General features: G+C 61.2%; 104 protein-coding genes and 5 pseudogenes (2 of these 109 only partly in view). 58 read left to right on the forward strand and 51 right to left on the reverse strand.

Annotation, left to right across the window (positions count from 1 at the left end):
* Positions 1-811: the 3' portion of a response regulator gene (locus MRBLPB4O_RS14845; RefSeq protein WP_341795691.1), read on the forward strand. 803 nt of this gene lie to the left of the window's left edge; only the last 811 of its 1,614 coding nucleotides appear in the window; the start codon falls outside the window, past its left edge; it ends in the stop codon at positions 809-811.
* 3 nt (positions 812-814) lie between these two features.
* Here MRBLPB4O_RS14845 and MRBLPB4O_RS14850 read toward each other — a convergent pair whose 3' ends face one another.
* On the reverse strand, positions 815-2,884 hold the full coding sequence (locus MRBLPB4O_RS14850) for an ATP-binding protein (protein ID WP_341795692.1): 2,070 nt from the start codon (positions 2,882-2,884) through the stop codon (positions 815-817).
* Positions 2,885-3,067: 183 nt separating this feature from the next.
* On the opposite strand from MRBLPB4O_RS14850, the gene MRBLPB4O_RS14855 reads away from it, so the two are divergent.
* Positions 3,068-3,754: a type 1 glutamine amidotransferase domain-containing protein gene (locus MRBLPB4O_RS14855; protein WP_341795693.1), complete on the forward strand. Its 687-nt coding sequence runs from the start codon at positions 3,068-3,070 to the stop codon at positions 3,752-3,754.
* Positions 3,755-3,887: 133 nt separating this feature from the next.
* Complete coding sequence (locus MRBLPB4O_RS14860; protein ID WP_341795694.1) at positions 3,888-4,694, forward strand: CSS-motif domain-containing protein; 807 nt, start codon at positions 3,888-3,890, stop codon at positions 4,692-4,694.
* A gap of 22 nt (positions 4,695-4,716) precedes the next feature.
* Here MRBLPB4O_RS14860 and hppD read toward each other — a convergent pair whose 3' ends face one another.
* Complete coding sequence (hppD, locus tag MRBLPB4O_RS14865; RefSeq protein WP_063423504.1) at positions 4,717-5,793, reverse strand: 4-hydroxyphenylpyruvate dioxygenase; 1,077 nt, start codon at positions 5,791-5,793, stop codon at positions 4,717-4,719.
* Positions 5,794-6,092: 299 nt separating this feature from the next.
* Between hppD and MRBLPB4O_RS14870 the strand changes: the two genes are divergently transcribed.
* Both MRBLPB4O_RS14870 and rarD read left to right on the forward strand, forming a co-directional pair.
* Entirely contained in the window at positions 6,093-7,679 is a 1,587-nt protein-coding gene (locus MRBLPB4O_RS14870) for an EAL domain-containing protein (RefSeq protein WP_341795695.1), read from the forward strand.
* A 32-nt stretch (positions 7,680-7,711) separates the two neighbouring features.
* A complete protein-coding gene (gene rarD, locus MRBLPB4O_RS14875) occupies positions 7,712-8,599 on the forward strand; it encodes an EamA family transporter RarD (protein WP_024717647.1) in 888 nt (295 codons plus the stop codon).
* On the opposite strand, the gene MRBLPB4O_RS14880 is transcribed toward rarD, so the two are convergent.
* Positions 8,562-10,133: a TerC family protein gene (locus tag MRBLPB4O_RS14880; protein ID WP_341795696.1), complete on the reverse strand. Its 1,572-nt coding sequence runs from the start codon at positions 10,131-10,133 to the stop codon at positions 8,562-8,564. The two genes, rarD and MRBLPB4O_RS14880, sit on opposite strands and share 38 nt — an antisense overlap.
* 269 nt (positions 10,134-10,402) lie before the next feature.
* Here MRBLPB4O_RS14880 and MRBLPB4O_RS14885 point away from each other — a divergent pair, with 269 nt between their 5' ends.
* A complete protein-coding gene (locus MRBLPB4O_RS14885) occupies positions 10,403-10,984 on the forward strand; it encodes a LysE family translocator (protein ID WP_341795697.1) in 582 nt (193 codons plus the stop codon).
* Here MRBLPB4O_RS14885 and MRBLPB4O_RS14890 read toward each other — a convergent pair.
* The 3 genes from MRBLPB4O_RS14890 to MRBLPB4O_RS14900 form a co-directional block, all read right to left on the reverse strand.
* Positions 10,977-11,765: an AraC family transcriptional regulator gene (locus MRBLPB4O_RS14890; RefSeq protein ID WP_341795698.1), complete on the reverse strand. Its 789-nt coding sequence runs from the start codon at positions 11,763-11,765 to the stop codon at positions 10,977-10,979. The two genes, MRBLPB4O_RS14885 and MRBLPB4O_RS14890, sit on opposite strands and share 8 nt — an antisense overlap.
* 34 nt (positions 11,766-11,799) lie before the next feature.
* Positions 11,800-12,927 (reverse strand): glycosyltransferase 61 family protein, encoded by a 1,128-nt coding sequence (locus MRBLPB4O_RS14895; protein WP_341795699.1) that lies wholly within the window; start codon positions 12,925-12,927, stop codon positions 11,800-11,802.
* A gap of 73 nt (positions 12,928-13,000) precedes the next feature.
* Positions 13,001-14,155: a hypothetical protein gene (locus tag MRBLPB4O_RS14900; RefSeq protein ID WP_341795700.1), complete on the reverse strand. Its 1,155-nt coding sequence runs from the start codon at positions 14,153-14,155 to the stop codon at positions 13,001-13,003.
* Positions 14,156-14,637: 482 nt separating this feature from the next.
* Between MRBLPB4O_RS14900 and MRBLPB4O_RS14905 the strand changes: the two genes are divergently transcribed.
* The 3 genes from MRBLPB4O_RS14905 (at position 14,638) to MRBLPB4O_RS14915 (ending at position 18,080) form a co-directional block, all read left to right on the forward strand.
* On the forward strand, positions 14,638-16,257 hold the full coding sequence (locus MRBLPB4O_RS14905) for an NADP-dependent glyceraldehyde-3-phosphate dehydrogenase (RefSeq protein WP_341795701.1): 1,620 nt from the start codon (positions 14,638-14,640) through the stop codon (positions 16,255-16,257).
* Positions 16,258-16,367: 110 nt separating this feature from the next.
* Complete coding sequence (locus MRBLPB4O_RS14910) at positions 16,368-16,847, forward strand: VOC family protein (RefSeq protein ID WP_341795702.1); 480 nt, start codon at positions 16,368-16,370, stop codon at positions 16,845-16,847.
* A gap of 51 nt (positions 16,848-16,898) precedes the next feature.
* Positions 16,899-18,080, forward strand: a complete 1,182-nt coding sequence (locus MRBLPB4O_RS14915; RefSeq protein ID WP_341795703.1) for a hypothetical protein — start codon at positions 16,899-16,901, stop codon at positions 18,078-18,080.
* 84 nt (positions 18,081-18,164) lie between these two features.
* On the opposite strand, the gene MRBLPB4O_RS14920 is transcribed toward MRBLPB4O_RS14915, so the two are convergent.
* Positions 18,165-18,524, reverse strand: coding sequence for a hypothetical protein (locus MRBLPB4O_RS14920; protein ID WP_341795704.1), 360 nt, complete (start codon positions 18,522-18,524; stop codon positions 18,165-18,167).
* A gap of 226 nt (positions 18,525-18,750) precedes the next feature.
* Between MRBLPB4O_RS14920 and MRBLPB4O_RS14925 the strand changes: the two genes are divergently transcribed.
* The 3 genes from MRBLPB4O_RS14925 (at position 18,751) to MRBLPB4O_RS14935 (ending at position 19,739) form a co-directional block, all read left to right on the forward strand.
* Entirely contained in the window at positions 18,751-19,065 is a 315-nt protein-coding gene (locus MRBLPB4O_RS14925; RefSeq protein WP_341795705.1) for a hypothetical protein, read from the forward strand.
* A gap of 115 nt (positions 19,066-19,180) precedes the next feature.
* Positions 19,181-19,381, forward strand: a complete 201-nt coding sequence (locus tag MRBLPB4O_RS14930; RefSeq protein WP_341795706.1) for a hypothetical protein — start codon at positions 19,181-19,183, stop codon at positions 19,379-19,381.
* 145 nt (positions 19,382-19,526) lie between these two features.
* Complete coding sequence (locus MRBLPB4O_RS14935) at positions 19,527-19,739, forward strand: hypothetical protein (RefSeq protein ID WP_016499929.1); 213 nt, start codon at positions 19,527-19,529, stop codon at positions 19,737-19,739.
* Between the two features lie 49 nt (positions 19,740-19,788).
* Here the strand turns inward: MRBLPB4O_RS14935 and MRBLPB4O_RS14940 are convergent, their stop codons facing one another.
* The 3 genes from MRBLPB4O_RS14940 to MRBLPB4O_RS14950 form a co-directional block, all read right to left on the reverse strand.
* Positions 19,789-20,097: a hypothetical protein gene (locus MRBLPB4O_RS14940; RefSeq protein WP_341798890.1), complete on the reverse strand. Its 309-nt coding sequence runs from the start codon at positions 20,095-20,097 to the stop codon at positions 19,789-19,791.
* Positions 20,098-20,316: 219 nt separating this feature from the next.
* Entirely contained in the window at positions 20,317-20,685 is a 369-nt protein-coding gene (locus MRBLPB4O_RS14945; protein ID WP_341795707.1) for a hypothetical protein, read from the reverse strand.
* Positions 20,686-21,298: 613 nt separating this feature from the next.
* Positions 21,299-22,363 (reverse strand): SDR family oxidoreductase, encoded by a 1,065-nt coding sequence (locus MRBLPB4O_RS14950; RefSeq protein ID WP_341795708.1) that lies wholly within the window; start codon positions 22,361-22,363, stop codon positions 21,299-21,301.
* Between the two features lie 73 nt (positions 22,364-22,436).
* On the opposite strand from MRBLPB4O_RS14950, the gene MRBLPB4O_RS14955 reads away from it, so the two are divergent.
* The gene (locus tag MRBLPB4O_RS14955; protein ID WP_341795709.1) at positions 22,437-22,841 is read left to right on the forward strand and encodes a MerR family transcriptional regulator; all 405 of its coding nucleotides are present in this window, start codon (positions 22,437-22,439) and stop codon (positions 22,839-22,841) included.
* A 50-nt stretch (positions 22,842-22,891) separates the two neighbouring features.
* On the opposite strand, the gene MRBLPB4O_RS14960 is transcribed toward MRBLPB4O_RS14955, so the two are convergent.
* From MRBLPB4O_RS14960 to MRBLPB4O_RS14970, 3 genes are all read right to left on the reverse strand, one after another.
* The gene (locus tag MRBLPB4O_RS14960) at positions 22,892-24,166 is read right to left on the reverse strand and encodes a Y-family DNA polymerase (RefSeq protein WP_341795710.1); all 1,275 of its coding nucleotides are present in this window, start codon (positions 24,164-24,166) and stop codon (positions 22,892-22,894) included.
* Positions 24,156-24,584, reverse strand: a complete 429-nt coding sequence (gene umuD, locus MRBLPB4O_RS14965; RefSeq protein WP_059396000.1) for a translesion error-prone DNA polymerase V autoproteolytic subunit — start codon at positions 24,582-24,584, stop codon at positions 24,156-24,158. The genes MRBLPB4O_RS14960 and umuD overlap by 11 nt, the downstream gene beginning before the upstream one ends.
* Before the next feature lie 333 nt (positions 24,585-24,917).
* Positions 24,918-25,040, reverse strand: coding sequence for a hypothetical protein (locus tag MRBLPB4O_RS14970; protein ID WP_341795711.1), 123 nt, complete (start codon positions 25,038-25,040; stop codon positions 24,918-24,920).
* 515 nt (positions 25,041-25,555) lie between these two features.
* Here MRBLPB4O_RS14970 and MRBLPB4O_RS14975 point away from each other — a divergent pair.
* Positions 25,556-26,539, forward strand: a complete 984-nt coding sequence (locus MRBLPB4O_RS14975; RefSeq protein WP_043862986.1) for an LLM class oxidoreductase — start codon at positions 25,556-25,558, stop codon at positions 26,537-26,539.
* 38 nt (positions 26,540-26,577) lie between these two features.
* Here MRBLPB4O_RS14975 and MRBLPB4O_RS14980 read toward each other — a convergent pair.
* From MRBLPB4O_RS14980 to MRBLPB4O_RS15000, 5 genes and pseudogenes are all read right to left on the reverse strand, one after another.
* Positions 26,578-26,760, reverse strand: a pseudogene (locus MRBLPB4O_RS14980) (potassium transporter); the annotation flags it as partial.
* A 194-nt stretch (positions 26,761-26,954) separates the two neighbouring features.
* Positions 26,955-27,257, reverse strand: a complete 303-nt coding sequence (locus MRBLPB4O_RS14985) for a hypothetical protein (protein WP_023047152.1) — start codon at positions 27,255-27,257, stop codon at positions 26,955-26,957.
* Positions 27,258-27,485: 228 nt separating this feature from the next.
* A complete protein-coding gene (locus MRBLPB4O_RS14990) occupies positions 27,486-28,586 on the reverse strand; it encodes a low temperature requirement protein A (protein ID WP_341795712.1) in 1,101 nt (366 codons plus the stop codon).
* Between the two features lie 98 nt (positions 28,587-28,684).
* Entirely contained in the window at positions 28,685-29,224 is a 540-nt protein-coding gene (locus MRBLPB4O_RS14995) for a thioredoxin domain-containing protein (RefSeq protein WP_070086726.1), read from the reverse strand.
* Between the two features lie 11 nt (positions 29,225-29,235).
* Positions 29,236-29,778, reverse strand: coding sequence for a redoxin domain-containing protein (locus tag MRBLPB4O_RS15000; protein WP_341795713.1), 543 nt, complete (start codon positions 29,776-29,778; stop codon positions 29,236-29,238).
* Between the two features lie 510 nt (positions 29,779-30,288).
* Between MRBLPB4O_RS15000 and MRBLPB4O_RS15005 the strand changes: the two are divergent.
* Positions 30,289-30,459: pseudogene (locus MRBLPB4O_RS15005) on the forward strand (FAD-binding oxidoreductase); the annotation flags it as partial.
* 337 nt (positions 30,460-30,796) lie between these two features.
* Here the strand turns inward: MRBLPB4O_RS15005 and MRBLPB4O_RS15010 are convergent.
* The 3 genes from MRBLPB4O_RS15010 to MRBLPB4O_RS15020 are packed head-to-tail and all read right to left on the reverse strand — an operon-like array spanning position 30,797 to position 35,006.
* On the reverse strand, positions 30,797-32,200 hold the full coding sequence (locus MRBLPB4O_RS15010; RefSeq protein ID WP_341795714.1) for an ATP-binding protein: 1,404 nt from the start codon (positions 32,198-32,200) through the stop codon (positions 30,797-30,799).
* Positions 32,197-34,011, reverse strand: a complete 1,815-nt coding sequence (locus MRBLPB4O_RS15015) for a DAHL domain-containing protein (RefSeq protein ID WP_341795715.1) — start codon at positions 34,009-34,011, stop codon at positions 32,197-32,199. The genes MRBLPB4O_RS15010 and MRBLPB4O_RS15015 overlap by 4 nt, the downstream gene beginning before the upstream one ends.
* Positions 34,008-35,006 (reverse strand): cytochrome c peroxidase, encoded by a 999-nt coding sequence (locus tag MRBLPB4O_RS15020; RefSeq protein ID WP_341795716.1) that lies wholly within the window; start codon positions 35,004-35,006, stop codon positions 34,008-34,010. The genes MRBLPB4O_RS15015 and MRBLPB4O_RS15020 overlap by 4 nt, the downstream gene beginning before the upstream one ends.
* A 198-nt stretch (positions 35,007-35,204) precedes the next feature.
* Between MRBLPB4O_RS15020 and MRBLPB4O_RS15025 the strand changes: the two genes are divergently transcribed.
* From MRBLPB4O_RS15025 to MRBLPB4O_RS15055, 7 genes and pseudogenes are all read left to right on the forward strand, one after another.
* Positions 35,205-36,575, forward strand: coding sequence for an HD domain-containing phosphohydrolase (locus MRBLPB4O_RS15025; protein ID WP_341795717.1), 1,371 nt, complete (start codon positions 35,205-35,207; stop codon positions 36,573-36,575).
* Between the two features lie 440 nt (positions 36,576-37,015).
* A pseudogene (locus tag MRBLPB4O_RS15030) lies at positions 37,016-37,135 on the forward strand (AAA family ATPase); the annotation flags it as partial.
* A 207-nt stretch (positions 37,136-37,342) separates the two neighbouring features.
* Positions 37,343-37,567, forward strand: coding sequence for a hypothetical protein (locus MRBLPB4O_RS15035; protein ID WP_341795718.1), 225 nt, complete (start codon positions 37,343-37,345; stop codon positions 37,565-37,567).
* Entirely contained in the window at positions 37,567-38,103 is a 537-nt protein-coding gene (locus MRBLPB4O_RS15040; RefSeq protein ID WP_341795719.1) for a hypothetical protein, read from the forward strand. Before MRBLPB4O_RS15035 ends, MRBLPB4O_RS15040 begins: the two co-directional genes overlap by 1 nt.
* Positions 38,094-38,621 carry a site-specific integrase gene (locus MRBLPB4O_RS15045; RefSeq protein WP_341795720.1) on the forward strand — a complete coding sequence of 176 codons (528 nt, stop codon included), beginning with the start codon at positions 38,094-38,096 and terminating at the stop codon, positions 38,619-38,621. The genes MRBLPB4O_RS15040 and MRBLPB4O_RS15045 overlap by 10 nt, the downstream gene beginning before the upstream one ends.
* Before the next feature lie 32 nt (positions 38,622-38,653).
* Positions 38,654-40,240, forward strand: coding sequence for an ABC-F family ATPase (locus MRBLPB4O_RS15050; protein ID WP_012272468.1), 1,587 nt, complete (start codon positions 38,654-38,656; stop codon positions 40,238-40,240).
* Between the two features lie 112 nt (positions 40,241-40,352).
* On the forward strand, positions 40,353-41,615 hold the full coding sequence (locus MRBLPB4O_RS15055) for an MFS transporter (protein WP_341798891.1): 1,263 nt from the start codon (positions 40,353-40,355) through the stop codon (positions 41,613-41,615).
* Here MRBLPB4O_RS15055 and MRBLPB4O_RS15060 read toward each other — a convergent pair.
* Complete coding sequence (locus MRBLPB4O_RS15060; protein WP_341795721.1) at positions 41,577-42,623, reverse strand: dienelactone hydrolase; 1,047 nt, start codon at positions 42,621-42,623, stop codon at positions 41,577-41,579. The two genes, MRBLPB4O_RS15055 and MRBLPB4O_RS15060, sit on opposite strands and share 39 nt — an antisense overlap.
* A 200-nt stretch (positions 42,624-42,823) precedes the next feature.
* Between MRBLPB4O_RS15060 and yghU the strand changes: the two genes are divergently transcribed.
* The 6 genes from yghU to MRBLPB4O_RS15090 all read left to right on the forward strand — a co-directional run bounded on the left by yghU (position 42,824) and on the right by MRBLPB4O_RS15090 (position 49,767).
* Positions 42,824-43,663 carry a glutathione-dependent disulfide-bond oxidoreductase gene (gene yghU, locus MRBLPB4O_RS15065; RefSeq protein ID WP_341795722.1) on the forward strand — a complete coding sequence of 280 codons (840 nt, stop codon included), beginning with the start codon at positions 42,824-42,826 and terminating at the stop codon, positions 43,661-43,663.
* Positions 43,664-43,804: 141 nt separating this feature from the next.
* A complete protein-coding gene (locus tag MRBLPB4O_RS15070; RefSeq protein ID WP_341795723.1) occupies positions 43,805-45,508 on the forward strand; it encodes an amidase in 1,704 nt (567 codons plus the stop codon).
* 107 nt (positions 45,509-45,615) lie between these two features.
* On the forward strand, positions 45,616-46,290 hold the full coding sequence (locus MRBLPB4O_RS15075) for a PAS domain-containing protein (protein ID WP_341795724.1): 675 nt from the start codon (positions 45,616-45,618) through the stop codon (positions 46,288-46,290).
* Positions 46,287-47,204 (forward strand): pyridoxal-phosphate dependent enzyme, encoded by a 918-nt coding sequence (locus MRBLPB4O_RS15080; protein WP_341795725.1) that lies wholly within the window; start codon positions 46,287-46,289, stop codon positions 47,202-47,204. The genes MRBLPB4O_RS15075 and MRBLPB4O_RS15080 overlap by 4 nt, the downstream gene beginning before the upstream one ends.
* Positions 47,205-47,391: 187 nt before the next feature.
* The gene (gene nspC / locus MRBLPB4O_RS15085; protein WP_341795726.1) at positions 47,392-48,489 is read left to right on the forward strand and encodes a carboxynorspermidine decarboxylase; all 1,098 of its coding nucleotides are present in this window, start codon (positions 47,392-47,394) and stop codon (positions 48,487-48,489) included.
* Positions 48,490-48,522: 33 nt separating this feature from the next.
* Positions 48,523-49,767 (forward strand): saccharopine dehydrogenase family protein, encoded by a 1,245-nt coding sequence (locus MRBLPB4O_RS15090; RefSeq protein ID WP_003248123.1) that lies wholly within the window; start codon positions 48,523-48,525, stop codon positions 49,765-49,767.
* A 99-nt stretch (positions 49,768-49,866) separates the two neighbouring features.
* Here the strand turns inward: MRBLPB4O_RS15090 and MRBLPB4O_RS15095 are convergent, their stop codons facing one another.
* Positions 49,867-50,913: a class I SAM-dependent methyltransferase gene (locus tag MRBLPB4O_RS15095; RefSeq protein ID WP_341795727.1), complete on the reverse strand. Its 1,047-nt coding sequence runs from the start codon at positions 50,911-50,913 to the stop codon at positions 49,867-49,869.
* Positions 50,914-51,157: 244 nt separating this feature from the next.
* On the opposite strand from MRBLPB4O_RS15095, the gene MRBLPB4O_RS15100 reads away from it, so the two are divergent.
* From MRBLPB4O_RS15100 to MRBLPB4O_RS15120, 5 genes and pseudogenes are all read left to right on the forward strand, one after another.
* Positions 51,158-52,495 carry a UDP-glucose/GDP-mannose dehydrogenase family protein gene (locus tag MRBLPB4O_RS15100; RefSeq protein ID WP_341795728.1) on the forward strand — a complete coding sequence of 446 codons (1,338 nt, stop codon included), beginning with the start codon at positions 51,158-51,160 and terminating at the stop codon, positions 52,493-52,495.
* Positions 52,483-53,457, forward strand: a complete 975-nt coding sequence (locus MRBLPB4O_RS15105; RefSeq protein WP_341795729.1) for an NAD-dependent epimerase/dehydratase family protein — start codon at positions 52,483-52,485, stop codon at positions 53,455-53,457. Before MRBLPB4O_RS15100 ends, MRBLPB4O_RS15105 begins: the two co-directional genes overlap by 13 nt.
* A gap of 33 nt (positions 53,458-53,490) precedes the next feature.
* Positions 53,491-53,638 (forward strand): annotated as a pseudogene (locus MRBLPB4O_RS15110) (dolichol-phosphate mannosyltransferase); the annotation flags it as partial.
* A 38-nt stretch (positions 53,639-53,676) separates the two neighbouring features.
* Positions 53,677-53,985 (forward strand): annotated as a pseudogene (locus MRBLPB4O_RS15115) (glycosyltransferase family 39 protein); the annotation flags it as partial.
* A 21-nt stretch (positions 53,986-54,006) separates the two neighbouring features.
* Positions 54,007-54,186: a hypothetical protein gene (locus tag MRBLPB4O_RS15120; protein WP_341795730.1), complete on the forward strand. Its 180-nt coding sequence runs from the start codon at positions 54,007-54,009 to the stop codon at positions 54,184-54,186.
* Positions 54,187-54,205: 19 nt separating this feature from the next.
* Here the strand turns inward: MRBLPB4O_RS15120 and mqo are convergent, their stop codons facing one another.
* Positions 54,206-55,783, reverse strand: a complete 1,578-nt coding sequence (gene mqo / locus MRBLPB4O_RS15125; protein WP_341795731.1) for a malate dehydrogenase (quinone) — start codon at positions 55,781-55,783, stop codon at positions 54,206-54,208.
* Between the two features lie 145 nt (positions 55,784-55,928).
* Between mqo and MRBLPB4O_RS15130 the strand changes: the two genes are divergently transcribed.
* Together MRBLPB4O_RS15130 and MRBLPB4O_RS15135 are read left to right on the forward strand one after the other, a co-directional pair.
* Entirely contained in the window at positions 55,929-57,149 is a 1,221-nt protein-coding gene (locus MRBLPB4O_RS15130) for a putative DNA modification/repair radical SAM protein (protein WP_341795732.1), read from the forward strand.
* Complete coding sequence (locus MRBLPB4O_RS15135; protein WP_341795733.1) at positions 57,140-57,985, forward strand: TIGR03915 family putative DNA repair protein; 846 nt, start codon at positions 57,140-57,142, stop codon at positions 57,983-57,985. The genes MRBLPB4O_RS15130 and MRBLPB4O_RS15135 overlap by 10 nt, the downstream gene beginning before the upstream one ends.
* A 236-nt stretch (positions 57,986-58,221) precedes the next feature.
* On the opposite strand, the gene MRBLPB4O_RS15140 is transcribed toward MRBLPB4O_RS15135, so the two are convergent.
* The 9 genes from MRBLPB4O_RS15140 to MRBLPB4O_RS15180 form a co-directional block, all read right to left on the reverse strand.
* Positions 58,222-58,476, reverse strand: coding sequence for a PAAR domain-containing protein (locus tag MRBLPB4O_RS15140; protein WP_341795734.1), 255 nt, complete (start codon positions 58,474-58,476; stop codon positions 58,222-58,224).
* A complete protein-coding gene (locus MRBLPB4O_RS15145) occupies positions 58,473-59,291 on the reverse strand; it encodes a DUF6708 domain-containing protein (RefSeq protein WP_341795735.1) in 819 nt (272 codons plus the stop codon). The genes MRBLPB4O_RS15140 and MRBLPB4O_RS15145 overlap by 4 nt, the downstream gene beginning before the upstream one ends.
* On the reverse strand, positions 59,278-62,502 hold the full coding sequence (locus MRBLPB4O_RS15150) for a T6SS effector BTH_I2691 family protein (RefSeq protein ID WP_341795736.1): 3,225 nt from the start codon (positions 62,500-62,502) through the stop codon (positions 59,278-59,280). The genes MRBLPB4O_RS15145 and MRBLPB4O_RS15150 overlap by 14 nt, the downstream gene beginning before the upstream one ends.
* Positions 62,499-63,422, reverse strand: coding sequence for a hypothetical protein (locus MRBLPB4O_RS15155; RefSeq protein WP_341795737.1), 924 nt, complete (start codon positions 63,420-63,422; stop codon positions 62,499-62,501). Before MRBLPB4O_RS15155 ends, MRBLPB4O_RS15150 begins: the two co-directional genes overlap by 4 nt.
* Positions 63,419-65,494, reverse strand: coding sequence for a type VI secretion system tip protein TssI/VgrG (gene tssI / locus MRBLPB4O_RS15160; RefSeq protein ID WP_341795738.1), 2,076 nt, complete (start codon positions 65,492-65,494; stop codon positions 63,419-63,421). The genes MRBLPB4O_RS15155 and tssI overlap by 4 nt, the downstream gene beginning before the upstream one ends.
* A 13-nt stretch (positions 65,495-65,507) precedes the next feature.
* Positions 65,508-66,389, reverse strand: a complete 882-nt coding sequence (gene icmH, locus MRBLPB4O_RS15165) for a type IVB secretion system protein IcmH/DotU (protein WP_341795739.1) — start codon at positions 66,387-66,389, stop codon at positions 65,508-65,510.
* Between the two features lie 217 nt (positions 66,390-66,606).
* Entirely contained in the window at positions 66,607-67,578 is a 972-nt protein-coding gene (locus MRBLPB4O_RS15170) for a biotin-dependent carboxyltransferase family protein (protein WP_063423560.1), read from the reverse strand.
* Positions 67,575-68,462 carry an allophanate hydrolase subunit 1 gene (locus tag MRBLPB4O_RS15175; protein WP_341795740.1) on the reverse strand — a complete coding sequence of 296 codons (888 nt, stop codon included), beginning with the start codon at positions 68,460-68,462 and terminating at the stop codon, positions 67,575-67,577. Before MRBLPB4O_RS15175 ends, MRBLPB4O_RS15170 begins: the two co-directional genes overlap by 4 nt.
* A gap of 90 nt (positions 68,463-68,552) precedes the next feature.
* Positions 68,553-69,311, reverse strand: coding sequence for a 5-oxoprolinase subunit PxpA (locus tag MRBLPB4O_RS15180; protein WP_341795741.1), 759 nt, complete (start codon positions 69,309-69,311; stop codon positions 68,553-68,555).
* 120 nt (positions 69,312-69,431) lie between these two features.
* Here MRBLPB4O_RS15180 and MRBLPB4O_RS15185 point away from each other — a divergent pair, with 120 nt between their 5' ends.
* From MRBLPB4O_RS15185 to MRBLPB4O_RS15200, 4 genes are all read left to right on the forward strand, one after another.
* The gene (locus MRBLPB4O_RS15185; RefSeq protein WP_341795742.1) at positions 69,432-70,349 is read left to right on the forward strand and encodes a LysR family transcriptional regulator; all 918 of its coding nucleotides are present in this window, start codon (positions 69,432-69,434) and stop codon (positions 70,347-70,349) included.
* A gap of 128 nt (positions 70,350-70,477) precedes the next feature.
* Positions 70,478-72,544 (forward strand): maltose alpha-D-glucosyltransferase, encoded by a 2,067-nt coding sequence (gene treS, locus MRBLPB4O_RS15190; protein ID WP_341795743.1) that lies wholly within the window; start codon positions 70,478-70,480, stop codon positions 72,542-72,544.
* Positions 72,545-72,655: 111 nt separating this feature from the next.
* Positions 72,656-73,285, forward strand: coding sequence for a riboflavin synthase subunit alpha (locus MRBLPB4O_RS15195; protein ID WP_095115087.1), 630 nt, complete (start codon positions 72,656-72,658; stop codon positions 73,283-73,285).
* 9 nt (positions 73,286-73,294) lie between these two features.
* A complete protein-coding gene (locus MRBLPB4O_RS15200) occupies positions 73,295-73,996 on the forward strand; it encodes a YoaK family protein (RefSeq protein ID WP_341795744.1) in 702 nt (233 codons plus the stop codon).
* Here the strand turns inward: MRBLPB4O_RS15200 and proP are convergent, their stop codons facing one another.
* The 6 genes from proP to glaH form a co-directional block, all read right to left on the reverse strand.
* Positions 73,997-75,499: a glycine betaine/L-proline transporter ProP gene (gene proP / locus MRBLPB4O_RS15205; RefSeq protein WP_341795745.1), complete on the reverse strand. Its 1,503-nt coding sequence runs from the start codon at positions 75,497-75,499 to the stop codon at positions 73,997-73,999. It abuts the gene before it with no gap.
* A 160-nt stretch (positions 75,500-75,659) separates the two neighbouring features.
* Entirely contained in the window at positions 75,660-76,634 is a 975-nt protein-coding gene (gene hemB, locus MRBLPB4O_RS15210; protein ID WP_016499972.1) for a porphobilinogen synthase, read from the reverse strand.
* A 200-nt stretch (positions 76,635-76,834) separates the two neighbouring features.
* Positions 76,835-77,728, reverse strand: coding sequence for a PA4780 family RIO1-like protein kinase (locus MRBLPB4O_RS15215; protein ID WP_341795746.1), 894 nt, complete (start codon positions 77,726-77,728; stop codon positions 76,835-76,837).
* Between the two features lie 86 nt (positions 77,729-77,814).
* Positions 77,815-79,206 carry a GABA permease gene (gabP, locus tag MRBLPB4O_RS15220; protein ID WP_028613034.1) on the reverse strand — a complete coding sequence of 464 codons (1,392 nt, stop codon included), beginning with the start codon at positions 79,204-79,206 and terminating at the stop codon, positions 77,815-77,817.
* Positions 79,207-79,357: 151 nt separating this feature from the next.
* A complete protein-coding gene (gene lhgO / locus MRBLPB4O_RS15225; RefSeq protein ID WP_341795747.1) occupies positions 79,358-80,608 on the reverse strand; it encodes an L-2-hydroxyglutarate oxidase in 1,251 nt (416 codons plus the stop codon).
* 114 nt (positions 80,609-80,722) lie between these two features.
* Positions 80,723-81,700, reverse strand: a complete 978-nt coding sequence (gene glaH, locus MRBLPB4O_RS15230; protein ID WP_016499976.1) for a glutarate dioxygenase GlaH — start codon at positions 81,698-81,700, stop codon at positions 80,723-80,725.
* A 195-nt stretch (positions 81,701-81,895) separates the two neighbouring features.
* On the opposite strand from glaH, the gene csiR reads away from it, so the two are divergent.
* The 3 genes from csiR to MRBLPB4O_RS15245 all read left to right on the forward strand — a co-directional run bounded on the left by csiR (position 81,896) and on the right by MRBLPB4O_RS15245 (position 84,771).
* Complete coding sequence (gene csiR / locus MRBLPB4O_RS15235) at positions 81,896-82,591, forward strand: DNA-binding transcriptional regulator CsiR (RefSeq protein ID WP_341795748.1); 696 nt, start codon at positions 81,896-81,898, stop codon at positions 82,589-82,591.
* A 130-nt stretch (positions 82,592-82,721) separates the two neighbouring features.
* Positions 82,722-83,402 carry a response regulator transcription factor gene (locus MRBLPB4O_RS15240; RefSeq protein WP_016499978.1) on the forward strand — a complete coding sequence of 227 codons (681 nt, stop codon included), beginning with the start codon at positions 82,722-82,724 and terminating at the stop codon, positions 83,400-83,402.
* The gene (locus MRBLPB4O_RS15245) at positions 83,380-84,771 is read left to right on the forward strand and encodes a HAMP domain-containing sensor histidine kinase (RefSeq protein ID WP_341795749.1); all 1,392 of its coding nucleotides are present in this window, start codon (positions 83,380-83,382) and stop codon (positions 84,769-84,771) included. The genes MRBLPB4O_RS15240 and MRBLPB4O_RS15245 overlap by 23 nt, the downstream gene beginning before the upstream one ends.
* A 138-nt stretch (positions 84,772-84,909) precedes the next feature.
* On the opposite strand, the gene cysS is transcribed toward MRBLPB4O_RS15245, so the two are convergent.
* Together cysS and MRBLPB4O_RS15255 are read right to left on the reverse strand one after the other, a co-directional pair.
* A complete protein-coding gene (gene cysS / locus MRBLPB4O_RS15250) occupies positions 84,910-86,292 on the reverse strand; it encodes a cysteine--tRNA ligase (protein ID WP_016499980.1) in 1,383 nt (460 codons plus the stop codon).
* Between the two features lie 9 nt (positions 86,293-86,301).
* Positions 86,302-88,005, reverse strand: coding sequence for a glutamine--tRNA ligase/YqeY domain fusion protein (locus MRBLPB4O_RS15255; protein WP_043196351.1), 1,704 nt, complete (start codon positions 88,003-88,005; stop codon positions 86,302-86,304).
* Positions 88,006-88,253: 248 nt separating this feature from the next.
* Here MRBLPB4O_RS15255 and MRBLPB4O_RS15260 point away from each other — a divergent pair, with 248 nt between their 5' ends.
* The gene (locus tag MRBLPB4O_RS15260; protein ID WP_031311992.1) at positions 88,254-88,757 is read left to right on the forward strand and encodes a peptidylprolyl isomerase; all 504 of its coding nucleotides are present in this window, start codon (positions 88,254-88,256) and stop codon (positions 88,755-88,757) included.
* Positions 88,754-89,476 carry a UDP-2,3-diacylglucosamine diphosphatase gene (locus MRBLPB4O_RS15265; RefSeq protein ID WP_341795750.1) on the forward strand — a complete coding sequence of 241 codons (723 nt, stop codon included), beginning with the start codon at positions 88,754-88,756 and terminating at the stop codon, positions 89,474-89,476. Before MRBLPB4O_RS15260 ends, MRBLPB4O_RS15265 begins: the two co-directional genes overlap by 4 nt.
* Positions 89,477-89,634: 158 nt before the next feature.
* Here the strand turns inward: MRBLPB4O_RS15265 and MRBLPB4O_RS15270 are convergent, their stop codons facing one another.
* Positions 89,635-91,941, reverse strand: coding sequence for an acylase (locus MRBLPB4O_RS15270; protein ID WP_341795751.1), 2,307 nt, complete (start codon positions 91,939-91,941; stop codon positions 89,635-89,637).
* 196 nt (positions 91,942-92,137) lie between these two features.
* On the opposite strand from MRBLPB4O_RS15270, the gene MRBLPB4O_RS15275 reads away from it, so the two are divergent.
* Positions 92,138-92,512, forward strand: a complete 375-nt coding sequence (locus MRBLPB4O_RS15275; protein ID WP_341795752.1) for a fe2+ zn2+ uptake regulation protein — start codon at positions 92,138-92,140, stop codon at positions 92,510-92,512.
* Positions 92,513-92,548: 36 nt separating this feature from the next.
* Here the strand turns inward: MRBLPB4O_RS15275 and MRBLPB4O_RS15280 are convergent, their stop codons facing one another.
* Entirely contained in the window at positions 92,549-92,737 is a 189-nt protein-coding gene (locus tag MRBLPB4O_RS15280; protein ID WP_016499986.1) for a hypothetical protein, read from the reverse strand.
* A 150-nt stretch (positions 92,738-92,887) separates the two neighbouring features.
* On the opposite strand from MRBLPB4O_RS15280, the gene MRBLPB4O_RS15285 reads away from it, so the two are divergent.
* The 4 genes from MRBLPB4O_RS15285 (at position 92,888) to MRBLPB4O_RS15300 (ending at position 95,314) form a co-directional block, all read left to right on the forward strand.
* Complete coding sequence (locus MRBLPB4O_RS15285; protein ID WP_341795753.1) at positions 92,888-93,346, forward strand: hypothetical protein; 459 nt, start codon at positions 92,888-92,890, stop codon at positions 93,344-93,346.
* Between the two features lie 250 nt (positions 93,347-93,596).
* Positions 93,597-93,977: a Mor transcription activator family protein gene (locus tag MRBLPB4O_RS15290; RefSeq protein ID WP_258657081.1), complete on the forward strand. Its 381-nt coding sequence runs from the start codon at positions 93,597-93,599 to the stop codon at positions 93,975-93,977.
* Positions 93,978-94,039: 62 nt separating this feature from the next.
* Positions 94,040-94,687 (forward strand): DUF2589 domain-containing protein, encoded by a 648-nt coding sequence (locus tag MRBLPB4O_RS15295; protein ID WP_016499989.1) that lies wholly within the window; start codon positions 94,040-94,042, stop codon positions 94,685-94,687.
* 72 nt (positions 94,688-94,759) lie between these two features.
* Complete coding sequence (locus MRBLPB4O_RS15300; RefSeq protein WP_341795755.1) at positions 94,760-95,314, forward strand: DUF2589 domain-containing protein; 555 nt, start codon at positions 94,760-94,762, stop codon at positions 95,312-95,314.
* Between the two features lie 19 nt (positions 95,315-95,333).
* On the opposite strand, the gene MRBLPB4O_RS15305 is transcribed toward MRBLPB4O_RS15300, so the two are convergent.
* The 3 genes from MRBLPB4O_RS15305 to MRBLPB4O_RS15315 are packed head-to-tail and all read right to left on the reverse strand — an operon-like array spanning position 95,334 to position 101,450.
* Positions 95,334-99,008 carry a translocation/assembly module TamB domain-containing protein gene (locus MRBLPB4O_RS15305; RefSeq protein ID WP_341795756.1) on the reverse strand — a complete coding sequence of 1,225 codons (3,675 nt, stop codon included), beginning with the start codon at positions 99,006-99,008 and terminating at the stop codon, positions 95,334-95,336.
* The gene (locus MRBLPB4O_RS15310) at positions 99,005-100,747 is read right to left on the reverse strand and encodes an autotransporter assembly complex family protein (RefSeq protein ID WP_341795758.1); all 1,743 of its coding nucleotides are present in this window, start codon (positions 100,745-100,747) and stop codon (positions 99,005-99,007) included. The genes MRBLPB4O_RS15305 and MRBLPB4O_RS15310 overlap by 4 nt, the downstream gene beginning before the upstream one ends.
* 52 nt (positions 100,748-100,799) lie before the next feature.
* Positions 100,800-101,450: a GNAT family N-acetyltransferase gene (locus MRBLPB4O_RS15315; RefSeq protein ID WP_016499993.1), complete on the reverse strand. Its 651-nt coding sequence runs from the start codon at positions 101,448-101,450 to the stop codon at positions 100,800-100,802.
* A 162-nt stretch (positions 101,451-101,612) separates the two neighbouring features.
* On the opposite strand from MRBLPB4O_RS15315, the gene xthA reads away from it, so the two are divergent.
* Positions 101,613-102,425, forward strand: a complete 813-nt coding sequence (xthA, locus tag MRBLPB4O_RS15320) for an exodeoxyribonuclease III (protein WP_174371378.1) — start codon at positions 101,613-101,615, stop codon at positions 102,423-102,425.
* A 180-nt stretch (positions 102,426-102,605) separates the two neighbouring features.
* On the opposite strand, the gene MRBLPB4O_RS15325 is transcribed toward xthA, so the two are convergent.
* Together MRBLPB4O_RS15325 and MRBLPB4O_RS15330 are read right to left on the reverse strand one after the other, a co-directional pair.
* Complete coding sequence (locus MRBLPB4O_RS15325; RefSeq protein WP_341795759.1) at positions 102,606-103,358, reverse strand: anti-sigma factor; 753 nt, start codon at positions 103,356-103,358, stop codon at positions 102,606-102,608.
* The gene (locus tag MRBLPB4O_RS15330) at positions 103,355-103,876 is read right to left on the reverse strand and encodes a sigma-70 family RNA polymerase sigma factor (RefSeq protein ID WP_341795760.1); all 522 of its coding nucleotides are present in this window, start codon (positions 103,874-103,876) and stop codon (positions 103,355-103,357) included. The genes MRBLPB4O_RS15325 and MRBLPB4O_RS15330 overlap by 4 nt, the downstream gene beginning before the upstream one ends.
* Positions 103,877-103,999: 123 nt before the next feature.
* Between MRBLPB4O_RS15330 and MRBLPB4O_RS15335 the strand changes: the two genes are divergently transcribed.
* The 5 genes from MRBLPB4O_RS15335 to MRBLPB4O_RS15355 all read left to right on the forward strand — a co-directional run bounded on the left by MRBLPB4O_RS15335 (position 104,000) and on the right by MRBLPB4O_RS15355 (position 107,803).
* Complete coding sequence (locus MRBLPB4O_RS15335) at positions 104,000-105,052, forward strand: catalase family peroxidase (RefSeq protein ID WP_341795761.1); 1,053 nt, start codon at positions 104,000-104,002, stop codon at positions 105,050-105,052.
* Positions 105,049-105,582, forward strand: a complete 534-nt coding sequence (locus tag MRBLPB4O_RS15340) for a cytochrome b (RefSeq protein ID WP_016499998.1) — start codon at positions 105,049-105,051, stop codon at positions 105,580-105,582. Before MRBLPB4O_RS15335 ends, MRBLPB4O_RS15340 begins: the two co-directional genes overlap by 4 nt.
* A gap of 86 nt (positions 105,583-105,668) precedes the next feature.
* Positions 105,669-106,874: an MFS transporter gene (locus tag MRBLPB4O_RS15345; protein WP_341795762.1), complete on the forward strand. Its 1,206-nt coding sequence runs from the start codon at positions 105,669-105,671 to the stop codon at positions 106,872-106,874.
* Between the two features lie 81 nt (positions 106,875-106,955).
* Positions 106,956-107,501 carry a cupin domain-containing protein gene (locus tag MRBLPB4O_RS15350; RefSeq protein ID WP_016500000.1) on the forward strand — a complete coding sequence of 182 codons (546 nt, stop codon included), beginning with the start codon at positions 106,956-106,958 and terminating at the stop codon, positions 107,499-107,501.
* A 2-nt stretch (positions 107,502-107,503) separates the two neighbouring features.
* The gene (locus MRBLPB4O_RS15355; protein WP_341795763.1) at positions 107,504-107,803 is read left to right on the forward strand and encodes a hypothetical protein; all 300 of its coding nucleotides are present in this window, start codon (positions 107,504-107,506) and stop codon (positions 107,801-107,803) included.
* Here MRBLPB4O_RS15355 and MRBLPB4O_RS15360 read toward each other — a convergent pair.
* Entirely contained in the window at positions 107,776-108,390 is a 615-nt protein-coding gene (locus tag MRBLPB4O_RS15360; RefSeq protein ID WP_341795764.1) for a 2-hydroxychromene-2-carboxylate isomerase, read from the reverse strand. The genes MRBLPB4O_RS15355 and MRBLPB4O_RS15360 overlap by 28 nt on opposite strands.
* 29 nt (positions 108,391-108,419) lie before the next feature.
* Positions 108,420-109,151: an SDR family oxidoreductase gene (locus MRBLPB4O_RS15365; protein ID WP_016500003.1), complete on the reverse strand. Its 732-nt coding sequence runs from the start codon at positions 109,149-109,151 to the stop codon at positions 108,420-108,422.
* Positions 109,152-109,240: 89 nt separating this feature from the next.
* Between MRBLPB4O_RS15365 and MRBLPB4O_RS15370 the strand changes: the two genes are divergently transcribed.
* Positions 109,241-109,804, forward strand: a complete 564-nt coding sequence (locus MRBLPB4O_RS15370) for a TetR/AcrR family transcriptional regulator (RefSeq protein WP_016500004.1) — start codon at positions 109,241-109,243, stop codon at positions 109,802-109,804.
* On the forward strand, positions 109,791-110,384 hold the full coding sequence (locus MRBLPB4O_RS15375; RefSeq protein WP_341795765.1) for a DUF4157 domain-containing protein: 594 nt from the start codon (positions 109,791-109,793) through the stop codon (positions 110,382-110,384). The genes MRBLPB4O_RS15370 and MRBLPB4O_RS15375 overlap by 14 nt, the downstream gene beginning before the upstream one ends.
* A gap of 40 nt (positions 110,385-110,424) precedes the next feature.
* On the opposite strand, the gene MRBLPB4O_RS15380 is transcribed toward MRBLPB4O_RS15375, so the two are convergent.
* Positions 110,425-111,417 carry a bile acid:sodium symporter family protein gene (locus MRBLPB4O_RS15380; RefSeq protein WP_016500006.1) on the reverse strand — a complete coding sequence of 331 codons (993 nt, stop codon included), beginning with the start codon at positions 111,415-111,417 and terminating at the stop codon, positions 110,425-110,427.
* Positions 111,418-111,536: 119 nt separating this feature from the next.
* Between MRBLPB4O_RS15380 and ampC the strand changes: the two genes are divergently transcribed.
* Positions 111,537-112,196, forward strand: the 5' portion of a protein-coding gene (ampC, locus tag MRBLPB4O_RS15385; protein WP_341795766.1) for a class C beta-lactamase. The gene runs 483 nt beyond the window's last position; only the first 660 of its 1,143 coding nucleotides appear in the window; it begins with the start codon at positions 111,537-111,539; its stop codon lies off the right edge, out of view.

Here is a 112,196-nt window from a genome sequence, read left to right on the forward strand (position 1 = left end):
CATCGCCAAAGGGCTGTGGCCCGTAGAAGCCGATAACAAGCAGTTGCAGGATGCCCTGGACAACCTGCTGCTCAATGCCAGCGAAGCCATGCCCAATGGCGGCCAGTTACGAATTGAGGCGAGCAACCAGCACATCGAGAACACACAATTCACCAGCGGAGCGCTGTGCGCCGGTGACTATCTGCGCCTGAGCATCATAGATGACGGCCAGGGCATGGCGCGAAGTACGATGGAGCACGCTTTCGAGCCTTTTTTCAGTACCAAGGCGATCGGCCAGGGCATCGGCCTGGGCCTGTCGATGGTGTATGGCTTCAGCAAGCAGTCCCGCGGGCATGTCACGCTGCACAGCCAGATCGGCCAAGGCACCCAGGTAGACCTGTACCTGCCGCGCCATATCGGCCAAGCCCGGGAACCGAGCAAGCCGATACCTGTGCAAGGTCCCCGAGGCCGTCATGTGCTAGTCGTCGAGGACGACCCCCATGTCCGTCAATTGTTGTGTCAGGCGCTGCGCGAGAGCGGCTTCCCCTGCCACAGCGCGTCCAACGCCACCCAAGGCCTTAAAGTGCTGCGCTCGGCACAACCCGTGGATCTACTGGTCAGCGACATCGGCTTGCCCGGCATGAATGGTCGGCAACTGGCCGAAATTGCACGCAGCCTGCATCCGCATTTGCCGGTGCTGTTCATCACCGGCTACGCGGAAACGGCCATGGCCCGCGAGGGGTTTCTTGACGCGGGCATGCACCTGATCTGCAAACCGTTCGAATTGAAAGAAATAAAGGCGCAGGTAGCGCGGATTCTCACGAAGTCCTGAACCCTATTGTTGGTCGAGCATGGTTAGCGCCTGATCGGCAAGGTCCGCCAGCAAAAACGGCTTGTTCATCAATGCCGTTCCCGGCTGATCGAGCAACTGCGCTTCAACAGAATGGTCAGCATAGCCGGTGATGAACAGTATCTTCTGAGCAGGGACCTGCATGCGCATGGCCTTGGCCACTTGGCGGCCACTGAAGCCGCCCGGTAAACCGATGTCGGTAATCACCAGGTCAAAGGGATCATCGAGGCGGAAGCGCTCCAGCGCAGTATTGGCGTCACTCGCATCAGTGACCACAAAACCGCGTTCGGTCAGGTATTCGCGCATCACGGTACGCAAGTTGAGCTCGTCATCCACCAGCAGTAAACGCTCGCCCTGGGCAATACGTTGGGAGCGCAGCCGGGGTTTGGGCTCTTCGGGTACTGGCTCATGGCATCTTGGGAAAAGCATTGAAACCTTGGTGCCTTGGGTCGGAGCCGATTCGATCCACGCATACCCCCCCGATTGACCGACAAAGCCATACACCATCGATAGCCCTAGCCCGGAACCACGTCCGATCGCCTTGGTGGTGAAAAATGGCTCAAAGGCCCTGGACATTTCCTCCGCCGACATGCCACGGCCGTCATCCTCGACATGCAGGGCCACATAGTCGCCTGGCGGCAGGCCACCCTCATCGGGAAAACTGGCCGTTAACCGCTCGTTGACGCTCCGAACAGTAACATTGCCACGCTCCAGGCAAGCCTCCCGGGCATTGGCGCATAAGTTGACCAAGGCATTTTCAAGGTGGGGAATGTCCAGGCATACCGCCCACGGCGCGACATCCAGTTGCCAGTGCAAGCGCATCTCTGCGCCCAGCGCCTTGAGCAGCAACGGCTCGCTTTGCCGTAACTGCCGATTGAAGTCCAGGGTCTTGGGTGCAAGTGGGTGATGCCGAGAGAATGCCAGCAGGCGATGAGTCAGCTCCATGGCGCGCAGCACGGAGTCGCGAGCGACCTCCACATAGGTTTCAATCCGCTCCATGCGCCCCTCCTGCAAGCGCCGCTGCAACAGTTCGAGGCTACCACCGATACCAGACAGCAGGTTGTTCATCTCGTGGCCCATGCCCCCGGCCAACTGCCCCACAACCTCCATGCGTTCACTGTTGCGCATCAGTGCTTCAGACTGACGCGCGGCCTCCTCGCGGTCTTCGGTGATATCCCGACCGACTGCCGTCAGCAGGCTGCCGTCGAACCGTGCACTCCAGCTAAACCAGTGATAATGGCCATCGCGGTGGCGCAAGCGAGTCTGCACCTGCTCGGCATCGATGTATTGCAGGAGCCCGGAGACCGCCACCTGGACCTCGGTGCGATCCGCCGGATGCACCAGCTCCAGTAACGGCACATCGTGAACCTGCTCCTGGGTCCAGCCCAGGATGCGGTACCAGGCCGGGTTGGCGGCATGCACCCTCAGCTCAGGGGTTATCGTCATCATTGCATCACGCGACAACTGCCAGATCTGCTCGCGCTCGGCCACATGCCTCTCTATCTGCCGTTCAAAGCCTTGGGCCTGCTCACGCCAATGATGATGCGCCTCAACGCTGGCCGTGGTCTCGATCACCGTGTGCAGAAAACCCGCCACGTTGCCAAGTTCATCGTGCAGTGGTGCATAACCGAACGCGCACCACAGCGGCTCGCTGCCTTCGCCGCTGACGATACGCTGGGGCGGGTCCTCGACAAAGTTTGAACGCCCTTCAAGCGCCTTGAACACCCAGGGCCCCATTGCCGGCCAGAGATCACGCCACAGCGCATCGAACCCGTTGCCTAGTGCATCCGGTCGGGCGACCCGCAGCGCCCGATAGCCATCGTTGTGCACCACGCAGAGGTCCGTCCCCCAGACCACTGCGCAGGGAAACGGTGACAAAACCATCATGTCAACGGCAATGCGCAACGATGCCGGCCATCGCGGCAACGGCCCAAGGGTTGTACGCCCCCAGTCAAATTGCGCAATTCTATCGCTCATCAGGTCGAGCGAGGGCGATACGGGCGTTTTCAAGGGGAGCTGCCGCGCAGGTTTGCGCGGCGTACCGTGTACGGCCAATAGCGTTACTCCAGCAATGCAAAGATTCACCACGAGTGCCGAGGCTACCCCCGAGGGTTTCGTTCAAATTAGCACAGCATAAGCTGCGCACTATGGCGTACGTGCGCCTGGCAGCTATGCTGATTAGGTTTTCTCCGGGCCAGGGAGCAACGGCCCATTCAGGTTGCCGACGGGAGCGTGGTCATGAGCAAGAAAATGCTGGTAGTGCTGACCAATACAGCCAAGTATCCGACCCTGAAACGGGCCACGGGGCTATGGCTGGGTGAAGCAGTGCACTTTGTCGAGAAAGTCGAAAAGGCCGGCTACACGGTCGATTATGTCAGCCCACAAGGTGGCTATGTCCCTATCGACCCACACAGCCTGCAGATGGCTCCCGATCTGGACTGGCAATGGTATGACGACAAAGCCTTCATGACGCGACTGGGTACCAGCTTGAGCCCTGGCCAGGTAAAGGCCGACGAATACAGCGTCATCTATTACACCGGTGGGCATGGAGTGATGTACGACTTTGCCGAGAACAAGCCGCTGCAGGAGCTGGCGCGCAAGGTCTACGAAAAAGGCGGCATTGTTGCAGCGGTCTGCCATGGCGTGGCCGGCCTGCTTAACATCAAGCTCAGCGACAACAGCCTTCTACTGAAGGGTCGCAAAGTGACCGGCTTTTCCGACATTGAGGAACAACTGGTCGAGCTGGACAAGGTGGTGCCTTTCTCGACAGAAAAAGAGCTAGGTGGCCGGGGCGGGGAGTACAGCAAACATGATGAGCCGTGGAAGCCATACGTCGTCGAGGATGGTCTGCTGATCACCGGTCAGAACCCTGATTCCACTGCGCTGCTCGCCGAGAAAGTACTGGAGAAACTCAACGCTAAGTAAAGCCTTACATCAGCCTTCTGGTTTTCCTGTCGCGCAGACTGCACGCGGACTACAGCCGGCAGGTCATCGAATGCATAGGCTCTGGGCTCAGCTGTACACCACGAACAGCTTCTGCCCGGAGAACTAATGCACCATGTTGAAAATCATGCACGCCGGGCGCCGCCTGCGGGAGCTCCTGCTGCTCGCCACTGTAGGCTTGGTGCCTGTTATTTCCGGTTTGTTGGTGATGATTGTTCAACTGGAAATGAAGCTTGAGGAAAACGCGGCCATTTCCGTTCAGGAAGCGGTTTTCAGCATTGACCAGGCATTGAATCGACTGCAAGAGGCTGCCCAGCGCACCCTGCCACTGGCAGGCAAGCCCTGCGAAAGCGTTAACAGCGCTTTACAGGAGCAGGTCGTGAGCCGTTCCATGCTCAGGTCGTTGACCCTGGTAAAGGGCAATGAAGCCTACTGCAGCAGCACTTCAGACTCACTGGACTACTTATCTGCCTTCGCCTCATCGGGCCAACAGGTCGAACTGTCCTATGGGCAACCTGACAGGCGCCGCAAACTGCTGGTCAACTTTTACCTGCAAGGCAACGAAAGCGGCGTAATCGTGACCGCTTATGCCTCACAGCTGCGCAATGAACTGGATGGTTTTCAGGATGGCCTGACGCTGCTGGTGGAGTTTGGCGACCGCTGGATCTGGAGCGAAGGCGATAGCCGTGACGCACAGCGCCCTTCCCAGTCCGAGTTTCTCGCAACCGCGTTATCGGCCAAATATGGGTACAGGGTAAAAGGCGGCTACGCGCAAGGTTCCACCGCCCAGGAAATCCGCCAGTCCATGCTGCAGATCCTGCCCTCGTTGATGCTGGTGGGGACCGTGACCGGCCTGATCGTCTATCTGGGCCTGTTCAGGGGACGCTCCAGCAGCAGAGATAGAGCCGCCAATGCTACATGAAGGCGGCGCTACCCAGAGGGCATCAGTCGGTGCTCAGCACACCGCGGCGTACCTGGTCACGTTCGATGGATTCGAACAGCGCCTTGAAGTTGCCTTCACCAAAGCCATCGTCCCCTTTGCGCTGGATGAACTCGAAGAACACCGGGCCGAGCAGGGTTTCCGAGAAAATCTGCAACAACAGGCGTTTGTCTTCGGGCTGCGAGGCACCATCGAGGAGGATGCCGCGTGCTTGCAACTGGTCGACCGGCTCGCCGTGACCAGGCAGCCGCTCTTCAAGCATTTCGTAGTAGGTTTGCGGCGGCGCAGTCATGAAGCGCATGCCAAAGCCCTTCAGGGCATCCCAGGTCTTGAGCAGGTCGTCGGTCAGGAAGGCCACGTGCTGGATACCTTCGCCGTTGAACTGCATCAGGAACTCTTCGATCTGGCCTGCACCCTTGGACGACTCTTCGTTGAGCGGAATGCGGATCATGCCATCGGGAGCGGTCATGGCCTTGGACGTCAGGCCGGTGTACTCACCCTTGATATCGAAGTAGCGGATTTCGCGAAAGTTGAACAGCTTCTCGTAGAAGCCAGCCCAGTAGGCCATGCGCCCGCGATAAACGTTGTGGGTGAGGTGGTCGATGATTTTCAGGCCGGCACCCACCGGGTTGCGGTCAACACCTTCGATGAAGTTGAAGTCGATGTCGTAGATCGAGCTGCCTTCGTCGAAGCGGTCGATCAGGTACAGCGGCGCACCCCCGATGCCTTTGATTGCCGGCAGGCGCAGCTCCATCGGCCCGGTTTCGATTTCAACCGGCTGGGCGCCCAGTTCCAAGGCACGGGCATAGGCCTCATGAGCATTGCGCACACGGAACGCCATGCCGCACACCGACGGGCCGTGTTCGGCCGCGAAGTACGAGGCGATGCTCTTGGGTTCGTTGTTCAGGATCAGGTTGATGCCACCCTGGCGGTACAGGTGCACATCCTTGGAACGGTGGCTGGCCACCTTGGTGAAGCCCAGAATCTGGAAGACCGGCTCAAGTACGCCTGGGGTCGGCGAAGCCAGTTCGATGAATTCGAAGCCCATCAGGCCCATTGGATTGTCGAAGATATCAGCCATGTTCGTGTCCTCATCTGCAGCGAAATATTATTGATTGCGTAGGATGTGGGACAGGAACGGCGGGGCGCAGGGAATACCTCGCACGCTGCGGGCGAGGAAGTCACCTATGATCAGCTTGAACCCATGGTATGTCATATGGACCCATTCTCGGCGGGCTTGATCCTTCGGTATTGAAGGACCTTATTGTTGTATTCGTAAATGGATTCTACATTGCGTAAAAACGTTTGTCGCGTTTTAGTTGGCCGCGTGTCCCGACAAGCGGCTATCCTCTCGTTACCCTTCACACAGATCATTCCCGCATGCCTCTTACCGCCAAACGCCGCGCCCACCTGAGCTGGCGCAACCTGCTGCCCTGGGTCGTCGGCGTGCTGCCGGTATTGTGCGGCCTTGCCGTGATGAACTGGCAAGTAGAGCGCGAGATGCAGGCCAGCAGCCAGGCCACCACCCGCCAGGCGGTGGAGCACGTCGAACGCATCCTCGACAACCTGTCCCGTGCTGCCAATGCGCTACTCCCCCTGACTGCCAGCCCTTGCGACCAGGTCCAGCTTACGCTGCGTGCCCAGGTGACCCGCAATGCCTTCGTGCGCTCGACCAACCTGTTCAGGCACAACAACCTTTATTGCACCTCGCTGTTCGGCGAATTCGACGAGCCGGTCAACGCCAGCGATTACACCGATGGCAAGCTGTGGCTGATGGACGGCAACTCGGTCACCCCGGGGCATCCGCTGTTGGTGTACCGCGCCAGCGACGGCGACAACGGCGCGATCACCACGGTGGATGGCGACCATTTGTTGACCGCATTGCGCCTGATCGGCCCGGATGAAGAGCTGCAAATACGCGTGGGCAACGCCTGGATGGGCAAGGACGGCGTTGTACACATAGGCGCACCACCTGTCGCAGCCAGTGCCAACGTGTTGCTGGGCTCGACGCGTTACCCGTTCAGCGTGCAGGGCGGCTACAGCGCCGACAAGCAAGGCCAGTTGCTGCGCAGCCACTACCCTGCCCTGCTCAGCCTGCTGCTGGTACTGGGGGCCGTGGCCGCGCTGGTCTGCCGCTGGCAGATTCGCCGCGCCACCTCGCCCCGCGCCGAGCTGGATCGGGCCCTGCAGGCTGACGAATTCCTGCCGTACTTCCAGCCGGTGGTGCGCAAGGGCGATTACCGCTGGGCCGGTGCTGAGGTGCTGATGCGCTGGAACCACCCGCGAGAAGGCCTGGTTCGCCCTGACCTGTTCATCCCCTATGCCGAGCACAGCGGGCAGATCGTCGCCATGACCCGGGCGCTGATGATGCACACTGCCCAGAGCCTCGCGCCCTACATTGGGCTGCTGGAGGATGGCTTTCACATCGGGGTCAACATCACCGCCGACCACTGCCGCGACTTGCGCCTGCTGGACGACTGCCGCACCTTCCTGCAGCACTTCCCGCCTGGCCGGGTGGTACTGACCCTGGAGCTGACCGAGCGCAAGCTGATCGAGCCCACCCCGGTGACCCTGGAACTGTTCGAGAAACTGCATGCCATGGGGGTGATGATTGCACTCGACGACTTCGGCACCGGGCAATCCAGCCTCAATTACCTGCGCCAGTTCAAGGTCGACTACCTGAAAATCGACCAGAGCTTCGTTGCCATGATCGGCGGCGATGCGCTGTCCGTGCACATCCTCGAAACCATCATCGAGCTATCTGCCAAATTGGGCCTTGGCATCGTTGCCGAGGGTGTCGAAACCGACACCCAGCGCGACTACCTGGCCCGCCATGGCGTGGACTTCCAGCAAGGCTACCTGTTCGCCAGGCCCATGCCCGCGGCGCAGTTCCTTGAGGCATTGGCCTCACATCCGGGCGCGTCACGGTTGCCGCAAGGCGCGCCCCCTGAGATCATGCGCGGCTGATCCAACCGCTCAACTCCCCATTCGAGGCATTTGTGTCAAAAGGCATTGTTTCATCGGTCATGGCGTCCTGTCTGTTCGCTGTGATGTACTTCTATACCTCACTGCTCACGCCACTCGATGGCGAAGAGATCTTTGGCTGGCGCACCCTGCTGACGCTGCCCTGCCTCACCTTGTTCATGCTTGTCTCGAAGGACTGGAAACGGGTAGGCGAGCTGCTGGCCCGGGTAAAACGCACGCCCGTGCTGTTGCTGGGCATGGTCGGTACGTCCTGGCTGATGGGCGTGCAGTTGTGGCTGTTCCTCTGGGCGCCCCTGCACGGGCGCAGCCTGGAAGTGTCGATGGGCTACTTTCTGCTACCGCTGGCCATGGTGCTGACCGGGCGGCTGGTGTATGGCGAGCGCCTGTCGCGCCTGCAGAAGGTAGCCGTGGCCTGCGCCGCGCTGGGCGTAGGCCACGAGCTGTACCAGAATGGCAGTTTTGCCTGGGAAACCCTGCTGGTGACGATCGGCTACCCGATCTACTTCGTACTGCGCCGGCGTTGCCGCACCGACCACCTGGGTGGCCTGTGGTGCGACATGTGCCTGCTGCTGCCGTGGGCGCTGTACTTCGTGATCCAGGGCCCGCTTTCGTCCGGCGACCTGCAGGCTCACCCGGGCCTGTATGCCCTGATCCCGGTCCTTGGGGCCATCAGCGCCTCGGCCCTGATCGCCTACGTGCTGGCCAGTCGCTTATTGCCATTCAGCCTCTTCGGCCTGCTCAGCTACGTCGAGCCCGTGCTGCTGGTGGGGGTGGCGCTGCTGCTGGGCGAAACCATCGGCCCGGATCAGTGGCTGACTTACCTGCCGATCTGGGCCGCGGTGCTGGTACTGGTGCTCGAAGGCTTCAAGCACCTGCTGCGTCAGCGTCGCCGTTCGGTATAAGCCGAACCTGGCGCACCCGCCGCTCTTCAACCGCCTCCACGGTCAGCGTCCAGCCATTCCAGGCCAGGCGATCCCCCACCATCGGCAGGCGGTCGAGCAGGCTCATCACCAGACCTGCGAGGGTCTGGTAATCGTCGGTGGCACGGGCACTGAAGCCGGTACGTGCCTGCACCTGGCTCAGGTTCAGTGCACCGCTCACCACAAAGCCTTCACCCTCCTGGACGATACCGGGGCCTTCAACCTCGCTCGCGTCCGGTAGTTCACCGGCAATCGACTCAAGGATGTCGGTCATGGTCAGCAGGCCGGTGAAGTCACCGAACTCGTTGACCACAAAGGCGATGTGGGTCGACTGCCCACGCATCTGCTCCAGGGCATTGAGGATGCTGAAGCTCTCCAGCAGGTTCAACGGCGCCCGTACCATGCCTTCCAACTCCGGCTGGTGGCCCGACAACAACTCCTTGAGCAGCTCCTTCTTGTGCACGAAGCCCAGTGGTTCGTCGACACGGCCATTACGTATCAACGGCAGGCGCGAGTACGGCGAGTTGGCGAGGGCCTGGGTAATGGCTTCGGCCGGTTGCGCAAGGTCGATCACATCGACCTCGGCACGTGCGGTCATCACCGTACGGATCGGCCGCTCGGCCAGGTTGAGTACGCCACTGATCATTACCCGCTCACGGCGGTCGAACAGCACCTGTTCCTCGCCACCTTCGACCAGGTCGGCGATTTCCTCGCCCACCTCGTCAGCCTCGACCCGGCGACCGCCCAGCAGGCGCAGCACGGCATGTGCGGTGCGCTCGCGCAGCGGCCGGTGCTGCTGCAAGCTGCGCTTGCGGCGGGCACGGGCCAGCTGGTTGAACACCTCGATCAGGATCGAGAAGCCAATCGCTGCGTACAGGTAGCCTTTCGGGATATGGAAGCCCAGGCCCTCGGCGGTGAGGCTGAAGCCGATCATCATCAGGAAGCCCAGGCACAGCATGATCACCGTGGGGTGGGCGTTGACGAAGCGGGTCAGCGGCTTGCTGGCAACGATCATGATACCGATCGAGAAGATCACCGCGATCATCATCACCGACAGCTCATCGACCATGCCCACTGCCGTGATCACCGCATCCAGCGAGAACACCGCGTCCAGCACCACGATCTGGGCGACGATAGGCCAGAATGCGGCATGGCGCAGCGTGCCACTGGCCTGGGTCACATGGCCTTCCAGGCGTTCGTGCAACTCCATGGTGGCCTTGAACAGCAAGAACACACCACCGAACAGCATGATCAGGTCACGGCCAGAGAAGCTCTTGCCGAACACGTCGATCAAAGGTGCGGTGAGGGTGACCATCCACGAAATACTGGCCAACAGGCCCAGGCGCATGATCAATGCCAGGCTCAGGCCAATCACCCGCGCGCGGTCGCGCTGATGCGGTGGCAGCTTGTCTGCCAGGATGGCAATGAACACCAGGTTGTCGATACCCAGCACCAGCTCAAGGACGATAAGCGTCAACAGGCCTAGCCAGGCCGTGGGATCGGCTAGCCATTCCATTAGCGGGTACTCACGAAGGAAGCGTCACGAGGACAGAGGGGGGACGGCCTGAGAGGCCAGAGACTGGGGGGCTCCGCGAAGGTGCTCATATATACCTTGATAGAAAATTGGGAAAATAATCCTACAGGCACAGCAGTTTTCTCTGATAGCGCAAAACTATTACAAAACCTGTAACGCGTGTGGGTCCGCATTGGGGGTACTTTTATTCAATACTCTAGACAACCAACAGCTGAAACTCAGGGTTCCTTGCAACTACCCGGATCTCTCACATGAGCCTGTCCCTGTCCATGGCCGCCTTCGCACTGGCGGCGTCAATCTCCCCCGGCCCGGTCAACATCGTTGCCCTGAGCAGCGGCGCCAGCCATGGCTTACGTGCCAGCCTGGCGCATGTCGCCGGCGCCACTCTGGGCTTCTGTCTGTTGCTGGTGCTGGTCGGGCTGGGCCTGCACCAGCTGCTGCTGCGTTGGCCTGTGTTGAGCGTGCTGCTGCACTGGAGTGGGGTGATGTTTCTGCTGTACATGGCATGGAAACTGGCCCGCGACGATGGCCAGCTGACTGGCGCGCACTCAACACCCGCCCCCTCGGCCTGGCACGGCGCGGCCATGCAATGGCTGAACCCCAAGGCCTGGCTGGCGGCAGTGGCCGGGGTCGGCGCTTATACCGGCGGTGAGCAGCACTTGCTGTGGTTGTTCACCTGGATCTACGGGCCGATCTGTTTCATTTCGGTGGCCAGTTGGGCATGGGCCGGCAGCGTGATTCGTCAGTACCTGAGCAACCCACGGCACATGCGCCTGCTCAATCGAGGGTTGGCGGTTTTGCTGGCGGGCAGCGCTGTGTACCTGGTTATCTGACCCCGGTGGCATTGCGGTAATGACCCGGCGTCGCAGCCAAATGCTTTTTGAACGCCCGCTGCAAGTGCGCCTGGTCGGCAAAACCGGCCTCCTGCGCAACCTCGGCAATCGCCCGCCCCTGACGCAACTGCGCCCTGGCCAGCTGAACGCGCTGGTCGAGCAGATAGCCATGCGGTGTCAGCCCGTAATGTTGGCGAAAGGCACGAATCAGGTAGGCGCGCGACAGGCCGCACGCTGTGCAGATATCTGCCAGGCTCAGCGGATCGCTGCGATGAGCGCGTATGAACGCTGCTGCCGCGTCCAGCCGTGGGTGGCCTTCGTCACTGACACGGGCATTGGCGCCGAGAAAGCCCGGCAATGAGCCGAACAGCGCGGCCAGGCGGCCTTCCCGGTCAGGCACACCCGCATCGAACAGGTCTGCAAACGCCTGCAATAACCGTTGGTACAACGCAGGCGAGTCACTCCAGGTTTGCGTCGGCAATTCAAAGCCTTGCGCCTGTAACCAGGGGAGGTCGACGAACAGCATCAGGTAAGACCAGGGCTCACCGTCGATGGGATTGCAGGTATGCACAACGCCCGGGTTCATCAGCACGGTGGTACCGGCCCCTACCTGGATGCGAAGGTCACCGTTGAGGTAGGTGCTTCGCCCGCCGGTGATCACACCGATCGAAAAGCTCTCATGGGAGTGCGCGGCGTAGCACACCTGCCGCCCGTCCCCTACCCGCCGCGCTTCGACAAAGGGTAATGCAGGGTCACGCCAGAACCGCGAAACCTCGATCATCCCCTTGCCCACTCGCTGCTGACATGCACCGATACTACACGTTTACCTGTGGAAACAGGTCCAGCGTCCGCTCCACTTCACCGATATCAATCACGAAGCCATCACCCTCCGGTATGCCGACCACAAAGCCAAAATGCTGGTAGTCACGGTCGGTCAGGTACTTGTAGTAGCTGACAAAACGGTTCGGCGGCTGCAAGGTCAGCAGGCAGCCGCCAGGCTGAAGCACATTCACCCCGTGCACCAACTGGCTGCCCTCCACGCCGATGACCACTCTGGCCCCGGCACAGGCCGCAACAATACTCGGTACGTCGGACTTCAGCGGATTGACGACGCGAAAACCACGGGTCACACGCAGGTGCTCGGCAAGCTCCAGCTCGTTGCGCAACAGGCGCAGGTCACCGTCACCGCCGCGTAGCAGGAATACTCCTGGGTGTGGGGCATGCGCCACGTGCGACAGCAGTTTATCGCCCATGGCTCGGTAGCGGGCATGCCGGCTGCGGTTGTTGCCGTGATCATCGAACAGCACCAGCTCACGGAAAAACGCACTGCGCAGCCGCAGCGGCTGCATGCCCAGCCAGTCTTCATAGGCCGGCGCCTGGGTGAACAGCGGGTACCTGGCCGATGGCGCAGTGGTCACCGGTATGCCCTCGTTACAGGCCAGCGCATAGGTTGGGCAATCTTCCATCAGCCAGGTGCCGAACCACGAATTGCCGTTTTGCGTGCAGTAAATGGCGGCGCGGTCTATTTCGTTGTCCACGATGATTGTCGGGAAGGTATTGGGCTTCTGCGACAGCCAGTGGCTGGCCTTGCCCTTGTACAACGCGCCATCGACCAGCCATACATCCTTGATCAGATAGCCGCGGGTTGGCCCTTCCAGCGTGCTGATGCCGCCCTCCATGGTGCGAGCAGGATGCACGTAGGGGTAAAAACGCTTGCCCTCCCAGCCCGTTACCCGCTCCAACTGGCCAGGCAGGAAAATGGCCGGCGGCGACACCCTGGTTTCGCCCGGGGCAATGTCCCAACTCTTGGTGGCGATGCTCTTGAGGTCGAGGGCCGTGTTCTTGCCCAGCCGCTTGCGCGCCATGTAGCGGTAGGCGGCCAATGTCCACGTGTGCTGCTTGGTTTCGGGCGATGCACTGAACTGCGAGATGTCGCTTCCCATGAAGCGTCCTCCCCTGATGACGAAGTCTAAACCCTGGCGTCAAGCGCCAGATCAATGCATCCCTGGCAACCACTCAGTTGCATGTGACTCTTTCCATGGTGGGCGGCGACTGCAGGCTGGCGTACCGGCTGCGCAGGGTTTCCACGAACGGTTCACCCGCACTCCTGCCACCATAGAGATAAATCTTGTGCAGGCCGCCAAACACCATCTCGTGGTAACGGCTGGCAACCTCCTCATCGCTCGGGCCCTCCGGCAACCCCAGGTGCAGCGTGAGTTTGTCGCCCTCCACTGCAAACATCGGGGTATCCCACAAGAACTTCGCCGTACCGGTCTTGGGCAAGCGAACAAACAGGTAGGCATGGTTGCCCAAAGAGTCGATGTCCCCCCCGCGACGGCGCTTCCATTTCAGCAGGCCGTCGTCCGGGCGCGCCAGGCACAGGCCGATGTCGTAATAATCGAAGCCCTGCTCCAAGGCCCATTCAAGCGCCATGAAAGTGGTAATCGAATTGACCTCGCGCAACCTCTTGGCATCACTGAACACCGCCTCGCAATAGCCGAAACGCAACGTGCTCCAGTAGCGCTTCCCACCGCGCACCACTTCGCAACCCAAATGGCAGCCGATCACTTCGTCACCCAACGTGATCAGGTCGAGCCTGCCGACGCTTTTGGCAATGCGGAACACTTCTTCCGTGGGGAACTGCGCAGCATGGATACCCTGCCTGGCGGTGGCATAGGGGCGCAGCAGCTCACGGTCTGCCATGGCGATCTCGTCGTCCGAGAGGGCCTGGCGCATCCGGTACAGCGGGCGATTCTTGCGAATGCTGCGCCGCAGTTCGCTGTCGTAGCGCGCCGTGATGTCCTCCAGCGAGCGGCCCAGCGGCACTACGGCGCTCAGGTAATGGGGCACTGACAGCGCCCCCGACGAGGGCATTTCGCTGATGACCACGACATGGTTGGCAGCCGCCGTCGCACTTGCACTGTCCACGATAGAAGCGCTGCCCTGGCCCTTGCCACCGATCAACAGCTTGGCCATTTCCCGCTGTTGCTTGCGGCCGATGTAGAGAATTTCGTAAGGGCTTTCCTGCTGTAGCCGAAACCTGGCTACTTCCCAACGCCAGAAACAGGCACGCGCCGCCATTTCCCGAACTTTGCTGGCCAGCAGCCTCATTTCGTAGCGCATGGAGGGTGACAGGAGCTTTCGCGCCACAGCCGTCAAGGTCTCTTTCATTTCTTCTTCGACGTCCTTTGAAGTGTGCTCTATGGTCTATCTGAAAAAGAGAAAAAATCAGCAAAAACACTTAACGCCTTGATTTTTATAGTTTGCCCTGAAACTTGCCTATCACATTCAGTAACAATTTAAGATACCTGCAAACGCTTTGGCAAGCGGCTTCTGGCTGACTTTAGATCAAGTTTGATGGCGTCAAATTTCCTGCGTGAAAACCCATGCCAATCGCAAGTTTGCTATAAGCGTGCCGACACACGCGGCATTTCATTACAACTTGGCTATTGATAATTAGCATTTGATATCTTGTTTGCATAAAAGAAACATCAAATTGCCTGAACGCCTTACAGGGTGCCTGCTGGCCCATTTGGCAAGCACACACGGTCCGCTTGAGCCAGACTGGTGTTTTTCCGGCGGCCGGTGCATGCTCGCAGCTGAAGCGATTCACCCGGCTTGAAACCAGCCCCGCAATGTGAGGTGCAGTACCTATGGACCGTCTGCTCGATTCACTCTTCCCCAGCGCCGAGAACATCCCTGAAACCTGGCGCCTGGGAGCCCCTCTGGAACAACGAGATTACCTGGTGAACGGCGAGCTCAGGCGCTGGGACGGCCCCTTGGCCACGGTACGCAGTCCGGTATGGCTCAAGGAGGGTGCTGATGAACGCCAGGTGGTGCTGGGCAGCGCACCGCTGCTCGATGCCGACACCGCCCTCACCGCCCTCGACGCCGCCGTACAGGCCTACGACAAGGGCCGCGGTGCCTGGCCGAACATGCGTGTGGCCGAACGTATCCAGCATGTCGAAACCTTCCTGGCACGCATGCGCGAGCAGCGCCAAGCGGTGGTCAAGCTGCTGATGTGGGAGATCGGCAAGAACCTCAAGGATTCGGAAAAGGAATTCGACCGCACCTGCGACTACATCGTCGACACCATCAACGCCCTCAAGGATCTCGACCGCCGCTCCAGCCGCTTCGAGCTGGAACAGGGCACCCTCGGCCAGATCCGCCGCGCGCCCCTGGGCGTGGCATTGTGCATGGGGCCCTACAATTACCCACTGAACGAAACCTTCACCACGCTGATCCCGGCGCTGATCATGGGCAACACCGTAGTGTTCAAGCCGGCCAAGTTCGGTGTGCTGCTGATCCGACCGTTGCTCGAAGCCTTCCGTGACAGCTTCCCGCCGGGTGTGATCAACGTGATCTATGGCCGCGGCCGGGAAACGGTGAGCGCGCTGATGGCCAGCGGCAACGTCGATGTGTTCGCCTTCATCGGTACACACAAGGCTGCCAGCGACCTTAAAAAGCTGCACCCACGTCCCCACCGCCTGCGCGCCGCACTGGGCCTGGATGCCAAGAACCCGGGGATCGTGCTGCCGCAGGTCGACCTCGACAACGCCGTCGAAGAAGCGGTTACCGGCGCGCTGTCGTTCAACGGCCAGCGCTGCACGGCACTGAAGATCCTGTTCGTCCACGAGGACGTGGTCGACGCCTTCCTCGACAAGTTCCAGCGCAAACTGGCCGCGCTCAAGCCCGGCATGCCCTGGGAACCGGGCGTCGCGCTGACGCCATTGCCGGAGCCCGGCAAAGTCGACTACCTCGACGGCCTGGTCGCCGATGCCACAGCCAAGGGCGCGCGCGTGCTGAACGAAGGTGGCGGGCAAAACCGCGGGTCGTTCTTCTACCCGGCCCTGTTGTACCCGGTGAACCACGAAATGCGCGTGTACCACGAGGAGCAGTTCGGCCCCCTGGTACCCGTAGTGCCATATCGCGACCTGCAAACCGTCATCGACTACGTGCTGGACTCCGACTACGGCCAGCAGCTGAGCCTGTTCGGCAACGACCCGGCGACCATCGGCAGCCTGGTCGACATCTTCGCCAACCAGGTGGGGCGCATTAATATCAATGCTCAATGCCAGCGCGGCCCGGACACCTACCCGTTCAACGGCCGCAAGAACAGCGCCGAAGGCACCCTGTCGGTGCATGACGCCTTGCGTGTCTTCTCTATCCGCACCTTGGTCGCCACCCGCTTCCAGGAGGCCAACAAGGCACTGATCAGCGAAATCATCCGTAACCGCCAATCGAGCTTCCTGACCACCGACTACATCTTCTGACGGCCGCACTTATAGAAAATCGATCTAGCGCCATTGTCGATTTTCCATCGGCGCAAACGACTCTAAGCAACAGGGCGCCCTCCGGCGCCCACCGCAAAGGAGAGTCGAACATGGCAGTCAAACCCATCCCGGAAGGCCAGCACAGCATCACCCCCTACCTGGCCATCAACGACGCCGCCAAAGCCATCGAGTTCTACAAGGAGGCCTTTGGTGCGGTCGAGATGTTCCGCCTCGATGCCCCTGGTGGGCGCGTGGGCCATGCCGAATTGAGGATCGGTGACTCGTCGCTGATGCTGGGCGACCCCTGCGACATGGAGGGCGGCCTTACCGCCAGCCAGAAGCTCAGTGGCGCAGGCGTGGGCCTGCACCTGTATGTCGAGGACTGCGACAAGGTATACGCCCGGGCCCTGGCGGCTGGCGGCACCCAGTTGCACCCCTTGACCGACCAGTTCTACGGCGACCGTAGCGGCACCCTGAAGGACCCGTTCGGCAATATCTGGTTCGTCTCCACCCATAAGGAGGACCTGAGCCCTGATGAAATTCGTGCCCGCGCCGCGAAGATGTTCGGCGGTAACCCAGCGGCAAGTTGAAAGCGGCGCGACTTTGCTTGAAGCTTGAGGCTCGTAGCCTGGAGCTGCTTCATGCGAATCATCGACAAAACCGCTGCGCAGGTGCGCAGCCTGACCTCCGCCGAAGAGGAGCTGCTGGTCGGCTTTGCTACCGGCAGCCTCGTCGGCCCACGCCTGCTGCAGGCCAACCAGCTACTGATGAAGGTGCGCAACGCCAACCAGTGGCTGGCCTGTGACTGCCGCAACGACGCCTTGCCGGTGCTCAATGTCACCCTTAACGGCAGCACCGGCACCTTGTTCCTCAAGAACAACCCAGGCACCGCCGAGCACGCGGCTGGCTGCCCGTTCACCAAGGACGAGCGGGAGGCTTCCGAGCGCGAAGACGACCCTGCGCCACCCGCCGCCTGGCTACCGCCCGACACGCCATTGCGCCTGATTGGTGACTTTCGCGCCAGTAACGCCAGTGCCACCAGTGATGGTAACGAGCGGCGCGAACAGCAGCGCCTGCTGTCGCTGTTACTGACCTGGATAGAAACCAGTGGCCTCAATCTCTACGCCACCCACTTGAAAAAAGACCTGACCACGCAGTTTGCCGAATTGCGCAGCGTGGCCAGCCGCTACCCGCTGCTGGAACGGGTACCTGCCAGCAACTACCTGGAAACCCGGCTGGACATGAAGCACATGATGATGCTCAAGTCCCGTCTGCGCGAAGCCACCGTGTTCGGCAACCATCGCCGCCATGGGTTGATGCTGGACTGCGTCGACCAGATCAAAGGGCGCAAGCTGTTCAACAACCGCAGTGAAGACGGCTTCGACTTCCAGGGGCACCACCTGTACTGGGGCGGTAGCCGCACCACCGGGCCCTTGCTGGCGCTGATGATCTACTCGCCGACCAGCGCCGGCAGCCATTTCTATGAGCTGATCCACGTGGCCAGCGTGCCGGTGCTGTCCCGTTCGCATCTGTTCCCGGTGTATCGCGATGAAGAGCGCGAACCGCTCAAGGCCCTGGTGTCGCTGATCGACTGGATGGCCAGCAAAGGCGTCAAGGTGCAGATGCGCCGGCCAGTGATCGGCGGCCAGGTGATGGATGAGCTGGTGCTGACCTCGGACCAGGACAGGGTGTTGTCAGTGTCGCTACTGGAACAGCCCATCGGGCCAGAGCCGGACACCGAAAACTTCAAGCGCTACGCCGACTTCAAGAGCCTGGAAACCTTCCGCAAGTTCGTCGCCGGTTTCTTCATGCGGGAGCGCTGAACGCCGGACAGTACATGCCCCGCTGCAGCAACGGTCTTGTGGCGCGACCGGGGCGCAAAGGGGCCCAGGCTCGCGGGTACCGATTCAGTCCAGGCATTCCTTGGCCGCCTGGCGCAATTTGTCGCCAGACAGGAAGCTGCCCTTGTAGAAGGTCGCGCGGCTGCCCTCGCGAGCGTCGACCACGTCCAGCACATCGTCACTTGCCACCGCACTGGATGCCGTCAGCCGGTAACCGTGGGCAATCGACTTCTGTGTGGCCTGGGGTGCCAAGGCCTGCCACTTGGGCAGGACACAGGCAGCATACTGCTGCGGTGTTTTTTTGGTCAGCTTGCTGGCAGTGGGTTTGCCGGGCGTTGCGCAGCCGACAAGAGTGGCAACTAACGCAGAGGTGAGAAAGATACGAAAAGTAGGCATTTGCAATTGGCCGTCAGGGATACGCTGCATTCTAGCGAGGGTTGCGCCGGGTTTCTAATCAACCAAGGTCTTGCAGCTGAATTTTCGCGCAATTGACACAGCACCAACGCGCCAGCAACAACAAACACACATAGCAGCTTGTTTACTGGCGCCCGGTAGCAGCAATTAATTGTTGTGACCCAAGGAACGAATTCATTCTGCCCTGCTTCTGATTAACATCACGGCATCACCGGCCGGCTTTGCTCAGGAGAACCCCATGCTCTGGTGGCTGGACCTACTCGCCCAATATGCAACCTCCACCGGCCTCGCCGTGCTCTGTATTTTCGTGTTCTGGGCTTATGGCCTGGCATTCGGCAGGGCCTACATGAAGCTGCTTTCTGGCCTGCTGGCCGCCATGCTGCTCATGATCGCCGCATGCCCGCATGGTGTGGACTTTGCGCTAGGCAAACACCTGGCGCAGGGTGATAGCAGTGCTTTGCTGCTGTTTCTTGCAGATGCTACAGGCGTGATCACGGCGGTGGTGGTGGCCTCGTTTTTCTTCAGCCCAGGACGGTTGCCGGACGAAGCCTGAGCGGGTGGCATACAGAGCACCTGATATTTCTGCCAGTAGCATGGGCGGCTGAACGCTGAGAAAGTGAACCTGCCAATGGGGCATCACACCGCGACTCGGCCAGGAACTACACACCATGCAAAAGAACGCCAACAACACGCAATTCTTCTATCAGAATGGCAAGCTGGTCACACTTAAAACCGGTGAACAGGGCCGCAGCATCTTTCGCTCCTCGGACGTGCCACTTGCCGAGCAGCAATCAGACGGCACTCACACCAGCGGATTGCTGGTGACCGACGACAAGGGTTCGGTATTGCAGGTGCGGGAAAAAAGCTGAACCTCCGACGCCACTGCAGGGATCGCACAAGCTTTTCAGAGCTCTCTCAAGGACGGGCCTTCCACAAATCTGTTGCGTTTCACCCGGCCCTGAGGCGATGCTCACGGGACCGATGAAGCAATAGACAAGGAAGGCCTTTAGCACCATGGAGACGCTTCACAGCATCAAGTCGGATCTGGTCCGAACAGCCGATCATCTGGAAAAACTCAGTCAGGCCATGAGCGGCCACGCCCGCTTCATGGAGGCGCGAGGTTCACAGCGCGAGATCGATGTCACGGCGCACATCCGGTCCATCGATGTGGTTGCGGACGAGCTGCGCTCTGTGGCTGCGAAAATCGACGACATCAAAGGCGCTTGATGATGAGCGAAGCAGGTGACTGCTTCGCATCAGGTGCCCGGGCAGCCAGTCAGCTGAACTTGAGCTTCGCCACTTTGCTCAGCGCCCAACCACTGAACACGTAGAACGCATCCAGGTAAAAGCGCCCCGCATAGTTGGGCAATGGCGCGTGATTCAACAGCACATCCGGGTCGGGCGCCGGTGGAAACAGGGCATAAAAGCCGTTGGGTAGCACCGCCAGGGCCAGCAACAACAGGTAAGTCGAGGCTTGCAGCAGGGTGCTACGACTGCTGAATCTGGCGGACCATTTCAGGCCGTAGTATGCAACCAGGCCGGCAACGGGCAACACCCAGAAATGCGTGGGGATCCCAATGAACATTTCGGCGACAACGCTTCTGGCTTCCACCCACTGTTCTCCATTCAAATGCGTGAATTATCGCGTTCAAGGCAGGCAAATGCAAAACAGGCACGGCTCCAGCCAGTTCTTGAAATATGCCGGTGAACCTGCATACAGCGCGTTGGGCGGAAATCATGATGACGTCCCCACACAAAAAACCCGCTTTCGATAGCGGGCTTTTAGTGTAGAGGGATCATTGCATCATGCTTTCGAACACATCAACGCGGCATCCAGCAACCGGCCATGGTCGTACCAGGCATCACGTTGATAGGCCGTGAACTGGTGCTGGCCTCCTGTGCTGCGCAGCTCCACAAGGCCACCTGCCTTGTTGGGGTCGGTGCTTTCGATGAACAGTCTGACCGAGTGATCGCCATCGACCTCGTAGGTTTTCACATTCCCTGGAAGTTCGCCCTTCACGCACCCCAGATACGCCGGTGGGCTTTTCGCGGTGGTGCCAGAGGTATAATCATGCCCGTCACGCACGTCAGGGTTTTGTGCGCAACCTGCCATGAACACTGTGACGAAGGTGGACACAAGCAATGCGCCTGCTACCGATCTTGAACGATTCACGCGTCACACTCCTGCTCCCCCATTGAGAACCTGGGAAAGTGTTGCCAAGTAGCACGCCCGTTTTTTAGTTTTAGTGAGCCCATGTTACTGCTCAATGACAACCGTGCCATAGGGTTGTTTGCTATATGGGTTCAGGATGCATTTGAGTTATAGCCAGGCTTTTCTCCAGCGGCTTTTCTCGCAAGCATCAGGCCGGCCAGCCTGCCGCAAGGATTCCGGCGGGGCTCGGGCATGTCACAGTCGGAGGGGCATAAGCGACGGCAAATGACCCCAACTCCGAGTATTACCGAGCCCACTTTCGGGGGTCAGGCAATGGCCTTGAGAAACACCAGGGTTGCCACCAGATCCAGTACCAGCACAGCAGCCACAACGAAAACCATGTAATAGCGGTCATCCTGAGTCATTTCGGCGCTCTCCGCGAGGTCAATGTTTCAGGGTCACAGCAATTACCGTTCCAGCATCGAACCGCATCCAACCGCTACCATTGCGCTCATGCGTGGCGGCCTTCGTCACCGCTCTTTAGAGTATGGCGAGGTCTTGCTGATATAGGGCTACGTGCCGAACGCGAGCTCCCTGTCACATGTATTGCTTGAGCCATTACCGCTGGCCTGCCTCAGTGGAGAAAGTGATCCTTGACGTATTGCACCGTCATGTCCAACGTGCGCGCCATGTCGGGATTTTTTAACTGATACTTGCGCTCCCATTGCTCGCTATCACTCATGTCGAAGCGCTGCGTCTGGATAAAGTCCAATGACTCGGCACTGATCGCAAACCGTGCTTCCAGCCCGGGAATCGCCAAAAGCCACCTGAGCAACCTTATCGGTACATGCCGGCGTGGCGCCTTGACCTCCAGCGTTTTTGCGATCTGCTCAAGCATCCCCTGCAGGCTCGATGTGTGTTCATGCAGCGCCAGCGCCTGGCGGTTGGCCATCGAGGGGTCGAACGCCACACAGGTCATCATCGCCACCAAGTAGTCAACGCTGACTAATGGCAGCCAGTGCCTGGGGGAGCCGGGGACCGCTTTGAACCGACCTTGTGCCAGATTTCGAACGAGTGCGACCAGAGGCTGCCCTTCCAGGATGTGACCACTCTCGCTGTGGCCGCACACCGTAGCAGGATGAACGATCGTGTAGTCCGCGCCCGCATCCTGCATATAACGGATGACTGCAAAATGTGACTCGATCTTGCTGCCTTCGTAGCCACCTACCCGGCCGTAGACTGTGGGCCAATTTGTGTTTTCAGGGCACTCTTTATCAACACCGACACGGGCAAGGTGATCAAGGTTCTGCAGCATGAAGCCGCCCACCATCAGCAATCGGATGCGCTGGCTCGCCGCAAGCTTGGCGACCCTCAGCGCCCCAAGCACATTGACAGCCTGGGCGCGCTCCATTGACAGCCCCCAGGAAAACTCCGCGGCGAGGTGGAAGATCACAGAGGCCGAAGACACGCACTGCTTGTCCGCTTCGCTGATTCCAAGCCCCTCTCTGCTGATATCGCCCTCAACGGCATGGATATACGCAGGATTACCGCCCAGTTGACCTACCTGTTTTCTGAGACGCTCAATATTGCCAGGGGTGCGCATAAGCACCCAGGCCTTGTACCCGGCAGCGGTAAGACGGGCCAGTAGATGTTGCCCTACAAATCCACTGCCGCCTGTGACGAAACATTCCACACTCATGCCTGATTCCTTGTCTGGATAATGGGTGCAGGCTAAGGTGTAGAGCACGCTCTATAGTCAAGGGGTTTTTAGTGTGAACATTGGAGAGGTAGAACGCCGCAGTGGCGTCGGTCGGCATACATTGCGCTATTACGAACAGCTCGGGCTTATCGTGGCACAACGACAGGCCAACAATTACCGCAGTTACAGCGATCAGACGGTTGTTGACCTGGCCTTTATACAGGGCGCCCAGAGTGGCGGTTTTTCCCTCGCTGAGATTGGAGAAATTCTTGCAGCCAAGCGGGGCAACAAGATCGATTGCGCGCAAGGCGCAGCCTTGGTCGCCAGCAAGATGACCGAAATTCAAGCGAAGATCGCCACGCTTCAAGCCGCTTATGCCTTTCTGAATGCAGAGCATGCGAAGCTTGAAGCCAGTGCCATTGCCAACGGTCTGATTACTCCCAGCTTAGCTGTCCATCTGCATGCCTCTACGCCATAGCCTCCGGCAAGGCCATTCGCTCAGCTCGTCCAGCCACGCCGATGGCAGGCTTAACATTTCACCGTCCAGAGCTGATCGATCCGCGTCGTATAGGATTGGCTCATCATCTCCCTCCTCATCCCCCAGTCCGGGGATGCCGGCACGCTGGCGGCTCGCATCGTCCCCCTCCCCCAACGCCCGTTGATGTCATCCATCACCTGCATCAGTCGATCACATGCCACTGACTGTTTGAGCGCAAACAAGTCCTCTGAAAAATCACCTGGTTGCCGCAGGTCCATCAGCAGCACTTCTGCCTTGCTGTAGCGAAACCCTGGCCTGAAGATTCGCCCGACCGCATCGGTGGCCAGTCGGGTCATCAGCAGCGTGTCACAGGTGGGGTATGGCAGCTCCACCAACGCGCCCTGTGCGTGGTGCGCCTCATCCGGGTTGAACATGCCGGTGCGAATGCTCACACGCATGCGCTTGCACACTGAGCCTTGGGCGCGGAGTTTTTCCGTTGCTCGGCCGACGTAAGTGGCCACTGCCTGCTTGATGGGCGCCAGCTCTGTCAGCCGCTTGCCGAACATCCGGCTGCAGCAGATTTCCTGCTTCGGGGGGTCGGGGTCGTCCAGTTCCAGGCACGGCGTGCCTGCGAGCTCGCGGGCAGTCTTCTCCACCACCACACTGAATTTCTGCCGCAGCGTCCAGGCATCAGCCTTGGCCAGATCCATCGCCGTATGAATGCCCATCGCCTCGAGGTGGGCGGTCATCCGCCGCCCGATGCCCCATACCTCTTTCACTTCGGTGTTGCGCAGCACCCAATCGCGCTTGAACGGATCGGTAATGTCGACCACACCCCCGGTCTGCGCCTGCAGGCACTTCGCCGTATGATTGGCCAGCTTGGCGAGCGTCTTTGTGCCGGCGATACCGACACCCACGGGGATACCGGTGCACTGGAAGATCCTGGACCGCATCTTGCGTCCGAACTGGGTCAGGTTTCCCTGTACTCCGGACAGATCAGCGAAGCACTCGTCGATGCTGTAGATCTCAGTGGCCGGCACCATCGAGTCGATCAGGGTCATGACCCGCTCGCTCATGTCGCCGTACAACGCATAGTTGCTGCTGAAAGCCTTGATGCCGTGCCGGCGCAGCTTGTCCTTCACTTGAAAGTACGGCTCGCCCATCTTCACGAAGGGCTTCGCGTCGTATGACCTGGCGATCACGCAGCCGTCGTTGTTGCTCAACACGACGATCGGGGTTTTGGCCAGGTCGGGCCGAAACACGCGCTCGCAGCTCGCGTAGAACGAGTTGCAGTCGATCAGCGCGAATACCTGTTCACTGCGCATGGTCGCGAACGCTGTAACGCACAACGCCCCAGACAACGAGCTCGTCGCCTTCCATGATGTACCGTGCCGGGTAGGCGGGATTTTCAGATTTCAGGATTACCACGCCATCGCGACGATGCAGACGCTTGCAAACGGGCTCGCTGTTGACTGCAGCGATGACAATGTCCCCATGCTCCGCCTCACGACCGCGGTCGACGATGACGATGTCACCCGAGTAGATCCCCGCCCCTTGCATGCTGTCGCCCTCCACTTTCACCAGATACACATGAGGTGCGCGAAGGTCGAATAGCTCATCAAGGGAAATATGGCCTTCCAGATGGTCCGCGGCAGGCGAAGGGAAACCAGCCGGAACGTGAAACGAATACAGAGGTAGCAATTCGGTTCCGCCGGTGGGCGTACCCAAAAATGTGATGGTCATGGTGGAAGGCCTGATGAGAACTGTATGTATATACAGTAAATCTGGCATCAGGTGCCCGGTCAATCCTGACGGGTAAAAATTCTGACGGACGAGAGGTGAGGTAATGTGCGGAAGGTGCCTTTGAAATTCTGGAGCGCGACTCTGAAAAAATACAAAAGGAGCACCTCTAAGCCTGCCAGAGTGGCCAGCCCTACCAAATCGGCGTGCCGGTCTGGCACATGCATGAGTCGATCGAGCGCTTGCAGCGCCTGGCCAAGTGCTGGCGCATGGTCGCCCGGGGCAGTTCAGGCCAGTGGCGTACGCCGGGTCGGCGGCGTTATGGGAGGAAGTGAGTCAAGGCGTAAAGCCTTCGTCCTGGCTTTCATCAGGCGGAATGATGTTCCAGAGGTTCTCGCTGGCTGCCTGCGGGGCCTGCGCCTTCTTCTCTTCCTCGGACTCCCAGCATCCACTCAGCAACAGCGCTGATCCCCCTCCTCTCCCCCTCATTTCCCTATCAGTGGTATCAAAATTGGCATCACCTCGGAGCCGCGGTTGGCTGTCCACTTTCGACCCATAGCTGCCCTTCGCGAAAGGCAGCTACCGGCCAATAGCGGCCGTTCTGGAATGGCAGGAAACGACCGATAACTGCCTTCGATACGCGACTTTCGCCCGCCAGCGGCTCGATTGTAAGAATATGGCGGAGAGCTGCAAAACCGCCTACGCTTATAGAATGATTCCTCGAACGCCTTGCCCATCTGGTGGTATAGAGCCGAGAGATCTGACTTCCTTTGACCGTCCGCTTAACACCCACCCGGACCAACCCGCGCCTATCGCCAGCAACTGCCCCCTAAGTCCGGTCCACACGACCAGCAGTACGGCGCAACGGGTAAAAGCCAGACCCAGTCCCCCCACCTGCCGTTCAAAAGCGACCGATGCCGCAGCACCTCTGGAAACGGGGGCGCTGTTCACGTTCTGCCATGAGGTCAATCCGTATGTATCGGCCGAGCACGATTCCTTACCAGCAGCATCGAGGGTTCAGCCGAACCTTCACTCAGGGGCATCTGAGCCTTGGATTATTCTTTCCCATGGAGGCGTTCGACGGGGACACTCCGAGCATGCTCAACCAGGTCACACTGGCTAAACAAGCCGAGGCGCTGGGCTTCTGCGCGCTCTGGTTTCGCGACGTGCCGCTTCGCGACCCTGGCTTCGGCGATGTCGGCCAAGTCTTCGACCCCTGGGTTTACCTGGGTTATATGGCCGCCCATACCTCGGAGATTGCACTTGGCACCGCCTCCATCGCCATCCCGCTGCACCATCCCCTGCACACGGCCAAGGCGTCAGCCAGCGTAGATCAGTTGAGCACTGGTCGCTTGATTCTGGGGGTTGCTTCGGGAGATCGGCCAGTGGAGTTTTCGGCGTTTGGCGTCGATCCCGAAAGGCGTGGAGAGATCTTTCGAGAACACTACGAAGTGATTCGCCGCGCCCACAGCACCAGTTTTGAGCCCATCCACTGGAGCACTGGTGAAATGCAAGGCGCAGACCTGATTCCGAAACCGACCACCCAATTCATTCCAATGCTCGTGACCGGCAACAGTCGCCAGTCACTGGATTGGATCGCGCGTGAGAGCAACGGATGGATCAACTATCCACGCATTCCGAACATGCAGCGGCTGGTCGTGGAAGATTGGCGACTGGAGGTCACGAAACAATGTGGTTCTGTGTATAAGCCCTTTACTCAGTCGCTGTACATCGATCTCGATGAGAATCCGTCAACGCCACCCACACGTATCCATTTGGGGTTCAGACTTGGACGTTACCATCTACGTTTTTTGCTGGAGTCGCTTGAGGAAATCGGCGTGGACCACGTCATTCTCAATCTCAAATACGGCAAGCGCCCTGCGGTGGAAGTTATTGAGGAATTGGGTACGCACATCGTTGCGCAGTTCGGAGTGCAGCCGCGTCAGGCAGCTCATTGAACATCGGTCACTGCTACGCCGACGAATGCTCACTTGACGAAACCATAAGGTGTCACGGCGCGGATGACCTCCGGTTCTATATCAATGATGGAGATCTTCGCGCCATGAGCGACCGGTGCCCGGCAAACAATCTACCCTACCCAGCCTAAACCCGTGATGAGCACGTTGCCTTGCAGATTCTGTGCGGCTTCCACGCCGTCCCTGGACACGATTTGCGCGCGTATCCTTTCACTTATACCGAGCGCGCAAGCATGGCATGAATCCTGGACACGGCACTTTAGCCATGACATTTATCTTCAATAGAAGTGTTTTGATTGATCACCGCCCGGAACAGCAGCAGGCCCAGGCTATCCTGATTTTCACAAAATACATCGTGGGCCTCCCAGTACTGACTGGAGCTTCCTATTGGGTTTGCTTAGCCGGGTAGCTTGGCCGCAAGGACGTCAACCTTCTCGATTGATGGCGGTTCGGCAAATAGCTCGGCAGCGTTTGCCATAAGCGCCGCCGCGACCTTGCCCGAAAGATGAGCCTGCCGGCCCGCTTCATCCGGGAATGCGTCAAAGATGCCAAAGGTGGACGGCCCCAAGCGGATTCCAAACCAGGCTGTAGTGGCTGGCTCCTCCTCCACTAACGGAAGGCCACCCAAAAGAAAGCTCTCTACATCCTTTTCTTTCCCGGGTTTTGCTTCTAGGCGAACGAACAACGCTACTTTGACCATGATGTGGCTCCTGTTGTTACGATGCGGCTGGCGCTATCAGATCGCGATAGCTAAGAGGGGCATCCGAGACTCTTAACTATGGTCGACGATACCAGGATTACAAACCCAAATAGACCAAGGGTAGCGGCGAGTAGCGCACGAGCAGTGAGAACGACGTAGTGGGCAGCATGTAACCGCAAGTCAGCCACTTGCTCACTTGGTCCCACCCTCTGGTCTGATAATGATGATTCAACGATATCTGAAATTTAGAAAAACATAAGAGATCATGGTTGCTGTCAGGCCGACCAATATGTACTCGACGCGGGGTAAAAACACGACTAACCCGCCCAAAGAAAACACTATCAACGTGTTTTGTAGGATGTATTTCCTTATTCTACTCACGGCTATGAAATAGCCATATTGCTTACCTAGGAAAAACAAGGCCATGCCGGTGATCGACATAATCTGGAAATCGCGTATCGCAATGTCGTTCAGGATCGCATGCCTAATCAAATTTGCCAGCAGTGCCAGCCCCATAAAAAGAAAAAGGTGCGAGTAGATTAAGGCGTGCCCACTCATACTGCCTTGATGTTTGTTCAGCAAGTAAAAACTATCAAAATAGATCCACCAGATACTGCAAATCATGATAAATCCGGTGATGGCCGCCATCACATTATAATAACCCCATTGAATGTTAGATAAGCCTCCGGAAAGGCTAATAATTGACTCCCCCAATAAGATTAGGGTGAGTAGGCCTATGCGCTCAACCAAGTGCTCTGTGTGTGCTGGCAACGGTTTTAGTTTAGTCCAGAAAAATACAGGAAACAGAATATCAAGAACAATCCCAATATAAGCAACAAGGTAACGCAAGGGCGGGTCAAAAATAACGGATGAAAGGCTAATAACTGCGCTAACTAATAGGGCGAAGCCAAGCCTTGAGGAAAGTTCGCCGCGAGAATCGAGTTTACTAATGGATGAAATATACATAACACTGATGATTGCACGTATACCAAAATAGCAGGCAATAATGAGCGGGTAGTTCACTTCCAAGTCTTCCCCGATCCGTGCCGATAGCACAATGAGCAGGAGCATTATGAATAATGTTGCCAACCGGTGAAGATTGCTGTCTGTATCGAACCTGTTGGAGTAAATCGTGTGACTGGACCAGATCCACCACAACGGCACAAAAAGCAGTAAGAATGTCCATAATTGCTTATGTTCAAAGTGCCCATCATGAACATGCCCGAGAGTGTGCGTAACTTGGCCTATCGTAACAACGAAAGTCAGGTCAAAAAACAACTCCAACCATGTGGCGTGTCGATTTTCTTCATAATACTTCAAAGATTTCATTAGTTGCCGGCTCCGTGCCCACCTCTTTAATGTAAAAGGAAACTGACGTTGGTTTTTCCTCGGCTCCGATGTGGGTGATGCCAAGCCGATTTGGCTCTCTAGCGATTTCGTCCACGCACTAACAAAAGCTCAATCATCTGACTCATCCCGATGAACTCTGGAACTCCGTCATAGCGAAGCCCGTCAATGTAAAACGCTGGGGTGCCATTCACGCCGCTGCGTACACCGCCATTGAAATCGGCTTGTATTTTGGGAATGTAAGTATCCTCTTGCATTGCAAGATCGAATTCCTCCCTGGAAAGGCCGTGTTTGAGAACGATGGCGCGATACAGCGGCAGGCCCAATCGATCCTGATTTTCGTACAATTCGTCGTGGGCCTCCCAGAAGAATCCTCGACTCCCGGCATACTCAGCGGTGACCGCTGCACCCAATGCATGGGGGTGAGCGGTGGTCAGAGGGAAGTTACGGAACACAAACAGCAAGTCATCGCGAAAATGCTGTTGCAGATTCTTGACCATCCAATAAGCTTCACCGCAATAGGGACATTCATAGTCGCCAAATTCGACCAAGGTGACCTTGGCATGCGCACTTCCCTGGCGATGGTCGTTGGCACTTACCGGGACTTTGAGAGTGGCCATCTAATCACCTGTTAATTTTTGGTTGGCGTGCTTTGTGGCGAATTCGCCAAAGCATCCAGCGCATCCAGAATACCGTCCGCACCAGGGTTGATTGCCATCGGGGAGACGTAGCTCCAGGCAACCACCCCGTCCTTGTCAATCACGAACAGCGCACGCTTACAAACCCCGAGCTGGGACTCGTACGCTCCATACTGTCGTGCCACAGCCCCTTTGGGCTCGAAATCGGCCAGCAGGCTGAAGTGAAAATTCCGATCTTTGGCAAAGGCCTGATGACACCAGGCGCTGTCAACCGAGATACCCAGTAGCGCCGCACCGTATTCTCTGAATGTGGGTAGCAACTGGTTGTACAAAGTCAGTTGGTCACCACACACCGAAGTCCAGTCAGCGGGATAAAACGCCAATATCACGGGATTTCCCTTTAGCTCACGCAGCGACAACTGTTGATCAGGGGTTGCGTGAAGAGTGAAGTCGGGCGCGACAGTGCCGGCCGGCAGCGGCCCCTGAACCAGGTCGCCATTGGTTTTTTGTACATCATCGAACTCTAAAGTATTCATAGCTTGAACCTTGATAGATGGGTGGTTGGGACGTGCTCAGTGGGATGCGACGTGCCCGGCGGGATAACTCCATCCACCATCAAGGGGTTCAAAAAAAGACAACGCTGCCTCGATCTCAGCCTGAGCCTGAGTGATTTCGGCAGCGAAACGTTCACGTTCCGCATCAAGGAACACAAGAAGATCCGCCGTGTAATCGCGGAATTGGATTAGGCCAGGTTGGCAGGGGAATGGTCAGATTCGCTCTGGCTCACCAATGACTATAGTCGTTGATGACGCTTACCGTAGTAGCTGAACGATTTTTCGCTACCCTCCAGTGCCAACAACACTCACGCGCTTATCTTGCTGCCATTTCAGGCGGCGTTTTAACACGATGATTTTGGCAGCTATTTCGCCACTTCAGACAAATTTACATCTGCTTTCTGGACGACAACTGCTGCCCCTTACGACAAGCAGAAATCGACCAGAGGCAGACACTGAAACCGCCTTCAGGTCTACAGAATGAAGGTTGATATGGGAAATGCTCTGGACAAACGAGTCGTTGTCATTAGTGCCGGCATCGTGAGCGCTTCGCTGGCGTAACACCTGGCTGATAAAGGCGCGAATATCACCTTGGTTGAGGCTGAAGGTATCGCGTCGGGAGTGTTTGGAGATTCACTCGCATGGAGCAACATCCTATACGGATAACGTGACCCCATTGCAGCACTGCGCGGAGCAGCAGTCAAAGATGCGGCTCGCGCAGCGATGGTGCTGTACCTAACGAATAGTCGAGATCGGTCTTCGGGAAGCTGAGCGGTAGACTTTGCGAATATCGTCACTGACCGCTTTTGGCCGTTAGCTGCCCTCCGCCAAGGGCAGCTATGGGTCGATAGCGGCCATTCAGGACCGGCCGCTTTCGACCCATACCGGCCTTTAGCGAGGGGGCGTAATCGGCCAGAAGCGGACGGGTCTGCCTCTTAAAAAAAAGGGTTTCACCTTCGGCTTGGAGGTCTCTACAAGGGGCAATTCAATCCACATTCGCTCACTGCCTTACCTGTTGGCTGATTGGCAGTTGTACACGAAACGTTGTCCCCACCCCGACCTGGCTCGAAACGGTTATCTCACCACCGTGTTTCTTTACAATACCGTAGGAGAGGGACAGACCTAGTCCGGTGCCTTGTCCTACAGGCTTCGTGGTGAAGAAAGGGTCAAAGATTTTCTGTACGTTCTCCGGTGCTATCCCAGCGCCTGTATCTGTAACCTCGATGCATACCCAGTTGTCGTGTTGGGCAGTGCACAACGTGATGGTTCCACGCTCCGGCCCCATAGCCTGGGCGGCGTTAATCACTAGGTTCAAAATCACCTGATTGATCTGCGACGGCAGGCATTCGATCTCGGGCAACGGCTGGTACCGCTTTACCACATCTGCCTTGAATTTAAGCTCGCTGGCAACGATGTTTAGTGTGGAATCGATGCCCTGCTGCACGTTGGCCCATTGCCACTGCTGGGTGCTGTCAGCACGCGAAAAGTCTTTTAGGTCCTTGACGATCTGCGCCACGCGAACGATTCCGTCCTTGGATTCCTCAATCAGGATGGGAATGTCTTCCCTGAGGAATTCCAGCTCAGTGTGCTCGCGCAGCCTTTGCAAGGCCATGGTGGTTTCGCTTTCGCCCAATAGCTGCTCTACCTCGCGATAAGCGTCGAGCATCGTCGTTAGTTGCTGAAAGTACCCTTCTAGAGTGCCGAGGTTGGAGGATACATACCCGATCGGATTGTTAATCTCGTGTGCTACGCCAGCTGCCATCTGCCCCAGTGAGGCAAGCTTCTCCGACTGCACCAGCTGGCTTTCAAGTTGCTTACGCTCGTCGATTTCCTGCTGTAAAGCGTCGCTGGCCTGCTTCAGCTCATGGGTGCGCCGCTCAACCCGCTGTTCGAGCTGGTGCATTTGCAAAGAGGCGCGCTGAGTCATTTCCCACTTGGTCAGCAGGGTGTTGGCCATCTGCTGGACCTCAATGTTGTCAAACGGCTTTTTTAGGATTAGCAGGCGGTCGTGGGCCTGTAGCCGGTCGAGCAGTTCCTCCCAAGAATAGTCTGAGTATGCGGTGCACACCACCACTTGCAGCTGCGGGTCCGCCTGCCATAGTTGCTCGATGGTCTTAGCTCCGTCCCAGCCATCCGGCATGCGCATGTCGACGAAAGCCAGCGCGTAAGGCTTCTGGGCATGAAGCGCCCGTTTCAACAGGTCAAGACCTTCCTCGCCGCCATAGGCCGAATCGAGTTCGACAACCGGCCGTTCCTGCTTGGGCTGATTACCGAACAGTAACGTCTCCATCTCGTCCAGCTCGGCGGTCTGCGGCCTGACTGGGCTCAGGACTTTGCGAAAGTCCTCATGGATCGATGGCATGTCGTCTATCAGCAGGACTCGGCGATTAGATAAGCTACTCATGCAGGCTCCCGCACCGCGGTTAGCGGGATCCTCAGCGTGAAGAGCGCCCCCAGACCAGGGCCGTCGCTGTGAGCGGTTAGTTGGCCATTCATCTCGATCGCGGCCAGGGCGCAACTGTGCAAGCCGAAGCCATGCCCATCCTTGCGGGTGGTGAAGCCGTGGGCAAATATCTTCTGCAGGTTTTCCGGGGCAATGCCTTCGCCTTCGTCCAGAACGCTCATTTCTAGGAACCCTCCCTCGATGATCCGCGTCCTTAAGGTCATGGTCCTGTGCTCGTTGCCTTGACCGGACATGGCGTACTTGGCGTTACTGATCAGGTTGATCAGGATCAGCAACATTCGATGCCGGTCACCCATCACTTGGGGTAGCTCATCGAAGTCGCGCACCACGTTAACTTGGTGCCGACTCAGCGCCCCGGCGTTCATGCGTAGCGCGTCTTCTATCAGATCGTTGACCGACAGCGGCTCGTGCACACTCTTGGCCCCCGCATAGGATTGCTGGGTGGCCACCACTTCCTTGATGTGGTCCACGCTCTTACTCATCCGGTCTAACTCGGCCACAATTTCGCGCTGCTCATGAGTGATGGCCTCGGTCAGCTGGTTGAGGTAGCCGGGAAGTAATTTGCCCTTGGGGTCTTCGGTAAGAAATTGGCCGAGCTCGCCTGAATGCTCATCGAACATTTGCATTGCCTTGCCCAAGCCTCGGGTCTTGCTGCTGCGCAAGGTTTGAGCAATGAGATTAGAGGAGGTGTTCACGCTGTTAAGCACGTTGCCTACATTGTGCAGCACGTTGGTGGCGATCTCTGCCATGCCAGCGTGGCGCGCGGCATTGAACAGTTCGCTTTGGGCATTCTTGAGCTCCCGAGTGCGATCCTCGACCCGTTGCTCTAGAACTTCATTGGAAGCCTGCAACGCGTTGTTGACCCGCCTCACCTCGGAAAAGCTCCGCACCAGCAGGGCAGCCAGACACACGACCGAGAGCATCAGCAGGCCGGAAAGCCACAACGTGAAGAGGTGATACTTACGATCGTTTTTCTCAACCTGCTGCTGGTCCCGATCCAGCAGGCTGGTGATGGTATCTAATCGTTCGGCGACAGGGATCGTCTCGATGTCCGCGAGCAGGCGGTTGACGATAGGTTGCTCGCGCAGGATCAATGCCACATGACTGCTCAACAGTTTGACCGGCGTCTGAAACTCGCTGGGCAGGTTCTGCACGTTGACAGCCAAATTGCCCAGCCCGAGCTCGATCTCTGCCGCCTTGTCCGCAGACGTAACCTGTGCGAACTCCAGGGCACTGAGCAACAGATCATAAGTGTCGGTGGCGAATGCATGGACCTCCTGCCGGCGCGGGTCGAGAACCTTGTTTAGCTGGGCTTGGATAGCGTCCTCGGCAGCAGGGAGAAACGCAAGGGAGTTTCGCAGTAGAGCATTGTGCGACTTGAATTGCTCGACAAGCCGAGCTTTTTCCCCAAGCGCACCGAGAAAGCCATCGTGGGCATCACGCCATTGTGTAGAGCTGTTGCGCCCTTGCTCAGCTTCTTGGCTGTCGAAGCGTGTCCAAAGTTGCCTCATCTCTTTGAGGGGCGTCACAAGTAGATCGTAGTCATGGGATATGGCTACCCGCGCCTTGAGCATTTCGTTTTCCCACACCGCATCTTGCTGCTTGAGCTGACGAATAAGATCCCGAGATTCATTGTAGGTTTGTGTCTGCTCTGAACCAGAGTTCAGGTAAAGGAACAGCAGCATTGACGATAGCGCCAGGACCAAACCACTGAGTGAAAACAGGCTTCCGCGTCGGGAGATTGCACTCATGGCTGCCCCACATTTTCAGAGGTGAGGGTTTTGAGAAACATCACAATCAGTTCACGGTCTTCGTCGCTGGGTATCCGTCCAAGCTGGTACTGAAACATCACGTCAACCGCGCGCTCCAGAGTAGGAGCCGAGGCATCATGGAAATAGGGCGCGGTCATCGCCACGTTTCGTAGACTCGGAACCTTGAAGACACCTCGATCCGCTTCGGCACCGGTCACGTTGAAACGTCCTAGGTCGGCGTGAGTCGGGTTTCCACGATCGATCGTATAGTCACCGAATACGCCGAATTTTTGGAACATGTTGCCACCGATGTTTACACCTTGATGGCAAGCGATACAGCCATAATCCTTGAAGCGCTGGTAACCGTATTTTTCCTGCAAGGTCAGCGCCTCGGTGTCGCCCTGCAGATAACGATCAAAGCGGGCGCCGGGTGTTAAAAGGGTCCTTTCGTAGGTAGCCAGCGCGTCGAGGATGTTGTCCTTGGTCACGGTATCCTGGTAGGCATCGGCGAAGGCCTGGCGGTAACGGTTTTCGCCGGAGATGCGCTGCACTATCACCTGCCAGTCCCCGCCCATCTCATGGGCACTGGTGATTACTGCATTACCTTGCTCTTCTAGCGACTCAACTCGGCCATCCCAGAACTGTCGGAAATTGAGACTGGCATTGAAGACCGTCGGAGTATTGAGTGACAGTTGCTGGCCATCTACTCCGATCGAAAAGGCATGGCCATCGGCCCCGTATTTATCGAGACGGTGGCAGCTCGCACAGGATAAAGAGCTATTGAGTGACAACTGTGGGTCGTTGAACAATTGGCGTCCCAGTTCAACGCGCGCAGGCGCCAGTATGGGAATCGGCGGCAGGGGTTTGAGCGGTTCGTCCAGAGGTTCGGCCCCTACGGCCGAGCACAGAGCCAACAGCCCCAGCAAGCGCAGGTAACTCCACAAGCGCCCCCTGTAACGCAGATGAGGATGAAGACAGGTATTAAGCTCGACCATCAGGGAGAGTCCTTTTCCCATGGCTGACGAATACGAGAATGCATTGCCATCAGGTTAGATGCCTTCGGCACTTTTTGCCTGTCGTCTGCCGATCTGTGTTCCGATGCGCATGGCAATAAAATGATCTAGCCTTTGCCCAAGCACGCTTCGCTCAGGAACTGACAACGTGCCGCCATCGACCTACGCGCGAGGCCCCACATGGAAGTGCAATCTACCCCGAAAACAGCCACTCGGCCGACTGTGATACTGGTTGATGACGAAGAGCCAATCCTCAACAGTCTGCGTCGACTATTAAGGGGTCAGCCCTATGACGTGGTGTTGGCCACCAGCGGTGAACAGGCGCTGGCGCTGATGACCGAACGGCCGGTAGATCTTGTGATGAGCGATGCGCGTATGCCGGGCATGGACGGTGCAACGTTGCTCGCGCAAGTCCACCAACGCTATCCCGCAGTCGTGAGGATCATGCTTACTGGCTATGCAGACCCTGGCGCGATCATCAAAGCTGTCAATGATGGTCGTATCCACCGTTACATCAGCAAGCCGTGGAACGACGACGAGATGCTACTGACCTTGCGCCAGGCCCTTGAGCATCAACATTCCGAGCGCGAGCGCCAGCGGCTGGAGGTACTCGCGCGAGTGCAGAACGCTCAATTAAAGCTTTTAAACATAAATTTGGAAAAGCGCGTGGCAGCCCGCACCGCCGAATTGCAGCAGACAGCCGACATGCTCGATCTGGCTTACGAAGAACTGAAACACAGCTATGTCACCGGAACTGAAGTATTCTCGATGCTGGCCAACCTGCGGCTGCCGCCGGCTAAGCAGACCAACCGTCAGATCATTGAGCTAGTTCGCTGTTACTGTACGGCGTACGCCTTGGACGAGGCGGCTAGTCGCGACCTGACTATGGCGGCGGCGTTGTACAACATCAGCAAGCTGAGTTGGCCAGACAGCATGATCGTCGCGCCTTCGGACTTGCTTATGCACAGTGACCGCGAGCGCTACCGCGATTATCCACGCCAAAGCGAATCGCTTCTGATGACCCTGGAGCCTATGAAGGATGCGGCGCGGCTGATCCTCCATCACCAAGAGCACTGGGACGGCAGCGGTTTCCCTGACCGCCTCAAAGGTGAAGCCATTCCGTTCGGCGCCCGCCTGCTTAAGCTGGCTGTGGACTTCGTCGAACTGCAGCGTGGACTGATCCTCGAAAGGCAGATGAACAGCGACGAGGCCCTGCTCTACCTTCGCAAGTACAGCGGCCGTCTTTATGAGCCGGCGCTACTTGACGATTTCGTCGACGTCTGCGCGACGTTCCTCAGTGATCTCACCTTGGCGGACCCTGAAGTACGTGTTTGCGCTACCCGCGATCTGGTCCCCGGAATGGTGCTAGCGCGCAATTTGAACGCTGACAACGGCATGTTGCTGCTCAATGCCGGAAAGGTTTTGAGCGCAGCACTGGTGGAAAAGCTAGTAGCTTTCGAATCCATGGAGGGGGGAAAATACTGCATTTTTGTCAGGGCCCCATTGGATGAAGATTTAACGCGTGGGGCGTCAGGCTCAGCTCTGTGCTGAACTGAAGTCGATACGAGGAGCAGCTACTCGCTCATCAGGGGCGCTTATGTTTTCCTGCGTACTTATATGACTGCAATTGGCGATACTGTCCTCGGTGAAGGGCTGCTCTGGGTCGAAAGCAGGAACGCCTGCAACTCCACGTGCAACAGCTACGGATGTTACTAGCTTCTGGTACTGCAGCAGTAGCGTGAGAATCAAGTCTCAGGCCGCGCCGAAAGCGGCCTGTGGGTCTTGCCTGTCTAATACAGGTCAGCCAGTTTCCGCGATTTTGGCCCAGTAAAACCGAGAAGCTCCAAGGCAGTTTTAGACAGCGTCAGCCCCCATCCAGGCGTTCTGCCTACGACGATCCTTCCTGGCTCGTCCCCATCCCATTTACTCGAAATTTCATAACTGAACAGGCCGATAAGGCTGCAGAGGCAGGCGGCTACTCGACGCTGATCATCGACAGCTACTCCCACGAGTGGGTCGGTTCGGGCGGCTGCCTTGAGATCAACGACACGATCGCCAAGCAGCGCTACAAGGGCAACACCTGGTCGGCCTGGAACGAGACGACGCCGCGCCACCGCAAGCTGGTCGACACCATACTCACCAGCCCGCTGCACATCATCTGCACCATGCGCAATCCCCGACAGCCAGCTGCAGGCCGGCAACCAGCGCCAGCTCTCCCCGCACGAAACACAACCCGAACCTACACCCGCACTGGCGCCTGGGCGCTGGATTGGTGAGAGGTATCAGTACATGGCCTACCTGATCTACAGGGGCCCGCGATGGGCAAGAACTGCAACACCTGCAAATGGCTGGAGTGGGTCGACGGTGAAAGCGAGTCGGACACCGGCTTCACATGCAACAAGCGCCATCAGCAGATGTGGGCCGACGGCCGCGAGCAAGAGCTGCTCGACAACACTTGGAACGGTGAGCGTCGCGGTGAAACCCTCGCCCCCCCCCGACGGCGCAGGGGATCCGCGCAGCCAGCCGTGTACGTGATCAAGTAGTGAATCTGATCCGCCACGGCTTGCTGGACGACGAGAAGTATGCCGAGCTATTCCCCGGATCGGAGGTAGCTCGTCAGACGGCAGAGTCCATTCCTAGCCTGGGGGCTTACACCCAGATGTGGCTGGACAGCCGTGACATTGTCGAAGGCACCTGCAACAACTACAAGAGCGCTTTCAACCTCTACTGGATGCCGTACCTTGGCCTCCGTCGGATCGACATGATCACGCCGACAATGCTTCGCGGTGTTATCTCGCAGATCCAGTGGACATCAGTGGGGGTCAAGCGCAATGCGATTATCAAGCTGGCAAGCGTCTTCAAGACAGCGGTTTTCGACGGACTGATCACTAAAAACCCTACCGCATCGCTCGATAAACCTAGGGTAGTCAAAAAGGTCGTTGACCCATACAGCCGCTCTGAGGCGGAAGCAATAATCTCGCACCTGTATGCGACACTTCGGAAATATTCGCAGATTTATGCCGCATTCTTCGAGTTCTGCTTTTTACCGGGGTGCGCCCAGGTGAGGCCATGGGCCTGAAGTGGGAAGATGTTGACCTTGAAGAACGGTCCGTCTCGATTCGTCGAATCATCGTGAATCGATCTCCGCAGGAGCGCACGAAGACCAAACAGCACCGGGTGGTACTGCTGAACGAGCGCGCGCTCAATGCCATTAAGCAGGCCCAGAGAATGGCGAACCTTCGACGCATGGCATCCAAGTCAGCCAACCCCGAAAGCCCTTTCGTGTTCCAACCGAGCAAAGGTGGGCTGTGGATCAACGAACCAAGTGTTACAATCCGCCAATTCAAATCGGCGCTGAAGGCGCTGAACATCCGTGAACGCCGTCAGTACGACACCCGCCACACCTACGCAACCATGTGCCTGATGTCTGGGATGAACCCCGCGTTCATCGCGAGCCAGCTTGGCCACAGCGTCGAGATGTTGCTCTCTACCTACGCGAAATGGATCAGCTCCTCCTCGGACTGGAGGGAGCTGGAGAAGCTGCCGCCCCGAGTCGAATTGGCCCAAAATTGGCCCAAGAATGACGACAGGGCCTAAATACACCTCTGGAACCCCCGCAGGACAAGCACTTGATTTCTACCGCTAACATCACCATGCAGTTCGGCTCCAAGCCGCTGTTCGAAAACGTTTCCGTAAAATTCAACAACGGCAACCGTTACGGCCTGATCGGCGCTAACGGTTGCGGCAAGTCGACCTTCATGAAGATCCTCGGCGGCGACCTGGAGCCGTCCGGTGGCCAGGTCATGCTCGAGCCGAACACCCGCCTGGGCAAGCTGCGCCAGGACCAGTTCGCCTATGAAGAATTCACCGTGATCGACACCGTGATCATGGGCCACGGCCAGCTGTGGAAGGTCAAGGCCGAGCGCGACCGTATCTACTCGTTGCCGGAAATGACCGAGGAAGACGGCATGGCCGTCGCCGAGCTGGAAACCGAATTCGCCGAAATGGACGGCTACACCGCCGAATCCCGCGCCGGTGAACTGCTGCTCGGCCTGGGTATCCCCCTGGAGCAACACTTCGGCCCGATGAGCGAAGTGGCGCCAGGCTGGAAGCTGCGTGTGCTGCTGGCCCAAGCATTGTTCTCGGACCCGGACGTGCTGCTGCTCGACGAACCGACCAACCACCTGGATATCAACACCATCCGCTGGCTGGAAACGATCCTCACGGCGCGTAACAGCACCATGATCATCATTTCCCACGACCGCCACTTCCTCAACAGCGTCTGCACCCACATGGCCGACCTGGACTACGGCGAGCTGCGCCTGTTCCCGGGCAACTATGACGAGTACATGACTGCGGCTACCCAGTCGCGCGAGCAATTGCTGTCGGACAACGCCAAGAAAAAGGCACAGATCGCAGAGCTGCAGACCTTCGTCAGCCGCTTCTCGGCCAACGCCTCCAAGGCCAAGCAGGCGACTTCGCGCGCCAAGCAGATCGACAAGATCCAGTTGGCCGAGGTCAAGCCTTCCAGCCGTGTCAGCCCGTTCATCCGCTTCGAGCAGACTAAAAAGCTGCACCGCCAGGCGGTAGTCGTCGAGAAGATGGCGAAAGCCTTCGACGACAAGGTGCTGTTCAAGAACTTCGACATTACCGTCGAAGCGGGCGAGCGCGTAGCGATCATCGGCCCCAACGGTATTGGCAAGACTACCCTGCTGCGTACCCTGGTCGGCGAAATGACCCCGGATGCCGGTTCGGTGAAATGGACCGACAGCGCCGAAGTGGGCTACTACGCCCAGGACCACGCTCACGACTTTGAAGACGACCTGAGCCTGTTCGACTGGATGGGCCAGTGGACCTCCGGCGAGCAGGTGATTCGCGGCACCCTGGGGCGCATGCTGTTCTCCAACGACGAGATCCTCAAGTCGGTGAAGGTGATTTCCGGTGGTGAGCAAGGCCGCATGCTGTTCGGCAAGCTGATCCTGCAAAAGCCTAACGTGCTGGTGATGGACGAGCCTACCAACCACCTGGACATGGAATCGATCGAGGCGCTGAACCTGGCGCTGGAAAACTACCCGGGCACCCTGCTGTTCGTCAGCCACGACCGCGAGTTCGTGTCGTCGCTGGCCACCCGCATCATCGAGCTGTCGCCCGATGGCGTGGTGGACTTCAGCGGCACCTACGACGATTACCTGCGCAGCCAGGGCGTACTGGTCTGATTGATGGGTAAGGCCTGGCCATTGTGTATGGCTGGGCCTCTTCGCGGGCTTGCCCGCGAAAATCCCACCGCCAGCCCTACAGCTGACACAACCCGATGAATAATTCGTTAGCCTGCTTTCATTTCCTTCATGTAACAGCCATCATGGAACCACGCCCAACCGCCCGCCCGCGAAAGAGCCCATGACCGCGCAACAACCTGCCCCCGCCAGCAACACGCTGCACATCACTCAGCAGATCCTGTCGATCGTTTTCTACACCTTCATTGCCTTCCTCTGCATCGGCCTGCCGATTGCGGTGCTACCCAGCTACGTGCACGACCAACTGGGCTTTGGTGCAGTGATCGCCGGGGTAACCATTGGCCTGCAATACCTGGCCACCCTGCTCAGCCGCCCGTTTGCCGGGCGCGTTGCAGATACCCTCGGGGGCAAGCAAGCCATCCGTTTCGGCCTGATGGGAATTGCCGGCTGCGGGGTATTGACCCTGTTATCGGCCTGGACCCTGACGCTGCCGCTGCTGAGCCTGGCGCTGCTGCTTGTGGGCCGTTTGCTGCTCGGCATCGCCCAGGGGCTGATCGGTGTGGCCACCTTGAGCTGGGGCATCAGCCAGGTCGGCCCCGAACACACCGCCAGGGTGATCTCATGGAACGGCATCGCCTCCTACGGCGCGATTGCGATTGGCGCGCCCCTGGGAGTGTTGGCCGTGGATGGGCTGGATTTCAGCGTGCTGGGGCCAGCTTTGCTGGTGCTGGCAACCCTTGCCATGCTGGTGTTGCGCAAGCGTCCCGACGTGGTGGTGGTACGCGGCGAACGCCTGCCGTTCTGGTCGGCGTTTGCCCGGGTCGCGCCGTGCGGCCTTGGCCTGACCCTGGCCTCGATCGGCTATGGCACCCTGACCACCTTCGTCACCTTGTACTATCTGGAGCGCGGCTGGGTTGGCGCAGCCTGGTGCTTGAGTGCGTTTGGTGTGTGTTTCATCATTTCGCGGCTGCTGTTCGTCAACGCGGTCAACCGGTTTGGTGGTTACAACGTGGCGGTCGCCTGCATGGCCACTGAAGTGCTCGGCCTGAGCCTGCTGTGGCTCGCGCCTTCGCCGGCCTGGGCTCTGGTTGGCGCAGGGCTTACCGGTTTCGGGCTGTCGCTGGTGTACCCGGCGCTGGGCGTCGAGGCAATCCGGCAGGTCCCCAGCAGCAGCCGCGGCGCGGGGCTGGGGGCCTATGCGGTGTTCTTCGATATGGCCTTGGCTGTCGCCGGCCCGGTGATGGGCGCAGTAGCCGTGCACCTGGGCTATTCCTCGATCTTCTGCGTGGCTGCCCTGCTCGCCCTGGCCGGGGTGGGCCTAACGCTGTTGCTGTCGCGGCACGCTCGCCGCAGCTGACCGCTCGGCCAGTTGCGGCGTGCCCAGCGCCTGGCTGAAGAACGCCGCCGTTTCACGCTCTAGCGAATGATGGATATGGCGGCGGTCCACGCCCTCGGCATCTTTGCACAGCGCCAGCATCCGCGCGTACTGCTCGGCGTCGCAGTGGGCCATGAACACAAAGTGGCCGGCGCCGGCCAACAGGCGGTAATCGGGGGTGACCGGCAGCTTGCGGGCCAGAGCCTCGGCGTTGCGGTCCACCGCCACCAGTTGGTCGCTATCGCCGCTATAGATCAGGGCTGGCACCTGAACCCCGGCCAAGGCATGGCGCCCGAACAGCAGGCTCAGCGGCGCCATCAGCATCACCGCCCCTACCCGCGGGTCGGCCTGCGGCGCCAGTTCGCTGCGGTCGGCAATCAATATGCCGTGGGTCTTGCAGGCGTCGGCGTCGTTCGGGCGCTCCAGGCAGTACTGGCGCAGGCGGTCCAGGTCCGGGCGCGCACCGGAAAGGATCAACGCGGTTTCGCCACCAGCCGAATAACCGATCACGCCCACCTTGCCTTCGTCCAGATAAGGCCCGACCAATGCATCATCGCGGGCGGCGGTGATTGCGGCGCTGACTTGCAGCGGCCGACCATACAGGTTGCTCAGGGTGCCCAGACGACTGTGGTCGCGGGCGTTGTCCCCCGGGTGCACTACCGCCACCACCACGAAGCCTCGCCGCGCCAACGCGGTTGCCAGGTAGTGCAGCGCCAATGGGCTGCCGGTATTGCCGTGGGACAGGACCAGTAACGGGAATAGGCCCGTGGCGACGGGTGCCTCTTCAGCCACCTCGACTGGATAGCCGTCTATACGGCTACTACGGGGTTTACCAATAGCCGGGTAGAACGCCAGTGCTTGCATCGGCCGGCTATCGACCGGGTCGGCCAAGGTCATAGGGTGCAGGCCGACAACCCGCGGCGCAGCCTCGGCATGGGCCAGCAGGCCGCCGAGCAGGACCAGCGCCAACAGGCTGCGGGGGATAGTCATCGGCCAGCGGTTCCTTGCAGGGCGAAGAGATAGCCCAGCATAGAGCCGGCCTGGCTTGCGCCGGATGAAAACTGGATGAAACCATCGTCATGCAAGTTGCGCGCGCACCCTATGCATTTGCGCATGGCGTCGAACCCGTGGCATAGATACAGGTCCACGTCTTTACGTGACCGTTTCGCGCCAATGAAGGAGATTCATGCATGAGCAAGCCCGCCTATGTACCCCCCAAGGTCTGGCGCAACGAGGCAGCCTCCGGCGGCCAGTTCGCCAGCATCAACCGCCCGGTTGCCGGCCCGACGCACGACAAGGACCTGCCGCTGGGCAAGCACCCGCTGCAGCTTTATTCCCTGGCAACACCCAATGGCGTCAAGGTCACCATTGCCCTTGAAGAGCTGCTTGCCTTGGGCCATACCGCAGCCGAGTACGATGCCTGGTTGATCCGCATTGGTGAGGGCGACCAGTTTTCCAGCGGCTTCGTCCAGGTCAACCCCAATTCCAAGATCCCTGCCCTGCTCGACCGCAGCGTCGAACCAGCTGTGCGGGTATTCGAATCGGGTTCGATCCTGCTGTACCTGGCCGACAAGTTCGGCGCACTGCTGCCAAAATCGCCCGCTACACGCACCGAGAGCCTGAATTGGCTGTTCTGGCAGATGGGCGCGGCGCCTTACCTGGGCGGTGGCTTCGGTCACTTCTACGTGTACGCCCCGGAAAAATTCGAATACGCGATCAACCGCTTCACCATGGAGGCCAAGCGTCAACTGGACGTGCTGGACCGCCGCCTGGCCGAGAGCCGCTACCTGGGCGGTGATGAGTACAGCATTGCCGATATTGCCGTGTGGCCGTGGTATGGCCAGCTGGTGCGCGGCAACCTGTATGACGCGGCAGAATTCCTGGCGGTGGATGAGTATCCCAACGTACAGCGCTGGGCCGAGGAAATTGCCCTGCGCCCGGCGGTGCAGCGCGGAACTCGGGTAAACCGGACGTGGGGGGATGAGGTCAGCCAGGTGCCCGAGCGGCATACGGCGCAGGACCTGGACTGAGGGTTGGCCGGGGTCGCTGGGCGACCCCGACAATGCCCGCTTGCATAAAACCATTTGCCCCCGCGCAAACCTGCGTCCGCCAAGCCCTTCTTGTACACTCCTCGCACTAGCCCCCACCTGCACAATTTTTTTGGTGAACGCATGATCGAGGTAACCGAGGTTTCCATTGCCGAGCTGCGCGACGCACTCGAGTCGGGCCGCACGACGGCGGTCGAGCTGGTCAAGGCCTACCTGGCGCGCATCGACGCCTACGATGGCGCCGACACCGCCACCGCCCTGAACGCGGTAGTGGTACGCAACCCCGAGGCGCTCAAAGAAGCCGAGGCCTCCGACGCCCGCCGCGCCCAAGGCCAGGTTCTGAGCCCGCTGGATGGCATCCCCTACACCGCCAAGGACAGCTACCTGGTCAAAGGCCTGACCGCCGCTTCCGGCAGCCCTGCCTTCAAGGACCTGGTCGCCCAGCGCGACGCTTTCACCATCGAGCGCCTGCGCGCCGCGGGTGCCGTGTGCCTTGGCAAGACCAACATGCCGCCCATGGCCAACGGTGGCATGCAGCGCGGCGTGTATGGCCGCGCCGAAAGCCCATACAACGCCGATTTCCTGACTGCGCCCTTCGCCTCGGGCTCGTCCAACGGTGCCGGCACCGCCACCGCCGCCAGTTTCAGTGCCTTCGGCCTGGCCGAGGAAACCTGGTCCAGCGGCCGTGGCCCGGCGTCCAACAATGGCTTGTGCGCCTACACCCCATCGCGCGGCGTGATTTCGGTGCGCGGCAACTGGCCGCTGACCCCGACCATGGACGTGGTGGTGCCTTACGCCCGCACCATGGCCGACCTGCTGGAAATCCTCGACGTGGTGGTCGCCGATGACGCTGACAAGCGCGGCGACCTGTGGCGCCTGCAGCCCTGGGTGCCGATCCCGGCGGCATCGACTGTGCGCCCTGCCTGTTACCTGGACCTGGCAGTGGATGCCAGCGCACTCAAGGGCAAACGCTTTGGCGTACCGCGCATGTACATCAATGCCGATGCCGAAGCAGGCACCTCCGAAAAACCAGGCATCGGTGGCCCGACCGGCCAACGCATCAACACCCGCGCTACTGTAATCGACTTGTGGCAACAGGCACGCCAGGCCCTGGAAGCGGCCGGTGCCGAAGTGCTGGAAGTGGATTTTCCGCTGGTGTCCAACTGCGAGGGCGACCGCCCGGGCGCGCCGACCGTTTACAACCGCGGCATCGTCAGCAAGGAGTTCCTGCATGATGAGCTGTGGGAGCTGTCGGGCTGGGCGTTTGACGACTTCCTGCAAGCCAACGGCGACCCCAAGCTCAACCGCTTGGCCGATGTCGATGGCCCACAGATCTTCCCGCACGACCCGGGCACCCTGCCCAACCGTGAGGACGACCTGGCCGCCGGCATGGATGAGTACGTCAACATGGCCAAGCGCGGCCTGAAGACCTGGGACCAGATCGAGACTGTGCCTGACGGCCTGCGCGGCCTGGAGCACACCCGCAAACTGGACCTGGAAGACTGGATGGACAACCTGGGCCTGGACGCGGTGCTGTTCCCGACAGTGGCCGATGTGGGCCCGGCCGATGCCGACGTCAACCCGGCATCGGCGGACATCGCCTGGAGCAACGGTATCTGGGTGGCCAACGGCAACCTGGCGATCCGACACCTGGGTGTACCGACCGTCACCGTGCCAATGGGCGTGATGGCCGACATCGGCATGCCGGTGGGGCTGACCTTTGCCGGGCGTGCCTATAGCGACAATGCGCTGTTGAGCTTTGGTGCCGCCTTTGAGGCGACCGGCTCGCGCCGGATGATTCCGCCGCGCACCCCGGCGCTGGGCTGAGTTTGTGGGAGCTGGCTTGCCGGCGATAGGGCCAGCAGAACCACCGCAGATCGCTTAATTCAACTTAATGTGTAAAACTACACAAAATGTTGATTTTGCGATCTGCCATGCCTATCACCCCCAGCGAAGAACGCCACCTCACCCTCACGGTGCTCAAGGCCACCATCCAGGCCTTGGGCAGCGTTGCCGCACGCAACATGGAAATCCTTCTGCACGACCTGGACCACCCGGAGCATTCCGTGGTGGCGATCGTCAACGGTCACCTCTCCGGCCGCAGCGTCGGCAGCCCGATCCTCGCCGCCCCAGAGCAGGACCAAGGCTTCAAGGCACTGATGCAGGCCTCAGCCGACCAGCACGGCAGCGAGCCGGTGGTACTGCCCGACTACCCCACCACGCTCAAGGGCCGCACCCTGCGCAGCGCCACCGCGATCTTTCGCGACAGCACCGGCCATCCCTTCGCCAGCCTCTGCGTCAACACCGACGTCACCGGCCTGGACGCCGCCATGAACTTTCTCCAGCAGTTCCAACCGCTGGGGGCCACGCCTGCCGTCAACGAACCCGCCGACATGGAACTGCTGATGAGCGAGATCATCCAGGCTTCCCTGCAACGCAGCGGCCAAGGGCGGATGAACAAACAGGCCAAGGTTGAAGCCGTGCGGGTCATGCAGGAGCGCGGCCTGTTCATCGTCAAGGGCGGCGTGGAAAAGGCCGCCAGTGCCCTCGGCGTAACCCGCTACACCATTTACAACTACCTTGAACAACTACGCGGAACCAGCCAATGACCTTGCATGTCCACACCCCCCTGATTGAATCCCGCTCCATGTCGTTGGCCGCGGGCCGAAACATCTGGCTCAAGCTCGATGCACTGCAACCTTGCGGCTCGTTCAAACTGCGCGGGGTGGGCCACGCCTGCGAAGTGCATCAGGCCCGTGGCGCCCGGCAGTTCATCTCATCGTCGGGCGGCAACGCCGGCCTGGCGGTTGCCTATGCAGGGCGCAAACTGGGTGTACCGGTGACCGTGGTAGTCCCCGAGACCACCACCGAGCGGGCCAAGGAGTTGCTGCGCCTGGAAGACGCCAACGTGGTGGTGCATGGCAGCTCCTGGCAAGAGGCCAACGCCCTGGCGCAGACCTTGGTGGGGCCGAATGATGCGTTCATCCACCCGTTCGACGACCCGCTGCTGTGGGCCGGGCATGCCAGCCTGATCGATGAAGTCGCCGAAGCAGGCGTGAAACCGGACGCCGTGGTGCTGTCGGTGGGCGGTGGCGGCTTGCTCAGCGGCGTGGTCCAGGGGCTGCAGCGCAATGGCTGGGGTGATGTCCCGGTGCTGGCGGTGGAAACCCACGGCGCCGCGTCGCTGCATGCGGCCATGCAGGCGGGGCATTCGGTCGAGCTAGAGCGCATCGCCTCGGTGGCGACCTCGCTGGGGGCAAAGCGGGTAGCCGATCAGGCGCTGGCCTGCGCGCAGCAACACCCGGTGCACAGCCACCTGGTCAGCGATCGTGCAGCGCTGGAAGCCTGTGAGCGGTTCCTGCTGGACCATCGCGTGCTGGTCGAGCCAGCGTGTGGAGCGGCGCTGGCATTGGCGTATGCGCCGGGCGCCTTGGCGCAATACCAGAACGTGCTGGTGGTGGTTTGTGGTGGCGCTACGGCAACGCTTGAGCAAATTCGGGCGTGGCTGCAGCAAGCCGATTGAGGCTGCCACTTGTCGGTGGTGATTACGTTAGTCACATGCGCCTGTTCTACTGAGCCCGCCGCAACCGGAAAAATGCCCTCGCAACGGCGTCAACCCTGACGAAATGCGTATCGCACCCTTTCGGTCTGCGGCAAGTGAAGGCACAATGCGTGTCCTTTTTTTGGCCGGCCTGGCCGGGGGCCTTTAAATGATCAAGACGCCGTATTACCTCATCGATAAAACCAAGCTGCTCAGCAACATGGAGAAGATCGCCTACGTGCGTGAACACTCCGGTGCCAAGGCGCTGCTTGCCCTCAAGTGCTTCGCCACCTGGTCGGTCTTCGACTTGATGCAGCAGTACATGGACGGCACCACCTCGTCCTCACTCTTCGAGCTCAAGCTCGGCCGCCAGAAGTTCGCCGGCGAGACCCACGCCTACAGCGTGGCCTGGGCCGACGACGAGGTCGAGGAAATGCTCGAGAACTGCGACAAGATCATCTTCAACTCGATCGGCCAGCTGCAGCGCTTTGCCGAACAGTCCGAAGGCAAGGTGCGCGGCCTGCGCGTCAACCCGCAGGTCAGCAGCTCTGACTACCTGCTGGCCGACCCGGCACGTCCGTTCAGCCGCCTGGGCGAATGGGACCCTGCGAAGATCGAGCAGGTGATCGAACAGATCTCCGGCTTCATGTTCCACAACAACTGCGAGAACGGCGACTTCGGCCTGTTCGACAAGATGCTCACGCACATCGAAGAGCGCTTCGGTCACCTGCTGCACAAGGTCGAGTGGGTCAGCCTCGGTGGCGGCATCCACTTCACCGGTGAAGACTATGCGGTAGACGCCTTCTGCGCGCGCCTCAAAGCCTTCTCGGAGAAGTACGGCGTGCAGGTGTACCTGGAGCCGGGCGAAGCGGCCATCACCAACAGCGCCTCGCTGGAAGTGACCGTGCTCGACACCCTGTACAACGGCAAGCACCTGGCCGTGGTCGACAGCTCGATCGAAGCGCACCTGCTCGACCTGCTGATCTACCGCCTCAACGCCAAGATGGCCCGCAACGACGGCGAGCACACCTATATGGTCTGCGGCAAGTCGTGCCTGGCCGGTGACATTTTCGGCGAGTACCAATTCGATCGCCCGTTGGCCATTGGCGATCGCCTGTCGTTCATCGACACGGCGGGTTACACCATGGTCAAGAAAAACTGGTTCAACGGTCTGAAGATGCCATCCATCGTGGTCAAGCAACTTGACGGCAGCGTTGAAGTCGTCCGCGAGTTCGGTTTCGAAGACTACGTTTCCAGCCTGTCGTAAGGCCGGCTTTCCAAGTAAGGAGCAAAAGGTAAATTGAAGAAGAACGTTCTTATCATTGGTGCAGGAGGTGTCGCCAAGGTGGTGGCCCACAAGTGCGCGCAGCATAACGACGAACTGGGTCGTATCGCTATCGCGTCACGGAACATCTCCAAATGCCAGGCCATCATCGACAGCGTCAAGGCCAAGGGTAGCCTCAAGGTACCCGCCGACATCCAGGCCTTCTCGCTCAATGCCCTCGATGTCGAGGCAACCAAGGCGCTGATCCGTGAGACCGAATCGCAGATCGTGATCAACGTGGGTTCCGCCTTCCTCAACATGTCGGTGCTGCGTGCCTGCATCGATACGGGTGTCGCCTATCTGGACACCGCCATCCACGAAGAGCCGGGCAAGATTTGCGAGACCCCGCCGTGGTACGGCAACTACGAGTGGAAACACCTCGAAGAGTGCCAGGCAAAGAACATTACAGCCATTCTCGGCGTCGGTTTCGACCCGGGTGTGGTAAACAGCTACGCCAAACTGGCGCAGCAGCAGTATTTCGACAGCATTGATTCGATCGACATTCTCGACGTCAATGCCGGTTCGCATGGCAAGTACTTTGCCACCAACTTCGACCCGGAAATCAACTTCCGCGAGTTCACCGGGCAAGTGTGGAGCTGGCAGAACAGCCAGTGGACCAGCAACACCATGTTCGAGGTCAAGCGTACCGACGACCTGCCTGTGGTAGGTTCGCAAAACCTGTACCTGACCGGCCACGACGAAGTTCACTCGATTTCGAAGAACCTCAACGTACCGAACGTGCGTTTCTGGATGAGCTTCGGCGAACACTACATCAATGTGTTCACCGTGCTGAAAAACCTGGGCCTGCTCAGCGAGCAACCGGTCAAAACCGCCGAAGGCCTGGAAGTGGTACCGCTGAAAGTGGTCAAGGCCGTGCTGCCAGACCCAGCGTCGCTGGCCCCTGGCTACACCGGCAAGACCTGCATCGGTGACCTGGTCAAGGGCACCAAGGATGGCCAGCCGCGCGAAGTGTTCATCTATAACGTGGCTGACCACGAAGAAGCCTACGCCGAGACCGACAGCCAGGGCATTTCCTACACCGCCGGTGTACCGCCAGTGGCTGCCGCCCTGCTGGTTGCCCGTGGCGAATGGGATGCCAAGCGCATGGTCAACGTCGAGGAGCTGCCAGCCGAGCCGTTCCTCAAGGCGCTGGACGTGATGGGCCTGCCAACCCGCGTCAAGGATGAAAAAGGCGATCGTCCTTGGGACGCTGAAGCCTAAGTAACAAACAGAAGGGGCGCCACATGGCGCCCCTTCTGCGTTTCCAGGCGTGGCCTCTTCGCGGGCAGGCCCGCGAAGAGGCCCGTGCAGGACTACACATTACTTGCGCGCCTCAAGAATGAGGTTGAACGGCGTCTGCGTCGCACGCCGGAACCGGCTGAACCCCGCCTCCTCGAACACCGCCCGCAAGCGCGCCTCGCCGGCTTGCGCGCCCAGCCCCAGGCCCACCTCCTGTGACAGCGAATTCGGCGTGCAGATGAAGGTAGACGCGGCATAGAACAAGCGCCCTACCGGCGTCAGGTTGCCGTCCAGCGAATCCTCGGCAAAAGGCTCTACCAGCATGACCGTGCCGTCAGCCTTCAACGCCCGATAGGCATGCTTGGCCGCCCCCACCGGGTCGCCCATGTCGTGCAGGCAATCGAAGAAGCACACCAGGTCATGGTCATGCCCCGGGTAATCCTTCGCACTGGCCTGCTGAAAACTCACCCGCTCTGCTAGCCCCGCCTCACGCGCGCGATCGTTGGCGGTGGTGATGGAAGGCCCGTGGTAGTCGTAGCCGACGAAGGTAGACGCTGGAAACGCCTGGGCCATGACCAGCGTCGAGGCGCCATGCCCGCAGCCTACATCCGCGACCTTGGCGCCCGCCTGTAGCTTGGCCACCACACCCTCGAGCGCTGGCAACCACTCAGCGACCAGAAACGCACGGTACCCCGGCCGGAAAAACCGCTCGGTACCGCTGAACATGCACGGGTGGTGGTCCCCCCAGGCCAGCCCGCCATCGCCACGCATGGCCGCGACCAGCTTGTCCTTGTCATGGAACAGCGCAGCGATCACTGCAGCCCCACCGGCCATGTAAGCCGGGGAGTCCTCCAGCGCCAGGGCCATGGCCTGCTCTTCGGGCAGCACAAAAGAGCCCTTGTCGTGTGCCATGTAACCCGAAGCGGCCTGGGCGTTCAGCCATTCGCGCACCAGCCGCGGATGGCAGCCGGTTTTTTCCGCCAGCGCTTCGGGGGTAGTTGGCTGGCTATCGGCCATCGCTCGATACAACCCCAGTTCGTCGCCCAGGATGACATTGGCCAGGGTCGCCGCTGCACCCATGTCGCCCACCAGCTTGCCCATGAAATCGTGAAGCCTTGCCTCGTCCATGACCTGCCCTCCTCTGCAAGAAGGCCATCGCCAGCGAGGAAACTCCGATCCGGGGAGGCGGTGGTCGGTTCAAGGGTTGGTGCTCGCCCTACAGCGCGTTATAGCGAGCACTCGGTAAGTCTAGATCTTCTGCACATACGCGACGAGATCCCGTCCACATAGCGGCGGAATTCCTCATTCAGGTAACAATTCCTAAACAAGACTGTGACATTTTTTTTCAGCTTTCTCATCAAGGAGCGGAAAGATGAAAGTCACGGTTTTCGGTACCGGCTATGTCGGCCTCACCCAGGCAGTGTGCCTGGCCCAGGTGGGGCACTCGGTGTTGTGCATGGATGTCGACGCCGAGCGGGTTGCCACCCTCAATGAAGGCCATTGCCCGATCTTCGAGCCCGGCCTTGCGCCGATGCTGGAGAAAAACCTGGCCTGTGGCCGCCTGCGCTTCACCACCGACGCCAAGGCAGCAGCCAACTACGCCAGGCTGCAGTTCATTGCAGTCGGCACACCGCCGCAAGCCGATGGCAGCGCTGACCTGAAGCAGGTTTTTGCCGTGGTCGACAGCATTCTCGAACATGCTGACGGCGCCAGGGTGATCGTCAACAAGTCCACCGCGCCGGTCGGCACGGCGCACCGCATCAAGTCGCGCATAGCCCAGGCCGTCGCCGACCCCGCTCGCTTCCAGGTAATCAGCAACCCGGAGTTTCTCAAGGAAGGCTCGGCCGTGGACGACTGCATGCGTCCGGACCGCATCATCATCGGCGGCGCCGAACCGGCCGAAGTGGAGTTGCTGCGCGAGCTGTACCTGCCGTTCAGCCGCAACCGCGAAAAACTCATGGTCATGGATGCACGCAGCGCCGAGCTGACCAAGTACGCGGCCAACTGCATGCTGGCGACCAAGATTTCCTTCATCAACGAAATCGCCAACCTGGCCGAGCACCTGGGGGCCGATATCGAAATGGTGCGCCGTGGCATCGGTTCCGACCCACGCATCGGCTATGACTTCATCTACGCCGGGTGCGGCTTTGGCGGCTCATGCTTCCCCAAGGACCTGCAAGCCCTGCGCCGCAGCGCCGAAGCTGAAGGCTTCGAGCCGCAGTTGCTGCGTGCGGTGGAGTCGGTCAACGAACATCAGAAGGGTCGGCTGTTCGGCAAGATCCAGCGGCATTATCCCAATGGCCTGCGCGGCAAGGTATTCGCCCTGTGGGGGTTGTCGTTCAAGCCCAACACCAATGACATCCGCGAAGCCTCCAGCCGAATCTTGCTGGAAGCGCTGTGGGCTGCTGGCGCGCGAGTACAGGCCCACGACCCGCAGGCGATGGACGAAATCCTGCGGCATTACGGCCCGCGCGCCGATTTGCAACTGGTGCCGTGCAAGGACGATGCGCTGGAGGGTGCCGATGCGCTGGTCATCGTCACAGAGTGGCAGGACTACCGTGTGCTGAATCTGGACAAGGTGCCGGATCAGTTGGCCGATCGAGTGGTGTTCGACGGCCGCAACCTGTTCGAACCCGAGCACATGGCCGCTGCCGGCCTGACTTACTACGGTATCGGCCGCGGCCAGGTGCAGCCAGCATGCCCGTACTGATTACCGGCGTGGCCGGCTTTATCGGCTTCCACGTCGCGCGCCGCCTGTGCGAGGCTGGCACCGAGGTGCTCGGCATCGACAACCTCAATGGCTACTACAGCGTCGAGCTGAAACGGGCGCGCCTGCAACAGCTGTCCGGCTTCGCCAATTTCCGCTTCCAGCCCCTGGACATCGCCAACAGCGTCGACCTGCAACAGCTGTTCACCGGGCAGGCGTTCAGTGAAGTGATCCACCTGGCGGCCCAGGCCGGGGTGCGCTATTCGCTGGACAACCCCGGGGCCTATGGCCAGGCCAACCTGGTCGGCTTCCTCAATATGCTCGAAGCCTGCCGCCAGCAGCCGCCGCGCCACTTGATCTACGCCTCCAGCAGCTCGGTGTACGGCGCCAACGCCAAGCTGCCGTTCAGCGTCGACGACCCGGTCGAGCAGCCGGTGTCGCTCTATGCCGCCAGCAAGCGCGCCAATGAACTGATGGCGTACAGCTATGCGCACCTGTATCGCTTACCGACCACGGGCTTGCGCTTTTTCACCGTCTACGGTCCTTGGGGCCGCCCCGACATGGCGCTGTTCAAGTTCACCCGCGCCATGCTCGAAGGTCGCCCGATCGAGATTTACAACAACGGCCTGATGGGGCGCGACTTCACCTACATCGACGACATCGTCGAAAGCATCCTGCGCCTGCGCCTGAAGCCACCACAGCCTGCCCACGGGCAACCGCCCTGCCAGCTGTTCAACATCGGCCGCGGCCAGCCGGTGCGGCTGCTGCATTTCGTCGAGTGCCTGGAGGACGCCTTGGGCATCAAGGCCCAGCGCGACTACCTGCCACTGCAAGCGGGAGACGTGCTGGAGACCTGGGCCGATGTGGGCTCGCTGGCGCGCTGGATCGACTTCACCCCGGACACATCGCTGGAACACGGCGTTAACGCTTTCGTTGGCTGGTACCGGGATTTTTACCGGGTTTGAGCCGCGCACTCACAATAGACCACAGGTAGCCTCATGACAGATCCACTTGACCTCTCGGTACTGATCCCCGCCAGGAACGAGGTCGAAAACCTGCCATCACTGTTGATGGAAATACGCGCCGCACTGGCCGCCGAAGAGCCAGAGCACCTCACTGTGGCATGCCGCGCAGGCGGCCTGCGGCAGTGGCTGGCCAGACGGCCAGAACGACCAGCCCTGGAAATGCTGCAAAGCGGCAACTGGTTCATCCCCCACCGGGCAGCGGAAATCTAAGGCGACAAGCCGCCGCTGTTCATGTGAACCGGGGCCCTGTTCAGCCAACTGACCGGCTCGCCCAAGGTTGCCCTCTACCTGCCCGGGTTGATGTCGGCGGCAACCATCACCTGGGTGCTGCACGACCTGGGGCGGCGCCTGTGGAACCGCCGCATCGGCGTGATCGCCGCCTTGCTGTTCCTGGCCACCTACCAGAGCTACAGCATCCTGCGCACCGGGCAGATCGACAGCTTCCTGTGCCTATGGGTGACGCTGGGTTTCTGATGCGCGGTGTGGCTTGTGCCCCTGCTGGTGTCGATCGCCCAGGGCGGTGGCGCAGCGGAGCTGGCCTACCTCAACGAAATTTCGCGGGCCGAGTGGTATGTGGTGGGTGCCGATGCCGACAACGGCCATTGCCAAACCGCTGCCCCGGGTCACGTCTACCGCTTTGCCTGGGCAGACGCGCCCGTCGCTCGTTAAAACCTGCGCCCCCGTCGTGCTACGGCGTAGCGGTGCCGGCTGGCGGATCGAGTTGCAGCACCTCGTTGGTGTACGCCCACTCCTTCAATACCTGGTCGGGGTGGTCGTTGAGGCGCGTTCCGTAGGACGGGATGATCTGTTTGATCTTACCCTGCCATTCCGGCGTTGCTACCTTGTCCTTGAACACCTTGTTGAGCACATCAAGCATGATCGGTGGCGCGGTAGAGGCACCCGGCGAGGCACCCAGCAACCCGGCGATGCTACCGTCCCTGGACATCACCACCTCAGTACCGAGCTTGAGCACGCCACCCAATGCCTCGTCCTTCTTGATGATCTGTACCCGCTGGCCCGCCTGCCACAGCCGCCAGTCTTCCTTCTTCGCCTCGGGGAAGTAGGTGCGCAGCGCTTCGAAGCGGTCATTGTCGGATTGCAGCACCTGGCCGATCAGGTACTGGACCAGGTCAAACTCGCGTACCCCGACCCGCACCATCGGCCAGGCGTTGTGCACGCTGGTACTGGCAAGCAGGTCGAGCAGCGAGCCTTGCTTGAGGAACTTGGTCGAGAAGGTGGCGAACGGCCCGAAGAGGATCATGCGCTTGCCATCGAGTACCCGGGTATCCAGGTGCGGCACCGACATGGGCGGCGCACCGGTGGCGGCAATGCCATAGGCCTTGGCCATGTGACGCTGCGCGATAGCCGGGTTGTCGGTGACCAGGAACGAACCGCCGACCGGGAAACCGGCATAGTCCTTGGCTTCGTCGATGCCCGACTTCTGCAGCAGGGGTAACGCCGCGCCGCCGGCACCAATGAACAGGAACTTGGCGTCGGTGGCCGCCTTGCTGCCATCTTTGAGGTTCTTGTACTCGACATGCCACGAGCCGTCGTCGTTACGGGTGATGTCTTGTACTTCGGTGGACAGTTTGAGGTCGAAGTTCGGCCGGGTCTGCAGATAGCCCACGTACTGCCGGGTAATTTCGCCAAAGTTGACGTCGGTGCCAATCGGCGTCCAGGTTACCGCCAGTTTCTGGTTGGGGTCGCGCCCCTCCATCATCAACGGTACCCACTTGCGGATCTGCTCATGGTCCTCGGAGTACTGCATGGGCTTGAACAACGGGCTGGCCTGCAGCGCCTCGTAGCGCTTTTTCAGGAAGCGGATGTTGTCGTCCCCCCAGACGAAGCTCATGTGAGGGGTGGTGTTGATAAACGAATGCGGGTTCTTCAACACCCCCTGCTTCACCTGCCAGGCCAGGAACTGGCGGGTGACCTGGAACGACTCGTTGATCTCCACCGCCTTGCTGATGTCGATCTTGCCATCTTTTTCCGGGGTGTAGTTGAGTTCGGCGAGGGCCGAGTGGCCGGTGCCGGCGTTGTTCCAGCCGTTGGAGCTTTCTTCGGCGACCTTGTCCAGGCGCTCGACCATTTCCATCGACCAGCCCGGCTCCAGTTCGTTGAGCCAGACCGCCAGCGTAGAACTCATGATGCCGCCGCCTACCAGCATCACATCGACCTTCCTGGTTTCTGCGGCCTGGGCATTGAGCATGCCAAAGGCCAAGGCCAGCCCGGCCAGCGCCAGCTCCGGCTTCAGGGTAATTTTCATAACCTTTTCCGCGCCTCGTTGCTATCCGTAAGTCCAGCCACAAGCTTAGCTGACGGATTTAGTCGGGCATGGCTGGCGCACAACCACTTGCAATCAGACACATCTCAAAATACTGTATGAATATTCAGTACAGTGAGACAGCCCCATGCAACTCATCGCCAAACTCGGCATCCTTGCCGACGCCGCCAAGTACGATGCATCTTGCGCCAGCAGCGGTGCACCCAAGCGCAATTCGCGCGGCGGCGACGGCCTGGGCGCCACCAATGGCATGGGCATTTGTCACAGCTACACCCCCGACGGCCGTTGCGTGTCGCTGCTCAAGGTACTGTTGACCAACTTCTGCCTGTATGACTGCCAGTACTGCGTGAACCGCCGTTCCAGCAACGTCCCCCGCGCGCGCTTCAGCCCTGAGGAAGTGGTGCGCCTGACCCTGGATTTCTATCGACGCAATTGCATCAGTGGCCTGTTCCTCAGCTCCGGCATCATCCGTTCGGCGGACTACACCATGGAGCAACTGATCCGGGTTGCCCGGCTGTTGCGCGAAGAGCATAACTTCCGTGGCTACATTCACCTCAAGACCATCCCCGATGCCGACCCGCTACTGATCGAAGAGGCCGGCCGCCTGGCCGACCGCCTCAGCGTCAATATCGAACTGCCCACCGACGCCAGCCTCAAGCGCCTGGCGCCGGAAAAACAGGCGCACACCATCCGCCAGGCCATGGGGGTCATTTACCAGGGCCAGCAAGCCGTGGCCAACGAACCCAAGGCCCCGCGCTTCACCCCTGCCGGGCAAAGCACCCAGGTCATCGTCGGCGCCGACAGCACCGACGACAGCACCCTGCTGCGCAATGCCGAGTCGCTGTACCAGGGTTACGGCCTCAAGCGCGTGTACTATTCCGCCTTCAGCCCGATCCCCGACAGCCCGGGCAGCGTGCCCCTGGCTGCACCGCCGCTGCTGCGCGAGCACCGCCTGTATCAGGCCGACTTCCTGCTGCGTGGCTACGGCTACAAGGCAGGTGAACTACTGGGCCAGAGCGGCAACCTGGCGCTGGACATCGACCCCAAACTGGCCTGGGCGCTGGCCAACCGCGACATTTTTCCGCTGGATGTAAACCGCGCCGAGCCTGCGCTGCTCGCGCGTATTCCCGGTATCGGCCTGCGCAGCGTACAGCGCCTGGTCGCGCTGCGCCGGGAACGGCGCGTCCGCTATGACGACCTGATCCAGTTGCGCTGCGTGTTGGACAAGGCACGGCCGTTCATCGTCACCAGCGATTACCGCCCCGCTCAGTCCGAGCTGCGCAGCGGCTTGCTGCGGGCGCGTTTGCGTGAGCCGCAAGCGCCGGTGCAGATGGGGCTGTGGGGATGATTGCGCTCGACTGCGATGACCGGTTCGCCACTTGGCGGGATCAGGCCCGCGTGTTGCTGGGGCATGGCATCGACCCGTCGCAAGTCACCTGGTCACAAGGCCCGATGGCAGATCTGCTGGCGGTGCCTGCGTCGCCCCCCGAAGGCCCTGGCCCTTTTCGCGCCAAGGTGCCTGCCGCGCTGCTGAACCAGTTGGAACAGGCTGCCCGTTACTGCGGCGAGCAACGCTGGAACCTGCTGTACGAAGTGCTCTGGCGGGTGGCCCATGGTGACCGCACGGCCATGCTGGCGGGCGACCGATTGGGCAGTGAACTGCAACGGCGCATCAAGCAAGTCAGCCGAGAGGCGCATCACCTGCATGCGTTTGTGCGCTTCGTACCGTTGCCAGAGGCGTTGGCAGAACGCCTGCAACTTGATCTGGTCGCGTACCACGAACCGGCACATGACATTCTGGAAAGTGCCAGCCCACATTTTGCTGACCGCCTGGGGCGTTTGCGCTGGTTAATCGCCACGCCACAGGATGGCATTCGGTTCGACGGCCAGGTGTTCGATTACCAACGCCGATGCCCCGAGCGCTGGCAACAATGGGCGCGCAACGCTGAAGACCCAGGCGCCGAACTATGGCGCACCTACTACCGCCACACCTTCAACCCCGCCCGCCTCAACCCCGATGCCCTGCGCCTGCACATGCCCGGGCGGTTCTGGCGGCATTTGCCGGAAGGCATGCTGATACCGCAACTCGAAGGCCTGGCCCGCCAAGGCAAACAGCGGGACGGCCAAGCACTTGAAGTTGGCGCGAAACCCGGCAAAAAGATCAACGCGCCAGCAGATAGCTGAAAATAACTCTCTCACGCTGTCTTACATGGCGCTTAAAGCTTGCACGATCACTGTGGGAGCGGGCGCTCCCGCGAACACGGGCGAAGCCCGTGCCATCCACCGCGTTGCCTGCTTCGCGCGCATGCCCGCTCCCACAGATAGAGCGTGAGTCCTGATCAGACCCGCTTTCTGTGGGAGCGGCTTTAGCCGCGAACACCGGCGTAGCCGGTGCCATCCACTTCAATGTTTGATTAAAGTTATAGCAGCCACCCAGCATCCCCTTCCTCAAGCACACCACCGTGATCCGTCCGGTCGCCTTTGCGGGCCACCGCCCCACCTTCGATCAGGAAATGCCCTGCCCCACTCTCTATCACCGCGCCACAGGTGGTCCGGTCACCTACCCTGGCGACCGGCCTGCCGTTAAACGTATACGTAGCGCTGCCGCTTTCTACCTGGTTAACCCCATGCAGCGGGCAGTTGTGTTGGTGGCCTACAAGTACAACCGGGTTCATTGGAATTCTCCCTCGGAGGGTGCAGTACGGGATTCGCGATCTATGGCCTCCGGCCAATGAACCTTCGGCGCCAGGCAATGCATGTGGCTCAAGCCATCGTCATCGTTCCAGTCGCGGGGTGGGTGCACGAACTTCGGCAAGGCTTCGGGGCCTTGTTGCATGAACAGCCGGGCGATGGCCCAGTAGGCTTCACCCTTGTATAGGTTGGAGGCGAACTCCACGCGATCGATGACTTCGTTGGTTTCCGGGTTGCGGACAGACAGCTTGACGTTTTCGATAAGGCCGCCGTGGCCGGGAGCGTAGACGCGGTAAACTTCGGCGGTTACGTCGTCCCAATTGTAGGCGACAGGTTTTACACCCCAGTGCTTACGGCTGAACAAGTAAACGTAGTGGTATCGGAATTGATAGAAATAGACCTTCCTTCGCAGACGATTAAAGCGAATGGGCTCGTCTCTTGGAAGCACTAAATCTAGCTTAGCAAATGGCACAATAGCCCAAATCGAAACAATGGGAACCAAAAATCCAAGAGCGTTTGTCAACCAATCATCCACCCAACCTTCACTAAACAAACCCCAATATATCCATGCCATCAAACCAACCTGAAACATTAGGATCGGAATGCTGATCAAAGCTATAACACCACGCAAAATGATGCTGGACCGAGGCAGCTCCAGATACACATCATCGATATGGTTTGGTGAAGGCTTGATGTCCCCTAAAGTGAAGCGGGGTGTTGGCATCTCATCAACCTGCGGAAGGTCGCGACTCCAGCCTAAAGCTCGCTTCCGCAATCCCTTTGGTTCATGCTGAATCATTTAGCCTCCGACTACACACCTCGACATATGCGCTATCAATATTTCGATCAGGCCAATACATTAGCAGCAATGTAGCCGCAACAACGGAGTGACTCCCTATCGTTGGCATAAGGCCCACAACACCAGACACCTCCAAACTAGCTGCTTCATACGCGCCTATTGCAGCGACATGCATTTTTTTGTCAAAACCAGAACCGACTTTATAGTCAGGCAAACGCGGCTTCGCGAACCCTGAAAAGTTAACAAATTTGGTTAAAGGGTCGACAGATGAAGCTTGAAACTCGTCAGCAAGAATGAGTTCTCCGCCCGTAAAATCAGGAAAATCGCCATCTCCATAGCGATGCACAATCAAATTCCAACGATAAGCTGAAGCCTCTTCTCTATATCTCGGCAAAGTTATTTGAAATTTCAGTTTTTGCTCCCTTTCCAGCGCGATCAGCCCCCCTATCCGTGGCGCCGCAGGATCGGTTATGAGGCTCGATTCGAAATGCAGCACCGCCTTTACACCCAAAGTGGCTGCATTGAGCTCTGCAAACGCAATGTCTGCATATTCAGGAGTTCCCCAGTGCACAGGTGGTATTTCATCAGCCTTTCCAAAGCAGCATCGCTTTGCCCAACGTTCTAGCGAGGAAGATTCGTTTACTTCTGCATGCTTGCTAAGCGCATATGCTGTTAGCATCAGTATTACAGCCAGACCTAAAGGCCCAAGCAAAGACGTCTTAAAAACTGCTACCGCAAACGCTATAGAGCCAGAACCATAAAGCGCTGCAGCCTGCATATGCTGCTTTTGTGCCGCACTATCTCCAACCGCCTTAGCACGTTGACTAGCAGCGACTGCTTGAGCCATGTCGAAGATACAAGCAACAGAGCTTATAACCGCACCAAGTTTTATGATGATCTCTCCGGCAGCTACGACACCTCTAGTCCCCGATATGCTTTCGTGGTTAACACCAGATCTCATGATTAGCCCAATCAACTCGATTTGCCCCCCAAGCACTCCCAGCGTTGAGCCTTGCAACGCCAACTGCGCTTCATGGGCCTTCGGACCAATCTCGGCTTCCGTCTTCTCTTGGTTTCTGCTCAGGCTGTCGTATTGCAAGTACAGCCCTCCAATCGCCAGCAGTACTTCCCAGCTTCCTGCCACTCCACGCAACCCGCGAAACCCAGTTCGCACCAACTCCGCCGCCTGCTGCGAAGTGATCTTCATCCTCTGGAACACCTTTCGCGCATCCGGCTCTAGCGTCCCCGCCGCCACCGAGATATCCACCAACGCCCGCTCCGCCAAGCTGCTCGCCTGGGTCACCTTCATGCTGGCTTCCTCAAACAACCGACCCTGCACATCCGCCGCGGTACCCTCGACCCATACCGACACACTGATCATGGTGTTGGTAAACCGCGGGTCGAGCACTGCCAGGCTCATCAGCCCGTGCTGAATGATCGGCCGCACCTTGTTCCATGCCTTGGTCGAATGGATGTCGATGTCATCGATGTTGCGATGCATCCGGTCCCTGGCCTCGGCAATCGAGGCATTGGCCTTGTGCTGCAATTCGCGTAGATGAGCACTCTGCAAGGCGTAGTACTCGCCCAGTTTCATCTTCACTTCCAGCTCGATCAGGTGCACGCCGTTGTAAAGGAACTGGGTTGCACTGTTCAGGTGCCGCACGGCGGTCTGAATGCCAGGTGGCAAATTGGGCGACAAGCGTTGGCTGGCGGCGTTGAGCGCGCCTTGGGTTTCGGCAATGGCTTGCTTGAGGGTGTTGCGCATGCGCAAGCCGGCATCGTCGCTGGCGATGATCTTGCTCAGCATCGAGTAAAGCTTGTCGCTGTCATTCCAGTTAATGGTTTCGGCAGCAGAAAAGCTGGGAAGCAGGCCAGCCAACAACGTACGGTCGCGCATCAGCAATGCGCGGTAGGGTGGGCTGTCTGGATCCTCTAGCCATTTCAGCCAGAGGGTTTCGCTGGTGCCGGCCGCAGCAGCCGCGCCAGGCACAATCGCCTCGGTAATGCCGCCACCCAGGCACAGCGCCATGGTCTTGGCATACGCCACGCCAGACTCACGATGATCGCCGTCGTAGTCGTACTGCTCGGCCACCTTGAACATGGGCGTGTCGAACAGCACGGCGTAAGCACGGGCGTCCTTGTCGATGTAGCGCTGAAACTCGGCTTCCTGCTGGTCATACCCGGCCTGGAACGCCGCCCGTTGCGGTTCGTGGTAGCGCTGTTCGAGTTTATCGTCGCTGTCCTTCATCGCTTGCTCGACCATACGCGGCCGCTCTACCGTAGGGTCAATCGGTACAAACGGCCCTCTACCCGCCATCGGCTCCAGCGAAGGCACCTTCTGCGCCGCCCACTCCCGGTGCGTGGCGCGAATGGCTTGGAGGATCTGCGAGGTCTGCAACTGGTAGGCGCGCATGGGGTCTTCACGCCAGACCTGGCGCTTCACCACCCAGTTCAACCGCTGATGGTTGAGTTCCTGAATCAGGCCAACGGTATCGTCGAGCACCACCGCCAGCACGCCGTTCTCCAGCTTGTGCCGGTTCATCGCGTTGTCCAGATAGCCGCGCATCGCAAACCGGCGCAGCCAGCGGCTGTGAAAACCGTGTGCACTGTCGAACGGTGCGCAGCCGCGCTGGGTATACTCAAATACTTTCTTGTCGACCTGCAGGTTGTCCGGCGTCATGGCGATGCCCAGCAACTCAGGATTCTTGCGGGCTTGCGTGAGGTCGACCCCCTCGAAGCGGTGCGCAGGCGCCTGGCCTTTCTTGTAGGCATTCAGCACGCTGACCGGCCAGGCATCGCTGGAGAAGGCCAGCCAGGCTGTGCCATACCGGTCGGTATCGATGTTCAGGAAGGCCGAAGGGATATCGTGGTTCTCATTCACACACTTTTCGGGCAGCGACGCGGGTAAGCCGTCTGACGGTTCGTAGGGATTGAAGCGGCGCAGGTGGCCCTGTTCGCTGACTTCGTAGGCCTGCCAGACCTGCTGGTCCAGCAGCACATACAGGTAACCCATGCGCAAGGTACGCAGGCCCATCTTGGCTGAAACGTGCAGGCTACCGGCGACGGTGGTGACGCAACCTGGGCGCGCATCCGGGACCAGGGCGCGGCGCAGCGGCAGGATCGGCAGGCCCTGGCGTTCGCAGGCCATGCACTGGTCAGAAGGGAGCCCGGCTTCGGCTGTCGCAATGGCGATACGTTGACTGATGGTCATAAGCGCCTCTCGTTTACTGGGAGGGGATCGATCACGCGACGCCATTGCGCCTCGGAATAACGAGCGAGCATTGGGGCAAGAGGACGGCGATCGTTGACGGCTGCCTCAACCAGGCTGCGCACTGCAGCAACGGTATTCAGCTTGGGATGGATGCACAGGTGATGAAGAGCGAAAACCGTGATGTCCTCCTCTGCGCTCAGGCCCAACGCTCGTGCGTCGTCAATATGGTTGGATACACGCACGGCGGCTAATGGCGGTATCTGGCACTGGCTCGCGCCCTCCGAGCCCGCACGCAGCACTCTCCAGACAGCCAGCACGCGCTCGACCAACGCCACATCCTCCTGAATCCGCCGGGCAGGCTCCGGCAAAGAGTGCCGCGGTCCGCCCTGCCCTTTGAGGTGGGCCAACCTTCCACCGCTACTCAGGAACAACCAGCTGTTGATCGGCCACCACGGGCCATGCTCGACCTGCTTGAACGTTGCCGCGAGCAGCTCCAGGCGAACGGGTTCATAGACTGGGTAAAAGTTGAAGTGGCGCTTGGCATCGGGTATTTGGCACATGGCCGTGAGGTGGGCGGCTACCGTGGCCGGTGTTGCCTCGCTGAACAGCCAGCCACTCAAGTAGCGTCGGTGCTGGTGCAGCCCTCTGTACGCTGCTCGAGCCGTCAGCTCGAGCAAGTCACTGCGGGGAAAAGATCCGGGCGAGGCCAGGCAGGCCAATACCGGGTGCAGGTGAGGCGCATGGGCCAGATCGGCCCTGTGCACACGCGTCAACGCTGCTTCGCCCAACGTTTCGCGCAGTCGAGCAAGCAAGTTATGGTCGCTTCTAGCCGCAACCGCTAGTGGGTCTATCAGTACATGGCAATGCAAATGCGCCGCATGGTGCCCTTCAATGCTGCGGGCCAGGTTCTCGATATTCATGCCTTGACCTCGCACTTGTTACTGCCATCAGCCGTGAACTCAAGTGACTGGCTATTGCCATCCCCCTTCGCTACCGCCTTGGTCTGCCCCTGCAGATCGAGTGTCAAGCCGTTGATGGTAATGCCCTGTGCATCCAGCACGATGCTGCCGCCAGGGCTTCTGAACTCGATGCGTTCACTGGCCAGCAACTGGTAGACCGTCGTGCGTGTTTGCACCCCCTGCCCGACGCTGATCGATTGAGCCCCTTTGATCACAAGCTCGCTGTTGTTGCCGATGACAACCCGCTGGTTGGCGCCCGTTGACTCGCTGCGGTTGTTGCCCACTTGTTCGTTCAGGTCATGCTTGATGTTCACACGGCTGTTTTGCCCGATGACCTGGGTATGGTCGCGGGCCGTGTCCTGACGGAAGTTGTTGCCGATGGTCAGTTGCTCATCCTGGCCAACTTGCCCCACTCGATTGCGCCCAATAGTCGTGGTTTCGTCATTGCCCACCACATTGACCTGGTTCCTTTGGGCATGGATGAACACTTCCTCCTTGCCCAGTTCATCCTCGAAACGCAGTTCGTTAAAGCCATCGCCCTTATGGGTCTGGCTCTTGATGGTCATCCGCGTCTTGTGCTTGGGCAGGTCATATGGCGGCAGCTGATTGCCACAGTAGGTGCGCCCGGTGATCATCGGCTGGTCCGGGTCGGCGTCGACGTACTGGATGATCACGTCCTGGCCAATGCGCGGAATGGCCATCGAACCCCAGCTGCCGCCGGCCCAGCCTTGCGACACGCGTACCCAGCAGGAACTGAACTCGTTGTCCTGGCTTTCCCGGTCCCAGGGGAAGCTGACCTTCACCCGGCCCCATTGGTCGCAGTAGATCTCCTCGCCCTTGGGCCCTACCACCGTCGCCATCTGCGGGCCGTCGATGCGCGGCTTGGGCAACGGCGCCGGGCGCCATTCGGTTCTGCCGGGCACCAGCACGGCTGCCTGCGTGTAGCGGGTGCCTTGCTGGGCACCCGCAGCCTCTTCCTGCAGGCTGGTGAACTGGGTGCCTTCATGGTGCATACGGGTTACCCGCCAATGCATGTTCAGGTCTTCGCGCGGGTGCCCGATCAGGGTGAAGCTCAGCCCCGGCTGCAGGCGCACGTCGTCGCCTTCCACCTCGGCCATGCGGGCGTCATGGCGCAAAGCTGTGATGCGGGTGGCGGTGAAGGGGGCGCCGACGGCTCCGCGCTTGTAGCGGCCGGGGTAGTCGAAGCGCTCGTACGTGGTGGACTGGTGCTTGAGGTCGCTGCCCTCGGCACGCTGCTCCTGGCGGTAGGCCGGGTGGGTGAAGGTGTAGTCGCGCTGCACCTGGCGCGCGGTACGTACCTGCTCGCTGTAACGCAGGCGGCGCAGGCAAGGCCTGGCCTGGTCGCCGCCGCTGTTGGCGTGGTACAGCACCTGGTTGGGGTCGGTGTCGTCGTCAAAGAAACCTTCGTCCTCGTCATCGCCCTTGATGGCGCCCTGGCTGATCTGCCCCAGCCCCAGCAGCCGGTCGGTGATCAGCAGCTTGTGCAGTTTTGGCGTGTGCTCGAAGCGGTAGACAAAACCCTCTTCGGCGGCCAGGCGGGCGATGAAGTCGAGGTCGGTTTCACCGGCCTGCACGCAGAACTCGCGCACCTCATGCTTGTCGATGCTTCTCAGCTCGTAGCCGGTGATGCCCTGGCGCTTGAGCATGATCTCGAGAATCTGTGGCACGGTTTTCTGCTGGAAGATGCGCCAGTTCGAGCGCAGCCCGGCGCGGGCCAGCACGGGTTCGACCAGGGCGCGGTAACGGGTGCGATGGAAGCCTGTTTCACCCTGACTGAAGGTGCTGACCAGGCCGTGCACGTAACGCAGCGGGCGCTCGCCGCGCCAGATCGTGAACAGCACCGGCTTGTCGAGCAACTGGCCAAAGTCGACATCGTCTTCGAAACTGACCAGTTCCAGCTTCAGCTGGAACGGCGTGCTGATCGCTTCGTCCAGTTCGAACGACACCACTTCGAATTCACTCCGGCCAGCCAGCGGCTGGAAGGTAAAGCGCAAATCGGATTGGCTTGGCATATGGCGGCCCCTGCTACTGCTGCAAAATCGCGTTGAGCGATTCCAGGACTTCGGCGGTGAGCAGGTCGAGGCGGTAGCTGTAGTAGCTGTAAGCGCAGACCATGGCGACGGCGGAGATCACCAGCGGGCTCCACCAGGGCCACTCCCAGCGTCGCGGGCGGTGGGGGCAATGAACGACGTTGCTGTAGGGGTCGCACACCTCTTGCGGCGTGGGGCCACGCAGTTCGCGGATGACCGTGTGCATGCGCGAGATCAAGGCGTTGATGATGTCTTCGCACTTGGGGTCCAGCGCATGCTTGCCCCTGAGGCCCAAGCAGAAGCAGAAGTACAGGAACTCCAGTACATCCTGGAACTCCCTGGGCGCCTGCATGACCCGTTCGAGCAGCACGAAGATCTTCTCGCCGCCCTGGGTTTCGTCGTGGAAGATGCTGAGCAGCGGCTCGTGGCTCCAGCACGAATTGTTGCCCCACGGGCGGCTCATCACGGCCTCGTCCAGGTACAGGCACAGGGCATAGGAATAGACTTCCTGGTGCACGATGGGGTACCCGTGCTGCTGGATTTCTTCGCGAATGTTGCTGACCTGGTTTTGCACGGTCTTGTGCACGTCGGCGAGGTTGGGCAGGTCATCCAGGGTACGCAGGCGAATGACCAGTCCGAACAGCGGGCTTGCCGCATCGAGCATCAGGTTTTCGAAGCCGCCACGCAGCTGGAAGTGCGGGTCGGCGGGGTAACCTTCGAAATCTGGGTCTCCTGCCCGCTGCCCCTGGTCAGCCGGATAGGGTGAATCAGTACCCTCCGGCACTTCAAGCATCGCGTAGACGCTGCTTTCTGATAGGTCATGGGCATCGATAGCGCCCCCGGATTTTACCGGAGGTAGATCGGATGGGCCGGGCATGAAGTGGTCCTTGTCTTCCAGCAAACTGAAGACATGAACACTATCGGGGAATCAATTCTCCAAGGAGTCTGGGGCTTCCCAAATGCTTGTAGGATCCTTCTCTGAATCAAGTTTCCAAACGTTTCCCTGGCAACATCCTGCTAAAGAATAGCGCCCTGAAAGAGCGGGTTTTCCGCTCCTGCAGGGATCGCACAACCCTTCCACAAGCGCGTCGCACTCAGCCAAAGAGCCTGGCCAGGCAGGCCAGTTTCTTCTTGTATGATCGCCGCGCCTCCAGCGCCTGCTCCAGGCTCACCGCCAGGAACCTTGCCTGCTGGTTGGGCTGCATCTGGCCGATCAGGTCGAGGTCGGCGCTGATCACCGTGCCGATCATGGCGTAGCCGCCACCCGACACCGCATCACGGTGCAGGATGATCGGCTCCAGCCCCGCTGGCACCTGGATCGAACCGATCGGATAGCAGCTATCGACGATGTTCGACGGGTCCGAGCCGGCACCGAACGGTTGCTCCCGCGGCTGGAAGCTCAAGGCGCTGCCGCCTTTGTAGCGATAGCCGATACGGTCCGCTTCGGATCCGACTGTCCAGGCCTGGGTGAAGAAGCTTTGCGCTGCGGCCTCGGTCAGGCGATGGAAGTACAGCCCCGGCACCACCCGCACCACCACCTCGCCGCCCAGGGCCTGGCGCAGGGCCATGGGCAGGCTCGCACCGGCGCGCGTCTTGCCGCTGGGCACACCGACCGGCAGCACGTCGCCTGCCATCAGCTTGCGCCCCTGGAACCCGCCCAATGCCCCCAGCGCGTAGGTTGAACGGCTGCCGAGCACCTCAGGTACATCAATGCCACCGGCAACGGCCAGGTAGGCACGGGCGCCCGCCGTGGGGAAACCGAAGCGCAACACCTGCCCTGCGCGCACGGTAAATGCCGTGTCGGGGCGCTGCTCGCGGCCATCCAGCAAAGCGGGCATCTGTGCACCGCAGACCGCCACCAGCGCATCCTGCTGGAACTCCAGCTCCGGCCCCACCAGCGCACACTCAAGGGCTGCTGCGCCCGCCGGGTTGCCCACCAGGTGGTTGGCCGCGCGCAGGGCGTACTGGTCGAGTGCACCGGACGGCGGAATGCCCAGGTGGTAGTAGCCTTCACGGCCCAGGTCCTGCACCGAGGTGGCCAGGCCGGGTTTGAGTACCTTGATCATGCCAGTACCTCCTGCAGCGACTTGGGGTAACCTACCGGGTCGGCAAGGAAGGCATCCAGGTAGAACTCGACCGGGCGAATACGCAAGTCGAAACGGCCCTCTTCCACATCTGCCACTGCCTGGTCGTAGGCCCGGCGATCAATGGGCTTGAACTGCACGATGTCACCCGGGCGGAAAAACACCATGTGCGCCTTCAGGTAGTTGAGTGTTTGCCGAGGGTCGTAGATCGGTGCCGGGGTGACGCCGAACATCTGGTAGCCCCCTGCACCGCGCACGGAGTAGATGCAACCGAAGCAACCACCATGGCCCAGGGTGAGTTTGGGCGTGTCGGTACGCGGGCGCAGGTATTTAGGCACCTGCAACTGCCGCTCGCGCTCGACCATCTGGAACATGAACGGCAGGCCGGCGACGAAACCGACCATCGATACGAACCAGGGCGCGCCACTGTGGGCGGCAATGAAGGCGTCGACATCGGCCAGCCCATTGATGCGCGCCGCGTATTCCAGGTCGGTGCTGGCCGGGTCCTGGTGGCGGTCTCGGAAACGCATCAGGGTTTCATGGGTCCAGGGGTCGTTGTACAGCACCGGGATCTCGATGATCCGCGTCTGCAACGAGCGATCGGCCACAGCCTCGGCCTCGGCACCTTGCACCGCTTCAAGCAGCGCCTGCGGCGCGATGCGGTCGGGGTCGAAGCGGATCTGGAACGAGGCATTTGCCAGGCACACGTCCAGCACGCCATCCAGAGCCAGCCGTTCAACGGCGCGGGTGACGGCCATGCCCTTGAAAAAGGCTTCCAGCGACATGCTGTCGCTGACTTCAGCAAACAGGTGCTCGTCTGCGCCGAAGCTGTAGCGGATCGGGGTTGTAGCAAGCGGTTCGGCCATGACTGTTCCTTTTCTTGGAATCTTTATAGAAAGGCAGGCGAAAATAAAATACACGGGCTCCGGCTTGTGCCAGACGGATGCCTCACGGACTCAGCGTGGCGCGCGCACCACAATACCGGCCGCGTCCAGCGCCCTGCGCGTGGCCTCGACCAGGTCGAGAGCGCCGGGGGTGTCACTGTGCAGGCAGATGGAATCGAATTCGATGGCCAGGTCCTGCCCCTCGACCGTGCGCACCAGGCCCTGCTGGCACGCCCGCAACACGCGCTCGGCAACCGCGTTGGGCTCATGGCCCCGCACATTGCGGGTGAACACGATCGAGCCGCTCAGGTCGTACTCACGGTCGGCGTAGAACTCGCGAACCACCGGCTGGCCAAGCGCCTTGGCAATACGGCAGATCACCGAACCCGGCATGCAGTACAACAGCAGCTCCGGCTCTATCACCCGCAGGTTTTCCACCAGCAGGCGGGCAGCTTCCTCGTCACGCGCCAGGTGCATGTACAGGGCACCGTGCGGCTTGATGTGCTGCAGGCGTACCCCTTGGGCACGGGCAATTTCGCGCAGTGCACCCAGCTGGTAGAGCATGTCGTCGACCAGTTCCTGGGCTGGCGCGTTGATATGCCGGCGGCCAAAACCGACAAGGTCACGAAAGCCCGGGTGCGCACCCACCGCCACGCCCAGGGCCTTGGCCCGCTCGACGGTGCGGCGCATGGTGCCGGGGTCGCCGGCATGAAAACCCGTGGCGATGTTGGCCGTGCTTATGTAGCCCATCAGCTCATTGTCGACGCCGTCGCCAATGGTCCACGGACCAAATCCCTCACCCATGTCCGAGTTGAAATCCACCACCTGCATGACTGTCTCTCCTGGTGCTTGTGACTGCATGCAAGCCACGTTAGAGTCTCCTTACCCCCTTGGGAAGATCTATAAACAGATAGGGTATCTTCGGAAAATCAGATACCTCAGGAGCCAACCGTGTCACTGACCCTGCGCCAGGTCCGCTACTTCGTTGCCACCGCCGAGATCGGCCAGATTTCCCAGGCAGCCATCCACCTGAACATCTCCCAGTCGGCGGTGACCACGGCAATCAAGGAACTGGAAGCCATGCTTGGCGTGCTGCTGTTCCAGCGCTCGGCCCAAGGCATGAGCCTGACCGAGGCCGGCCGGCACTTCCTGAACCGCGCCTACGTGATTCTGCGCAGTGTTGACGACGCACTGAACAGCCCGCTGCCGAACGTGCGCGCCAGCGGCCTGCTGCGCCTGGCGGCAACCTACACAGTGATCGGCTACTTCCTCCCACACCACCTGCAGCGCCTGGAACACTGGCACCCGGATGTGACCCTGGAGCTGTACGAGCAGGAGCGCAGCGCCATCGAGCAAGGTTTGCTGGAGGGGCGTTTCGACATGGCGGTTGTGCTCACGGCCAACCTCACCCACCCCGACATCGTCTCCGAAACCCTGTTCAACTCCGAGCGCCGGCTGTGGCTGCCCGGCCACCACCCGCTGTGCGAGCGCTCGGCTGTAAGCCTGGCCGATGTGGCCTGCGAACCGTTCATCCTGCTGACCGTAGACGAGGCCGAGCAAAGCGCCATGCGTTATTGGGAACTGGCCGGGCAGCGCCCGAGCGTGCGGGTGCGGACCAGTTCGGTGGAAGCCGTGCGCAGCATGGTTGCCAATGGCAGTGGTGTGGCGATCTTGTCAGATCTGGTGCACAGGCCTTGGTCGCTGGAGGGCAAGCGCATCGAGACGGTGACCATCAGCGACCCGGTCACACCCATGAGTGTAGGGCTGGCCTGGCACCGTGAGCGGGCATTCAGCCCGGCGATGCAGGCCGTGCGTAATTACTTCCATGATGCGTTCCTGGCGCCCCAGCAGTTGTCCGCCCGGCGCTGAGGGGTACTGGCAGGGCCGGCCTCTTCGCGGGTAAACCCGCGAAGAGGCCATCACAGGTTTCAGCCGAACGATCAGGCCACAATGCCGTCATAACCTGAGCCGGTGCCGACACGCAAAGAGGACGCGAAATGACCCAGCCCGACCCGTCATACGTCAAATGGCTCGAAGACCGCGCCATGCTCAAGGCTTCCCAAGAGCGGGCCAGCCTGTATTCAGGGCAGTCACGCCTGTGGCAACAGCCCTACGCCGAAGCCCAGCCCCGCCGCGCCACTGAAATCGCCTCGGTCTGGTTGACCGTCTACCCCGACGCCATTATCGCGCCGCAAGACTGCTCCGTGCTTGGCGCGCTGGCCCACGAAGCGCTGTGGAAGCGCCTGTCGGAGATCGGCATTCAAGGCCTGCACACTGGCCCGATCAAGTTGTCCGGCGGCCTCCGTGGCCGCGAACTCACCCCCAGCGTGGACGGTAACTTCGACCGCATCAGCTTCGATATCGACCCGCTGTACGGCAGCGAGCAGGAACTGGTGCAGATGAGCCGCATGGCCGCCGCGCACAATGCCGTGACCATCGACGACCTGATTCCCTCGCACACCGGCAAAGGTGCCGACTTCCGCTTGGCCGAGATGGCCCACGGGCCTTACCCGGGGCTGTACCACATGGTCGAAATCCGCGAAGAAGACTGGCCGCTACTGCCAGAGGTGCCCAACGGCCGGGATTCGGTCAACCTGCTGCCGGCCCAGTGCGACGAGCTCAAAGCCCGCCATTACATCGTCGGTCAGTTACAACGGGTGATCTTCTTCGAGCCCGGTGTGAAGGAAACCGACTGGAGCGTCACGCCGCCCATCACCGGTGTCGATGGCAAAACCCGTCGTTGGGTCTACCTGCACTACTTCAAGGACGGCCAACCCTCGCTGAACTGGCTGGACCCAACCTTCGCCGCCCAGCAAATGATCATTGGTGATGCCCTGCACGCCCTGGACTGCCTGGGCGCGCGCGGCCTGCGCCTGGACGCCAACGGTTTTCTGGGCGTGGAAACGCGGGCCAGCGGCACCGCCTGGTCAGAAAGCCACCCCCTGTCGATCGTCGGCAACCAGTTGATCGGCGGCATGATCCGCAAGGCGGGCGGCTTCAGCTTCCAGGAACTGAACCTGACCCTGGACGACATCGCGCAGATGTCCAAGGGCGGGGCCGACCTGTCCTACGACTTCATCACCCGGCCGGCCTATCAGCATGCGCTGCTGACCGGTGACACTGAGTTCCTGCGCCTGATGCTCAAGGAAATGCACGCCTTCGGCATCGACCCGGCCTCGCTGATCCATGCCCTTCAAAACCACGACGAGCTGACCGTGGAACTGGTGCATTTCTGGACCCTGCACGCCCACGACATGTACCTGTACAAGGGCCAGACCTTGCCAGGGAGTATTTTGCGTGAACATATCCGTGAAGAAATCTACGAACGGCTCTCGGGCGAGCACGCCCCCTACAACCTGCGCTTCGTGACCAACGGCATTGCCTGCACCACGGCCAGCCTGATCGCCGCGGCGTTGGGCATCCGCGACCTTGAGCAGATCGGCGCAGCCGAAATCGAGCTGATCCAGAAAGTGCACCTGCTGCTGGTCATGTACAACGCCATGCAGCCTGGGGTGGTCGCGCTGTCCGGCTGGGACTTGGTCGGCGCCCTGCCCTTGCCCGCCGAAGCGGTCGCGCAACGGATGCTGGATGGCGATACCCGCTGGATTCACCGAGGCGGTTACGATCTGGCCGGGCTCGCCCCACAGGCCGAGGAATCAGTGCGCGGAATGCCGCGGGCCCAGGCATTGTATGGCAGCCTCGACCGCCAGCTGGACCGTGGTGATTCGTTTGCCTGCAAGGTGAAGAAACTGCTGGCAGTGCGACAGGCCTATGGCATCGCCACCAGCCGCCAGGTGCTGGTACCTGAAGTCAGCAGTCCAGGGTTGCTGGTGATGGTTCATGAACTGCCATCCGGGCGCGGTATCCAGATCAGTGCGCTGAATTTTGGCCAGGAAGTAATTGCCGAGGAATTGCAGTTGACCGGGTTCACGCCGGGGCCGGTAGTGGACATGATCAACGAAACGGTCGAAGGGGACCTGACCGAGGACGGACGACTGCTGGTGAACCTGGACCCGTACGAGGCTCTGTGCCTGCGAATCGTCAACAGCAGTGGACATGTGTAAATGGCGCCGGGCTAAGGCGGTGCAGCAGCAGAGGGGCAGGTCGGTCTTGCATTTACAACGCTACGGGCATAGCGTTCGGGAGATTTCTTTTCCGTGCCCAGGAGCAACACCATGTACACCGGCATCGTCCAGGCCGTTCGCCCTCTGCTTGATGTGACCACCTACCCGGGCCACAACCAGTTCACCATCGACCTCACACCGGAGCTGCTCGACGAGCTGAAGATCGGCGCCAGCGTCAGTGTCGAAGGCACCTGCCTGTCGGTCACCGAAATCGCCGGCACCCAAGTCAGGTTCGACGCCATGACCGCCACTCTCGAACGCACCAACCTACGCTTCTTCAAGGCGGGCCAGGGGGTCAACATTGAACGTTCGGCGAAAATGAACGCCGAAGTCGGTGGCCACCTGATGGCCGGCCATATCGCCACCACCGCCGAAATCGTCGAACTGTCGATCAAGGAAACCGGCGCCTTCATCAAGTTCCGCATGCCCCCGGAATGGGGCAAGTACGTGTTCCCACGCGGTTTCATCGGGGTCAATGGCTGCAGCCTGACCGTCGCCGATGTCGACGACAACGTCATCACCATCAACCTGATCCCGGAAACCCTGCGCCAGACCACTTTTGCCAGCTACAAGGCCGGCGATCAGCTCAATATCGAGGTCGATCACCAGACCATGGTGCTGGTTGATGTGGTAGAACGCACCATCAAAGGCACCCTGGCCCGCGAAAAACTGCTGCCCTGAGGCCTGCCCATGCTGCCTAACGCCCTCCCCGCGCGCACGGCCAGGCGGCTACGCCTGCAAGTGTTGCGTGGCCGTGTCGGCCTTGGCCTGGTTGCTGGTTTGTCGGTGCTGGCTGGCATGACCGATGCCATCGGCCTGCTGGCGCTGGGTGACTTCGTGTCGTTCATGAGTGGCAATACCACACGCCTGGCCGTGGCCATCAGTGAGGCAGACCTTGCCCTGGTGCTGCGCCTGAGTGGCGCGATACTGGGCTTCGTCGCTGGCAATGCGCTGGGCGTGCTGCTGGCCCGTGGCTTGCGCCGCCGGGCCTGGCCCGTGTTGCTGATGGTTGCGGTACTGCTGGCGTTCGCAGCGGCGTGGCCGGCGGCGGCCACCTTCCCGGCATTGTTGGCCGCCACACTGGCCATGGGCATGATCAATGCCGTGGTTGAACAGGTGAACGGCCTGCCCATCGGCCTGACTTACGTCACCGGCGCCCTGTCCCGCTTCGGCCGTGGCCTGGGGCGTTGGCTGATGGGCGAGCGGCGCAACGGCTGGCGGGTGCAACTGGTGCCCTGGGCCGGCATGCTGCTGGGCGCCGCGTTGGGCGCCTGGCTGCAACAGCGCCTGGGCCTGCAGGCACTGGCTGGCAGCTGCGGGCTGGCCTGTGTGCTGGCCCTGGTGTCGCGGTTCATCCCACGCGGCTGGCAGCGTGGCTACATGCCGCGCTGATCAATCGATGCGCGGGTGCTGCTGTGCCAGCGTCTCGCGCTTGGCTTCCAGCTCGGCAATCTGCGCATCGATGTCCTCGATCTTCTGCTCGATGTTGTCGTGGTGCTCCTGCAACAGCTCACGCGCTTCTTCGATGTCCGACGCCGCCGGTGCCGCGCCGCGCAGCGGCTTGTTGGCGGTTTCCTTCATGGTCAGCCCGGTCAGCAGGCCAATAGCGGCGATCACCATCAGGTAGTAGGCCGGCATGTACAGGTCGCCCGTGCTCTCCACCAGCCAGGCAGCGAGGGTCGGGGTAAGCCCGGCGATCAGCACCGAAATGTTGAAAGCGGCTGCCAAGGCGCTGTAGCGGATGTGCGTAGGGAACATTGCCGGCAGCGTCGAGGCCATCACACCGATGAAGAAGTTCAGCAGCACGGCGATGATCAGGAGCCCGGCAAAAATCACCCCCAGCACGCCGCTGTTGATCAGCATGAACGCCGGAATGGCCAGGGCGAACAGGCCAACGCTGCCGACGATGATGAACGGCCGGCGGCCGAACTTGTCGCTGAGCAGGCCGATCACCGGCTGCACGAACAGCATGCCGACCATGATCGCAATGATGATCAGCACGCCATGGTCTTCGCTGTAATGCAGGTTGTGCGACAGGTAGCTGGGCATGTAGGTGAGCAGCATGTAGTAGGTGACGTTGGTGGCAATCACCACGCCGATGCAAGTCACCAGGCTGCGCCAGTGCTGTGTGGCCACTTCCTTGAACGACACCTTGGGCCCGGAGGCCAGGCCTTCGCGGTCGCCCTGCTCCAGCTTGTCGACATGCTGCTGAAACGCGGGTGTTTCTTCCAGCGCATGGCGCAAGTAAAGGCCGATGATGCCCAACGGCAGGGCCAGGAAGAACGGCAGGCGCCAGCCCCATTCAAGGAACTTTTCTTCGCCCAGAATGGTGGAAATCAGCACCACCACGCCCGCGCCTAGCACAAAGCCGGCAATCGAGCCGAAGTCCAGCCAGCTACCGAGAAAACCGCGTTTGCGGTCGGGGGCGTATTCGGCCACGAAGATCGAGGCGCCGGTGTACTCGCCGCCCACCGAAAAGCCCTGGGCCATCTTGGCCAGCAACAACAGGATCGGTGCCCAGATGCCGATGCTGGCATAGGACGGAATCAGGCCGATGGCGAAGGTGCTGAGCGACATGATGACGATGGTCGCCGCGAGGATTTTCTGCCGCCCGAACTTGTCGCCCAAGGCGCCGAAGAACAGCCCACCCAATGGCCGGATCAGGAACGGCACCGAGAAGGTGGCCAGCGCCGCAATCATCTGCACGCTGGGGTCGGCGTTGGGGAAAAACACCTTGCCCAGGGCATAAGCCACGAAGCCGTAGACGCCAAAGTCGAACCACTCCATCGCATTGCCCAGTGCGGCAGCGGTGATCGCCTTTTTCATCTTGGCGTCGTCGACGATGGTGATGTCCTTCAGGCCGATTGGCTGGACTTTTTTCTTGCGAGGTTTCATACCCGTATCCCTGTCGATGAATGCTCTAAGGGATCAGATACAACGGGACACTAAATAATTCAGCGCTTAATGATTTTTTGTGTGTTTGCGCGGCATCACCGACAGCGCACAAAGAAAAGCCGCTGCAACTGCAGCGGCTTGTTTTACCGAAGGCCTGGCCTCAGATACCTTCGCGCGCCAGGTCCATGGCGAAGTAGGTCAGGATCAGGTCGGCACCGGCACGCTTGATCGCGCCGATGCTTTCACGCACCACCCGGCCTTCATCGATGGCGCCCGCAAGGCCGCCGAACTTGATCATCGCGTACTCGCCACTCACCTGGTACGCCGCCAACGGCAGGCGCGAGGCAGCGCGGATGTCGGCGATCACGTCAAGGTAGGCGCCCGCTGGCTTGACCATCAGCACATCCGCACCCTCCTGCTCGTCCAGCAGCGATTCGCGCACGGCTTCGCGGCGGTTCATCGGGTTCATCTGGTAGCTCTTGCGGTCGCCCTTCAGCGTGGTACCTCCGGCTTCACGGAACGGACCATACAGCGACGAGGCGAACTTGGTGGAGTAGGCCATGATCGCGGTGTCGTGGAAACCGGCACCATCCAGCGCGCTACGGATGGCCTGTACCTGGCCGTCCATTGCCGCCGACGGGGCGATGAAGTCGGCACCGGCAGCGGCGGCAATGACCGCCTGTCTGCCCAGGTTGGCCAGGGTGGCGTCGTTGTCCACGCCATGGTCATGCAGCACGCCGCAGTGGCCGTGGCTGGTGTATTCGCAGAAGCAGGTGTCGGACATCACCACCATTTCCGGCACGGTGTCCTTGCAGATGCGCGACATGCGCGCAACCAGGCCGTTTTCGTTCCAGGTGTCGCTGCCGGTGGCGTCCAGGTTGTGCGACACGCCAAAGGTCATCACCGACTTGATACCGGCACGGGCGTAACGCTCGATTTCCTGGGCCAGCAGCTTCTCGGGGATGCGGTTGACCCCAGGCATGCTGGAGATCGGCACGAAGTCATCGATGCCCTCTTCGACGAAGATCGGCAGGATCAGGTCTTCCAGGCGGAATTCGGTTTCCTGGAAGATCGTGCGCAGGGACTCGTTCTGGCGCAGGCGGCGTGGACGAACGGACGGGAATTGGTTGGACATGACAGCTCCAGGGCATTTTGAACGGCGTATACCTTATGCCTGTCGCGCGCCAGTGAAAAGGCTAAATGACGAGATTGTGTCTTGCGTCAATGGTAACGGCCGGGTTTGCCTGTGCCGGCCCCTTCGCGGGTGAACCCGCTCACGCAGAGACAGCACAGCTTCGGGAAAGCCCCACAAAGATGTGAGGCGCCTGCAACACCTTATTGCAACCAGGGCGGCATGGGCTCCTCTGCCTTGACCGCGCCATGCTCGGCCTCGTCACGCGCTGCACGGCGGCGTGCGTCATCCAGACGGGCGGCGTCGATCTCGCGCATCACCCCGGACACGTCAGCTTCATGTTCGTCATCTGCGAACACCCCAGTCAACGGGCTGTCGGGCAGCAAGTCACCGGCCTCGAACAGCGCCCACATCTCCTGCGCATACCGGGTGCTTTTCAGCTCCGGGGCAAAGCGCCCGAAATAATGGGCCATGTTGTCCACATCGCGCTGCAGCATGCTGAAGGCGTGGTTGTTGGCGGCTGCATCCACGGCCTGCGGCAAGTCGATGATTACAGGGCCGTCCGGGCCGAGCAGCACGTTGAACTCGGACAGGTCACCATGCACCAGCCCCGCACAAAGCATCAGGACGATCTGGCGAATGACAAAGGCATGGAACGTGCGGGCATCCTCGGCTTCCAGGTGCACGTCGTTCAGGCGTGGGGCGGCGTCGCCATCGGCATCGGTCACCAACTCCATCAACAGCACGCCGTCCTGGAAGTCGTAGGGCTTCGGTACCCTCACACCCGCACTGGCCAAGCGGAATAATGCCGCAACTTCGGCGTTCTGCCAGGCATCTTCGGCTTCTTTACGGCCGAACTTGCTGCCCTTGGCCATGGCCCGGGCCTGTCGGCTATTGCGCACCTTGCGGCCTTCCTGGTATTCGGCAGCCTGGCGGAAACTGCGCTTGTTGGCTTCTTTATAGACTTTGGCGCAGCGCACCTGGTTGCCGCAGCGCACCACGTACACGGCGGCCTCCTTGCCACTCATCAGCGGCCGCAGTACTTCGTCGACCAGGCCGTCTTCGATCAGGGGTTCGATTCTTTTGGGTGTCTTCATCAGGCTGTGTTCGGGGTCCTGGCTGTGATGGTCGACATCCTCTCACAGCCGGGGACGACTTGCTCGTCTGTCTTCAGCCAGGCTGATCAGGCGCCCTGCCCTAAGCTGTTGATCGGCACCCCACGCGCCCGCCGGCGCGTGACCAGCAAGCCGGAACACACCACCAACACAGCCAGCACCATGGTCGACACCACTTCCAGGCGATGGTCTGGACGCAGCAGCATCACGACCAGCACGCTGCAGATGAATACGATCACGCCCCAGGTGAGCCACGGGAACAGCCACATGCGGTAACCCAGGGTCTTGCCCTGTGCGGTCAGGCGCTGGCGCAGGCGCAGCTGGGAAATCGCGATAACCAGGTACACCAGCAAGGCAATGGCCCCCGAGCTGGCCATGAGGAAGCCGAACACCTTGGCCGGCACCAGGTAATTGGCGATCACGGCCAAAAATGCCGCGCCAGTGGATAGCAATACCGCTACCACAGGGGTGCCACTGCGGCTGGTCACCTGGGCGCAAGCCGGTGCATCACCGCGGCGGCTCAGCGAGTAGACCATGCGCGAAGCGGTATACAGCGACGAGTTCAGGCAGCTGGTCACCGAAGTCAACACCACAAAATCGATGATGGCTTTGGCATTCGCCACGCCCAGGGTATCCAGCACCGTGACATAGGAACCTTCGGTCGCCAGGCGCGGGTCAGTCCAGGGCACAAGCGCGATGACGATGAATATCGACAGGATGTAGAACAAGGTAATCCGCCAGATCACCGAATTGGTGGCCTTGGAAATATGCTTGCCCGCATCAGAGGATTCGGCTGCGGCAATGGTCACCACCTCGGCGCCGAGGAACGAGAACATGGTGATCAGCATGGCGCTCAGCACCGCACCGAAACCATTGGGCATGAAACCGCCGGTATCCCACAGGCGCGAAACACCACTGACACCGGAACCGGGCAGCAGGCCAAAAATGGCGCACACACCCAGTGCAATGAACGCGACAATCGCCACCACTTTTACCAGTGCCAGCCAGAATTCGAACTCACCGTAGTTCTTCACGCTGAACAGGTTGGTGGCGGTCAGCAACAAGGTAATCACCAACGACAGCACCCAGATCTCCATCTGTGGAACCCAGGAATTGATGATGGTGGCGGCAATATTGGCTTCGATGGGAATGATCAGTACCCAGAACCACCAGTACAGCCAACCGATGGTATAACCCGCCCACTTGCCGATGGCGAGGTCGGCATAGGTGGAAAACGAACCGGTATCCGGCGAAGCAACCGCCATTTCGGCCAGCATGCGCATCACCAGCACCACCAGGCCGCCGGCCAGGATGTAGGCCAGGATGGTGGCTGGCCCTGCTTCAGCAATGGCACGACCAGAGCCGACGAACAGGCCGGCGCCGATCACACCGGCAATGGACAGCATGGTGACATGCCGTGATTTCAATCCATGACTCAAATTGTTCTTGTGGGTTTGCATGGCACTACCTTGTTGTTTTTGTCATGCCCACGCTGGGGCCGCCGGCTGCACGGTCGCCGACGCAGGCGCGAAAAAGCCCGCCCTGCCCTGAATGGTTAGCAGGGCAGTTCGGGTTGAGTAAAAGGAAACCGCAGAACCTGTTACCGCGTTGTCAGCTGGCCGCCCGCCGGCTGGCCGCCAGGTCCGCCTTGGGGACGCTGCCACCCGCGAGGGTGACCTGCTCACACACCTTGTCGACGATGTAGGCGCCGATCGGGATGGCCGAGGTGGCCGCCGGCGACGGTGCGTTGCACACGTTGACGCTGCGCGCGGTGTTGACGAACAGGAAGTCGTCGATCAGCTTGCCGTCGCGCGACACCGCCTGGGCGCGTACGCCGGCCGGGTAAGGCGTGAGGTCGGCCTTGGTGATGCTCGGGCAGTACTTCTGCACCTGCTTGAGATAGCCGCCCTTGAACAGTGAGTTTTTCATCTCGATCAGGCCCGGGCGGAAGTTCTTCGCCAGCACCTTGAGAATGCCGGGGGTGGTCAGGGTCTGGAACAGGTCGCCGGCGCTGACGTCGGTCTTGCGGTAGCCCTCGCGCTTCATCGCCAGTACGGCGTTGGGGCCAACCGTGACGGTGCCGTCGATCATGCGGGTCAGGTGCACGCCCAAAAACGGCATCGACGGGTCGGGAATCGGGTAGATCAGGTGGTTGACGATCTGGTTGTGCTGCTTGGGCAGCAAGTAGTACTCCCCCCGGAACGGGCAGATGACAAACTCTGTGCGCAGGCCCAGCATGCTGACCACGCGGTCGGCCATCAGGCCCGAACAGGTCACCAGGAAACGGCTACGGAACTCGTCGCGCTGTGTGCGCACGATCACTTCGCTGGCCTGCTCCTGCAGGCCGACCACCTCTGCCCCATAGCGGATTTCGCCGCCGGCACGCTGGAATTCAGCGCCCATTGCAGCAGTCACTTTGGCGTAGTTGACGATGCCGCTGGACGGCACGAAGATGCCACCCATCCCCACGATATTGGGCTCGCGCTCGCGCAGTTCGTCGGCCGACAGCCAGTGGCGCTCCAGGCCGTTGGCCGCGGTACGCTCCCACAGCGCCTTCATGCGTTGCATTTCCAGCTCGTTGGTGGCTACCAGCAGCTTGCCGCACTCATCGAAGGGGATGCCGTGCTGGGTGCAGAAGGCCTTTGTGGCCTTGTTGCCTTCCAGGCAGAAGCGCGCCTTGAGGCTGCCTGGGGTGTAGTACACGCCAGCGTGGATCACGCCGCTGTTGTGACCGGTCTGGTGGCGGGCCGGGCCGGACTCCTTCTCCAGCAGAAGAATCTTCGCGTCCGGGTAGACCTTGATCAGGTGCATGGCCGTGGACATGCCCACAATGCCACCGCCAATAATGATGAAATCGTACACAGCCTTACCTCACACGCAGGCATTGCCTGGCTCGCTCACCAAGGCCCGCTCGGGCCCTGGTGGCATCATGTTGTGCGACGACGCATGGGCGGGCGCCCGCCCTGCGCCCTGTCATTATTGCCCGCGCTGGTACAGCGGTTTGGGGAAGGCGACGTAACCACGCTGACGCATCAGTTCACGGCGCAGGCCCTCGTGCGGGGTGAAGCGGTCGCGACCATGCAGCCAGAACAGGTTGTTGATCAGCAGGAAGCTGCCCACGCCCACCGGTACCGACACCTTCTTCCCGCTGCCTTCCAGCGAATCGGACAGGGCGTTCAGCCAGATGCCTTCCTCGTAGTTTTCCGGCTGCACGAACTGGTCAATGTAGCGCATGGTCGGGCGGCCTTCGCCATCGGTGTCGAAAACGGAGTGGAACACATCTTCGGCGACCTTCTTGCTCGGTGGTGCGGTCCAGCGCATTTCGCGGCGGGCCATCGGGTGGCGGAAGAACTCCTCGCACTGCTCCCAGTCATCCAGGTGCAGCAGCAGCGAGTTGCCGCCTTCCATGTTCTTTTCGTCGATCTTCAGCATCAGCACGTAATCGGTAATCTGGTTAACGAAAGTGCCGTCGTTGTGCAGTTCCATCACCCGATGCGGCTGGCGCAGGTAGCTGTCGGAGTTGTCGGAGTTGACCACCACGAAGCGCGCATAGAACTGCCCACTCATGGCGTCGTAGTTGGAACGGCCGATCAGGTGTGCGCAGGCGGTAGTGAACTTGACCATGTCTTCGGCCTGGCTCACGTCATCCAGGCCCAGCGGGGTAATCAGCATGCCGCCGGTGGCGCGATCGAGGATGGTGTTGAGCAGCACAGGGCGCAGGGTGCCTTGGCACAGCTGGTCAAGGATTTCACCCAGCCGGAAACGCAGGAACGATTTGTACTCCAACGCCTGCACCGGCCACTCGGCAACAGCCTGGACGAACGCTTCGACGGTTTCAGGGGCGAAGGTCAGTTCAAGCAGGCGCGGCGACTGTTTCGAAGGGGCAATGGTGTAACCACGCGGCTCGAGCGGCAGTGGCATCACAAGTTCTTCGATCTGCGTAAAAGCGTTCATGGCAGTGTCCTGGCAGAAAAAGTGGAGAGCGCCGTCCGGTCATGACCTGGATCAGTGCGGGCGAGGTAAAAATATCGCCACTAACTGGAAATGTCTACATTTTTGTATTTGGGCGACAATTTAGTTTTTTATCCATTGTTTTTCGTCAGCAGGCGGTTTCGGTATGATCGGCAAAACGTATTGAGGAACAGGATCTTGGAAGCGCTCGCCCCCCGACAAAACTCAGCTTTCAGCGGGTATGAGAGGCTCAAGAAGGACATCATCCGGGGCGTGTTCAAGCCCGGTGAAAAACTGTTGATGAGCGCCCTGAAGGAACGCTACGACCTGGGCGTGGGCCCGCTGCGCGAAGCACTGTCGCAACTGGTGGCCGAGCACCTGGTCAACGCGATCAGCCAGAAAGGCTACCGCGTGGCGCCCATGTCACTGGACGAGATGAACGACATCTACGATGCCCGCGCCAACGTGGAAGCGATGATCATCGCCTTGGCCATCGAGCGCGGCGACGACGCCTGGGAGGCGTCAGTGCTGGCCCACTCGCATACCCTGGCCAAGGTGGTGGAAGTGAAAACCCGCGAGCAGCGCCTGGATGTGTGGGACGAGCGGCACAAGGCGTTTCATACCGCCATTGCCTCCGGCTGTGGCTCCAAGCACCTGCTTCAGGCGCGCACTTACCTGTTCGACCAGGCCGAGCGCTACCGCCACCTGTGGCTGACGCAGACGGTGTTCTCCGAACAGGCCCTTGAGCTCAAGCGCCAGGAGCATGCGGCGCTGGTCGAGGTGATCCTCGCCCGTGACGCCAAACGCGCCAGCGCCATGATGCGCTCGCACCTGATGACCCCGGTGCCGATCATTGCGCAGATCATGCATGCCGAAGGTATCGGAGCCCGCTGAAACACCGCGCCGCTTGCTTCGCGGGTGAACCGGCCAGTGCAGGTAAAAGACGCTAGATGAATTTTTCTTAAATCGCCGGTTGTCTATTCTTTGGCACAATCAAATCTCTATTAGATGCCCAGGAACCAGCATGCCTCGCGTACTGACCATCGAAGACGACGCCGTCACCGGCCAGGAAATCGTCGCCGAACTTACCAGCCACGGCCTGGAGGTCGAGTGGGCCGACAACGGCCGTGAAGGCCTGGCCAAGGCCATTGCCGGTGGCTACGACCTGATCACCCTGGACCGCATGCTGCCCGAGGTCGATGGCCTGACCATCGTCACCACCCTGCGCAGCCTCAAGATCGCCACGCCGATCCTGATGATCAGCGCCCTCTCCGACGTCGACGAACGGGTACGCGGCCTGCGGGCCGGCGGTGACGACTACCTGACCAAGCCGTTTGCCTCCGACGAAATGGCCGCACGGGTCGAGGTATTGCTGCGCCGCAACAGTGTGCCCATGACCCAGACACGCCTCCAGGTCGCCGACCTGCAACTGGACCTGATCAGCCACGAGGCGCGCCGCGGTGACAATACGCTCAACCTGCTGCCCACCGAATACAAACTGCTGGAGTACCTGATGCGCCACAGCGGCCAGGTGATCACACGGATGATGATTTTCGAAGAAGTCTGGGGCTACCATTTCGACCCTGGCACAAACCTGATCGACGTGCACATCGGCCGCCTGCGCAAGAAAATCGACTCCCCCGGCCAGTCGCCGCTGATCCGTACGGTACGGGGCTCCGGCTATGCCATTGCTGAACCCGTCTAAAGGCTGGAGCTCCTCGACAAGCCGCCTGCTGGCGCTGTACAGCTTTCTGTTCGTGGCCTGGAGCAGCATCCTCATGGGGGTGCTGTACTTCGAGGTGTCCAGCTACCTGAACAAGCTCACCCGCCATTCCATGTTGCAGCGCCAACACCTGTTCGCGCACATGAGCGGCAAGCAGCTGGACGACGCCCTGATCGCCAGCCAGGCCTTCGAGGAGCGCAGCTTTGACGCCTATGGCCTGTTCGACACCCACCTCAACCCGATTGGCGGCAGTGTGCGCGCCCTGCCCCCGGAGCTCAGGCTGGACGGCAAGATCCATGAGTTGAAACGCTGCCTGGATGCCGACGACCCACACCTGCCCCGCGACAGCTGCGATGCGGTGGCGATCAAAGTGCAAGATGGCCGCTGGCTGGTACTGTTCCGCGATAACGGCTCACTGTTCGTGGTTACCCGGATCATCCTCGATGCCCTGCTCTGGGGTATCTCCTTGACGCTGATCCCAGGCTTTGCCGGCTGGTACCTGCTACGGCGCAGGCCGCTCAAGCGTATCCGCGCAATCCAGGCCCAGGCCGAGCTGATCGTTGCCGGCGACCTGACCCACCGCCTCCCGTTGTCGGCCCGGCGCGATGAGCTGGACATGCTGGCGGCCATCGTCAACGCCATGCTGGACCGCATCGAGCGGCTGATGCATGAGGTCAAGGGGGTGTGCGACAACATTGCCCATGACCTGCGTACCCCGCTCACCCGCTTGCGCGCCCAGCTGTACCGGATTCGCCAGCAGAGCGACGTCGACTCCGCGCAAGCCGAGGCGCTGGACCAGGCCATCGGCGAAACCGACACCCTGATGGCGCGTTTTCGCGGGTTGCTACGCATCAGCGAACTGGAAGATCGCCAGCGCCGGGCCGGCTTCGTCCAGCTTGACCCGCATGAACTGCTGGTCGAACTGCACGACTTCTATTTGCCTTTGGCCGAGGATGGCGGCATCCACCTGGAATTGCACCAGCCCGCGCAGCTGCCGGCACTGCACGGTGACCGCGAACTGCTGTTCGAGGCACTGGCCAACCTGGTGGGCAACGGTATCAAGTTCACGCCCGAGGGTGGGCAAGTGCGAATTAGCGCGACACACGACGACACCGGCGTGCACCTGGCTATCGAGGACAGCGGGCCGGGCATTCCCGAAGAAGAGCGTACTGCGGTGCTGAAGCGCTTCTATCGCAGCGATGAAGGCCATCGCCATGCTGGGTTTGGGCTGGGATTGTCGATCGTTGCGGCGATCGTGGACCTGCATGGGTTCAGGCTGGAAATTGGGGAGAGCGAGTTGGGTGGGGCGAAGTTGGTATTGCACTGCCCGCTTGCCGGGCTTGGCAAGTAAAAGCCGGGGCCGCTTTGCGGCCCTTTCGCGGCACAAGGCCGCTCCTACAGGGGTAGCGCAGCATTAAAGGCTTGCGGCGACCTTTGTAGGAGCGGCCTTGTGCCGCGAAAGGGCTGCAAAGCAGCCCCAGTACGCCGATCAGTCAGCCAAACGCCAGGTAGTCGTGCCCTTGCTGTCTTCCAGCACCACACCCATCGCGGTGAGCTGGTCGCGGATACGGTCCGACTCGGCCCAGTTCTTGTCCGCACGCGCCTGCAGACGCGCCTGAATCAGGCCTTCCACCTCGGCAGCATCGACCTTGCCTTCGGCACCTGCACGCAGGAAGTCATCGGCCTCCAGCTGCAGCACACCCAGCACTTCACCCAGCTCGCGCAGGCGGCCAGCCAAGCCGGCAGCAGCCTCCGGGTCGCTGTCGCGCAGGCGGTTGATCTCGCGCACCAGGTCGAACAGCACGGCGCAGGCTTCGGGGGTGCCGAAGTCGTCGTTCATCGCCACGCTAAAACGCTCGACAAACGCTTCGCCGCCTTTGGCCGCTACCCGTGGCAAGCCGCGCAGGGCGTGGTAGAAGCGCTCAAGCGCGCCCTTGGCGTCGCGCAGGCTGTCTTCGGAGTAGTTGATCGCGCTGCGATAGTGGCTGGCCACCAGCAGGTAACGCACCACTTCCGGGTGGTACTTCTCGAGCACATCGCGGATGGTGAAGAAGTTGTTCAACGACTTCGACATCTTCTCGCCGTTGATCCGGATCATGCCGCAGTGCATCCAGGCGTTGGCGTACTGCTTGCCTGTGGCCGCCTCGCTCTGGGCAATCTCGTTCTCGTGGTGCGGGAACTCCAGGTCGCTGCCACCGCCGTGAATGTCGAAGCTCTCACCCAGGCAGCAGGTGGACATCACCGAGCACTCGATGTGCCAGCCCGGGCGGCCCGGGCCCCATGGCGATTCCCAGCTCGGCTCACCGGGCTTGACGCCCTTCCACAGCACGAAGTCCAGCGGGTCCTGCTTGGCTTCGTCGACCTCGATGCGTGCGCCGATGCGCAGGTCTTCGATCTTCTTGCGCGACAGCTTGCCGTAGCCGACGAACTTGCCGACGCGGTAGTACACGTCGCCATTGCCTGGGGCATAGGCATAACCCTTGTCGATCAGGGTCTGGATCATCGCGTGCATGCCGGCGATATGGTCAGTGGCACGCGGCTCCTGGTCTGGCGGCAGGATGTTCAGGCGGCGCTCGTCTTCGTGCATCGCGTCAATCATGCGGGCGGTCAACGCGTCGAAGCTTTCGCCGTTCTCGTTGGCCCGGTTGATGATCTTGTCATCGATGTCGGTGATGTTGCGCACATACGTCAGCTCGTAGCCGCTCTTGCGCAGCCAGCGGGTGACCAGGTCGAAGGCCACCATGCTGCGGCCATGGCCCAGGTGGCAGTAGTCGTACACGGTCATGCCGCACACGTACATGCGCACCTTGTTGCCATCCAGCGGCTTGAAGGTTTCCTTCGCTTTGCTCAGGGTGTTGTAAATGGTAAGCACGGCGTTTCCTCAGCTGCCCCAGGAGTCACGCAGGGTGACAGTGCGGTTGAACACCGGGCGGCCCGGCTGGCTGTCTTTCAGGTCGGCGCAGAAGTAGCCTTCGCGCTCGAACTGGAAGCGGTCCTCGGGTTGCGCCTGGGCCAGAGACGGCTCGGCACGGCAACCGCTGAGCACTTGCAGCGAGTCCGGGTTGATGTTGTCCAGGAAGCTGCCGCCGTCCTCGGTCTTTTCCGGGTTCGGCGAGCGGAACAGGCGGTCGTACAGGCGCACTTCGCACTCGACGCTGCCCTCGGCCGGCACCCAGTGGATCACGCCCTTGACCTTGCGGCCTTCAGGGTTCTTGCCCAAGGTGTCCGGGTCGTACGAGCAACGCAGCTCGACGATATTGCCATCGGCGTCCTTGATGGCCTCGTCGGCGCGGATCACGTAGCTGCCACGCAGGCGCACTTCACCGGCCGGTTCCAGGCGCTTGTAGCCCTTGGGCGGCTCTTCCATGAAGTCATCGCGGTCGATGTACAGCTCGCGCGCGAACGGCAGCACACGCACGCCCATGTCTTCTTTCGGGTGGCGTGGCAGCTCAAGCTGCTCCACCTGGCCTTCCGGGTAGTTGGTGATGACCACTTTCAGTGGGCGTAGCACGCACATGGCGCGCGGTGCGGTGCGGTCCAGGTCGTCACGGATGCTGAACTCGAGCATCGACATGTCGACCACGCCGTCGGAGCGGTTGGTGCCGATCATTTCGCAGAAGTTGCGGATCGAAGCCGGGGTGTAGCCGCGGCGACGGAAGCCGGACAGGGTCGACATGCGTGGGTCGTCCCAGGCGTCGACGTGCTTTTCGTCAACCAGCTGCTTGAGCTTGCGCTTGGACGTGATGGTGTAGTTCAGGTTCAGCCGGCTGAACTCGTACTGGCGCGGGTGCGCCGGCACCGGCAGGTTGTCGAGGAACCATTCGTACAACGGGCGATGCCCTTCGAACTCCAGGGTGCAGATCGAGTGGGTGATGCCCTCGATAGCGTCCGACTGGCCGTGGGTAAAGTCGTAGTTGGGGTAGATGCACCATTTGTCACCGGTCTGGTGATGGTGGGCATGGCGGATGCGGTACAGGATCGGATCGCGCAGGTTCATGTTCGGCGAAGCCATGTCGATCTTGGCCCGCAGCACGCACTCGCCGTCCTTGAACTCGCCGGCCTTCATGCGGGCGAACAGCTCGAGGTTTTCTTCCACGCTACGTTCGCGGAACGGGCTGTTCTTGCCCGGCTCCTTGAGGTTGCCGCGGTATTCTTTCGCTTGATCAGGGGTCAGGTCGCAGACATAGGCCTTGCCACGCTTGATCAGCTCGACCGCCCAGTCGTGCAACTGGTCGAAGTAGCTGGACGCATAACGCACGTCGCCGGCCCAGTCGAAGCCCAGCCATTTGACGTCGCTTTGAATGGCGTCGATGTATTCCTGGTCTTCCTTGGCCGGGTTGGTGTCATCGAAACGCAGGTGGCAGACGCCCCCGAATTCCTTGGCCAGGCCGAAGTTGACGCAGATCGACTTGGCGTGGCCGATGTGCAGGTAGCCGTTAGGCTCCGGCGGGAAGCGAGTGACGATGCTGCTGTGCTTGCCCGAGTCCAGGTCGGCCTGGATGATCGGCCGCAGGAAGTTCGCAGGGACAGCGGGGGCGCCTTTGGCAGCGGCGTTGGGCGCGTTGTCGGCAGTGGGCTTGCTCATAGGATCCTTGAATGCACGTGTCCGGCCTGGGTAGGCCGATTGAATCAAAGGGCCTATCATAGCCGAAGCAGTCAAGCTGCTGACAGTCGGGCCCGGACAAACTGGCGTGATTTATCACGGCTTTTTGCCCAAGCCTGGCAAAATGGCCAGTGCGCGCCATGTGTCGTGATCGCCTGAATATGCGTCAGGTGATAACCGGCGCCCTGCGCACCCTAATTCCCGATTGCCTTGAAAAAGCGAGTTTCAGCATGTCCAAAGTCAAACTGACCACCAACCACGGCGACATCGTCATTGAACTGAACGCTGAAAAAGCCCCGATTACCGTGGCCAACTTCATCGAATACGTCAACGCAGGCCACTACACCAACACCGTGTTCCACCGTGTGATCAAAGGCTTCATGATTCAGGGCGGCGGTTTCGAGCCAGGCATGAACGAAAAGCGTGACAAGCGTGCCAGCATCCAGAACGAAGCGGACAACGGCCTGAAAAACGCCAAGTACACCATCGCCATGGCCCGCACCATGGAGCCGCACTCTGCTTCGGCGCAGTTCTTCATCAACGCCTCCGACAACGACTTCCTCAACCACAGCGGCAAGAACGTACAGGGCTGGGGCTACGCGGTGTTCGGCGAAGTGATCGAAGGCCGTGAAGTGGTTGATGCCATCGAGAAGGTCGCCACCGGTTCCAAGGCTGGCCACCAGGACGTACCAAAAGAAGACGTGATCATCGAGAAAGCCGAGATCATTGGGTGATACTGCTGATCTCCGATCTGCATTTGCAAGAAGAGCGCCCGGACATTTCCCGGGCGTTTCTTGATCTGCTCGACGGCCGTGCCCGCCACGCCAAGGCGTTGTACATCCTCGGCGACTTCTTTGAAGCCTGGATCGGCGACGATGCCATGACGCCGTTCCAGCAGTCGATCTGCCAGGCCATGCGCCGGCTGAGCGACTGCGGTACGGCCATCTTCCTGATGCATGGCAACCGTGACTTCCTGATTGGCCAGGCTTTCTGCGACGCTGCGGGCTGCACGTTGTTGAGCGACCCCAGTGTGATCGAGCTGGGCGGTGAACAGGTACTGCTGATGCATGGCGACACCTTGTGCACCCGCGACCTGGGTTACATGAAGATGCGCCGCTTGCTGCGCAACCCGCTGAGCTTGTGGATCTTGCGCCACCTGCCGCTGTCAGCCCGCTACAAGCTGGCGCGCAAACTGCGCAGCGAAAGCAGCACGCAAGTGCGGATGAAGGCCACCGAAATTGTCGACGTCACACCGGAGGAAGTGCCCAAGGTGATGGCGGCGCATGGCGTGCGTACGCTGGTGCATGGCCATACCCACCGGCCGGCGATACACAAGCTGGTGGTTGATGGGGAACCGGCACGGCGCATCGTGCTGGGGGACTGGGACCGCCGGGGCTGGGCCTTGCAGGTAGATGAGCAAGGGTTTCAGCTGGCGCCGTTCGAGTTTTCCTGACGGGCACTGCGTGCCCCATGCAGGAGCGGCCTTGTGCCGCGAAGTGGCCGCACAGCGGCCCCAGATCTCAGCATAACCACCGAAATTGCTGGGGCTGCACCGCAGCCCTTTCGCGGCACAAGGCCGCTCCTGCAAGATCGCAGTCGCAGCAGAAAGCGCTACTGTTGCGCCACTGCCCCTTTGTCACGCTCACTGATCACCACTTCCCGATACGCCGGGTCTGCCTTGATCTGTGCCTCGGTAAACGGCATCACCGCCAGCTGCTTGGCCGCAAAGGCCTTGGTCTGGTCACTGGCATGCGCCGAAGCCGCTTCGCTCGACTGGGAGAACGCCAACAACCCCCGAGCCTCTGGCCCCTTGTCGGTGAAGCTGACCAGTTGCAAGTAGCTGGTACCGCTGACCACCAGCCGCTTGCCCGGCCCGTGCGGCACACTGTACATCGCGTTGTACACCCCCAGCGCCTGCGGGCCACCCGGTACCGGCGTACCATCAAGCGCCTGCTGCACCTGCCCCCAACGCGCCTCCCCCGCTACACCGCTGTCGCTCACCTGCTTGAGCGACGCCAGTGCCGCCTCGTGTACCAGCTTGCGCACGGCCGCCTGCTCCACCGCCAAACCACGCGGCGTGTGCTGCGGGTCTGCCGGATCAAAGGCCACCCGCCAGCTTTCCGGGTGCTCGGCCAAGGCATTGAACAGGTTCTGGAAATGCACCAGTCCAATACCACTGTCGAGGTCAGCCTTGCCATTCCAGGCAGCCAGGCTGCTGCACACGGCCTGTATATCTGCGCCTGCGCCCTCGCACCATTGCAGCAGGTCTGGCAGCACCAGGCTGGCCAGGTAGACCTCGTCGTCGGTCACCATGCGCTGCAGGTCATCCACGCCCAGCCTTGCCGTGCCCTGCAGGCGCTGCAGGGCAAAGCGGCCGCGCATGCCCAGCGGCTGGTCACTGCGGCTGACCAAGGGTGAATAGCCGGTCAGCGGCTGCGCCGGGTTGGCCATCCAGGCCGGGTCGTTGGAGTTCTGCACGAAATCCTGGCGTTCAAGGCTCGGCAGCAGTCGCGCCGGGAAGATTCCCGGTTGCGCAGCCTGCGCGTCGACCTTCCACTGACAGGCGCTGCGCGAACCATCCAGCACCACCATGCGCCCTTGCCCTTGTGGGTTGCTGCAGGCACCCAGCAGTTGCTGGTCGACATACGGCACCACCGACTGGTTCAGGTAAAGAGCCCCACCGCCCTGGTCCACGGCCAAGGTGTTGACCCAAGGAATACCCTGCAACTGCTCGACCGAGCCTTTGAGCGCCGCCAGGCTGTCGGCACGGTTGATCTGGTACCACTGCTGCAACACTCGGGTGTTTTCAAGGTTGGCGTCACGCAAGCTGTAGGCCGCGTGCGCATCCCAGTCCAGGCGCCCGGGCCATTGCACCACCGGGCCGAATTGCGAGCTGTAGACCTGCCGCTCTACCTGGCTCAGGCTGCCATCTTCTGCCTTGACCGCAACGCTGATGGTTTGCCGGGCCAGTGGCAGCGACTTGCCATCAAGCAGGTAACGGGTCGGGTCCTTGGGGTCGAGCTGCAGCCGATACAGGGTGAAGTGGTTGGAGGTGTCGACGGTGTGCGTCCAGGCCAGGTGCGTGTTGAAACCGATATTGACCACCGGCAGGCCCGGCAATGCCGCGCCCATCACATCGAGCTGGCCAGGGATGGTCAGCTGCATCTGGTAGAAGCGCATGCCGCCCATCCACGGGAAGTGCGGGTTGGCCAACAACAGGCCGCGGCCATTGGCCGAACGCTGCGCGCCCACGGCCACCGCATTGCTGCCGCGCTCCGTGGCAAAGCGTTCTTGCCGCGCCAGCGCTGTGGCGAAACCTGCCGACGCTTGCTGGCTGCCCGCCGCAGGTGGGTGCGCGCCCGCCAGTGCCTCGACGAACTGCCCTATACCCCCCTCGGCCAATAGCCTGCGCGTCAGCTTGACCAGGTCCTGGCTGGTGATCGACCGCAGCCACTCACCGTTGCCACATTCGGCGGGCAAGCCTTCGCGGCGGCGCTCGGCGAGCGCCCGGTTGTAGCCGCTGGCATAGCCCGCCAGCAGTGCCTGCACCTGCGCCGGTTGCGCCTGCAGGAACGCATCGACTGCCGTCGGGCTGTTGAGCCAGGTGAAAAACAGGTCGCTGGTCAGGTTGTCACGCTGCTCCAGGGTCTTGCCCTTGGCACCAAAATGGCGTGAGCGCTCACCGCTCACGGTCAGCACCTCGTTGGCCAGCAGGCACAGGTTGTCCTGGGCATAGGCATAGCCAACGCCGTAGCCCAGGCCGCGCTCATCCTTGGCCACGATATGCGGCACTCCGTAACTGGTTCGACGGATCTGCGCGCTGGCATCGGTAGCGGGCTGCGCCTGCACCGCAACGCTGAAGGCCACCAGTGCAGCGGCCAGGCCTGCGCACGTCATGGGACGGGAAAGTGGAAACACGGGCACTCCTCGGATTCGGGGTCTATCCCGATCAGACGAGCGGCCAGGTGAAAATTTTACGTGTTACAAGGCGATGGAACGTCTTGAAGAGGAACAGCCATTTTTTTTACGAGTGGGTTGCAGTTTTTGCGTTCTCATTCGTCCTAGTAAGTGAGGCAACCACATTTCGGGTTCGTCCACGAAAAGGAGCATTCACATGTACAACCCGCAACCCTCGACTCACGCCGGGCGCGTCCCAGGCAAAGCGCCCAACGGACAGGACGTTTTTTCTGAGGAACGCATCGGCAACGAACAGATCCGCGAGCTGCTGCGCACCTTCGGCCTGCGAACCAGCCTGATCCGGCTCAAGGTGATCGATGCCTTGCACGCCGCTGACCGCAATGGCCGCAGCATTGGCGTACGCGGCGTGCACGCACAACTGGAACAGCTGGATATTCCGCTGTCGTTCCTCAGCGTGCGTGAGGTGCTCAAGCGGCTGTGCACCGAAGGTGTCATCGAACTGGGCAACGACAAGTGCTACAGCCTCAACCCCCAGGCGCGCGCCGTACTGGAGCAGACACACACGCCCTGAGCGCATGGCCGGCCACACCTGGCCGGCCCGCACGGATCAGGGCTTGACCTTGCGCCGCAGAATGCCGTTGATCACCACGACCACAACGGCGATGGCGATGGCCGCCATCTGGAAGGTCTGCTCACTGATCGTGCCCTGCTTCTGCAGGTGGGACAGGCCCAGCATCAGGCCCAGTACTACCAGGATGATCAGAAGGGAATATTTGAGGCGCTGCACGTGTGTCATCGAAAGTTCCTTGCAACATCAGGGGCAAATGGCTCGCAACGAGCCGTGGCAATGATACAACGCCCATAGGGCCCGGCGCTGCATTTCCTGCTGGGTAGGGTGGCGACTGCCTGAAAGCATGGGGCTCCAAGCACCCATGCCGGAGGCATCATGTACAAACCCCTGCTGTTCGCGTCCCTGATTCTCACCCCGCTTACCCTTCACGCGCTGGACACCCGCGAGGTAACGGCAGCGCAACTGCTTGAGCTTGGTCGCGACCTGGAGCGCCATGCTGGCGCCAGCCAGTGGCAACAACTGTGGCAGCGCGTGCGTCAGGCTGGCTACCTGCAGGCACCCGGCGCCCCACTGCATTTCAGCGCCCCCATGGCCCAGTTGCCTGATTTGGTCCGGCAGACCTTGGCCCAAGCCGATCAGGTGCAGGCGCTGCACCAGACCCAGGCGCTGTACCGCCGCAGCTTTTCCGGCACGGTCATCGGTCAGCGCGGCGGGCAGCCATTGCATGCCTTGTGCCTGCTGGTCGACTGGCGGGCGCTGCCACAAGGCATGCTCGATGCGCCTCAGGCCTACCTGCGCAGCGCTAGCCTGCTGAGCAGCTACCCCTGCAACTGAGGGTACCCTGGCCCATCACTGGACGAGCGGAGCGCCCTGATGGGAAATCAACGGCCACAGCCACATCGTGGAGACATGTCCTACAACGCAGGATATCGCTGCCTGCAATCGCTGTTCACCGAGGCTACAAGCTGCAACCCATATGTCACCTAGCGACGCGCCGGGGGTGTCACACAGAATTTGCTCACACCGTCGACATAACGCCGCTGGTGATCGGGTCGCACATTCCCCCATCCCGAAGGAGCGCCATATGGAATTACCAGACTTGAGCCTCATCGATATCAGCCAACTGCCCCACTCGCTGCAGGCCCTGGTCGACTGTATCGGCATCGACAACGCCTACCAGTTGACCTGCGCCTACGGCGGCAGGCCCAAGTACATCCCCAAATACCGCGAACGTACCAAGCTCGCCGACGTACTGCCGGCCGAAGCGCTGGACGCACTGATCAAGCGCTTTGCCGGAGTAGCCCTGGAGATCCCCAAGGCTGACCACTTCCTACGCCAGCTGCGCAATCAGCAGATCCAGAAAGAAAGCGCCAATGGCCTTTCACGCAGCCTGCTGGCCAACAAGTACGGTCTGAGCCTGCGCCAGATCGGCAACATCCGTCGCCAGGAAACTTGCGCTCGCTGACGACCAGCACCGAGGCCGCCAGAGGTGGCCATCCTTCCCCTCCATAAAAAGAGCAACAAAACATGTCGATAGATAACAGCCTCATCGGATCCGTGATCAACGCCTTGCCCATGGACCGCATGATCGCAGGCCCCCTGCAGGCCATGGTCCAGGCCCAGGTTACCGCCAGCAAGTCGTACGCCGACTTCCTGATGCAGGTATGTGTGCAAGACGGCAAGGCCGTGGCTATCCAGTTCGATTACGACGAGACCATCGTCGACGAACAGGGTGAATACAAGGGCGTGGTCAGCAAGACCATGAAGGTGCCATTGCTGGCGGCCATCACACACCCGAACATCTCCATCGATGAAGGTAATGTCGAATTCGAGCTGATCATCAATCAGATGTCGGAAGACACCTCCAGCACGGAAATGGGTGCGGACGTGACCGGCTCACTGGGGTGGGGGCCCTTCAAGCTGAACGTAAAGGGCAGCGTCAGCCACAAGTCCGCCCAGACACGCAAGACCGACACCCGCGCCCGCTACGCCTTCAATACGACGATGAAGCGCCAGGAGCCACCTGAAGCGATGATGAGGGTGATCGAGTTCCTCACCGACGCGGCAACCAAGCCAACCGTGGTCAGAACCGCCGAACTGCAAAGCCCGGACGAAATTTCCCAGGCCGACACCTTGAAAGACCCTGCTGCCGATGCAGGCAACAACACCCCTTGAGACGCTCCACGAGCCGCAAACAGCCCCCTGGCCAGCACCGGGGGGCACCACCTGGCCTGAGGAGTCGAGCCCATGAACAAGCCCCCTGCCCCGATGACCTCCATCGACCTGCGTGAGATCACCCGTGGCCTGCAGGAAGCCGCAAGCGCCACCAACAGCCTGATTGCACAGCAGTACATCAACCTGTTCGACCAGTTCTTCGAGTGCGACAGCGACGCCTTGGGCGCCCCCATGAAAGCCAAGATGGTCGAAGTGGCCATGGATGGGCAGCACATCATGCGCGTCCCCCTGTTTGCACTGGTGTCGCCCAAGGGCCTGGCCCTGGAGCGCATGCAGGTGGACCTGTCGGTCCGGGTCAAAGGGACCGAAGCACAACAGGCACTGCTGACCGCGAGCGAGAACAAGGCTGCCAGCTTCAAGGTCACCATCGGTGGCCAAGGCCGTCAGGGCGAAGGCCGTGACCCTGACGAAGTGCAGATCCGCATGCAGTTCCAGGCCAGCGAGCCGCCGGAAGCCCTGAACCGGCTCATCGAGGAGTACACCAGCCTGATCACCCCGGTACGCGCCCCCGGCCCACTGCCCTCGCCCGACACCAACGAATACATCGAGGCGGCCACTGTCCGTTGACGGCCGCCCCGGCACCGCTTCAGAAATCGCGCTTGTAGAAGATGTCCAGTGAGCTGGCCAGCCCACTGGCAGCTTCCAGGTACACCTTCTTGCTCAGCTTGTAACGCAACGCGATGGTGTTGGCAGGCTCGAACACACCCACGCCGTAACGCAGGCTCAGCTTCTCGGTGATGTTGCCGCTGGCGACCACGCTGGTGCTGTTGCCCGAGCCTTCGGTGTCCAGCTGGAAGTCGTCGATCCCCAGGCTCGATGCCAGGCTGCCGGTGATACCGGCACTGCCTGCCAGCCCCAGGCCCAACGCTGCCTCGGCAAGCATGTTGTTGTCCTCGCCAGAGTTGCCCAGAGGCCGCCCCAGCACGAGGTACGACAGCGCCTGCTCCTGGCTCATGGCCGGTTCCGAAAACACCTTGGTTGTGGGTTGCTCGGCACTGCCGCTCAGGCGGATACCGGCAATAACATCATCGACCGTGCGGATGGCTTCGATGTCCAGGTACGGCTGGTCGATCGGGCCGGCGAACAGCAAGCGCGCACGGCGGATGGTCAGGCGCTGGCCGTAGGCACGGTAACGACCGTCAGCCAGGCTCAACTCGCCACGGGTGTCGAGGTTGTCGCCGATATGCACGTGGCCAAGCAGGTTGGCGGTCAGGCCAAAGCCACTGAACGACAACTTGTCGCGGCCCACCTCGACATCGATGTCCATGGCCATCGCCATGGGCGGTTTGCCCTCTTCGGTCTGGTGACCGACGATTACCGTGTCATCCGATACCTTCACGGTCGACGGTGGCAGTTCGCGCACGGTGATCTTGCCTTTGGGTACTTGCACCTTGCCGGTAACCGCCAGTTTGTCGTCGATCAGGCGCAAGGTCAGGTCCGGGGCGACCTCCAGCGTTGCATAAGGCTCGACCGTGACCGGCAGTTGCTGGCCTTGCAGGCGCAAGTCCATGCCCAATGCCTGCCCCCACGTGAGGTTGCCACTCAACTGGCCGCGCCCTGCATCGCCGCTGCGCCAGTTGCCATTGAGTTGCACCTGCTCGCCGGCGATCAGCGCCTGCAACGTCAGGTCCTCAAGGCTGGCCGGCAACTCGGCGCCACTCACTTCGCCACCGCTGAGCATCAGGTTGCCGTTGACCTGTGGTGCCAGCAAGGTGCCTGAAAGCCGCCCACTGCCGTTGAGCTGCCCGGCCAGGCGTTCGACCATCGGCACGAACGGACGCGCCACCGACAGGTCCAGCCCGGCCAGGCGGAAATCACCTGACAGAGGCTTGTTCTTGCCCAACGGGTCGAGGCGCGTATTGACGTTCAGCTCGCCCAGGCGCTCTCCACGGAACGCCAGGCGGGTATCGATACGCTGTGGCGCCAACGTGCTGTCGACACGCAGGGCCTGATAGGGGAAATCGACCCAACGGCCCTTGTCGCGCACACGCAGCGTGCCGCCACTGGCATCAATGACAATGTTGCCTTTGGGGCCGCTGGCCGGGATGTCCAGATTGATATCCGCATTGAGCAGGCCCTGCCAGGCGAAGTCTTTTGGCAGCCACTGGGCAAGGCTGTCGAGCGGGAACTGCTTGAGGTGGTAGCGCAAGCGCGGCTCGGGCGCCAAGCGCTGGTCGTCACCACACAGGCTGGCCTGGCCAGATCGCCAGCAATGGGCACCGAAGTCCAGCTGGCCGCTGGCCAGACGCTGCAGGCGTGCCGGCGATTGCAGCTGCCAATCCTGGCCACCGGCCTGGATACGCCCACTCGCAAGGCGGCCACGCCAGTCACCCTTGCTCAACTGGCCATCCAGTCCGAGGTCAAGCTTGAGTTGCGGGCCATCCAGCGCCAGGGTCAAGGCTTGCTGGCGAATGTCGCCTTTGCCGTTGGCCTGCAGCGTGCCCAATGCCGTGTCGCCCAGGTGAATGCCAGTGGCCTTTAGCTCGATCACACCGCGCTGGGCGTTGTCCAGGCGGGCATCCAGGTCCAACTGTTGCAGCCGGTTTTCGGCCTGGGCCAAGTGCTGGCCCTGCAAGGTCAGCGTGCCTTGAGGAGCCTGCAAGGTGCCGGCAACATCCAGCCGGCCCTTGACCTGGCCTTGCAGCCTTGGCCACAGCTGGCCCAGGCGCGGGAGGTCAAGGTCGATTCGCCCGGCCAGGCGCTGCTGCAAGCTGCCACTGCCGTTGATACGGTTGTCACCCAGCTGGATCGCCAGGGCGCCGAGTGTCCAGTTCTGCCCCGCCCCCTGGGCCTCAGCCTTGAACACTGCCGGCTGGCCGCGCAGGCGGCCCTTGAGATCAAGCTGGGCATCAAGGGTGAGCACCTCGCCCTTCATCTCGCCCTTGCTGCGCAGCGGACCCGCCAAGGTGCCCGGCAGCTCCGCCAGCCAATAGGCCGGGTCGAGCGCCGAAAGCTGCAAGTCGACATCCCAGGCCAAGGTGTCGGCAAAACGCACGGCCACACTGCCGGCGGCCTTGCCTTGCCCGGCGGTCAGCGCCAGTTGCGGCAGTTTCACCTGGGTCAGGTCACCTTCGAACGGGCTGACCAGGCTGAACGCCCCTGCCGGGCCGTCCAGGTCGCCTTTGAAGGTGCCCTGATAATTGCCATTGCGATAATGCACCTGCGTATTGAAACGCTTGAGGGTAACCTCGGGGGGTGTCTCCAGCGGGTACAGGCGCAACCACGGGAAGTCCTGCCAGTCCAGCTGCGCATCGGCGGTCAGGCCTTGCTGCCAGTCGGCCGTGGCCTGCAGTTTCACGCGCTGGGTGTCGCTGGCGGTCAGGTCAAGGGCATCGAGCCTGGCGCCTTTGCTGTCGACCAACCCGGACAGCGCCAACGCGATTGGCGACTGTTCAGCCGGCAGGCTGGCCGTTCCCGACAGTTGATAACCCTTGAGCAGGTCGCCCTTGGCATCAAGCTTGAGCTGATTCAACTGCAAGGTATCGGGCAGCGAGCCCGCCGGCTTGAACGCCTCTGAACGAATCTGCAGGGTCGCCGGCAGGTGCTCGGCCAACGCCTGCAACTGCCCGTTCAGCGTGGCGTCGAGGTAACCGCTGCTGGTGCCCGCAAGCTTCAGGGTCTTTTGCAATTCGCCGGTGGCGGTCAGTGCCAACTGCCAGGGTTTGCCGTCCACGGCTGGCAGTTGCAGCTGCGCCTGGAGTTGCACTGGCCAGTCACCTTCGGGCTGCAGGTCGCCCTGCAGGTTCAATTGCAGGTCATCGCGCTGCAGGTGCAGGCTGTCGATGCGCATCCCGGTGCCGGTCCAGTGCGCCGCCAGTTGCAAGTCACCCAGCAGGTCGCTGCCATCCAGCCGCAGTTGGCCGACCTTGACCTCGCCCAGTTCGATGGCCAGCGGCAAGCGCAGCGCCGGCAGCTGCAGCGGGCCGCTTTCGGCCGGCTCGGCACTTGGCGCAAAGGCCATGTCGATGCGTTGTGCCTGCAACCGGTCGATGCACAGGGTGGCGCGCAGCAGGCAGGCAGGCGACCAGGCCAGTAGCGGTGCCTGCAACTCTACCGTGCTGCCACCGTCGGCCCAGCGCAGCATGCTGGCCTGCCAGCTACCCGCCAGGCGCCCCTGGAAATTGGTCACCTCAAGCCCGGGCACCTTGCCCAGCGCCCAGCGGCTACCCGCCTCGGTACCCAGCAGCAGGCCTAGCACCAGGCCCAGGCTCGCGACTACCCCGAGCAGGCCCAGCAGAATGTATTTGATCACGCGTTTCACAGCTCAGGCCCCATGGAAAAGTGCAGGCGAATGCCCCCTTCGTCATCCAGCGCCTTGGCCAGGTCCAGGCGCAATGGCCCGACCGGCGAAACCCAGCGCACACCAAAACCGACACCGGTCTTGAGGCTGGGCAGCTCAAGGTTGTTGAACGAGTTACCCTGGTCGACAAACGTCGCGATCCGCCACTTTTCGGTCAACGAATACTGGTACTCGACACTGCCGGCCACCATGTAACGCCCGCCGATGCGGTCGCCATCGCTGTTTTTCGGTGACAGGGTCTGGTAGTCGTAGCCACGCACGCTCTGGTCGCCACCGGCGAAGAAGCGCAGCGACGGCGGAATGTTGTTCTTGAAGCCATTGGTCGCACTGCCGCCGAACTGTACGCGACCGAGCAAGCGGTGGTTCTGGCCAAGCGTGGTCAGGCCCTTGAGCAGTACATTGCCGTGCAACAGGTTGGTGTCGGAAACCAGCCCTTCCTTGGCCGCCTGTACATCGAACTGCAGCCGGTAGCCGTTGTGCGGATCGATGCGGTTGTCACTGCGCAGGAAGGAATAGCTCACGCCAGGCATCAGCAGGTTGCTCAGCCCGGAATCGTCACCCAGGCGATACTCCTCGCGCTGGTACTTGAGCGAAATGACCCGCTGCCAGCCACTGGGCAGCTTGCTGTGCCACTCGGGGCCGACTGTCAGCAGTTTGCTGAGGGTATCGGTACCGGCAAGCTCCTCGTTCTGGTAGCCGCCGGCGAAGCGCAACTTGTCGGTCAGTGGCGGGTCGAGGGGGATGTCGTACCACAGGCCAACGTTCTGCCGCGGTGCCGACAGCTCGGTTTCCCAACCATAACTGTGGCCCTGCGGGTTGACCCAATGGCGGGTCCAGTTGGCCTTGCCACGCGGACCGACGTCGGTCGAGAAGCCCAGGCCCAGGCCCATGGTGCGTGGTTTGCGGGTTTCCAGGCGGACATCCACCGGGATTTCTTCGCCCACCGCGGCGGTGGGCGCAGCATCCACCCGCACGCCTTCAAAATACCCGCTCGATTGCAGGTCATTGTTCAGTTCGGCAATCAGTTCCGAGTCGTAGGGGGTGCCCGGCTGGAACGACACCATGCGCTGCAGCAGGTCATCGTCCAGCGGCGTGTCGCCGCCGAAGGTCACTGCGCCCAAGTGATAGCGCGGACCACTCTGGTAGACCAGTTCGATATCGGCCACACCGGCCTGCGGGTCGACGGCCAGGCGCTGGCTGCTGAAGCGGCCACTGAAAAAACCGTAGCGCGACGCCTGGTTCTGGATCAGCCGCTTGGCATCTTCGTAATGGCCGTGGTTGAGTTGTTCACCTGGGCGCAGTGCCTTGCTGTCGGGCACACGGAAGGCCTTCATTTCGCTGGCGGGGCCTTCGATGCGCACGGTCACGTTGCGCAGGCGGATCGGCTCGCCCGGGTTGATGCTGAGGATCAGTTGCGGGGAATGGTCTGCGTCTTTGGGGGGCTTTACCTCGGTATCGATCTGCGCCTGGTAGTAGCCAAGTGCCTGCGCGGCTTTGCGCGCCTGCTCCTCTGCCCCGCGACTGAAGCGTAACAATGCTTCTTCATCGCGGTCACCAAGGGTGCCTATATAGCCTTCGACATTGGCCTTGAGCGCTTTGTTGGCTGGTTTTACCTTCACCAGCAACTCGCTCTGGCCCCATGCTGCGAAACTGGCGGCCCAGATAACCAGGCCCCAGGTCAATCTTCCTGAATACGTCATGCGGCAAATGCTACCAGAGCCAGACGCTCAAGGGAGCCGCCTGGCGGGATGTTCAGGCAAAAGTGGAGGTTGAAGAGACTGGATTGGGATGGAAGAAGACCCGTTCCCGGATAGGTCCTACGGCGACCTCACCAATTTCTTCATAGCCCTGGCGCTGGTAAAAGGCCAGGTAATGCTCATTGCCGGTGTCGAGCACCACGCCCTGGGTGCCTGGTTGATCCGCGCACCAGTCGTGCACGGCTTGTAACAATTGCTCCCCGTAATGCTTGCCCTGAAATTGCGGATGTACCCCCAGCAATGGCAACACATGCACCTGATCGGTGGGCAGGCAGGTGGACAGGGCGGCCTGGTAGTCCATGTAACGCCGCGTGCAGCGCAGGCCAGTGCCGAGGATCATGCGCAGGCGCCAGGCCCAGCTGTCGGCAACGCCCAACCGGCGCACCGGCGGCACGATCAGGGCCAGGGCAATCAGGCGGTCGTCCACCAGCAAACCGATGGCAGGTAACTGCAAGTAAAAGTGCTGACGCACCCATTCGCGCACCATCACCCGCAAGCGTTGCTCATACCCTGGGCGCTGGGCTTCGAAGATATAGGCAAAGGTAGGTTCGTGGCGGTAGGCGTTGTACAGCAGCGAACGCGCCTCGCGGCTGTAGCCGTCATCGAGCAGGCAGACTTGAGCCGGAGCGGCAGTGGTTTCGGGCATTGCGGGCAGACCTCCTGGAATGGGCGTACATTGCCTTGGAGGTGCACCACCGCGCTTCGTTCACCCCCTACAGCACGTTAGCAGCAGGCTTCCCAAGCCGCCATGCTGGTGATGTGGGGCGATGTCGGCTAGCATCCCGCCTTTTACCGGGATCGTCTTTCCATGAAGATCGTCTGTTTCAACATCAACGGCCTGCGAGCCCGCCCGCACCAGCTGGCAGCGCTGATCGAAAAGCACCAGCCGGACGTAATCGGCCTGCAGGAAACCAAGGTCAGCGACGATCAGTTCCCGCTGGCCGACGTAGAGGCGCTGGGTTACCACGTGCACTACCACGGCCAGAAAGGCCATTACGGCGTGGCGCTGCTGTCGCGCCAAGCCCCGTTGAGCCTGCACAAGGGCTTTGCCACCGATGAAGAAGAGGCCCAGCGCCGCTTCATCTGGGGCACCTTCGCCGATGCCGATGGCAACCCGATCACCATCATGAACGGCTATTTTCCCCAAGGCGAAAGCCGCGACCACCCAACCAAGTTCCCGGCCAAGCAGCGTTTCTACAGCGACCTGCAGGCACTGCTGGAAGGCCAGTTCCGCAACGACCAGCCACTGCTGGTCATGGGCGACATGAACATCTCGCCGCAAGACTGCGACATCGGCATCGGCCCGGACAACGCCAAGCGCTGGTTGAAGACCGGCAAGTGCAGCTTCCTGCCAGAAGAGCGTGAGTGGATGGAGCGCTTGAAAGGCTGGGGCCTGGTTGACAGCTTCCGCCACCTGCACCCGGACGTGACCGACCGTTTCAGCTGGTTCGACTACCGCAGCCGTGGTTTCGAGGACGATCCCAAGCGCGGCCTGCGCATCGACCTGATCATGGCCTCGCAGCACCTGGTGCCGCGCATCAAGGCAGCGGGCGTGGACTATGAACTGCGTGGCATGGAAAAGCCCTCGGACCATGCGCCGATCTGGCTGGAACTGAGCTGATCGCCGGGGGCCATATCCGCATCACCGCCGCCCTGTGGGAGCGGCCTTGTGTCGCGATAGGGCTGCATCGCAGCCCCAGCAATGTAGACGTTGACGCAGAAATCCTGGGGCCGCTGCGCGGCCCTTTCGCCACACAAGGCCGCTCCCACAGTAAGTGTGTGGCGCTTTCGACCTCCGCACTCACAAGCCCAGCCGCAACGCCTCCCCCACCCCGGCCCCACGGACATCGTCCGCCGCGCTGACCAGGGCAAAGTTGTAAGCCCCATGCGACCAGTAACGCGCCTCCAGCTGGCCATCGACCCGATGCCCGTCCGGCATGCGCCGATACAGCTCGCCCGGTGAGCGCAAGAACAGGCTGATGCGCTGGCCCTTGCCATCCTCAAACACCAGCAGCGCCGCCGGCCCCTGTTCGTTGCTGAGCAAGCGCGCCCCCACCGGTTTGAAGCCATAGCCCGCCAGGTCCGGCAATTGCCCCACGCGGCTGAAATGCCGCCCCAACCAGTCGCGCAACTGCCCCGCATCACTGGCCTGGATATCCAGCGCCTCGCTGCCGGCAAACAAACGGTGCGCCTGGACGGCATCGGCCATGGGCAGGTCGACTCGTGCCAGGGACGCATCGCGCACCTGCCAGCCGCCCAGCCCTCCCACACCCAATGCCAGCATCACCACCGCCGCTGCGGCCCACCGCCGCTGCCGACGCTGGCGCAATTGCCGACGCACCTGCCCAAGGTCCAGCTGCGCCGCCCCAGGCAGTTCGCCAAACCCGGCCAGCGCCGTACGCAACCGGCGGGCATCGGCGCGCCAGCCCTCCACCCGTGCCGCCGCCTGTGGGTTGGCCGCCAGCCAGGCCTGCACCTCGGCCCGGCGCACAGGCGCCAGGCGCTCATCGACGTAAGCGTGCAATTCGTCTTCGCTGGGGATCAGACGCGTCATTTCAGTCTCCGCAAGGCCGGTGGCTGGGGGTTGCCCTCGGTCAGTTCGCGCAAGGCACTGCGGGCGCGCGACAGGCGCGACATCACAGTGCCGATAGGGATGCCCAAGGCCTGGGCGGCTTCCTTGTAACTCAAGCCTTCAATGCTGATAAGCAGCAACAAGGCGCGCTGTTCGGCTGTCAGCCGGGCAAACGCCTGCAAGTCGGCCTGGGCCAGGACACTGGCCTCAGGGTTGGCCCCTTGCGGCTCCTCCTCGTACTCGGCACGGCCGAACCAGGACAGCCAGCGCGCATGCAGGCGGTCGCGGCGCTTACCATCAAGGAAAAGCCGATAGAGGATGGTAAACAGCCAGGCCCGCAGCGCCTCGGCATCGCGTTGCTGGTCGCGTCGGCTGAGGGCCCGCTCGACCGTGGCCTGCACCAGGTCATCGGCGCTGCCCGGCTCGCGGGTCAGCCACACGGCAAAGCGGCGCAGGCGGGCCAGCAGCTCGCGCCACTGGTGGTCATCCAGATCGTGCATGGAAAAGTCCCGGCCTTTGAAGTTGTCATTGTAAAGGCAGACGCCTGCCAGGAAATTCTATTCCCGCCGATGGAATAAGTTTTTCCCTGCCGCGTCGTACTGGCACCTTCACCAAACCGGACGATGACCATGAACTCACCTTTGCACGGCCCGGCGAAAGCCGTGCGCCTGGCTGCAATCGGCGCCGTGATGCTGGCCGCAGGCGCCGGCTTTGCCTACGCCGCCGGCTGGCTCGGCGAAAGCCGGCTGACGCCACAGCGTATCATCGACACCTTCGAGGCCCAGGCCGGGCATTACCCAGGCTACCGGAAGAACCATGCCAAGGGCCTGTGCGTCAGCGGCTACTTCCAGGCCAGCGGGCAGGCCGCCAACCTTTCTACTGCGCGCGTCTTCAGCCAGGCACGCGTGCCGGTAACCGGCCGTTTCGCCATTGGCGGTGCCAACCCGTTCGCACCGGACACCGGCATACCCGTGCGCAGCCTGGCCATTCAGCTGAGTACCGACGACGGGCAGGTTTGGCGCACCGGCATGAACAACCCGCCAGTGCTGGCAATCAGCACACCGCAAGGGTTCTACGAGCAAGTGCTGGCCAACACGCCGGACCCGGCCACCGGCAAACCGAACCCTGCCAGCCTGCAGGCGTTTTTCGCAGCCCACCCGGAGAGTGCGGCGTTTCGCCAATGGGCGGCGGGCTATAAGCCCAGCAACAGCTTCGCCAGCACCCAATACCACAGTATCAACGCCTTTCACCTGATCGACGCAGGCGGCACGCGCCACCCGGTGCGCTGGCAGCTTGAGCCGCAAACCGCGTTTGCCGCGCTGCCCACCCTGATCGATGACAAACAGTTTCTACAACACGACCTGCAGCAACGCTTGGCCCAGGGCCCTTTGCGCTGGACGCTTCGCCTGGTGCTGGCCGAACCCGGCGATGCGGTGGACGACCCTGCCCGGCCCTGGCCTGCCGAGCGGCGCAGCGTAGACGCCGGCACCCTGGTGCTGGAACAGGTCGACGCCCCTGAGCAGGGGGCATGCCGCGACCTCAACTTCGACCCGTTGATCCTGCCCCGAGGCATAGAGGCATCTGCCGACCCGATCCTCGCCGCCCGTTCGGCTGCCTACTCGGAATCGTTCAACCGCCGCAGCCGTGAATCGCTCAGCACCGGAGCCCGCCCATGAAACCCGAAGCCTTCCACCCTTTCGCCCGCCTGCTGCACTGGCTGATGGCCGTGCTGATCCTGGCCATGCTGTTCATTGGGGTGAGCATGGTTGCAGACCTGTCGCTACGCCACCCTGTACTGATCGGGTTGCACAAGGCCACCGGCCTGGCACTGCTGGTGCTGGTAGTGCTGCGTATCGGGGTGCGCCTGGCCGTGCCTCACCCACCCTTGCCGCGAGACCTGCCAACCCTGCAGCGCTGGGCCGCCGGGGCATCGCACTTGCTGCTCTATGGCCTGATGCTGGCCATGCCGCTACTGGGCTGGGCCATGCTGTCGGCTGGTGACTACCCTCGCCCGCTGGGCTTGCCCGCCATCGCCCCGCACAACCTGCAACTGTATGCCGTGTTGCGCCTGGCACACGGCTGGGCCGGCTACCTGCTGTTCGCCACGGTGCTGGTGCATGTGGGTGCAGCCTTGATGCACGCGTGGGTGCGCCGCGACGGCGTGTTGCGTAGCATGTGGCCTGGCCCCCTGCGCCGCAGCGAATGACCTGCAGCAGCCCGGGGCATTCGACAGTCAATAATCGTTCTTAATAAGATCGGCTTTCTATTTGCCTTACTGCCCTGGACTGCCCTATGAACGTCGCAAAGGATCCTGCAACCCTGAAACCTGCCAGCACCCTGGACTTGCGTCCGCTGCTGCTGGCCAACATGGCCTGTACCATGTCGATGATGGCCTTCGTCGCCCTGATCGGCCCGATTGCCCGCCAACTCGGCATGGCCACCTGGCAGGCCGGCGCTGCCGTGACGGTGGCCGGCGTAGTCTGGGTGCTGCTGGCCCGGCCCTGGGGCCGTGCGGCAGATCGGCTGGGCCGGCGACGTATCCTGTTGCTGGGGACCGCCGGCTTCACCCTGGCTTACTGGCTGTTATGCCTGTTTGTCGAGGGCGCGCTGCGCTGGCTGCCGGGCGCGACCGCAGCGTTCATCGGGCTGATGGTCGCACGCGGCTGCATCGGCGCCTTCTATGCTGCAATCCCGGTAGGCTGCAACGCGCTGATCGCCGACCATGTCGAGCCGCAGCGGCGTGCCCGGGCCATGGCTTCGCTGGGGGCGGCCAACGCGGTCGGCCTGGTAGTAGGGCCGGCACTGGCGGCGCTACTGGCGCGGCATAGCCTGAGCCTGCCTTTCCATATCATGTCGCTGCTGCCGGCCAGTGCCTTTCTCGTGCTGCTGTTCACCCTCAAGCCGCAGGCGCTACCCCACAACCATGCCCCGAGCCCGGTGCGTTTGAACGACCCACGCCTGCGCCGGCCCTTACTGGTAGCGTTCAGTGCCATGCTCAGTGTTACCGTGTCGCAGATCATTGTCGGCTTCTTTGCCCTGGACCGCCTGCACCTGGGCCCGGCAGAAGCTGCCCAGGCCGCCGGCATCGCTTTGACCACGGTGGGCGTGGCACTGATGCTGTCACAGGTACTGCTGCGCAAACTGGAATGGCCGCCACTGAAAATGATCCGGGTAGGCGCTACGGTTTCGGCCCTGGGCTTTGCCTGCGGCTCGCTCGCGACCACCGCACCTTGGCTATGGGGCTGCTACTTCGTCGCGGCCGCGGGCATGGGCTTTGTCTTCCCGTCGTTTTCAGCGCTGGCGGCCAACGCCATGCACGCCTCCGAGCAAGGTGCCACAGCCGGTTCCATTGGTGCGGCCCAAGGCATGGGCGCGGTGATCGGTCCACTGGCCGGCACCCTGGTCTATGCCCTCGATCCGCGCCTGCCATTTCTGGCCGTGGCCGCGCTGTTGCTGCTGGTAGGGCTATGGCCGATGCCGCGCGACCAGCGTGCCTGAGAAGCACAGCGCGCAAGCGTGCAGAGTGTGTTTTAATGCGCATCGCTCATTATTTTTTACACCTCTGATTACAAGGCGGCTATGGACACGGGGACGCGACTCAAACTGGTGCGTGAACGCAACAACCTCTCCCAACGGGAACTGGCCCGCCGCAGCGGGCTGACCAATTCGACGATCTCGCAGATCGAGCAGAATCGCGTCAGCCCTTCGGTCAGCTCCCTGAAAAAACTGCTCGAAGGCATTCCCATGAGCCTGGCGGAGTTCTTCAGCTTCGACGAGCCGGTGCGAGAAGAGCGCTTTGTGTTCCGCGGCGGCGAGCAGCCCGATCTGGGCCGTAACGGCTTGCGCATGCTGCTGGTCGGCGCCAGTGTCGAGGGCCGGCAGATGCGCATGCTGCGCGAGCTGTATGCACCGGGCGCGGATTCCGGCGAGCCGATCGTGCATGCCGAGGGCGAAGAATGTGGCCTGGTCACTCGCGGCACCGTAGAGCTGTGGGTCGATGGCCAAGTCAGCGTGCTCAGCTCGGGCGACGGCTACTACATCCCCACTACCCTGCCGCACAGCTTCAAGAACATCGGCCCGGACGAGGCCGAGATCATCAGCGCCAACACGCCGGCGAACTTCTGACCTTGACGCGCAGCGCTTCGCTAAACACCCGGGCCATCTACCAGAGCCTGCGCAACGCGGCCCTTGGCGTGCATCACCTTGAGGTGAGTGCACGCCGCGATGGCGGTTTGGTCGATGTCGACATCCAGGGCTGGCAGATGACGCTGGCCCTCGATCCCGAAGGCCTGGCGCATTGCATCAGTTGCCAATCCCCTGACGGCCAGCAGGCCGGGACCGAGGACTGGCAGCGCTACGGCACCAACCCGGTCGACCTGCTCAGCCTGTGGGAACGCACTCAGCTCGAGAAGCTGCTGGCCCGCTGACTTAACGCCTCCTCGACAAAGTCCAGGCGGTCCTGCCCAAAGAACATTGCCTCACCTACAAAGCAGGTCGGCGCGCCAAACACGCCGCGTTCGACGGCCACCTCGGTCGCCTGCTTGAGCGCTGCTTTCACTTCAGGGTCAGCCGCCAGCGCGTGAAACGCCTGCGGGTCGAACCCTGCCTGGCTCAGTGTTTTATCCAGAACGGCGCTATCGCTCAGGTTGCAACGCTGCACCCACAGCCCATTGAACAGCACCGACAGCAACGCCTCCAACCGCTCTGGCGAGCGCAACTGGGTGCCCATCACCCCGCGCATCAAGGCCAAGGTATTGACCGGAAACCCCGGCGGCAGCCCGAACGGTACCCCATAGCGCGCGGCAAAGCGTGCCAGGTCGGTGAACATGTAGCGCCCCTTGGCCGGGACCATGGCCGGCGAAGCATTGCCGGTAGCCTGAAAAACCCCGCCCAGCAGCATTGGCCGGTAATGCAGCGTGGCACCCTGGCGGGCACACAGGCCTGGCAGTTGGGTCCAGGCCAGGTAGCTGGCCGGGCTGCCCAGGTCAAAAAAGAAATCGACAGTCTTGTGCATGGTTACGGTCCTTGCGTGGTGAGAGGGGCTTACCAGCGTTCCATCCAGGGGCGCAGGTCCAGTTCGAACGTCCAGGCGTCTCGGGGCTGGGCGTGCAGAAACCAGTAGCTGTCGGCAATGTGCGCCGGGGCGAGGATGCCGTCCTGGTCCTTGAGGGCATAGCGCTCGGGGAAGCTGTCGCGGATGAAGGCGGTGTCGATGGCCCCGTCCACCACCACATGCGCGACATGGATATTCCGTGGCCCCAACTCTCGCGCCATGCTCTGGGCCAGGGCGCGCAAGCCGTGCTTGGCCCCGGCGAAAGCCGCGAAACCTGCTGCACCCCGGGTGCCAGCGGTGGCGCCGGTGAACAGGATGGTGCCGCGCTCACGCTGGACCATGCGCCGGGCAACCGCCTGAGCGGTAAGAAAGCCGGCGAAGCAGGCCATTTCCCAGATCTTGAAGTACTTGCGCGGGGTTTCCTCAAGGATGCTGCAGGGGACATTGGCGCCGATATTGAAAACAAACGCCTCGATCGGGCCGATATCGCGCTCGATAGTATCGACCAGCGCTGCCACCTCCTCCTCCTTGCGCGCATCGGAGCCAAAACCATGGGCCTGGCCGCCAGCAGCGCGGATTTCCTCCAGCAGCGGTTGCAGCTTTTCTGCCTGCCGCCGCGTCACGCAGGCAATGTAGCCCTCCCGGGCAAAGCGCTTGGCAATCTCGCCACCGGTGGCGTCGCCCGCACCGATCACCAGCACTACTTTTTGTTGTTCTGACATGCCTGCCTCCATTGGTGAATGATCGTTTAGTAAACGAACGCTATGTTATGATCCCCGTCATCGTCAAGCCCGCCTGCAGAGGCAAGTGAATGCGTTATTCCAACGAACACAAGCAGCAAACTCGCGAACGTTTGCTGAGCAGCAGCGGTGCGCTGGCCAAGCGTGGGGGCTTTTCCAGCACTGGCGTCGCCGGGCTGATGAAGGCAATCGGCCTGACCGGCGGCGCCTTTTACAACCACTTCCCTTCCAAGGATGACCTGTTTACCGAGGTGGTACGCCAGGAGCTGCACAACAGCCCGCTGGCCCGCCTGGCCACTCAAGGCGCCAGCCGCGAGCGCCTGGGCCGCTGCCTGCAGCAGTACCTGAGCCTGGCCCACCTGCACAATGCCGAAAGCGGCTGCCCGCTGCCGCCGCTGGGTGTGGAAATCGCCCGGGCCGCAGCACCGGTGCGCGAAGAGGCCGAGCACTGGCTGGTCGACCTGCACCAGGCCTGGAGCGCAACGCTGGAGGATGATCAGCTGGCCTGGGTGCTGATCAGCCAGTGCGTAGGTGCATTGATGGTCGGGCGCATGCTGGCCACTGAGCATGTGCAGTCGCAAGTGCTGGACGCAAGCCGCCAGTTTGTCGAAAAGGCCCTGCATGAAGTGGATTAGCCTGCTGCTGGGCCTGACGCTGGCGCTGCCCGCGCTTGCCGAACAAGCCTGCCCATCCGGGCAGTATCAAGTGTGCCTGATGGGCTGTTTTTGTGCGCCGATAGACCCTGGTCAAGCGGGCCAGATTCTAAAGGATGTGGAGGTCATGGCCTCGTCCAGCCTCACGTTCGCCTTGCGCCAGGCCAGGGATGAGGCCACCGCCAGCGGCGTCGAGCCGATCCCGCTGCATATCCGTGCGCAACTCGAACCCTGGTACGACTTTGCCGTGCTCGATGCGGCGCGCTTCCGGGTGGGTGACGAACAGCAAATGAGCGCGGCCAACGCGCTGCTGCAGAACCCCGACGTGAGCGCCGTGACGCTGATCGACACGATCATCTTCCGCCGGGCCGGCGATGCCGAGGACAACGTGGCCCTGTGGGCGCACGAGCTCAAGCATGTACAGCAGTACCAGGAGCTGGGCGTGGAGGAATTTGCCCGACGCTATACGCGCAACTATGACGACCTGGAGGGGCCGGCCTACAAGATCGAGGCTGAAGTCGGCAAGGCGCTGCGCGAACGCGCTTCGGGGCAGGCCCACTGATATCAGTTACTACGCGATCCCTGTGCAGGAGCGCATGCGCTCAGGACGCCGCCGAGGCCTCTTCAGCGTCCTGCTCACGGCTGGCATAACGCTGCGCCAGCACCGCGCAGACCATCAGCTGGATCTGGTGGAACAGCATCAGCGGCAGGATCATCGCGCCAATACCGCTGCCCACGAACAACACCTGGGCCATGGGCACGCCCGTAGCCAGGCTCTTCTTGGAGCCGGCAAACAGAATGGTGATGCGGTCCTCAAGGTCGAAGCCCAGTGCCTTGCCAAGCACGCGGGTGCCAAACAGCACCACCGCCAGCAGGATCCCGCACACGACGAACAACCCGGCCAGGTGCTGCGGCGATACCGTGTGCCACAAGCCCGTGACCACGGCTTCGCTGAAGGCGGTATACACCACCAGCAGGATTGAACCCTGGTCCACCACCTTGAGCCAGCGCGCATTGCGCTTGACCCAGGCGCCGATCCAGCGCCGCGCAATCTGCCCGGCAACGAACGGTACCAGCAGTTGCAGGGTGATCTTCAGCACGGCATCCAGGCCAGAACCGGTGTCACCACTGGCGCCCAGCAACATCATCACCAGCAAGGGGGTCAGGAAGATGCCCAGCAGGCTGGATGCCGCCGCGCTGCAAATGGCTGCTGGCACGTTACCGCGGGCCAGCGAGGTGAAGGCGATGGCCGACTGCACCGTGGCCGGCAAGGCGCACAGGTAGAGCACGCCCAGGTACAACTCGTTACCCACCAGCGGCACGAACAGCGGCTTGAACGCCAGGCCAAGCAGCGGGAACATCACGAATGTGCAAGAGAACACCAGCAGGTGCAGGCGCCAATGCCCGGCACCGGCAATGATCGCCTCGCGCGACAGCTTGGCGCCATGCAGGAAGAACAGCAGGCCGATGGCCAGGTTGGTCAGCCAGCCGAAATACACCGCACCATCGCCCGAGCAAGGCAGCACGGTGGCGATCAGAACGACCCCGAGCAAAGCCAGGGTGAAATTGTCGAATAACATCCGCAAATACTTCATCACAGTGTCCGTCTTGTCATTGTGCAAGGGCAGACGATAAGGTCTACGGCTTTTCGGCGCTAACGCCGGAACCCCCATCGGTATCGCTCAACGGACACGTTCCGCAAAAGGACCCGCTCATGCCCCTCTCCCGCCCGGCCGCGCTAGCGGCTGTCATCGCACTGGTTCTGGGCCACACCGGCGCCCAGGCCGACGACCAGTTGCAAGCCAAGGTCGACCAGATCATCCGCCCGTTGATGCAGGAGCAAGGTATCAGCGGGATGGCCGTGGCGATCTACGCACGCGACCATGCGCACTATTTCAGCTATGGCGTGGCCAGCAAGGCCGACAATGTGCCCGTCAGCCGAGACACCCTGTTCGAGATCGGGTCGCTAAGCAAGACCTACACCGCCACCTTGGCCGCGCTGGCCAGCGCCGAGGGCAAGCTGGACCTTGACGCCCCGGCCAAGCGCTACCATCCGGCACTGGCGGGGGCGCCCATCGGTGATGCGACGGTGCTGGAACTGGGCGCCTACAGTGCCGACTGCCTGCCCTTGCAGTTCCCCGATGCGGTGCAGACACCGCAGCAAGTCGTCGATTTCTTCCGCCACTGGCAACCCCGTGCCAAACCCGGCACCCAGCGCTGCTATTCGAACCCCAGCCTTGGCCTGTTCGGTGACCTGGCCGCCCGCGCGCAGCATCAACCGTTTTCTACACTGATGACCGAGGGCCTGCTGGCTAAAATGGGCCTGAAAAACACCTACCTGCACGTCCCGGCCAGTGCTCAGGGCCTTTATGCC

The organism is Pseudomonas sp. LPB4.O (assembly GCF_038383825.1).
GTDB lineage: Bacteria > Pseudomonadota > Gammaproteobacteria > Pseudomonadales > Pseudomonadaceae > Aquipseudomonas > Aquipseudomonas putida.

Excerpts from the sequence above, each read along its gene's own strand:
- MRBLPB4O_RS14960 (WP_341795710.1), bottom strand. The coding sequence starts at position 24,166 with ATGCGCAGTGAACAGGTATTCGCGCTGATCGACTGCAACTCGTTCTAC.
- MRBLPB4O_RS14940 (WP_341798890.1), bottom strand. The coding sequence starts at position 20,097 with ATGTTCATTGGGATCCCCACGCATTTCTGGGTGTTGCCCGTTGCCGGC.
- proP (WP_341795745.1), bottom strand. The coding sequence starts at position 75,499 with ATGAAACCTCGCAAGAAAAAAGTCCAGCCAATCGGCCTGAAGGACATC.
- MRBLPB4O_RS15000 (WP_341795713.1), bottom strand. The coding sequence starts at position 29,778 with ATGAATACTTTAGAGTTCGATGATGTACAAAAAACCAATGGCGACCTG.
- MRBLPB4O_RS15045 (WP_341795720.1), top strand. The coding sequence starts at position 38,094 with ATGGGCCTGAAGTGGGAAGATGTTGACCTTGAAGAACGGTCCGTCTCG.
- MRBLPB4O_RS15285 (WP_341795753.1), top strand. The coding sequence starts at position 92,888 with ATGTACAAACCCCTGCTGTTCGCGTCCCTGATTCTCACCCCGCTTACC.
- MRBLPB4O_RS15290 (WP_258657081.1), top strand. The coding sequence starts at position 93,597 with ATGGAATTACCAGACTTGAGCCTCATCGATATCAGCCAACTGCCCCAC.
- MRBLPB4O_RS14975 (WP_043862986.1), top strand. The coding sequence starts at position 25,556 with ATGTATCGGCCGAGCACGATTCCTTACCAGCAGCATCGAGGGTTCAGC.
- icmH (WP_341795739.1), bottom strand. The coding sequence starts at position 66,389 with ATGCCCGGCCCATCCGATCTACCTCCGGTAAAATCCGGGGGCGCTATC.
- MRBLPB4O_RS15140 (WP_341795734.1), bottom strand. The coding sequence starts at position 58,476 with ATGAACCCGGTTGTACTTGTAGGCCACCAACACAACTGCCCGCTGCAT.
- MRBLPB4O_RS14900 (WP_341795700.1), bottom strand. The coding sequence starts at position 14,155 with ATGAAAGAGACCTTGACGGCTGTGGCGCGAAAGCTCCTGTCACCCTCC.
- MRBLPB4O_RS15215 (WP_341795746.1), bottom strand. The coding sequence starts at position 77,728 with ATGAAGACACCCAAAAGAATCGAACCCCTGATCGAAGACGGCCTGGTC.
- MRBLPB4O_RS14985 (WP_023047152.1), bottom strand. The coding sequence starts at position 27,257 with ATGGTCAAAGTAGCGTTGTTCGTTCGCCTAGAAGCAAAACCCGGGAAA.
- MRBLPB4O_RS15130 (WP_341795732.1), top strand. The coding sequence starts at position 55,929 with ATGCAACTCATCGCCAAACTCGGCATCCTTGCCGACGCCGCCAAGTAC.
- MRBLPB4O_RS15035 (WP_341795718.1), top strand. The coding sequence starts at position 37,343 with ATGGGCAAGAACTGCAACACCTGCAAATGGCTGGAGTGGGTCGACGGT.
- MRBLPB4O_RS14895 (WP_341795699.1), bottom strand. The coding sequence starts at position 12,927 with ATGGGAAGCGACATCTCGCAGTTCAGTGCATCGCCCGAAACCAAGCAG.
- MRBLPB4O_RS15070 (WP_341795723.1), top strand. The coding sequence starts at position 43,805 with ATGATCGAGGTAACCGAGGTTTCCATTGCCGAGCTGCGCGACGCACTC.
- yghU (WP_341795722.1), top strand. The coding sequence starts at position 42,824 with ATGAGCAAGCCCGCCTATGTACCCCCCAAGGTCTGGCGCAACGAGGCA.
- mqo (WP_341795731.1), bottom strand. The coding sequence starts at position 55,783 with ATGAAAATTACCCTGAAGCCGGAGCTGGCGCTGGCCGGGCTGGCCTTG.
- MRBLPB4O_RS14915 (WP_341795703.1), top strand. The coding sequence starts at position 16,899 with ATGCGAATCATCGACAAAACCGCTGCGCAGGTGCGCAGCCTGACCTCC.
- MRBLPB4O_RS15255 (WP_043196351.1), bottom strand. The coding sequence starts at position 88,005 with ATGAGCAAGCCCACTGCCGACAACGCGCCCAACGCCGCTGCCAAAGGC.
- MRBLPB4O_RS15025 (WP_341795717.1), top strand. The coding sequence starts at position 35,205 with ATGGAAGTGCAATCTACCCCGAAAACAGCCACTCGGCCGACTGTGATA.
- MRBLPB4O_RS15080 (WP_341795725.1), top strand. The coding sequence starts at position 46,287 with ATGACCTTGCATGTCCACACCCCCCTGATTGAATCCCGCTCCATGTCG.
- glaH (WP_016499976.1), bottom strand. The coding sequence starts at position 81,700 with ATGAACGCTTTTACGCAGATCGAAGAACTTGTGATGCCACTGCCGCTC.
- MRBLPB4O_RS15100 (WP_341795728.1), top strand. The coding sequence starts at position 51,158 with ATGAAAGTCACGGTTTTCGGTACCGGCTATGTCGGCCTCACCCAGGCA.
- hemB (WP_016499972.1), bottom strand. The coding sequence starts at position 76,634 with ATGTCCAACCAATTCCCGTCCGTTCGTCCACGCCGCCTGCGCCAGAAC.
- MRBLPB4O_RS15370 (WP_016500004.1), top strand. The coding sequence starts at position 109,241 with ATGCGTTATTCCAACGAACACAAGCAGCAAACTCGCGAACGTTTGCTG.
- MRBLPB4O_RS15335 (WP_341795761.1), top strand. The coding sequence starts at position 104,000 with ATGACCATGAACTCACCTTTGCACGGCCCGGCGAAAGCCGTGCGCCTG.
- MRBLPB4O_RS14990 (WP_341795712.1), bottom strand. The coding sequence starts at position 28,586 with ATGAAATCTTTGAAGTATTATGAAGAAAATCGACACGCCACATGGTTG.
- xthA (WP_174371378.1), top strand. The coding sequence starts at position 101,613 with ATGAAGATCGTCTGTTTCAACATCAACGGCCTGCGAGCCCGCCCGCAC.
- MRBLPB4O_RS15010 (WP_341795714.1), bottom strand. The coding sequence starts at position 32,200 with ATGAGTAGCTTATCTAATCGCCGAGTCCTGCTGATAGACGACATGCCA.
- gabP (WP_028613034.1), bottom strand. The coding sequence starts at position 79,206 with ATGCAAACCCACAAGAACAATTTGAGTCATGGATTGAAATCACGGCAT.
- MRBLPB4O_RS15245 (WP_341795749.1), top strand. The coding sequence starts at position 83,380 with ATGCCATTGCTGAACCCGTCTAAAGGCTGGAGCTCCTCGACAAGCCGC.
- umuD (WP_059396000.1), bottom strand. The coding sequence starts at position 24,584 with ATGACCATCACATTTTTGGGTACGCCCACCGGCGGAACCGAATTGCTA.
- MRBLPB4O_RS14935 (WP_016499929.1), top strand. The coding sequence starts at position 19,527 with ATGGAGACGCTTCACAGCATCAAGTCGGATCTGGTCCGAACAGCCGAT.
- MRBLPB4O_RS14995 (WP_070086726.1), bottom strand. The coding sequence starts at position 29,224 with ATGGCCACTCTCAAAGTCCCGGTAAGTGCCAACGACCATCGCCAGGGA.
- MRBLPB4O_RS15260 (WP_031311992.1), top strand. The coding sequence starts at position 88,254 with ATGTCCAAAGTCAAACTGACCACCAACCACGGCGACATCGTCATTGAA.
- MRBLPB4O_RS14925 (WP_341795705.1), top strand. The coding sequence starts at position 18,751 with ATGCTCTGGTGGCTGGACCTACTCGCCCAATATGCAACCTCCACCGGC.
- MRBLPB4O_RS15145 (WP_341795735.1), bottom strand. The coding sequence starts at position 59,291 with ATGATTCAGCATGAACCAAAGGGATTGCGGAAGCGAGCTTTAGGCTGG.
- treS (WP_341795743.1), top strand. The coding sequence starts at position 70,478 with ATGACCCAGCCCGACCCGTCATACGTCAAATGGCTCGAAGACCGCGCC.
- MRBLPB4O_RS14910 (WP_341795702.1), top strand. The coding sequence starts at position 16,368 with ATGGCAGTCAAACCCATCCCGGAAGGCCAGCACAGCATCACCCCCTAC.
- MRBLPB4O_RS15240 (WP_016499978.1), top strand. The coding sequence starts at position 82,722 with ATGCCTCGCGTACTGACCATCGAAGACGACGCCGTCACCGGCCAGGAA.
- MRBLPB4O_RS15350 (WP_016500000.1), top strand. The coding sequence starts at position 106,956 with ATGGACACGGGGACGCGACTCAAACTGGTGCGTGAACGCAACAACCTC.
- MRBLPB4O_RS15280 (WP_016499986.1), bottom strand. The coding sequence starts at position 92,737 with ATGACACACGTGCAGCGCCTCAAATATTCCCTTCTGATCATCCTGGTA.
- MRBLPB4O_RS14855 (WP_341795693.1), top strand. The coding sequence starts at position 3,068 with ATGAGCAAGAAAATGCTGGTAGTGCTGACCAATACAGCCAAGTATCCG.
- MRBLPB4O_RS15200 (WP_341795744.1), top strand. The coding sequence starts at position 73,295 with ATGCTGCCTAACGCCCTCCCCGCGCGCACGGCCAGGCGGCTACGCCTG.
- MRBLPB4O_RS15075 (WP_341795724.1), top strand. The coding sequence starts at position 45,616 with ATGCCTATCACCCCCAGCGAAGAACGCCACCTCACCCTCACGGTGCTC.
- MRBLPB4O_RS15150 (WP_341795736.1), bottom strand. The coding sequence starts at position 62,502 with ATGACCATCAGTCAACGTATCGCCATTGCGACAGCCGAAGCCGGGCTC.
- MRBLPB4O_RS15360 (WP_341795764.1), bottom strand. The coding sequence starts at position 108,390 with ATGCACAAGACTGTCGATTTCTTTTTTGACCTGGGCAGCCCGGCCAGC.
- MRBLPB4O_RS15345 (WP_341795762.1), top strand. The coding sequence starts at position 105,669 with ATGAACGTCGCAAAGGATCCTGCAACCCTGAAACCTGCCAGCACCCTG.
- MRBLPB4O_RS15310 (WP_341795758.1), bottom strand. The coding sequence starts at position 100,747 with ATGACGTATTCAGGAAGATTGACCTGGGGCCTGGTTATCTGGGCCGCC.
- MRBLPB4O_RS14860 (WP_341795694.1), top strand. The coding sequence starts at position 3,888 with ATGTTGAAAATCATGCACGCCGGGCGCCGCCTGCGGGAGCTCCTGCTG.
- MRBLPB4O_RS15060 (WP_341795721.1), bottom strand. The coding sequence starts at position 42,623 with ATGACTATCCCCCGCAGCCTGTTGGCGCTGGTCCTGCTCGGCGGCCTG.
- MRBLPB4O_RS15195 (WP_095115087.1), top strand. The coding sequence starts at position 72,656 with ATGTACACCGGCATCGTCCAGGCCGTTCGCCCTCTGCTTGATGTGACC.
- MRBLPB4O_RS15330 (WP_341795760.1), bottom strand. The coding sequence starts at position 103,876 with ATGCACGATCTGGATGACCACCAGTGGCGCGAGCTGCTGGCCCGCCTG.
- MRBLPB4O_RS14890 (WP_341795698.1), bottom strand. The coding sequence starts at position 11,765 with ATGATCGAGGTTTCGCGGTTCTGGCGTGACCCTGCATTACCCTTTGTC.
- MRBLPB4O_RS15380 (WP_016500006.1), bottom strand. The coding sequence starts at position 111,417 with ATGAAGTATTTGCGGATGTTATTCGACAATTTCACCCTGGCTTTGCTC.
- MRBLPB4O_RS14930 (WP_341795706.1), top strand. The coding sequence starts at position 19,181 with ATGCAAAAGAACGCCAACAACACGCAATTCTTCTATCAGAATGGCAAG.
- MRBLPB4O_RS15170 (WP_063423560.1), bottom strand. The coding sequence starts at position 67,578 with ATGATCAAGGTACTCAAACCCGGCCTGGCCACCTCGGTGCAGGACCTG.
- MRBLPB4O_RS14880 (WP_341795696.1), bottom strand. The coding sequence starts at position 10,133 with ATGGAATGGCTAGCCGATCCCACGGCCTGGCTAGGCCTGTTGACGCTT.
- MRBLPB4O_RS15015 (WP_341795715.1), bottom strand. The coding sequence starts at position 34,011 with ATGAGTGCAATCTCCCGACGCGGAAGCCTGTTTTCACTCAGTGGTTTG.
- MRBLPB4O_RS15155 (WP_341795737.1), bottom strand. The coding sequence starts at position 63,422 with ATGAATATCGAGAACCTGGCCCGCAGCATTGAAGGGCACCATGCGGCG.
- MRBLPB4O_RS15365 (WP_016500003.1), bottom strand. The coding sequence starts at position 109,151 with ATGTCAGAACAACAAAAAGTAGTGCTGGTGATCGGTGCGGGCGACGCC.
- MRBLPB4O_RS15095 (WP_341795727.1), bottom strand. The coding sequence starts at position 50,913 with ATGGACGAGGCAAGGCTTCACGATTTCATGGGCAAGCTGGTGGGCGAC.
- MRBLPB4O_RS15340 (WP_016499998.1), top strand. The coding sequence starts at position 105,049 with ATGAAACCCGAAGCCTTCCACCCTTTCGCCCGCCTGCTGCACTGGCTG.
- MRBLPB4O_RS15300 (WP_341795755.1), top strand. The coding sequence starts at position 94,760 with ATGAACAAGCCCCCTGCCCCGATGACCTCCATCGACCTGCGTGAGATC.
- MRBLPB4O_RS15180 (WP_341795741.1), bottom strand. The coding sequence starts at position 69,311 with ATGCAGGTGGTGGATTTCAACTCGGACATGGGTGAGGGATTTGGTCCG.
- MRBLPB4O_RS15275 (WP_341795752.1), top strand. The coding sequence starts at position 92,138 with ATGTACAACCCGCAACCCTCGACTCACGCCGGGCGCGTCCCAGGCAAA.
- MRBLPB4O_RS14905 (WP_341795701.1), top strand. The coding sequence starts at position 14,638 with ATGGACCGTCTGCTCGATTCACTCTTCCCCAGCGCCGAGAACATCCCT.
- hppD (WP_063423504.1), bottom strand. The coding sequence starts at position 5,793 with ATGGCTGATATCTTCGACAATCCAATGGGCCTGATGGGCTTCGAATTC.
- MRBLPB4O_RS14920 (WP_341795704.1), bottom strand. The coding sequence starts at position 18,524 with ATGCAGCGTATCCCTGACGGCCAATTGCAAATGCCTACTTTTCGTATC.
- MRBLPB4O_RS15375 (WP_341795765.1), top strand. The coding sequence starts at position 109,791 with ATGAAGTGGATTAGCCTGCTGCTGGGCCTGACGCTGGCGCTGCCCGCG.
- MRBLPB4O_RS15020 (WP_341795716.1), bottom strand. The coding sequence starts at position 35,006 with ATGGTCGAGCTTAATACCTGTCTTCATCCTCATCTGCGTTACAGGGGG.
- MRBLPB4O_RS15295 (WP_016499989.1), top strand. The coding sequence starts at position 94,040 with ATGTCGATAGATAACAGCCTCATCGGATCCGTGATCAACGCCTTGCCC.
- MRBLPB4O_RS14885 (WP_341795697.1), top strand. The coding sequence starts at position 10,403 with ATGAGCCTGTCCCTGTCCATGGCCGCCTTCGCACTGGCGGCGTCAATC.
- MRBLPB4O_RS15105 (WP_341795729.1), top strand. The coding sequence starts at position 52,483 with ATGCCCGTACTGATTACCGGCGTGGCCGGCTTTATCGGCTTCCACGTC.
- MRBLPB4O_RS14950 (WP_341795708.1), bottom strand. The coding sequence starts at position 22,363 with ATGAGTGTGGAATGTTTCGTCACAGGCGGCAGTGGATTTGTAGGGCAA.
- MRBLPB4O_RS15315 (WP_016499993.1), bottom strand. The coding sequence starts at position 101,450 with ATGCCCGAAACCACTGCCGCTCCGGCTCAAGTCTGCCTGCTCGATGAC.
- nspC (WP_341795726.1), top strand. The coding sequence starts at position 47,392 with ATGATCAAGACGCCGTATTACCTCATCGATAAAACCAAGCTGCTCAGC.
- tssI (WP_341795738.1), bottom strand. The coding sequence starts at position 65,494 with ATGCCAAGCCAATCCGATTTGCGCTTTACCTTCCAGCCGCTGGCTGGC.
- MRBLPB4O_RS15175 (WP_341795740.1), bottom strand. The coding sequence starts at position 68,462 with ATGGCCGAACCGCTTGCTACAACCCCGATCCGCTACAGCTTCGGCGCA.
- MRBLPB4O_RS14870 (WP_341795695.1), top strand. The coding sequence starts at position 6,093 with ATGCCTCTTACCGCCAAACGCCGCGCCCACCTGAGCTGGCGCAACCTG.
- MRBLPB4O_RS15325 (WP_341795759.1), bottom strand. The coding sequence starts at position 103,358 with ATGACGCGTCTGATCCCCAGCGAAGACGAATTGCACGCTTACGTCGAT.